The organism is Aurantiacibacter zhengii (assembly GCF_003584125.1).
GTDB classification, from domain to species: domain Bacteria; phylum Pseudomonadota; class Alphaproteobacteria; order Sphingomonadales; family Sphingomonadaceae; genus Alteraurantiacibacter; species Alteraurantiacibacter zhengii.
This window is the reverse complement of sequence record NZ_QXFL01000006.1, coordinates 1-113,944: the sequence shown is the minus strand read 5'-3', so window position 1 is coordinate 113,944 and position 113,944 is coordinate 1. Positions and strand designations below refer to the sequence as shown.

114 protein-coding genes and 3 pseudogenes (1 of these 117 cut by a window edge) are annotated in these 113,944 nt (G+C 60.7%); 58 read left to right on the top strand and 59 right to left on the bottom strand.

Annotated features, from left to right (window positions below; translation table 11 throughout):
* The 3 genes in view from D2V07_RS13620 to D2V07_RS13610 are tightly spaced (each overlapping or abutting the next) and all read right to left on the bottom strand, a layout consistent with a single transcriptional unit that may run on beyond the window.
* A protein-coding gene (locus D2V07_RS13620) for a cbb3-type cytochrome c oxidase subunit I (RefSeq protein WP_119587507.1) crosses the window boundary here: on the bottom strand, positions 1–384 show its 5' end (the start). Its footprint begins 2,154 nt before the window's first position; 384 of the gene's 2,538 nt are visible here — the first part of the coding sequence; it begins with the start codon at positions 382–384; the stop codon falls past the left edge of the window.
* On the bottom strand, positions 381–1,424 hold the full coding sequence (locus D2V07_RS13615) for a cytochrome c oxidase subunit II (protein ID WP_119587506.1): 1,044 nt from the start codon (positions 1,422–1,424) through the stop codon (positions 381–383). The genes D2V07_RS13620 and D2V07_RS13615 overlap by 4 nt, the downstream gene beginning before the upstream one ends.
* Positions 1,417–1,782 carry a c-type cytochrome gene (locus D2V07_RS13610; RefSeq protein WP_199698797.1) on the bottom strand — a complete coding sequence of 122 codons (366 nt, stop codon included), beginning with the start codon at positions 1,780–1,782 and terminating at the stop codon, positions 1,417–1,419. The genes D2V07_RS13615 and D2V07_RS13610 overlap by 8 nt, the downstream gene beginning before the upstream one ends.
* 290 nt (positions 1,783–2,072) lie before the next feature.
* Between D2V07_RS13610 and D2V07_RS13605 the strand changes: the two genes are divergently transcribed.
* Positions 2,073–2,570 carry a c-type cytochrome gene (locus D2V07_RS13605; RefSeq protein ID WP_158586841.1) on the top strand — a complete coding sequence of 166 codons (498 nt, stop codon included), beginning with the start codon at positions 2,073–2,075 and terminating at the stop codon, positions 2,568–2,570.
* On the opposite strand, the gene D2V07_RS13600 is transcribed toward D2V07_RS13605, so the two are convergent.
* Complete coding sequence (locus D2V07_RS13600) at positions 2,494–3,144, bottom strand: cytochrome b (RefSeq protein ID WP_119587504.1); 651 nt, start codon at positions 3,142–3,144, stop codon at positions 2,494–2,496. The genes D2V07_RS13605 and D2V07_RS13600 overlap by 77 nt on opposite strands.
* Positions 3,141–3,863 (bottom strand): cytochrome c oxidase assembly protein, encoded by a 723-nt coding sequence (locus D2V07_RS13595; RefSeq protein WP_199698796.1) that lies wholly within the window; start codon positions 3,861–3,863, stop codon positions 3,141–3,143. The genes D2V07_RS13600 and D2V07_RS13595 overlap by 4 nt, the downstream gene beginning before the upstream one ends.
* A 326-nt stretch (positions 3,864–4,189) precedes the next feature.
* Between D2V07_RS13595 and D2V07_RS13590 the strand changes: the two genes are divergently transcribed.
* The gene (locus D2V07_RS13590; protein WP_119587502.1) at positions 4,190–5,812 is read left to right on the top strand and encodes a mechanosensitive ion channel family protein; all 1,623 of its coding nucleotides are present in this window, start codon (positions 4,190–4,192) and stop codon (positions 5,810–5,812) included.
* Between the two features lie 103 nt (positions 5,813–5,915).
* Here D2V07_RS13590 and D2V07_RS13585 read toward each other — a convergent pair whose 3' ends face one another.
* Complete coding sequence (locus D2V07_RS13585; RefSeq protein WP_119587501.1) at positions 5,916–6,209, bottom strand: hypothetical protein; 294 nt, start codon at positions 6,207–6,209, stop codon at positions 5,916–5,918.
* Positions 6,210–6,337: 128 nt separating this feature from the next.
* On the opposite strand from D2V07_RS13585, the gene D2V07_RS13580 reads away from it, so the two are divergent.
* On the top strand, positions 6,338–6,712 hold the full coding sequence (locus D2V07_RS13580; protein ID WP_119587500.1) for a CBS domain-containing protein: 375 nt from the start codon (positions 6,338–6,340) through the stop codon (positions 6,710–6,712).
* A gap of 313 nt (positions 6,713–7,025) precedes the next feature.
* Here D2V07_RS13580 and D2V07_RS13575 read toward each other — a convergent pair whose 3' ends face one another.
* Positions 7,026–7,589, bottom strand: coding sequence for a DJ-1/PfpI family protein (locus D2V07_RS13575; RefSeq protein ID WP_119587499.1), 564 nt, complete (start codon positions 7,587–7,589; stop codon positions 7,026–7,028).
* 903 nt (positions 7,590–8,492) lie between these two features.
* Here D2V07_RS13575 and D2V07_RS13565 point away from each other — a divergent pair.
* The 6 genes from D2V07_RS13565 to D2V07_RS13540 all read left to right on the top strand — a co-directional run bounded on the left by D2V07_RS13565 (position 8,493) and on the right by D2V07_RS13540 (position 11,808).
* Positions 8,493–8,852, top strand: coding sequence for an SgcJ/EcaC family oxidoreductase (locus D2V07_RS13565; protein ID WP_199698795.1), 360 nt, complete (start codon positions 8,493–8,495; stop codon positions 8,850–8,852).
* 186 nt (positions 8,853–9,038) lie between these two features.
* Positions 9,039–9,488 (top strand): ArsR/SmtB family transcription factor, encoded by a 450-nt coding sequence (locus D2V07_RS13560; protein WP_325049022.1) that lies wholly within the window; start codon positions 9,039–9,041, stop codon positions 9,486–9,488.
* Entirely contained in the window at positions 9,475–9,921 is a 447-nt protein-coding gene (locus D2V07_RS13555) for an SRPBCC family protein (protein ID WP_119587496.1), read from the top strand. Before D2V07_RS13560 ends, D2V07_RS13555 begins: the two co-directional genes overlap by 14 nt.
* Positions 9,918–10,607, top strand: coding sequence for a glutathione S-transferase family protein (locus D2V07_RS13550; RefSeq protein WP_119587495.1), 690 nt, complete (start codon positions 9,918–9,920; stop codon positions 10,605–10,607). Before D2V07_RS13555 ends, D2V07_RS13550 begins: the two co-directional genes overlap by 4 nt.
* Before the next feature lie 37 nt (positions 10,608–10,644).
* On the top strand, positions 10,645–10,989 hold the full coding sequence (locus D2V07_RS13545) for a VOC family protein (protein WP_147366981.1): 345 nt from the start codon (positions 10,645–10,647) through the stop codon (positions 10,987–10,989).
* Between the two features lie 129 nt (positions 10,990–11,118).
* Positions 11,119–11,808 carry a glutathione S-transferase family protein gene (locus tag D2V07_RS13540; RefSeq protein WP_233548410.1) on the top strand — a complete coding sequence of 230 codons (690 nt, stop codon included), beginning with the start codon at positions 11,119–11,121 and terminating at the stop codon, positions 11,806–11,808.
* A gap of 467 nt (positions 11,809–12,275) precedes the next feature.
* On the opposite strand, the pseudogene D2V07_RS19220 reads toward D2V07_RS13540, so the two are convergent.
* The 11 genes and pseudogenes from D2V07_RS19220 to D2V07_RS13490 all read right to left on the bottom strand — a co-directional run.
* Positions 12,276–12,596: pseudogene (locus D2V07_RS19220) on the bottom strand (transposase); the annotation flags it as partial.
* Positions 12,570–14,627 (bottom strand): annotated as a pseudogene (locus tag D2V07_RS19075) (conjugal transfer protein TraG N-terminal domain-containing protein); the annotation flags it as partial. The pseudogenes D2V07_RS19220 and D2V07_RS19075, both read right to left, overlap by 27 nt.
* A gap of 10 nt (positions 14,628–14,637) precedes the next feature.
* Positions 14,638–15,297, bottom strand: a pseudogene (locus D2V07_RS13530) (conjugal transfer protein TraH); the annotation flags it as partial.
* Positions 15,237–15,794, bottom strand: a complete 558-nt coding sequence (locus D2V07_RS13525; RefSeq protein ID WP_119587598.1) for a S26 family signal peptidase — start codon at positions 15,792–15,794, stop codon at positions 15,237–15,239. The gene D2V07_RS13525 and the pseudogene D2V07_RS13530, both read right to left, overlap by 61 nt.
* Entirely contained in the window at positions 15,791–16,171 is a 381-nt protein-coding gene (locus D2V07_RS13520; protein ID WP_066769759.1) for a TrbI F-type domain-containing protein, read from the bottom strand. Before D2V07_RS13520 ends, D2V07_RS13525 begins: the two co-directional genes overlap by 4 nt.
* Positions 16,164–16,886 carry a disulfide isomerase DsbC N-terminal domain-containing protein gene (locus tag D2V07_RS13515; protein WP_119587493.1) on the bottom strand — a complete coding sequence of 241 codons (723 nt, stop codon included), beginning with the start codon at positions 16,884–16,886 and terminating at the stop codon, positions 16,164–16,166. Before D2V07_RS13515 ends, D2V07_RS13520 begins: the two co-directional genes overlap by 8 nt.
* Entirely contained in the window at positions 16,883–18,166 is a 1,284-nt protein-coding gene (locus tag D2V07_RS13510; protein ID WP_010412616.1) for a TraB/VirB10 family protein, read from the bottom strand. The genes D2V07_RS13515 and D2V07_RS13510 overlap by 4 nt, the downstream gene beginning before the upstream one ends.
* A complete protein-coding gene (locus D2V07_RS13505; RefSeq protein ID WP_010412619.1) occupies positions 18,166–18,921 on the bottom strand; it encodes a type-F conjugative transfer system secretin TraK in 756 nt (251 codons plus the stop codon). Before D2V07_RS13505 ends, D2V07_RS13510 begins: the two co-directional genes overlap by 1 nt.
* Entirely contained in the window at positions 18,918–19,487 is a 570-nt protein-coding gene (locus D2V07_RS13500; protein WP_010412621.1) for a type IV conjugative transfer system protein TraE, read from the bottom strand. The genes D2V07_RS13505 and D2V07_RS13500 overlap by 4 nt, the downstream gene beginning before the upstream one ends.
* A 12-nt stretch (positions 19,488–19,499) precedes the next feature.
* Positions 19,500–19,787, bottom strand: coding sequence for a type IV conjugative transfer system protein TraL (gene traL, locus D2V07_RS13495; protein WP_010412623.1), 288 nt, complete (start codon positions 19,785–19,787; stop codon positions 19,500–19,502).
* Between the two features lie 26 nt (positions 19,788–19,813).
* Complete coding sequence (locus D2V07_RS13490) at positions 19,814–20,140, bottom strand: hypothetical protein (protein WP_010412629.1); 327 nt, start codon at positions 20,138–20,140, stop codon at positions 19,814–19,816.
* A 363-nt stretch (positions 20,141–20,503) separates the two neighbouring features.
* Here D2V07_RS13490 and D2V07_RS13485 point away from each other — a divergent pair, with 363 nt between their 5' ends.
* On the top strand, positions 20,504–20,965 hold the full coding sequence (locus D2V07_RS13485) for a hypothetical protein (RefSeq protein WP_029140025.1): 462 nt from the start codon (positions 20,504–20,506) through the stop codon (positions 20,963–20,965).
* A 1-nt stretch (position 20,966) separates the two neighbouring features.
* Positions 20,967–21,233 (top strand): AlpA family transcriptional regulator, encoded by a 267-nt coding sequence (locus tag D2V07_RS13480; RefSeq protein ID WP_010412637.1) that lies wholly within the window; start codon positions 20,967–20,969, stop codon positions 21,231–21,233.
* A 47-nt stretch (positions 21,234–21,280) separates the two neighbouring features.
* Here the strand turns inward: D2V07_RS13480 and D2V07_RS13475 are convergent, their stop codons facing one another.
* Positions 21,281–21,667: a MerR family transcriptional regulator gene (locus D2V07_RS13475; RefSeq protein ID WP_010412642.1), complete on the bottom strand. Its 387-nt coding sequence runs from the start codon at positions 21,665–21,667 to the stop codon at positions 21,281–21,283.
* Between the two features lie 82 nt (positions 21,668–21,749).
* Between D2V07_RS13475 and D2V07_RS13470 the strand changes: the two genes are divergently transcribed.
* Positions 21,750–22,112 (top strand): DUF3703 domain-containing protein, encoded by a 363-nt coding sequence (locus D2V07_RS13470; protein WP_010412645.1) that lies wholly within the window; start codon positions 21,750–21,752, stop codon positions 22,110–22,112.
* A gap of 8 nt (positions 22,113–22,120) precedes the next feature.
* Positions 22,121–22,765, top strand: coding sequence for a class I SAM-dependent methyltransferase (locus tag D2V07_RS13465; protein WP_010412648.1), 645 nt, complete (start codon positions 22,121–22,123; stop codon positions 22,763–22,765).
* A gap of 98 nt (positions 22,766–22,863) precedes the next feature.
* Here the strand turns inward: D2V07_RS13465 and D2V07_RS13460 are convergent, their stop codons facing one another.
* The 13 genes from D2V07_RS13460 to D2V07_RS13400 form a co-directional block, all read right to left on the bottom strand.
* Positions 22,864–23,520, bottom strand: coding sequence for a peroxiredoxin (locus D2V07_RS13460; RefSeq protein ID WP_010412650.1), 657 nt, complete (start codon positions 23,518–23,520; stop codon positions 22,864–22,866).
* A 194-nt stretch (positions 23,521–23,714) separates the two neighbouring features.
* Positions 23,715–25,949 carry a TonB-dependent receptor family protein gene (locus D2V07_RS13455; protein ID WP_010412654.1) on the bottom strand — a complete coding sequence of 745 codons (2,235 nt, stop codon included), beginning with the start codon at positions 25,947–25,949 and terminating at the stop codon, positions 23,715–23,717.
* Between the two features lie 201 nt (positions 25,950–26,150).
* Positions 26,151–27,104 carry a cation diffusion facilitator family transporter gene (locus tag D2V07_RS13450; protein ID WP_010412661.1) on the bottom strand — a complete coding sequence of 318 codons (954 nt, stop codon included), beginning with the start codon at positions 27,102–27,104 and terminating at the stop codon, positions 26,151–26,153.
* A complete protein-coding gene (locus tag D2V07_RS13445; RefSeq protein ID WP_010412664.1) occupies positions 27,104–27,970 on the bottom strand; it encodes a hypothetical protein in 867 nt (288 codons plus the stop codon). Before D2V07_RS13445 ends, D2V07_RS13450 begins: the two co-directional genes overlap by 1 nt.
* Positions 27,967–28,596, bottom strand: coding sequence for a cation transporter (locus tag D2V07_RS13440; RefSeq protein WP_010412667.1), 630 nt, complete (start codon positions 28,594–28,596; stop codon positions 27,967–27,969). The genes D2V07_RS13445 and D2V07_RS13440 overlap by 4 nt, the downstream gene beginning before the upstream one ends.
* Positions 28,593–31,088, bottom strand: coding sequence for a heavy metal translocating P-type ATPase (locus tag D2V07_RS13435; RefSeq protein ID WP_010412670.1), 2,496 nt, complete (start codon positions 31,086–31,088; stop codon positions 28,593–28,595). The genes D2V07_RS13440 and D2V07_RS13435 overlap by 4 nt, the downstream gene beginning before the upstream one ends.
* Before the next feature lie 116 nt (positions 31,089–31,204).
* A complete protein-coding gene (locus tag D2V07_RS18885; RefSeq protein WP_225982092.1) occupies positions 31,205–31,630 on the bottom strand; it encodes a hypothetical protein in 426 nt (141 codons plus the stop codon).
* Positions 31,631–31,643: 13 nt separating this feature from the next.
* Positions 31,644–34,907, bottom strand: a complete 3,264-nt coding sequence (locus D2V07_RS13425; RefSeq protein ID WP_137678839.1) for an efflux RND transporter permease subunit — start codon at positions 34,905–34,907, stop codon at positions 31,644–31,646.
* A gap of 37 nt (positions 34,908–34,944) precedes the next feature.
* Positions 34,945–36,093, bottom strand: a complete 1,149-nt coding sequence (locus D2V07_RS13420) for an efflux RND transporter periplasmic adaptor subunit (RefSeq protein WP_011413836.1) — start codon at positions 36,091–36,093, stop codon at positions 34,945–34,947.
* Between the two features lie 11 nt (positions 36,094–36,104).
* Positions 36,105–37,358, bottom strand: a complete 1,254-nt coding sequence (locus D2V07_RS13415) for a TolC family protein (protein ID WP_010412683.1) — start codon at positions 37,356–37,358, stop codon at positions 36,105–36,107.
* A gap of 64 nt (positions 37,359–37,422) precedes the next feature.
* Positions 37,423–37,767, bottom strand: coding sequence for a hypothetical protein (locus D2V07_RS18405; RefSeq protein ID WP_137678721.1), 345 nt, complete (start codon positions 37,765–37,767; stop codon positions 37,423–37,425).
* Positions 37,768–37,926: 159 nt separating this feature from the next.
* Positions 37,927–39,858 carry a cytochrome c/FTR1 family iron permease gene (locus D2V07_RS13405; protein WP_094063313.1) on the bottom strand — a complete coding sequence of 644 codons (1,932 nt, stop codon included), beginning with the start codon at positions 39,856–39,858 and terminating at the stop codon, positions 37,927–37,929.
* Complete coding sequence (locus D2V07_RS13400) at positions 39,855–40,496, bottom strand: cation transporter (protein WP_011413839.1); 642 nt, start codon at positions 40,494–40,496, stop codon at positions 39,855–39,857. Before D2V07_RS13400 ends, D2V07_RS13405 begins: the two co-directional genes overlap by 4 nt.
* Before the next feature lie 138 nt (positions 40,497–40,634).
* Between D2V07_RS13400 and D2V07_RS13395 the strand changes: the two genes are divergently transcribed.
* The gene (locus D2V07_RS13395; protein WP_010412699.1) at positions 40,635–41,030 is read left to right on the top strand and encodes a MerR family transcriptional regulator; all 396 of its coding nucleotides are present in this window, start codon (positions 40,635–40,637) and stop codon (positions 41,028–41,030) included.
* Positions 41,031–41,056: 26 nt separating this feature from the next.
* Here D2V07_RS13395 and lspA read toward each other — a convergent pair whose 3' ends face one another.
* On the bottom strand, positions 41,057–41,623 hold the full coding sequence (gene lspA / locus D2V07_RS13390; RefSeq protein WP_225899969.1) for a signal peptidase II: 567 nt from the start codon (positions 41,621–41,623) through the stop codon (positions 41,057–41,059).
* Between the two features lie 425 nt (positions 41,624–42,048).
* On the opposite strand from lspA, the gene D2V07_RS13385 reads away from it, so the two are divergent.
* From D2V07_RS13385 to D2V07_RS13340, 10 genes are all read left to right on the top strand, one after another.
* Entirely contained in the window at positions 42,049–43,689 is a 1,641-nt protein-coding gene (locus D2V07_RS13385; RefSeq protein WP_011413840.1) for an acetolactate synthase large subunit, read from the top strand.
* Positions 43,686–45,092: an aldehyde dehydrogenase family protein gene (locus tag D2V07_RS13380; protein WP_119587492.1), complete on the top strand. Its 1,407-nt coding sequence runs from the start codon at positions 43,686–43,688 to the stop codon at positions 45,090–45,092. The genes D2V07_RS13385 and D2V07_RS13380 overlap by 4 nt, the downstream gene beginning before the upstream one ends.
* Before the next feature lie 430 nt (positions 45,093–45,522).
* Complete coding sequence (locus D2V07_RS13375) at positions 45,523–45,966, top strand: CBS domain-containing protein (protein WP_010412712.1); 444 nt, start codon at positions 45,523–45,525, stop codon at positions 45,964–45,966.
* Between the two features lie 95 nt (positions 45,967–46,061).
* Positions 46,062–46,472 carry a hypothetical protein gene (locus tag D2V07_RS13370; RefSeq protein WP_010412715.1) on the top strand — a complete coding sequence of 137 codons (411 nt, stop codon included), beginning with the start codon at positions 46,062–46,064 and terminating at the stop codon, positions 46,470–46,472.
* A 123-nt stretch (positions 46,473–46,595) separates the two neighbouring features.
* Positions 46,596–47,831, top strand: coding sequence for a TolC family protein (locus D2V07_RS13365; protein ID WP_010412718.1), 1,236 nt, complete (start codon positions 46,596–46,598; stop codon positions 47,829–47,831).
* On the top strand, positions 47,828–49,336 hold the full coding sequence (locus tag D2V07_RS13360) for an efflux RND transporter periplasmic adaptor subunit (protein ID WP_011413841.1): 1,509 nt from the start codon (positions 47,828–47,830) through the stop codon (positions 49,334–49,336). Before D2V07_RS13365 ends, D2V07_RS13360 begins: the two co-directional genes overlap by 4 nt.
* Positions 49,333–52,500, top strand: coding sequence for an efflux RND transporter permease subunit (locus tag D2V07_RS13355; protein ID WP_010412724.1), 3,168 nt, complete (start codon positions 49,333–49,335; stop codon positions 52,498–52,500). Before D2V07_RS13360 ends, D2V07_RS13355 begins: the two co-directional genes overlap by 4 nt.
* Positions 52,479–52,862: a copper-binding protein gene (locus tag D2V07_RS13350; protein WP_225982093.1), complete on the top strand. Its 384-nt coding sequence runs from the start codon at positions 52,479–52,481 to the stop codon at positions 52,860–52,862. The genes D2V07_RS13355 and D2V07_RS13350 overlap by 22 nt, the downstream gene beginning before the upstream one ends.
* Positions 52,863–53,134: 272 nt before the next feature.
* Positions 53,135–54,463, top strand: a complete 1,329-nt coding sequence (locus D2V07_RS13345; protein WP_225982094.1) for a multicopper oxidase family protein — start codon at positions 53,135–53,137, stop codon at positions 54,461–54,463.
* A gap of 12 nt (positions 54,464–54,475) precedes the next feature.
* On the top strand, positions 54,476–56,806 hold the full coding sequence (locus D2V07_RS13340) for a heavy metal translocating P-type ATPase (RefSeq protein ID WP_010412733.1): 2,331 nt from the start codon (positions 54,476–54,478) through the stop codon (positions 56,804–56,806).
* Between the two features lie 46 nt (positions 56,807–56,852).
* Here D2V07_RS13340 and D2V07_RS13335 read toward each other — a convergent pair whose 3' ends face one another.
* Together D2V07_RS13335 and D2V07_RS13330 are read right to left on the bottom strand one after the other, a co-directional pair.
* Positions 56,853–57,656, bottom strand: coding sequence for a sulfite exporter TauE/SafE family protein (locus D2V07_RS13335; protein WP_010412736.1), 804 nt, complete (start codon positions 57,654–57,656; stop codon positions 56,853–56,855).
* A 31-nt stretch (positions 57,657–57,687) separates the two neighbouring features.
* Positions 57,688–58,017, bottom strand: a complete 330-nt coding sequence (locus D2V07_RS13330; RefSeq protein ID WP_010412740.1) for an ArsR/SmtB family transcription factor — start codon at positions 58,015–58,017, stop codon at positions 57,688–57,690.
* A gap of 99 nt (positions 58,018–58,116) precedes the next feature.
* Between D2V07_RS13330 and D2V07_RS13325 the strand changes: the two genes are divergently transcribed.
* From D2V07_RS13325 to D2V07_RS13315, 3 genes are read left to right on the top strand one after another with little or no spacing between them, the layout of a single operon-like run.
* A complete protein-coding gene (locus D2V07_RS13325; protein ID WP_010412743.1) occupies positions 58,117–58,569 on the top strand; it encodes a beta-lactamase hydrolase domain-containing protein in 453 nt (150 codons plus the stop codon).
* A gap of 44 nt (positions 58,570–58,613) precedes the next feature.
* Positions 58,614–59,522 (top strand): MBL fold metallo-hydrolase, encoded by a 909-nt coding sequence (locus tag D2V07_RS13320; RefSeq protein WP_010412746.1) that lies wholly within the window; start codon positions 58,614–58,616, stop codon positions 59,520–59,522.
* A gap of 40 nt (positions 59,523–59,562) precedes the next feature.
* Positions 59,563–60,009: a DoxX family protein gene (locus tag D2V07_RS13315; protein ID WP_081432281.1), complete on the top strand. Its 447-nt coding sequence runs from the start codon at positions 59,563–59,565 to the stop codon at positions 60,007–60,009.
* A gap of 78 nt (positions 60,010–60,087) precedes the next feature.
* On the opposite strand, the gene D2V07_RS13310 is transcribed toward D2V07_RS13315, so the two are convergent.
* The 10 genes from D2V07_RS13310 to D2V07_RS13265 form a co-directional block, all read right to left on the bottom strand.
* Positions 60,088–61,440, bottom strand: a complete 1,353-nt coding sequence (locus tag D2V07_RS13310; RefSeq protein ID WP_010412751.1) for an MBL fold metallo-hydrolase — start codon at positions 61,438–61,440, stop codon at positions 60,088–60,090.
* A gap of 71 nt (positions 61,441–61,511) precedes the next feature.
* On the bottom strand, positions 61,512–62,216 hold the full coding sequence (locus D2V07_RS13305) for an NAD(P)-dependent oxidoreductase (protein WP_010412754.1): 705 nt from the start codon (positions 62,214–62,216) through the stop codon (positions 61,512–61,514).
* 93 nt (positions 62,217–62,309) lie between these two features.
* On the bottom strand, positions 62,310–62,798 hold the full coding sequence (locus tag D2V07_RS13300; protein WP_010412757.1) for a DUF6692 family protein: 489 nt from the start codon (positions 62,796–62,798) through the stop codon (positions 62,310–62,312).
* Positions 62,795–63,322: a DUF305 domain-containing protein gene (locus D2V07_RS13295; RefSeq protein WP_010412760.1), complete on the bottom strand. Its 528-nt coding sequence runs from the start codon at positions 63,320–63,322 to the stop codon at positions 62,795–62,797. The genes D2V07_RS13300 and D2V07_RS13295 overlap by 4 nt, the downstream gene beginning before the upstream one ends.
* Positions 63,319–63,732, bottom strand: a complete 414-nt coding sequence (locus tag D2V07_RS13290) for a potassium channel family protein (RefSeq protein ID WP_066776710.1) — start codon at positions 63,730–63,732, stop codon at positions 63,319–63,321. The genes D2V07_RS13295 and D2V07_RS13290 overlap by 4 nt, the downstream gene beginning before the upstream one ends.
* Complete coding sequence (locus tag D2V07_RS13285) at positions 63,729–64,478, bottom strand: glutaredoxin family protein (protein WP_165327860.1); 750 nt, start codon at positions 64,476–64,478, stop codon at positions 63,729–63,731. The genes D2V07_RS13290 and D2V07_RS13285 overlap by 4 nt, the downstream gene beginning before the upstream one ends.
* A gap of 112 nt (positions 64,479–64,590) precedes the next feature.
* Positions 64,591–65,874 (bottom strand): APC family permease, encoded by a 1,284-nt coding sequence (locus D2V07_RS13280; RefSeq protein ID WP_010412769.1) that lies wholly within the window; start codon positions 65,872–65,874, stop codon positions 64,591–64,593.
* Between the two features lie 255 nt (positions 65,875–66,129).
* Positions 66,130–66,816 (bottom strand): AlbA family DNA-binding domain-containing protein, encoded by a 687-nt coding sequence (locus D2V07_RS13275; RefSeq protein WP_225982095.1) that lies wholly within the window; start codon positions 66,814–66,816, stop codon positions 66,130–66,132.
* Positions 66,817–67,029: 213 nt separating this feature from the next.
* Positions 67,030–67,305: a hypothetical protein gene (locus tag D2V07_RS13270; protein WP_010412775.1), complete on the bottom strand. Its 276-nt coding sequence runs from the start codon at positions 67,303–67,305 to the stop codon at positions 67,030–67,032.
* 43 nt (positions 67,306–67,348) lie between these two features.
* Positions 67,349–67,816: a DUF411 domain-containing protein gene (locus D2V07_RS13265; RefSeq protein WP_033193265.1), complete on the bottom strand. Its 468-nt coding sequence runs from the start codon at positions 67,814–67,816 to the stop codon at positions 67,349–67,351.
* 196 nt (positions 67,817–68,012) lie between these two features.
* Here D2V07_RS13265 and D2V07_RS13260 point away from each other — a divergent pair, with 196 nt between their 5' ends.
* Genes D2V07_RS13260 through D2V07_RS13230 form a run of 7 tightly spaced genes read left to right on the top strand, consistent with a single transcriptional unit; the run spans position 68,013 to position 73,747 of the window.
* On the top strand, positions 68,013–68,309 hold the full coding sequence (locus tag D2V07_RS13260; protein ID WP_029140031.1) for a hypothetical protein: 297 nt from the start codon (positions 68,013–68,015) through the stop codon (positions 68,307–68,309).
* Positions 68,310–68,312: 3 nt separating this feature from the next.
* The gene (locus D2V07_RS13255) at positions 68,313–68,747 is read left to right on the top strand and encodes a periplasmic heavy metal sensor (RefSeq protein WP_010412783.1); all 435 of its coding nucleotides are present in this window, start codon (positions 68,313–68,315) and stop codon (positions 68,745–68,747) included.
* Positions 68,748–68,762: 15 nt separating this feature from the next.
* Positions 68,763–69,320, top strand: a complete 558-nt coding sequence (locus tag D2V07_RS13250; RefSeq protein ID WP_370178334.1) for an RNA polymerase sigma factor — start codon at positions 68,763–68,765, stop codon at positions 69,318–69,320.
* Between the two features lie 48 nt (positions 69,321–69,368).
* Positions 69,369–71,216 carry a copper resistance system multicopper oxidase gene (locus D2V07_RS13245; protein WP_010412790.1) on the top strand — a complete coding sequence of 616 codons (1,848 nt, stop codon included), beginning with the start codon at positions 69,369–69,371 and terminating at the stop codon, positions 71,214–71,216.
* Positions 71,213–72,415, top strand: coding sequence for a copper resistance protein B (locus D2V07_RS13240; protein ID WP_010412792.1), 1,203 nt, complete (start codon positions 71,213–71,215; stop codon positions 72,413–72,415). Before D2V07_RS13245 ends, D2V07_RS13240 begins: the two co-directional genes overlap by 4 nt.
* A 16-nt stretch (positions 72,416–72,431) precedes the next feature.
* Positions 72,432–72,992, top strand: coding sequence for a YybH family protein (locus D2V07_RS13235; protein WP_233548408.1), 561 nt, complete (start codon positions 72,432–72,434; stop codon positions 72,990–72,992).
* Between the two features lie 20 nt (positions 72,993–73,012).
* Complete coding sequence (locus tag D2V07_RS13230; protein ID WP_029140033.1) at positions 73,013–73,747, top strand: PepSY domain-containing protein; 735 nt, start codon at positions 73,013–73,015, stop codon at positions 73,745–73,747.
* A gap of 13 nt (positions 73,748–73,760) precedes the next feature.
* On the opposite strand, the gene D2V07_RS13225 is transcribed toward D2V07_RS13230, so the two are convergent.
* Both D2V07_RS13225 and D2V07_RS13220 read right to left on the bottom strand, forming a co-directional pair.
* Positions 73,761–74,267, bottom strand: coding sequence for a hypothetical protein (locus D2V07_RS13225; RefSeq protein ID WP_225982097.1), 507 nt, complete (start codon positions 74,265–74,267; stop codon positions 73,761–73,763).
* Between the two features lie 27 nt (positions 74,268–74,294).
* Complete coding sequence (locus tag D2V07_RS13220; protein WP_033193304.1) at positions 74,295–74,582, bottom strand: hypothetical protein; 288 nt, start codon at positions 74,580–74,582, stop codon at positions 74,295–74,297.
* Between the two features lie 226 nt (positions 74,583–74,808).
* On the opposite strand from D2V07_RS13220, the gene D2V07_RS13215 reads away from it, so the two are divergent.
* Both D2V07_RS13215 and D2V07_RS13210 read left to right on the top strand, forming a co-directional pair.
* Positions 74,809–75,198: a hypothetical protein gene (locus D2V07_RS13215; RefSeq protein WP_233548407.1), complete on the top strand. Its 390-nt coding sequence runs from the start codon at positions 74,809–74,811 to the stop codon at positions 75,196–75,198.
* A 232-nt stretch (positions 75,199–75,430) separates the two neighbouring features.
* Entirely contained in the window at positions 75,431–76,084 is a 654-nt protein-coding gene (locus D2V07_RS13210; protein ID WP_290755085.1) for a DUF2231 domain-containing protein, read from the top strand.
* A gap of 684 nt (positions 76,085–76,768) precedes the next feature.
* On the opposite strand, the gene D2V07_RS13205 is transcribed toward D2V07_RS13210, so the two are convergent.
* Together D2V07_RS13205 and D2V07_RS13200 are read right to left on the bottom strand one after the other, a co-directional pair.
* Positions 76,769–77,368, bottom strand: coding sequence for an SDR family oxidoreductase (locus tag D2V07_RS13205; RefSeq protein WP_119587491.1), 600 nt, complete (start codon positions 77,366–77,368; stop codon positions 76,769–76,771).
* A 143-nt stretch (positions 77,369–77,511) separates the two neighbouring features.
* Entirely contained in the window at positions 77,512–79,308 is a 1,797-nt protein-coding gene (locus D2V07_RS13200) for a DEAD/DEAH box helicase (protein WP_119587490.1), read from the bottom strand.
* A 196-nt stretch (positions 79,309–79,504) separates the two neighbouring features.
* Here D2V07_RS13200 and otsB point away from each other — a divergent pair, with 196 nt between their 5' ends.
* Genes otsB through D2V07_RS13185 form a run of 3 tightly spaced genes read left to right on the top strand, consistent with a single transcriptional unit; the run spans position 79,505 to position 83,445 of the window.
* Positions 79,505–80,239, top strand: a complete 735-nt coding sequence (otsB, locus tag D2V07_RS13195) for a trehalose-phosphatase (RefSeq protein ID WP_119587489.1) — start codon at positions 79,505–79,507, stop codon at positions 80,237–80,239.
* Complete coding sequence (locus tag D2V07_RS13190; RefSeq protein WP_119587488.1) at positions 80,236–82,035, top strand: glycoside hydrolase family 15 protein; 1,800 nt, start codon at positions 80,236–80,238, stop codon at positions 82,033–82,035. The genes otsB and D2V07_RS13190 overlap by 4 nt, the downstream gene beginning before the upstream one ends.
* Before the next feature lie 9 nt (positions 82,036–82,044).
* Positions 82,045–83,445, top strand: coding sequence for an alpha,alpha-trehalose-phosphate synthase (UDP-forming) (locus D2V07_RS13185; protein WP_119587487.1), 1,401 nt, complete (start codon positions 82,045–82,047; stop codon positions 83,443–83,445).
* A gap of 22 nt (positions 83,446–83,467) precedes the next feature.
* On the opposite strand, the gene D2V07_RS13180 is transcribed toward D2V07_RS13185, so the two are convergent.
* Both D2V07_RS13180 and D2V07_RS13175 read right to left on the bottom strand, forming a co-directional pair.
* Complete coding sequence (locus D2V07_RS13180) at positions 83,468–83,911, bottom strand: MAPEG family protein (RefSeq protein WP_119587486.1); 444 nt, start codon at positions 83,909–83,911, stop codon at positions 83,468–83,470.
* Positions 83,912–83,997: 86 nt separating this feature from the next.
* Positions 83,998–84,966 carry a threonine ammonia-lyase gene (locus D2V07_RS13175; protein WP_119587485.1) on the bottom strand — a complete coding sequence of 323 codons (969 nt, stop codon included), beginning with the start codon at positions 84,964–84,966 and terminating at the stop codon, positions 83,998–84,000.
* A 124-nt stretch (positions 84,967–85,090) separates the two neighbouring features.
* On the opposite strand from D2V07_RS13175, the gene D2V07_RS13170 reads away from it, so the two are divergent.
* Genes D2V07_RS13170 through D2V07_RS13160 form a run of 3 tightly spaced genes read left to right on the top strand, consistent with a single transcriptional unit; the run spans position 85,091 to position 87,438 of the window.
* A complete protein-coding gene (locus D2V07_RS13170; protein ID WP_119587484.1) occupies positions 85,091–86,149 on the top strand; it encodes a 1,9-bis(guanidino)-5-aza-nonane synthase in 1,059 nt (352 codons plus the stop codon).
* A gap of 57 nt (positions 86,150–86,206) precedes the next feature.
* Positions 86,207–86,932 (top strand): hypothetical protein, encoded by a 726-nt coding sequence (locus D2V07_RS13165; RefSeq protein ID WP_233548406.1) that lies wholly within the window; start codon positions 86,207–86,209, stop codon positions 86,930–86,932.
* Between the two features lie 20 nt (positions 86,933–86,952).
* Positions 86,953–87,438, top strand: a complete 486-nt coding sequence (locus D2V07_RS13160; protein ID WP_158586839.1) for a GNAT family N-acetyltransferase — start codon at positions 86,953–86,955, stop codon at positions 87,436–87,438.
* On the opposite strand, the gene D2V07_RS13155 is transcribed toward D2V07_RS13160, so the two are convergent.
* Entirely contained in the window at positions 87,435–88,373 is a 939-nt protein-coding gene (locus D2V07_RS13155) for a DUF3137 domain-containing protein (protein ID WP_119587481.1), read from the bottom strand. The genes D2V07_RS13160 and D2V07_RS13155 overlap by 4 nt on opposite strands.
* A gap of 87 nt (positions 88,374–88,460) precedes the next feature.
* On the opposite strand from D2V07_RS13155, the gene D2V07_RS13150 reads away from it, so the two are divergent.
* Both D2V07_RS13150 and D2V07_RS13145 read left to right on the top strand, forming a co-directional pair.
* A complete protein-coding gene (locus D2V07_RS13150) occupies positions 88,461–89,018 on the top strand; it encodes a LemA family protein (RefSeq protein WP_119587480.1) in 558 nt (185 codons plus the stop codon).
* A 137-nt stretch (positions 89,019–89,155) separates the two neighbouring features.
* Entirely contained in the window at positions 89,156–90,361 is a 1,206-nt protein-coding gene (locus D2V07_RS13145) for a type III PLP-dependent enzyme (protein WP_119587479.1), read from the top strand.
* Between the two features lie 58 nt (positions 90,362–90,419).
* Here the strand turns inward: D2V07_RS13145 and D2V07_RS13140 are convergent, their stop codons facing one another.
* The 3 genes from D2V07_RS13140 to murI form a co-directional block, all read right to left on the bottom strand.
* Entirely contained in the window at positions 90,420–92,582 is a 2,163-nt protein-coding gene (locus tag D2V07_RS13140) for a putative bifunctional diguanylate cyclase/phosphodiesterase (protein ID WP_119587478.1), read from the bottom strand.
* 116 nt (positions 92,583–92,698) lie between these two features.
* Positions 92,699–93,919 carry a 5-aminolevulinate synthase gene (gene hemA, locus D2V07_RS13135; protein WP_119587596.1) on the bottom strand — a complete coding sequence of 407 codons (1,221 nt, stop codon included), beginning with the start codon at positions 93,917–93,919 and terminating at the stop codon, positions 92,699–92,701.
* 106 nt (positions 93,920–94,025) lie between these two features.
* On the bottom strand, positions 94,026–94,820 hold the full coding sequence (gene murI, locus D2V07_RS13130; RefSeq protein WP_407641602.1) for a glutamate racemase: 795 nt from the start codon (positions 94,818–94,820) through the stop codon (positions 94,026–94,028).
* A 141-nt stretch (positions 94,821–94,961) separates the two neighbouring features.
* Between murI and plsY the strand changes: the two genes are divergently transcribed.
* From plsY to D2V07_RS13100, 6 genes are all read left to right on the top strand, one after another.
* A complete protein-coding gene (gene plsY / locus D2V07_RS13125; RefSeq protein WP_119587476.1) occupies positions 94,962–95,573 on the top strand; it encodes a glycerol-3-phosphate 1-O-acyltransferase PlsY in 612 nt (203 codons plus the stop codon).
* Entirely contained in the window at positions 95,570–96,667 is a 1,098-nt protein-coding gene (dprA, locus tag D2V07_RS13120) for a DNA-processing protein DprA (RefSeq protein ID WP_119587475.1), read from the top strand. Before plsY ends, dprA begins: the two co-directional genes overlap by 4 nt.
* Positions 96,660–97,031, top strand: a complete 372-nt coding sequence (locus tag D2V07_RS13115) for a hypothetical protein (RefSeq protein ID WP_119587474.1) — start codon at positions 96,660–96,662, stop codon at positions 97,029–97,031. Before dprA ends, D2V07_RS13115 begins: the two co-directional genes overlap by 8 nt.
* A gap of 87 nt (positions 97,032–97,118) precedes the next feature.
* Positions 97,119–99,728: a type I DNA topoisomerase gene (gene topA, locus D2V07_RS13110; RefSeq protein ID WP_119587473.1), complete on the top strand. Its 2,610-nt coding sequence runs from the start codon at positions 97,119–97,121 to the stop codon at positions 99,726–99,728.
* Positions 99,728–99,910, top strand: a complete 183-nt coding sequence (locus D2V07_RS13105) for a hypothetical protein (RefSeq protein ID WP_119587472.1) — start codon at positions 99,728–99,730, stop codon at positions 99,908–99,910. Before topA ends, D2V07_RS13105 begins: the two co-directional genes overlap by 1 nt.
* A gap of 56 nt (positions 99,911–99,966) precedes the next feature.
* Positions 99,967–101,379 carry an MFS transporter gene (locus tag D2V07_RS13100; RefSeq protein WP_233548405.1) on the top strand — a complete coding sequence of 471 codons (1,413 nt, stop codon included), beginning with the start codon at positions 99,967–99,969 and terminating at the stop codon, positions 101,377–101,379.
* Positions 101,380–101,387: 8 nt separating this feature from the next.
* Here the strand turns inward: D2V07_RS13100 and D2V07_RS13095 are convergent, their stop codons facing one another.
* From D2V07_RS13095 to lepB, 4 genes are read right to left on the bottom strand one after another with little or no spacing between them, the layout of a single operon-like run.
* A complete protein-coding gene (locus D2V07_RS13095; protein ID WP_158586838.1) occupies positions 101,388–101,918 on the bottom strand; it encodes a CbrC family protein in 531 nt (176 codons plus the stop codon).
* The gene (gene era, locus D2V07_RS13090) at positions 101,915–102,817 is read right to left on the bottom strand and encodes a GTPase Era (RefSeq protein ID WP_119587470.1); all 903 of its coding nucleotides are present in this window, start codon (positions 102,815–102,817) and stop codon (positions 101,915–101,917) included. Before era ends, D2V07_RS13095 begins: the two co-directional genes overlap by 4 nt.
* Positions 102,814–103,485 (bottom strand): ribonuclease III, encoded by a 672-nt coding sequence (gene rnc / locus D2V07_RS13085; RefSeq protein WP_119587469.1) that lies wholly within the window; start codon positions 103,483–103,485, stop codon positions 102,814–102,816. The genes era and rnc overlap by 4 nt, the downstream gene beginning before the upstream one ends.
* On the bottom strand, positions 103,482–104,282 hold the full coding sequence (gene lepB / locus D2V07_RS13080; protein ID WP_119587468.1) for a signal peptidase I: 801 nt from the start codon (positions 104,280–104,282) through the stop codon (positions 103,482–103,484). Before lepB ends, rnc begins: the two co-directional genes overlap by 4 nt.
* A gap of 253 nt (positions 104,283–104,535) precedes the next feature.
* On the opposite strand from lepB, the gene pgi reads away from it, so the two are divergent.
* The 8 genes from pgi to D2V07_RS13040 form a co-directional block, all read left to right on the top strand.
* Positions 104,536–106,044 (top strand): glucose-6-phosphate isomerase, encoded by a 1,509-nt coding sequence (gene pgi / locus D2V07_RS13075; RefSeq protein WP_119587467.1) that lies wholly within the window; start codon positions 104,536–104,538, stop codon positions 106,042–106,044.
* A gap of 88 nt (positions 106,045–106,132) precedes the next feature.
* Positions 106,133–106,807, top strand: coding sequence for an EF-hand domain-containing protein (locus D2V07_RS13070; RefSeq protein WP_119587466.1), 675 nt, complete (start codon positions 106,133–106,135; stop codon positions 106,805–106,807).
* Positions 106,808–106,973: 166 nt separating this feature from the next.
* Positions 106,974–108,020, top strand: a complete 1,047-nt coding sequence (locus tag D2V07_RS13065; protein WP_119587465.1) for a PAS domain-containing sensor histidine kinase — start codon at positions 106,974–106,976, stop codon at positions 108,018–108,020.
* 52 nt (positions 108,021–108,072) lie between these two features.
* Positions 108,073–108,552, top strand: coding sequence for a TspO/MBR family protein (locus D2V07_RS13060; RefSeq protein ID WP_119587464.1), 480 nt, complete (start codon positions 108,073–108,075; stop codon positions 108,550–108,552).
* A 225-nt stretch (positions 108,553–108,777) separates the two neighbouring features.
* Positions 108,778–110,166, top strand: a complete 1,389-nt coding sequence (locus D2V07_RS13055; protein ID WP_119587463.1) for a DEAD/DEAH box helicase — start codon at positions 108,778–108,780, stop codon at positions 110,164–110,166.
* A gap of 79 nt (positions 110,167–110,245) precedes the next feature.
* Positions 110,246–111,262: a hypothetical protein gene (locus D2V07_RS13050; RefSeq protein ID WP_119587462.1), complete on the top strand. Its 1,017-nt coding sequence runs from the start codon at positions 110,246–110,248 to the stop codon at positions 111,260–111,262.
* A gap of 100 nt (positions 111,263–111,362) precedes the next feature.
* A complete protein-coding gene (gene gorA / locus D2V07_RS13045) occupies positions 111,363–112,712 on the top strand; it encodes a glutathione-disulfide reductase (RefSeq protein ID WP_119587461.1) in 1,350 nt (449 codons plus the stop codon).
* A 114-nt stretch (positions 112,713–112,826) separates the two neighbouring features.
* The coding region (locus D2V07_RS13040) for an acyl-CoA carboxylase subunit beta (protein ID WP_147366976.1) at positions 112,827–113,944 on the top strand (1,118 nt) is incomplete at its 3' end.

Below are 113,944 nucleotides of genomic sequence, written 5' to 3'. Positions count from 1 at the left end.
AGGAAATGGTAGGTCACGCGCGGCCAGCATCTGGGGCAGCAGCATGATTCCGATCGCTTCTACCATCGGCACAGCGAACAGGAACATCATCACCGTTCCGTGCATCGTAAAAAACTGGTTGTAGGTGTCGACGCCGAGAAAATCCTGCATCGGAGCAGCGAGCTGCACGCGCATGCCGAGAGCGAGGACGCCAGCTGCAAGGAAGAAACCAAAAGCAGTGACTACATACCAGAAGCCGACGTAATTGTTGTTTACCGCGGTCAGCCGGGCCCAGCCCTTCGGTGCCTTCCATATTTCGGCCAGTTCCTCGACTTCGCTGTCCGGGCGCTTTTCCGCAGGAAAGCGCTTGTAAAGCGCGTAGTCGAAACCCGTCTCGGACTTCATTTCTGCTGCTCGAGCCACGTAGCTATTGCTTCAAGCTCTTCGGCGCTCAGCATGTCGTAGCTTGGCATGCGATTGCCCGGCTTGATCGATTGGCTGTCGCCGATCCAGCCGATCAACGTTCCACGATGGTTGGGAAGGATACCAGCGCCAAGCGTTCGGCGAGAGCCAACATGAGTAAGGTCGGGACCGGCAAGTCCATTGGCCTCAGTTCCTGCTATCCGATGGCAGGCCGCGCAACCACTTTCCATGAACAGATCGCGGCCGGAGACCAGGCCAGCGTCTTCAATTGAAGCTCTCGCAGAGGAAGTCGTCGAAGCCATGCCGGAACGCTCGGTCTTAGCGAGTTGCTGCTCCTCTTGCGCTGGTTCGTCATCGCCGACCAACGCAAGCCGATCGATACGCGCAGCGCGCCATCGGCGGTAATCGCTCTCCTCATGCGCAATGGCGACAAAACCCATAAGGGCGTGCTGCCCGCCGCAATACTCCGCGCATACCCCGCCGAATTCGCCCGCGCGATCAGCTTCAATCCTGAGCAAGGTTCTGCGGCCGGGAATCATGTCTTTCTTGCCCGAGAGGTGCGGAACCCAAAAACTATGAATCACATCTGCGGACTCGAGTTCGAGCACGACCGGCTGATCTACAGGGATGTGGATTTCATTGGCATCTTCCATCACCACCGCTCCCGATTGATCGAGATACTGCACTCTGAACCACCACATTTCGCCGGTTACACGAATGCGCATTTCGTCTCCGCGGATCGGCTCGGTCAGATTGGCAGTGAGTGTTAGGCCCCATATGAGGAGCGCAGTCAGCACCACTCCGGGAAACGCAACGCCTCCGATCCAAACCGCGCGTTCGCCGCCCAGCTTGGCTTTCCATCCGGCGGGTCCCTTGATCGCTATCCAGAGCGCTGCAACTACAATCGCGGTAACGAAAAAACCAAGACCGAACAGCGCCCAGGCAAGTACCGTCACCTGCTGCGAATATGGCCCGGCCGGATCGAGCACCGGTGGCGGCCATCCCCAAAGAGCTTCAATCATGATCCAACCCGTATAAATACGCTGCGATATCCTCTGCCTCACCCTCGGTGACAGGCATGCGCGGCATAGTCGATCCCGGTTTTGCCGAGGGTGCATTGCGGATAAAGGCTGCCAATACATCTGGCCGATTGGGCAGTGCTCCGGCGATCAGCCCGACATCGTCGAACCCTTTGAGCGAAGGGCCGAGCCGACCAGCGGGCCAATCCAAGCCGGGAATCTCATGGCAAGAACCGCATCCCGCGCGCTTGATGGCCGCGAGCCCACGCTCCTTCGCATCGTCTACCGGTTCGCGTCTTGTCTCGACCGGGTCCTTGCAAGCTGCGAGCGGACCACAGGTTATCAGTGCCATGATCGCCATGGTTGTCTTCCAAAGCCGGTCACGATGCTCCGCTGGCCCCATTCCAATGGGAACCGGGCAATCGTTCTCTTCGTTCCCGGGACACGATGCATTTCCGCCTTGGTCTGTCTGTCGCAGCGCTTGCCGCGCCTCTTGCATCGTGCAGCCCTGCTCCAGTCGACGATCCTTTCGATGCAACGGGTGAACTGATCGCTCTGTCCGGGGGCGACGCTGGTCCGCAAGCTGCGTGCCACACCTGCCACGGCCTGGACGGTGGCGGCGATGGTGCCTTGGTACCGCGGATCGCAGCAATGAATCCAGGTTATCTGGTTCGTCAGCTGAATTTCTATGCCGACGGGCAGCGCAGGCATCCACAAATGAGTTGGCTCGCGGGGCGGCTCGACAGTGAGGAGCGCCTCGCAGTTTCCGACTACTACGCCGCCTTGCCGACGCCCACGGTTGAAGCGGCTGGATCGGCGGCCATCAATGGGCAGTGCAGCTTTGGCAATGCCCCAGCGATCTATCATCAAGGTCTCCCTGAACGTGATCTCGTATCCTGCGCATCATGTCACGGTGATGCGGGGGACGGTGACGGCGCCGGCAATCCTTCGCTTCTTGGCCAAAGTGCATCCTATCACGCCGAGCAGTTACGGCGCTGGCGGAGCGGTGAACGGTACGGCGATGCTCTCAATGTCATGCACGATGCCGCGGCCAAGCTTCGCGAGGAGGAAATCATCCCGCTCGCGGAGTATATTGCTTATGGTCCGGGGCAGTCTCGTCGTCGCGTATCTCCGGCAGGATGCCCCTGACGACATCGTCTCGATCCCAGAAATGGTGCTTCAGCGCAGCGCCGACATGCAGCGGTACCAACAGGGCCAAACCGATCACGCCCAGCACATGCAAACTCTCCGCCCAGTCGAGTACCTGAAATTGCCAAGCGGGCGATAAAGTGTGGAACGGCATTGGGGGTATCGAAACCAGCCCTGCGATGCGCAGCGGTTCTACTGGCTGGATGGCCGACCACATGGCCCATCCGCTTAAAGGCAATAGGGCGAAGAGTGCGTAAAAGAGCTTCTGTGTGATATGCGCGGCAGTACTCTGCCAGCCAGGTGCATCGGCATCGTTGACCGGATCGGGAATGAACAGCCGCCATCCGAAACGAAGTAGCGCCAGCAGCAGTATCGACAGTCCAAGCTCACTGTGCAGTTCATAGGTTGCGAGCTTGCTACCACCGACGGGGTAGCGCGACATCAGCCAACCGGAGCCCAGTTGGAACAGCACCAGTCCCGCCATTATCCAATGGAACCACACCCCAATCGGTGAATACTTGCGGTTCTCGGTGTAGCTCAGTGCCCAACTGCGAACGAGCCGATGCAACTTCATGCGGATGCCCTATCGCTAGCTAGCGAGCGGTAAATAATGACTAGCGCAGCCAAGAGGTAAACGAGACTCGCAGGTGCCCACATAATGATACCCGCGATTTGTTGGTCCTCGATTGGTGAGAGACCCCACGCCTGTGTGGTGAGCCAGTGGGGAGCGTAGAAAGCGCGGCCTGCAAAAGTCAGCAGAGCGCCGAGAGCGCCCATCGCTACCATGGTCGCAAGCAATGCTGTGGCTGCAGCGTGGGCAGGCGACCGCACAACTTTGGACCACCAAATGGCGGCCGTTCCTACTATGCAGAACTGCATGACCCAGAAGATTGCATCGCTGCTCATGGCCGCTTCATAAAATGGAGGGGCATGCCAGAGCCAGAATGTGAGGGCATGGACGGCGGTCCACATCACCAATGACCCGGGAGTTTCGGCACGATCGAGCCGCACCGCCACCATCACGAGGGGAGCCAAGACGGCAGCCAGAATAACATCGTGGACTATCCGTATTGTGAAAAGCGCCGATCCGAGCGCGCAGAATGGGCTGACGTAGATCAAGAAAAAACAAGCAAATGCCGCGATTGCGGGTCCTCTACGTAGCGCGCCGCGGTACATGTACATTCCGATTGCGAGTGCAATCAACGCAGCGAGCAATTCCGGCGCAAGGTTCCATCGCACCAGCCAGCCATCCGGAGATGGTCCTTCACCACAATAGGGTAGCCATTCAGGCAATTAACTTTCCTCGTTCTGTGGTTTTGCAGAAGCAAACATTGAATGCGCGTTCGGTTGCAAGAGTTCCGTTCCAATGAAAGTGGATTCTCGATGGTAGGTACCGACTTCCCTTTGCGCGTTTCCCACGACACCGTCTGAATGCACGCCTCGATTTGCAGACTCCCGGCTCCCGAATTCATACGGTGTGCTGTACCTTTGGGCCCTTGATCTGGATGAAGGAGAAGGATCGCATTCCACTACTGCCCGTTGCAAATCAATTGATGCTTCCGCAAATCCGCTCTGTGCCATCGTCGATTTAACGGTCCAATCTTCTGGTGAAAGGACACATGTTCAGCATTCTCTCGCTTGCCAAAATGCTCAGAGTTCTGCTTGGGTTTGTCGTATTGTCTTCAATTCCTGCCTCTGCGCAGTTGGTACCCCCTGCGGCACCGGAAGAACTATCAGAACGCGCGGATTCGCCCGATCCCTTTGAGCGAGAGACACCTCAGGATGCTGTGACCCGACTGCTGAACGCGCTCGGAGATCAGAATTATTCTCTTGCAGCCAACTATTTTGACTTGCCTGACGAGGGGGCACAGGATGATTCCGCCGTACGAGGGGCGGAGCTGTCTCGACAGCTGCAAGCAGCGCTTGACGCCGGAGGCAGCCTGTTACCCTTCGGTGCGCTTTCCGACGAGCCGTCAGGCCGGATTGACGATCAGCTTCCGATCGACATGGAGCGCGTAGGTACTCTCAGTGACGAGGAGGATGCCCCGATTTTGCTCTCGCAGAGCCAAGGGCCGGATGGAACTTCGATTTGGCGCGTCTCATCGGAGACGATCGAACAACTCCAGGAAATCAAAACGCGCATCGAAGACCCCACCGATTCTTCGAATGATAAAGATCTCATTTTGGCCGGCGCGCCCGTGCAGGATTGGGCCCTTCTGATAGGCATAGCCGCTGGCAGCCTAGTGGTATTCTGGCTGATCTCGAAAACGGTCCTGGCCATCATAAGAACTGTCGTTTCGGATCGTGAAAAAAGCTTGCCTTACCGCTTGGCTAGCGCAGCTCTTCCCCCAATCAGTCTGATCCTCGCCGTTGTCGCTTTTCACCTTTGGGCTGGCAGCGTTGAAGCTTCGATCGTCGCGCGGCAGTTCCTTCTTCGCTACATCGGAATCCTCGGTTGGTTGGGGCTGGTCTGGCTCGCGATCAGACTGGTGGATGCCGCAGCGCGGGTAATCACGGCCCGAATGAGACGACGCGAGCGGCGCCAGGCTATCTCGGTGATCACTTTGGTTCGGCGGAGTGCCAAGGTGCTACTTCTTGTGATCGCTGTCCTAGCTGTTCTCGACACCCTAGGATTCGATATGACGACAGGTGTTGCAGCGCTAGGTCTCGGCGGTTTGGCACTGGCATTAGGGGCGCAGAAAACTGTCGAAAATCTCGTCGGAAGCATTTCCGTCATCGCCGACAAGCCCGTGCAAGTGGGAGACTTTTGCCGGGTCGGTAGCGTAGTCGGCACCGTTGAAGACGTAGGGATGCGGTCTACGCGCGTTCGCACCCTCGATCGAACGTTGGTCACCATCCCAAATGGAGACTTCGCGTCTCGCGAGATAGAGAACTACGCCAAGCGCGACCGCTTCCTATTCAATCCGACAATCGGCCTTGAATATGGATTGTCGGCAGCAAAGCTGCGCGAAGCGGTCGGAATCATCGAAAAGGTGCTGCGCAACCATGAGCTGGTGGACGATGAGGATGCCCGCGCCCGATTTGCAGAATTCGGAGCAAGTTCGCTCGATATTGAAGTGTGGGCCTACATCACCGTCGCTGACTATGCGGAAAGTCGACTGGTCAGGCAGGAGCTTCTGCTCGAAATGCTGGATCGCCTCGAGAGCGCTGGCATGGCGATAGCATTCCCGACCCGCACGATCCATGTGGTGCAAGACGAGGAGCGAAAAACGCAAGGATAGCTCGCTAAGGTGCAATGTGGGGCGGGGGCTGCAGGCAACTCCTATGTCTTCCCTCTTCAGACAAGCAGACGAACACGATTAAGTTCGGCGAGGGGCCGCCAGCCTAACCGAGAGAAGTCTCGTCAAGGTGCCAAACGCCTTGTCCATCCCTCATCACATTACCTAACAGCCTGTCGCCTTCCCAAAGTTTCACATGTCGAAATGCCCCCTCGTCTTTGAGAAGCGAAAGGGCGGCTGCTGGATTTTCAGCTGTAAACTCCAATCGCTTGCGCTGCCCGAGGTCATCATCATCGAATTCGAGTAAGTATTGCGGCATCGTCGGCACTTTCTGGGTTGAAAAGCTTTTGCCAAACCCTTTTTGATTGTCGCGACCCAGCTGCAGGCACCTGTTTAACATCGCGAGAGTAGGATCTCAAATATGAAGAGAAATTGGCCTTCTCCGTGGATGCTCATCCGGTTGAGGGAGATATCTCTTTGTATTAAGAAGGAGCCATTGGACGGGTGAAGTCGCCCACGAGATCAACAATGATTTCAAAAGCACAAACCGAAGTCGATTTTCCGAAGGTTTCTCCTTTAGCTTTGGTTGAGCAAGCGGCTCGGCTGATGCGGGACCATCGTCTTCACGCTCTTCCAGTTGTAGAAGGGCGACAACTCAAAGGCGTCATCGCTTGTGAAGATATCGTTTACCGTGGAATCGCCGACGGTGACGACTGGTTTCTAGCCCATGTCGAAGATTACATGACAACCGATCCCGATGTCGCTTTCGTAACTGATGGTATTTCTACGATTCAGGCCGCCATGAGAGTTGGGCGGCATCAATGGCTGCCGGTAGTAAGCGCGGATGACGAATATCAAGGCGTGGTAATTTTGAGCGCTTTGGAGTTCCGTAATCATTGCTAGGAAAGTTGAGTATCCTAGCGGTGCCTCTGGCCAAAACTCTAGGTCCGCTTTGGGGGGAAGCGGAATGGCAGCTATCAGACGAATTTAAACGCAAGCAGACGGGCAGGTAGCGGCCCAATTGGGGACGATCCAGGTCAGACACCGAGCGAATTGAAGTCTCAGGACCGATGCTTTCAATCGCACACGGGCCGCGCCAGCCGGCCAGCACTTCGGGCAGGGATTAGGATCGCGATATTTGTGGCCGCGACTGCATGTCTTCCAACCGTTGTTGGTTGTCGGTCGCGCATTGCCTTCTTCGCGCTCGGCCATTCTCCTAGTTCGAATGCTCTGCGCCGAGCATGTTTTCCAACTCTTCTGCCTTCTGAGGATCGAGTCCCGCTGCCACAAGGACTTCACGTGCGAAGCTCGCCGGGGCAGGGGCAGGAGCAGTGATAATGTCCTTGTCGCGAACGGCCCTCGGCTCATCGACGTACCTTCCTGTGCCCGAATACGCTTCAACGTAGTTCTTGAGATAATCTGGCCCATTAGACGTGTGGTTGACATCATCGAGCATACTGGCACGGGCAAGAGCGATCGTTCCACCGCAGATGCCAGCGATGACGCAACCTGACTCACGCGATTGTCTCAACTTTTGGCCAATGTCCAAGCCATCGTCAGCCTCGAAAGCGGGTCCCCCGCAAACGACGACGACGCCATCGTCCGGTGCTTCGAACCTTCCAGTCTCGGCAATAGACAAACCTGCGGCGGACTTAAGAGCGCCCCCCTTGGGAGATACAAACCGGAGTTCCGCTCGGTAAAAGGCGCGGCCAGCACCGCACAGGGGTGCAATTTCCCAATCAGAATAACCTTCTGTGAGGACAACTGTAATGGGGTGCATTGATGATCCCTTCGCTTCCTACGCGTTCAACGACAATACCGGATATCAAGCCGCGAGCGGTCGGCCCGGTTCCATGCCTTCGAGGAAGAACGCAGTTCGTCTGAGTCTTTGAAGGCTACTGCGACCGAAGATGAAAGATTGCAGTGGGGTCGTGAGCCGAACGGCGGCTTTCCGCATTTTCAGACCCAAAGCGTACAGTCTGCAAGCGGTCCCATTTTCGACTTTCAAACCAAGACTGAATGGGTGGCAGCTTTCAGGAGCACGCCGTCCCAGCGTGAGTGTCTCGGATGTGGAAAGCTGGCATTCGGAACCGTCGGCTTGACGAACAAGTTTTGTCGGTATGGACGACGATCTTCAAGGCATGACTCGGGAGGAGCTTGAAAACGAAGTGCGGCGCTTACGCCAAGGAATACGCGAGCATCGGGACAGCAGCGGGCATCAGTTGTGCTGGCACCACCCCGCGCTGTGGGGACTGCTTCCAGAGCCAATGCGATCGGACATCAAAGTGCCCCAGTGGCCTCAATTCATGCGGGGTTGCGTCCGCTATCGTCAGTCACTGGATCAAGAATTGCCGAGCGCTGAGCGGATCGAAGACGAAGCTCCTTAGCCGACCTTCTGACATTGCTACAGTTCTTTGTCCGCGATAGGTCATTGGCGGCTGGACCGTATTTAGTCAGATTGCCGCGGTAGCAGCTCGTCCGCTTATGAAACGAAAAGGGCTGAGCGTGCGATATTAGGGTGGGAACCTGACCTGCTGAACTTGAATTGGAACGATCGGGGCGAAACAATTGGAGCGGCTAATGTCGAATGAGCTAGAATTCGTCCGCAACCTCTATTTTGACCTGCTCGGCAAATGGAACTCTCGCGATGCTCATGGTATGGCTTCACTTTTCTCGCCGGAAGGTGATCAAGTGGCCTTTTGATGGGAGCACTGCAAACGGACCAGACGAAATCGAAGCCCACTTACGACCGATTTTTTCAGATCATCCTACGGCTCGCTTTATCGGAAAAGTACGCGAAGTCAGGTTAGTGGGGGAAGATACGGCACTGCTCCGTGCAGTGGCTGGCATTGTGCCGCCAGACGAAAACCACATTAAATCCGACCGGAACGCAATTCAGACATTGGTTGCATCCAAGACCGATCGAAGCCGATGGATGGTGGAGATGTTTCATAACACGCCTGCTGCATTTCACGGTCGGCCTGAAGAATCGAAACGTCTTACCGAGGAATTCGAACGCGAACTTTCCAACGTTGGCGACTGAGTTCCGATTGCCCGCCATGGGGTCTTTTCCAGCACGTCGGCTTCCGGCGCACCGTTCCCAAAAACGGACAAGCCGCTTCGGGCCCCAAACCCAGTCGTTAGCTCGATCCGCTTTGGATCCCGAAAGCGGTCGTAGCTGCTGGGCCGCTATAGTGACCGCTTTCGAGGGTCTGCTTGCGGCCTACAGATGTTGGAGACTAGGGCGGAAGCCAGATCTCTGCTACTTGAGATTTTCGGCCGTGGTTGTCATCTGCTTGGCGCGGAACGAATATTCAACCGATTGGTTGAAGGTCGCATGCATAGCGATACTCTCAGTCAGACGTTTGCCGCGCTGGCAGACCCGACGCGCCGGGCGATACTCGCGAAACTGCGCGAAGGGGAGGCGGCCGTAGGCGATCTCGCGGCGCCATTCGATCAGACCCTTGCCGCCGTTTCCAAGCATCTGCTCGTTCTCGAGCGCGCCGGACTCGTTGAGCGACGACGTGAGGGAGCGCGTCGCCCCCGCCGCCTCGTTGTGGCGCCGCTGGCCGAAGCGGAAGCCTGGATCGCGCGTAATCGCAAGTTCTGGGCCGAGAGTCTGGACCGTCTCGATACGCATCTTCGCAGCAAGGGCAAAGACAACGATGGACAAGGATAAGCAGACGCCTCTCAAACTCGAGCATCGGCTCGACGCCCCGCCGCAGGAGGTTTTCGAGGCCTGGATCAACCCGGCGGAAATGGTGCGCTGGTGGGGTCCCAAGGAGTTCAAGACTACCTCGTTCAATGCTGATGTCCGCGAGGGCGGCGAATGGCGCGCGGTCATGGTGGGCGAGGACGGGAAGGAACTGCCGCACGGTGGCCGGTATCTGACCATCGAGCCTCCGCGCCTTCTCGTGTTCACATTCCGCTGGGAAGAACCCGATGCGACCGACACGGAGATGCGGGTCAGTTTCGAACCGGACGGAAGCGGCACGAAGCTGACGCTCACGCAAGCTCCGTTCGCGGATGCCGAGGAACGCGACAGCCATGCCGAGGGCTGGCGCGAACTGCTCGCCAAGCTCGACCACTTCCTCGCGGACAACGCGTCGTGATCACGATCACCGCGTTCAAATGGGTCGTGCCGTTCGCCCAGGGTCAGGTGCGCGATCACCGGCTGCGCTGGGCGCTGAAGGAAGTCGGATGGGAGTACGAGGTCGAGCTGATCGATCCCGCGGTCCAGAAGAGCGACGCATATAGAGCGGAGCAGCCGTTCGGGCAGGTGCCGGTCCTTCGCGAAGACGGACGGCCGACGCTGTTCGAGACCGGCGCAATCCTGCTCGACATCGCCGAACGGTCGGGCAAGCTTCTGCCCACCGATGAATCCGACCGCGCGCTCGCCAGATGCTGGCTCTTCGCCGCGCTCAACTCGGTCGAGATATATCTGGCCGAGATCGCCGCCGCCGACTTCTTCATCGAGGATGAGGCGGTGGCGAAGGGCTACCGCGCTTTTGCGCTCGAGCCCGCTCGCGAGCAGCTTGCGAAGCTGTCCGACGCGCTCGGCGCCAGACAATGGTTGGTCGGCGACGATTTCACGATCGCGGACCTCACGATGGCCTCGGTCATGAAGATCGTCGGGCACACCGATTTGGTCGAGGCGCACGACAATCTCGCCGCCTGGCGGGATCGCTGCTTCGAACGCCCCGCCTACCGGGCCGCGATCGCCGAGCAATGCGCCGATTTCGAGCGACATGGCCCCGAAGACATGGGTTGGGATGCATCGCTCGCCGGAAGCGACTGAACCGTCGCATATCGGGAGACCGCAAGAGGAGAAGGAAATGCAAGTCGATCATGTCTTCCTGAGTTTGAACGCGAAGGACTTCGCCGCGCAGTCGGAATGGTGGAGCGATCTGCTAGGCCGCCAGTGGGATCGTGAACCGATGCCGAGTTGCCATGAATGGGACCTGCGCGAAGGAGTCCTGTTTCAGGTGCTCGACAATGTGAAAGGCGAGCCAGTCACCGTCACGCTACATGTCGCCGATGTCGACGCGGAGATCGCCCGGCTGCGGAAGGCGGGTATCGATGTTCCGGACCCGGTGAGAGTCGAAGGGTTCGACACTCTTCGCTTCGCGGAGTTCGCCGACCCAGAAGGCAATACGGTGGGACTGCTCGATGGGCAATGATGCGCCCCACTTGATTGGTTTTCGATGGCGTGAGCGCGACGCGAGATTCCGTAGAGACGGGGTGGGTTCTTGCTTGGTAACTCTCGAGCAAGCAAACCACTCCAACAACCGCTGAATGAAGGGTGCTCAATGATGACGAACGCCAATGCTTCGATCACGATTACAGCGTTCGCGAACTCGCCAGATAAGGGCGAAGGTCACGCGCGCGACATGCGGGTGCGCTGGGCGCTGGAGGAGGTCGGAGAGAGCTATTCCGTGCGTTTGCTCTCATTTGACGAACTCAAAACGTCTTCCTATCTCGTAATACACCCTTTCGGCAAAATTCCAGCGTTCGAACAGGACGACCTCGTCTTGTTCGAATCCGGAGCTATCGTTCAACATATTGCCTGCAAGTATCGCGGTCTCTTGCCACCTGACGCGAACGCAAGGGAACGTGCGATCATGTGGCTGTTTGCCGCGCTGAACACCGTGGAGCCTCCGATTGTTGAGCGGGAAGCCTTCATGTTACTGGAACGTGATAAGCCGTGGTTCGGCGAGCGCTTGAACATTTTGGATGACAACGTACGAATGCGATTGCAGGAACTTTCCGACTGGCTTGGCGATGCGGAATGGCTGGAAGACAGCTTCACCGTTGGCGACCTGATGATGGTCATGGTCGTTCGAAGGCTTGAGGATGCCGGCCAATATTTGTTCGATGAGTTCCCGACCATAGCCGCATACGTTGCCCGCGGCGAAGCCCGCCCGGCATATCAACGAGCATTCGCTGATCAGCGCGCTGTTTTCCTAGACAGTGAAAGCGTCTCAGCCGGCTCCGAATAAGCTTATTTTCGCGGACCCCGCCTGCATTCGATCCACATGAAATTTTGCGTTACGATCTTTAATTGAATTCTAGTGACCATCCCGACCCTATCAAACGGCTGATATTACGGTCGTTGCGGAAGGTCTGCTATTGCGATCCCAAACCCAAAAAGCGGACTGACCGCTGACGTTTAGAGTTTCGGACGCCGTGAGGCGTCGGAAAGTCGACGGTGCCCGAACCCGCGGGCCGCACGCGATGAGCTATGGGGATTTCGATTTCGGGTTTGTCCGGGCGTCTGCTGACGGTGCCGATAAGCGGACGTGCCTGAGAGCAGCCTGTCCGATTTTGCGGTGACACAGCAGCCGTGGGAAGCGCGTCCGTCCGATTTTGGCGATGGGACGACCGCTCTTGGACGGACGATATGCAGACGTCCTTGTCGCCGGAAGCGTGGCTGCGGCGGGGCGCGAGGGTGTCGGGCCGTGCCGGATCACGGCGTGGGCATCCCGGATGGGACGATCGGGTATGGCGGACCGCGCGGCAGGTGGCAGCGCTGGAACGTCTCGATGACGACCATGCGCCCGCCGCAGCAAGGGCATGCCGGACGCGGATCGGGCGGTTCGATGGAGGGCTCGTCCGTCGCCGGCGGTGCGATCGCTAGCAGCTGACGGGCGCGTTCGAGATGGGCTTTGCGGGTGCTGGCGGCGAGCAGGCCGTAGTGGCGGATGCGGTGGAACCCGCGCGGCAGGCAGTGCAGCAGGAAGCGGCGGATGAACTCGTCGGCGCTGTCCGAGATCTGGCGCAGCGCTCCCATGATGCGCGAGCGGTCTTCTGAAGCGATCCCGATATCGCTATCGGTCCAGCTCTGGTTGCGTCCTCCCTTAACACCTATGCTCGCCGAGCCAGCGCCTTTTTCTCCCTTCAGTCCTAGAGCGCCATCCCCGTTCAAGAACCAGGATACGGTGATGTCATCGGCCGCGCGGCGCGAAAGCCCGAATTGCTGCTGGAGTGTCTTCGAGGCGTTGTCGACTTCGCTGAAGGCGCTGCCGATGCTGTCGCTCGTTGACGTGCCACTGACGCTCTCGTTCGAGCGCGAGCGGGTGTAGGCATCGCGCAACTCGCTGAAGCGGGTGACAGCCGAACTCGTTGATTGCTGGGCAAGGTTCGAGAATGTCTCGCTCTGGCCGCGGCTCTGGCTAGCCATGGTCGCAAGCCGGCTCGAGAAGTCCTGCCCGAGTGTCGGGGTAAACGGATAGCTCGAGGTCGGCACGGTGGCGAATTCGGCTTGAGCGAAGCCGGTGGTCTGGGTGCCGTTTTCGCCCGTGGCTCGCGTCTGCGCGGCGCCGTAGCCAATGTTGGGCGCGAGGCTGGCTTGCGCAAACTGGCGCGAAAACACGTTCGAGTTCTCAAGGCTGGAATTGCCGAGCGAAACATTGCCGGTGCTCGCTTCGCGCGCCGCCTCTTCTGCCGCGTTCTGGCTCGGATTGAGGTAGCTCGTTGCCTGGCCCGATATTGCGAGCGCGCCCCTGGCGACGCCGCCTGCAAGGAACGGTATCGATGCAACGAGATAACCGGCCAGGATCCCGATATCGTTGTTGACGTCGGTCATGCCGGAGAAGGTCGCGAGGCTGAGACCGGTTGCGCCGCCCGCTGCCGCCACATCGCTCGCGCCCTTGAGCATCAGGATCATGTGCAGGATGACGAACAGCGGCCCCCAGGCTGCCAGATAGAAGAAGCCCGTGACGTATCCTCTGAGTGCGATCGGTCCGGTCTTGGGCATCAGGAACAGCGGGAAGAGCACCGGAAAGAGCGCGTAGAATACGACCGTCAGGACGACATTGAGGATCGGGACCCACTTCATCGCGTTATGCGCGATCGAGGAATAGGTCCGTTCGGTCTGGATATCGGCGCGGGTCTGCGCGAACACATCGACGCTCGATGCGCCGCTTGCTCCGGCGAAGCCATGCATCGCCTGGTTCATGGCGTTGATGGTCAGAACCTGGCGGAAGATGCTGCTTGCATCCTTCGAGACTCCTGTGAGGTACTGATAGGCAATCGGCAGGTCGGCAATGAGCTTGGCCGTCGCGAGCGCTTCGGTCTCCCGGGGGTAGAGCTGGCGCCCGGCGACCTGCGTCATCTCATCGATAAGCCCGGCCCATTGGCTGGAGAGCGCAGTGTATGCTTCGCGGCAGGTGATGATCGTGGCCGTGACGCTATCATCCGCCTGCCGGGTTACGAAGCGCTGTGCACGCGCGGCACTGCCGGGCGCAATCGTCGCCCAGATATCGTTGCTCTCTGACAGCTCTTTCATCGAGTAGCGGCCTAGGAGCAGGTCGTAAAACACGCATTGCCGGATATGCTCATCGAAATTGGCGGCAAATTCCGGATCGGCAATGCGCAGCGAGCGTGTCGCCTCAAGCAGACGAGCGCCATAAATCATGCCGTTCTTCGAATAGTTGAGATCGTCGGGAAGGCCGAAGACGAGCTCTGCGGAACGGGTTAGATAGTCGCCCGCCTGGCTGGTAAAGCTTGCCATGAGCGCTAGGCCCAGCGGGACATTGGCGACCGTGGCCGGTGCAAGGCTCGGATTGACGCGGTCGGTGACCTGCACATCCATGCGCGGCACCATCAGGCACATGTAGATGAGCGTCGCGCCGAGGAACCAGTTGAGCCAGGCGCGCCAGTCCTGGTTGAACGCGACGACAATGACCGCAAGCGCCATCCCCATGACCAATGCCACCTGGATCAGGCTCTTGTAGCCACCGGCCCCGGTCCACGCGGCGACGGCGTTCAAGACATTGACGATGTATTCGCCGCCGCCGGTGGTGAAGATCTCGACCATGGTGCCCGCCTCAGGGGACGATCGAGCGCGACTGGAGTCCGCGCGACCAGTCGAGCGCGGCGGACATCGAAGGCGACATCGAGGCGGCAAGCGCGTTCTCGATCATCGCGGTCTTCTCGATGATCTGCATGATCGCGGAGACCTTGGCCTGTCCGGTTGCCTGCCGCTGGACGAGGCCAGAGCGCACCTCGGCGACCTGGCCACGCCAGATTGCGAGCTTGGCTTCGTCGGCGGCGATGAAGCTTGCCATCGAGCGACCGGCTTCCGAGACGATCCGGTCGAGGATGGCATAGAGCAGGTCGATGCTAGCGATCTCAGCGAGCGTGTCACGGTCGTCGGTCGGCATTCCGCGCCCATAGGCGGCCTGGACGGTAAGGATCTTGTAGAGCGGCACCGAGGCAACCTGCAGCAGTTCCTTTTCGGCATTGCCGATCGCGGTGTCGGTGCGGATTGCATCAACCATATTGCCGATAAGCAGCGCCACACGTGGGCGTATGGCCTTCGCATTCGATAGGCTCATCTGCTCGAAGGTGGGATTGAGGCAAAGATCGGTCTCGTCGCAGCGAAAAACGCGCACGGTCTGGCCCTGCGTCCCGTCTAGGAGCGCGCTTACGAGCGTCGAGGACGCGTCGCCCGAGAACGGCACGAACTTGCCTGCCTCGTCATCCTTGCCCTCCCGCTGCCGAGGATCTGCCCGCGACACACGTACCCGATTGCGCCGTAGCGGCTGTCGAGCCCGCGCGGATGGTCGGTTCCGGTGTAGTAGCAACCTTCCGGTATTGCGCCTTCGGGACCGCGCGTAAGCGGCACGCCAAGGCGGGTGACCTCGAGCAGGCTCGCGACCTGCTTCCCGTTGATGAAGACCGCATCGCCCTCGTGGCGCACGACATCGCCCGGCATGCCAAGCACGCGCTTGCCGAACATCTGCGGTCCTTTTCCGAAATGCCTTTCGAGCAGCTCGCTTTGCGGCGGCTCGAAGAAGATCAGGCTGCCGCGTTCGATCGGCGCGTGCTTGTCGAGCCAGAACGCCCAGTTGGGCAGGCTCGGGCTCGCATTGATGAGGAACGCGTGGTCCTTGCTGAAGGCATCGAGCGGCGCCCAGGCGAGCGGCAGCAGGACGAGGCCCGAGAGCAGCAGCGAACGGCGGATCGTGCGGGTCAGGCTCATGGCTGCTTCTCCCCGGCGAGCTTGTCCGCAATGCGCTGCTCGAGTTCGGAGGTTGCGTCGTCGGCAGCGCCCGCGAGCACGGCCTCGGCAACCAGCACCACGCGGCCGTCATGGCCCATGTCGGCAACGGCGCTTTCGGCGGCCTTGAGATAGGCGAGGCTTGCCGCCTGGACGACCGCCGGATCGGCATCGGCGCGCGCGGCCTCCTCGACGAAGGTGCCGATGGTCTCGGCAAGCCGGACCGTGACGATCCGCTGCTTGGGGGCGCTGGTGACCTGCTGGGTAAGCCACGCGCCCCACAAGAGCGCAGCAACGAGCAAGGCTACGGCAAGCAGTTTCGGGCCAAGCAGGCGCAGCGGGAGGTTGAGTTTATCCATGGCGAGAAGATCCTTCGGAGAGGCGGCGGTCGAGGCGGCGCAGGAAGGCCGGCAGGCGCAGCAGGGCGAGACCGCCGGCTGCGATGAGAAACGCGATCTGGAGGTCCTGGGCAAAGAAGCGGCGCGCGATCGGATCGGCGGTGCGGTAGTGATCGGCGAGGTTGCCGAGCCGCTTACAGTAGCCGCACTGGAAATCCGAGAAGACAACCAGCTTCGGCCCCTTGGGATTGCCCCACAGGATCGCGCCTTCCTTGGGAAGGGCTTTGAGATCGACATGCGTCGCGACCTGCCTGTCGCGGGTTTCGGCAACGTCATGGCGCCCTCCAGTGTCCTCGCCGGCGTGGCGGGCTGCGCCGGCGGCGAGCAGGTCGGGGTTGAGTTCGAGCAGGCGCGCGGCAGTCACGTCGCGCCGCTCCTCCATGTCGTAGAGCCGCCCGACGAAGAGGTAGCGTGCCGCTTCGTCGATGTAGAACAGCGTCTCTCCCGAGACGACCTCGCACCATGGCGCGAATGTCGTGCAATCGAGCGCGTCGATCGGCGTTCTGGGCAGACGAAGCTTGAGCGCTTCAACCACATCTCGCGTGATCGCGGCCTGCGCGGGCATGGCGGTTACGATCGCGACGCCGCTTGTAAGGAGGGCTGCTGCGCTGGCGGCGGCGAGCGATATGTGCGCGGCGCGCGCCTTGAGGCCGGGCCGCTGGTTCGAGTAGTTCATTGGGGTGTGCTCCTGACATGGACGCCGTCGAGAAAGACGATCTCGACTGCGATGCCGGTCGGCATCTCGACGACGGGTTGGTACTGTTCTGCGCGTTCGATGAGGTATTTGCTGACGGTGTCGGCGGCTTCGCCCGCGCCCTGGCCCAGGCCGCCTGCGAGGATGTCGGTCGGCGAGAGCGCGTCGCGCTTGCCGTCGCTGCCGACAGGCTGCGCAAAGATGCCGTTGGCATTGGCCGAGAAGCCGCGGCCGAAGCCGCCGACGATTCCGGCGAGCAGCGCCTGGCTGACGAGGCTGCCTTCGCGGCTGACGACATTGCCGCGCACGCCCGACTTGCCGGCGAAGGCGATGAATCCCTTCACTTCGCTCACCGCGAAGCGTCCGCCGGGCTGCGCACAGGTCATGCGCACGAGCTTGACGTAAACCTTCTCGGCCGAGAGATCGCCTCGCGCCGCGCCGTTGACGAGGCAGCCGGTGAGATCGGTGGTGAGGAGCTTGTTGCCCTGCAGCACCGAGCGCGCCGGACCGGTGATCCGCAGCACCACGGGCAGCGGATCGCTCTGGCTGGTGACCCCGGTCGAGGCGTCGACCCCGACGATTACGGTGGCAGGTGCATAGCTGTTGGGCGGCAGGTAATCGCGGCTTGCCTCGAGCAGCAGCGCCGGCGCGCTTTCGGTTGCCTTGGCCTTGGCGGTGCCCGGCTTGTCGTTTGAGAAGCTCAGCAGGCTTGCCTTGGGTTCGCTGGGTGGCTCGAGCGGTCCGGGAGCGAAGCCCGGAGCCCGCGGATCGACTGCGGCCACCGGCGCAACTGGGGGATTGGTGCGGACGGTTTCGAGTTCCGAGCGCAAGGCAGCGTTCTCCGCCGAGATCGCATCGATCGCAGCTTGCCCGTCGCTCAGCATCCGCGCGTTCTCGCCCCGCAGCGTTTCGAGCTCCTGCTCGATCGAAGCCCTGGGAAGCTGGGTCTCCTGCAGGTCCTTGATCGCCTTGCCCTGCGCATCGAGGCGGTTGCCGTAAGTGGCGACGAATTCGCGCTGCGAGAGATTGCGATTGACCAGCGCGCCGGTCTCGATCGTGGTTGCGCCCGCGCCGTCGGCGCTCGCTTCATCCTCGCCGCCGAAGATGAACATCGAACCGGCGATGAGCGCCACGCCGCCGATCCCGGCAAGCAACAGCTTCTGGCGCTGCGCGACCGTGCGGTTGAGATCGCGCCGGGCTTCGCCGCGCGTCTCGTCCTTTGGCGCTGCCGCGGGCGTATAGCTTGTGTCGGTATCGGCCATTATTTGAGCCCTCCCTTGGTAAAGACAAGGAAGGCTTGCGTGCTCTCGCCGGGCTCGAGGGAGTTGCGGCCATAGGCAAAGGCCAGCGCCCCGGCGGGCGCCTCGCGCTCACCGGCAAGGTCGACGAGTGCCGGGCCAAGATTACGGAGAGTAAAGGCTTGGCCGATCAGTTCGGCGCCTTCGTATTCCGCGACCTGCTGCACTTCGAGGCTGTCGGTGTGGCGTGGTCGCGAAAGTTCGGCACGGGCGCGGAAGCCCGGCAGGACCCCATCGCTGGCCATCGCTTCGATCAGCCGGATCGCGGCCTCGTCGCGCGTCACTGCTGCGCCTTCCCATTCACTCGCCTGGGATTTGGCGAGCGCGGGATTGGTGACGAAGAGCTGGCTCGCTTCCTCGCCTTCGACGCGGCAGGTGAACTTGTAGACATAGCCCGCGCTGCTCGTCGCGAAGAAGCTGACCTTGGCGCTCGCATATTGCAGCGGCACCGAGACATAGATGTCGCCGCGCACCGGCTCGTGGGTCACCTCGAAATCGTTGTAGGGAAAACCGCTCGCCATCTTCGAGACATTGGCGAAACCGTCCTCGATGAGGGCGATACGGGTCAGCGCGCCGCGCGCGAGCACGCAGTCGATCGCGGCGCCATCAGCGGCCTCGACGAACTGGTCGGCATGTGCCGGTGAAGCGTAGGCGGCCGTGGCGATTGCCAGCGCAACGCTGGTCAGCGCGGCGGGGAAGGGGCGGGATAGGAGTGTCATGGGTTCTCCTCCTCGTTTTCGGTTGGGAGCTGGCGGAAGCCGGTGAGGCCGAGACTGAGGCCGCGGCGGTTCCAGCTGAATTCGAAGCTGCGCTCTTGGCTTGCGATCACCTGCGCACCGACGAAGGTCTTGAGCGTGCCGGTGACGACAGCGGTGAGCGCCTGCGCGTCGACCTCCATCCGCGAGATGACGAAGGCCTGGCTGATGTCCGAACCGCGCTGCTCGTCGACGATCTTGACGAGCTCGGCCTTGAGGCTCCCGTGCGCTGACGGATCTGCCACCTTGAGGACCTGTTCCATCCAGTAGTCGAGGCTCTCGGGTGCGCGATTGAGCAGCATGAGCGCGGTGTCGCGGGTTACGAGTTCGAGGTAGTGCGCATCGGTACCGCCGCTCCCGAGCGTCAGGCGCTCGGTCGTGACAGGCACCAAAATGACGCTTTCCTCGCGCGTCGCCGCCGCGCCGACCGCCAGCAGGCTGGTAAGGCCCAGCACGGCTGACAGCGCGGCGAAGCGGTTGCGCTGTTTGAGGTGACGCTGCGCTTCCTCATAGGCGAATTCGTGTTTCACTTGGGTCCTCCCTCAGCCTGCGAGCAGGCGGCAGTGGGAGGGCGGCGTGGCTTTCAGCCCGAGGAAGCTCCCCGGCAGATACCAGTAGGCAGCATGGACCAGTTTCGACCCTGCGCCTGATGCCTTCGCCTTTCGAAGGGCGAACCAGGTCATGACCGATAGGCCGGTGCCGATGATGATGTGCTGCGAAAGGATGCCCCACGCGAAGGGGACGAGCAGTCCCGCAAACTCGTCGATGGTCCAGAAGCCGATGAGCTCCGGGTCGTCGAGCCGCCGTGGAACGAGGTATCTGTCGGCCATGCCGCCCTCCCGTCGTTAGACCGCGATCAAATGGTTGCGGTCACGACCGAGGTGACGATCGGCACGCCTGTGCCGACGCCAATTCCGACACCGACCGGGACCGCGACCTGCCCAAGGGCGAAGCGGCCCGAGGCGAGCGCGATCAAACCGCCGGCAAGGCTGAGGACGGTGATGATCTTGCCGCCCGAACCTTCGAGGAAGTCAGTGAACTTCTGCAGCGCCGGATCAAAGGTCGTGTCGGCACCGGCATAGGCGGCACCGGCGCAGGCGACCGCAATCGCGGCCGGAAGAATATAGTCGCGGGCACGAATGCCTTTGACGGATGGGCGGGGAAGGGTGATTGCATTGTTCATCGAGGAACTCCGTTTCGAACATTGGCAGCGATGCGTTCGCTGTATGTTCTTTCCTCGATTGGAAGGCAGGGTGTAGGAAAACGGAAACTGCCGCACGCGGCATTCCGACCAAGAGAAATCGTCGATTCTGGGCAATCTGACCGGGCTTTGCGCGACCGGTGCAGACATTGCGGCCAAGAATACCGATCATTGCGCCACCCATACCGAAATCTGAGATCGAGGGACCGGACTCTGCGCGAATCAAATCGTGTGACGATGAGCCAGTTTCCTACAAGTTCCTTATTTGTTCTTTTTCCTTTCCTACAGTTTGACGCGTCGCCTAGCCTGTTGGTGATTCGCTAAAGATCACCGGAAGCAGGAACAATGGCGCGAAACACAAACGACAAATGGGGAGAACTATCGCGAGGAGTCGCCGCTTTCCTCGACCATGCCGTGGACGAAAGTGGCAAGTCCCGGCGGACGATTGCCGCACAGACGAATATCAACAAGGACGCGCTCCGACGCATCCTCGCCGGGACAAGGTCAGCCACACTGCTTGAGGCGCTGGCCATCCTTGACGCGAGCGGTCACGCGCCGCGCACCTCCCTGATGCTGGCACTCGCGGGGTACTCGCAGCGTAGCAAGGATTGGCAGAATAGCGGCGTGCTGGAATTTCTTGAAACCTTCATAAGCGAGTTGCCGTCTGCTTTGGATCAAGCGCTGGGCGAGAGGCTGCTCGATGTGAGACCGCGCTGGGCAAAGGGGACCGCTCACCGCACCGCCGGTCTCCTGTCGGATCACCTCGCGCAACTGGAGCGGCAGGATGAACAAAGCTTCGCTCTCTGAAATGACGACTGGTCTCGAAACGGACGCGGAAGCCGTTCCTGTCGAGCCAACGCCAGACCGGCTCATTCGTCTTCCCGAGGTCATGGCGCGCGTGGGCCTGCGCCGAACGGCAATCTATCAGCGGATGCGCGAAGGCCGTTTTCCAAAGTCGCGTTCGCTCGGTCCCCGTTGCACGGTTTGGGTCGAAGCCGAGATCGATGACTGGATCGGTTCTGTTGTCGAACGCACCGACGAGATATGTCAGAACACGCCCCGAATTTCGAGATGATCATGGTTTGCGTCCCGTCACCGCTCGAATAAACGCGCGCTGTCCCGCTAGCCGGAAAGCACTTCGATTATCCGGCATTCGCCAACCGCTCCGTGCTGGCAGTCGTCGACCATATGGCGCAGTTCGGTTCGCAGTTTTCGCAAGTCACCAAGCTTCCGATCCACTTCGCGTAGGTGGAGGCTGGCAATAGAGTCCACGGCTTCGCACGATTGCGATGGATCATCCGACAAAGAAAGCAATTGGCGCACCTCCGCCATGGTGAAGCCGAGGTCGCGTGCGCGGCGGATAAACCGCAATCTGGCCAATTCGGTCGGGCCATAGTCCCGGTAGTTTCCGGCGGTGCGTGGTGGTTCCTCCAGCAATCCGGTCCGTTCGTAGTAGCGGATCGTTTCGGCGGTCGTGCCGGTCTTCCGCGCCAGGGCACCAATCTTCATGGGTTTCTCGCAATGCTTGACCTTGTAGCCACTACAAGGTGCATAAGACGATTCGAAGATGCAAGCAGAACGGTAAAATCCTGTGGCAAAGAAGGACATTATTGAACTTATCGAAGCTGAGCGGCGCGTTTTCCGTGCCGCCAGGCAGTCTGGTGACCGGGCTTTGGCTTGGACCGCGCTCGAGCGGGAACATATTCTGGGCCAGGGCTTCTTCGGGCCGCACCTTCGTTCACATATGACGATGCTGGGCTATGCAGTTGAAACCCGCGATGGCCGCGAAGTTCTGGGGCAGGTCATACGTCTTGCGCTCGCTCCCCTTGGTAATCTCACCGGACGGCTCCCCTGGGGCAATACCGGACGCGCAAACGTGAGCGCATTCGCGCCAATGCCATACCCGGACGACCTCGCGGAGGTTTTCACCATCTCTTCGGACGAGGTTCGCTAGCACGCGCCATGGCAATTCTATCCAACGAACAGGTTGAACGTCTCTACGACAAGAACGCGGGAATCTATGACCGATTGGTGTCGGGGTTTCGGTGGGCCGGTCTTGGTCGCTGGCGACGCGATCTGGTTAACCGGCTTGAACTCAAGGCCGGTGACCATGTGATCGATCTATGTGCTGTCACCGGCGCAAACCTCGCGTTTCTGCTTGAGAGAGTAGGACCAAGCGGCAAGGTGACGCTGGTCGACCTTTCGCAAGGCATGCTCGACCAAGCCCGTCGACGAGCGAAGCGCCTGCGAGCTAGCAATGTCGAATTTGTGCAGTCAGACGTAGCCGCCTTCCGCTTTCCGAGCGAGACCAGCGCAGTCATCAGCACCTTTCGACTGGAAATGCCACCTGACTACGCCGCGATCATCGAGCGCGCCTCAGCTGCTCTCCCGACGGGTGGCCGGATGGCCCTGCTTGGCCTGAAGCACCCCGAGCGCTGGCCGCGATGGCTGATTGAAATCGGAATATTCGCTACGAAACCGTTCGGCGTCTCGCGCGAATACGAAGAATTCCGCCCGTGGCTACCAGCCCGCCGAGAGCTGAACGAACTCCATTTCCGCGAGTTTCTGGCAGGATGCGCTTACGAATTCGTCGGTGCCAAATCGTAATGCGGCAGAAGCCGCAGTTGCGTGACTGCTTTTGTCTAGCTTCATGCGGGTTCCCCTGTTGAGTTCGAGCCCAAATACACCACATCCGCTTGCGCTGGTCAGTCGATTTTAACCGTGCGCAGATAGGGGCGCAGCGTTGTGAAACCTTGCGGGAAGCGCGCTTTCGCTTCTTTATCGGAAACAGACGGTGGAATGATGACGTCATCCCCACTCTGCCAATTGACCGGGGTTGCCACGCCTTTACTTTCGGTGAGCTGGACTGAATCGAGCAATCGGAGCACTTCTTCGAAATTGCGTCCGCTGCTCATCGGATAGAGTAGCATCGCACGGATTTTTTTGTCCGGGCCAACGATATAGACGGCGCGAACGGTAGCATTGTCGGCTGCGGTTCTTTGCTCCGCACTGCCAGTCTCCTCGGCGGGCAACATATTGTAGAGTTTGGCCACCTTCAGGTCGCTGTCGCCGACCACCGGGTAATCGACTTTATTGCCGCTGACCGCCTCGATATCGGGTAGCCAGTCGCGATTGTCTTGGCTGCTGTCGACCGACAGGCCGAGAATCTTGGTGTCGCGTTTGGCAAATTCCTCGCCGAGACCGGCCATGTAACCCAGCTCGGTCGTACAAACCGGGGTAAATGCCTTTGGATGAGAAAACAGGATAGCCCAATTGTCGCCCATCCAATCATGGAAGGTGATGGTGCCTTGGGTCGTTTCCGCTGTGAAATCGGGAGCTGTCGAGCCAATGGAGAGGGTCATGTCAAAACTCCTATTTATTCTGGGGGAGGTGTCCGCCGTCCTCATATTTTGGCGGGTGTGTGGCCTGCGGCACGTCGAATGTCGGCGCAATCGATTGCGTGAGTCTCGACCTCACCTGCATTTAGTGAGGCGGAAATGCTCACTGGCGCTCCCGCCTCCTACAAGATTGCGCGATCATCGGCCGGCGTAGATACTCAGAAGCGCACGCTAGCGCCTGCTACGAAGCGCCGGGGAGCCCCCGGTCTCAAACCCGAAGGCCGACGCGCTACAGCATAAGCATTGTCGAACAGATTATCCACTCTGGCAAACAAAGAGAGACCTTCCGTCAGCGCAAACCGGCCGGCGAGATCAAAGACAATCCTTTCGTCAATACGCTCATCGGGCGAAATATCCCCGCTACCTGCTTCGGTGCGTACTTGCGATGTGTAATTGGCGCTCACGAGCAAGGATGCCGGTCCAAATGCGAGCCCCGTTTCGGCATAGAATTGGTGGCGAGCGATGTAGGGGAGTGCGTCGCCCTGGGACACGGAACCGAAGAACGCACTCTCGAAACTGCTTTCGAATTGCGCGTCGGTGAGCGTGTAAACCACCGAGAAGGGAATAGAAATTTCCCTACCCACTTGATGCTCCGTCGAAGCTGCCAGCTCCAACCCCTTCACGGAGACGGCCCCAGCATTGAACTGGTCGCCAATATCCCCGACGCTACACCCCACGGATTGTGTGCAGTTTCCGAGCAGATTGGAATAGTCGGAATAAAACGCAATCGCGGAAGCTTGAATGGCGCCATTCCGAAAACGCCCACCAAATTCATAGTTCCAGCTTTTCTCGGCTCGTGCCTCCGGATTTCCGGGCCCGGGGGGAGAAAAACCGCGCGAAGCGCCTGCAATCAACAGCACGTCTCCCAGTGCATAGGTTGCACCGAGTGCGGGAAGCCATTCGTCAACGTTGGTCTTGCGTATGCGCGCAGGTCCATCGAGACGAGCGGGGTCGGCTCGATCATAGTCCAGTCGAGTAAGGTCGATGCCTTCGTACCGAATGCCGGGTGTCAGAGTAAGCCCGCCGATCTCGATCCGGTTCTCCAGATAGAAAGCGATCGCCTTCGCCTTCGCCTCGCGATTGGCTTGAGCGCCCGGAGCCGTCTGCCGGACGAAAACGAGATCTCCATCCGTTTGCGTATAGAATTCCTCATTCTGCAACCGGTCTTCTTCATCCTCGTGATACCGGAGCGACGCAGCCAGGTTGTGCCTGACCTCGCCGGTCTCGAAAGGTCTTTCGAACGAAAGCTGGACGCCTTCGCTCCGATAGACGCGGTTGTTGTTGCGAATGCGAAGGGCACCTTCAGCGCTGTCTGCGCCTCGCAGGATTGCGAGGCCTCTCTCGTTTGAGGAGGGAGCATCGAAAACGGGTTGGATGGCATCAAAGCTGCCATCACCATCGAAATCGATGTCCTGTAGCTTCGACCAACTTCGTGTGAAATCGTTGCGATATAGGGTAACCGCGAACTGCGTGTCGTCGGGCAACCGGAGGGTGCCGGTGAGCCGATATTGATCGTGCTCGCCCGTGAAAACGTCGCGTTGGCTGGCCGAATAGCGCCGGTACGGATCGCTCGCGAAATCCGCGTCGGCGAGGCCCAAATAGGTTTCGTTCGCCTCAAGTTCGGATCGACCATAGGCGAACTCGAGGCGAGCATCGACCGGCGAATCTGGGTTGGTGTGGACGGCGAAGCGGGCGCGATAGTCCTGACGTTGAAAACCGGTCTCGGCGCCGGGAAGCCCATCTATCGTCTTGAACCCGTCACTGCCTTGCTGATAGCTTTCTACCATCGCCCCGAAATTGTCGGCACTAGCGCCAATCCAGCCATGACCCTGATAATAGCCGCGAGAACCAAGCTGGCCGGAAGCTTCGCCAGCCAGGCTCTCGGTCGGTATCGGAGTCGATCGGAAATTGATGGCCCCGCCGATCGTGCGAGGACCATAGCGTACCGAGCCCGCGCCCTTGATCACTTCGACTGCGTCCATTCGACCGATCGCGGGAAAGTAATACGCGGCCGGAGCGGCGTAGGGGGCAGGGGCAATGAGAACGCCATCTTCCATCAAGGTGATGTTGCTCGACCGTTCGACCGGCGCGCCGCGCAAGCCAATATTCGGGAATAGCCCGAAACCGTCCTCTTCCTGAATGTTGACCCCCGGCACCTGGCGCAGGACACGGTTGACGTCACCATGCTCGAATTCGCTCAGTTCCTCGCCATCGATTAGGTCCGCCGCACCGGCCACTTCATACGCATCGATGCGACCGCCAATCACGATAATCGATTCGCTTGGGTTTGCTATCCCGTCCTGCGATTGCCGCTCATCGGTCGGGTCTTTTTCATTGGCGTAAGCAGGGGCGGCCAGTGCAATTGCTATGAGCGAGGCGGTAGCGCGATACATGTGAAGAATCCTTTCGAGACATTTACCAGCCTACTACTGCTATTGAGACGTATTCGCAATAGCAGTAGTAGGCTTTTATGCCCATATTGGGTGAGGGCGGCTCGCGGTGCATCGGTTCTGGACTGCAATACCGTCCGCGACCGGCGCGCGATGAGGGCTCAGGGTCTGCGAACGGCCGGGCAGGAACAGGCCAGCGAAAGCTTAATCACCGACCGTGTTTTTCCCGTTGTTGGGTGCCGGGTGGGCAGGGATCAGCGCATCATCGCAGTCCGTAGCGAGGCAGGGCTCGAAAGTGACATGTGCGATGCCGAAATCCTTTTCCAGCATCGCCCGCGCGCGTCGCTTGACTCCCTCGAATGCTGTTTGGGAGTAATCAACAAGAGTGAGATGGGCTTCGAGCGCCCGGTGATGTTCTCCCAGATTCCAGACATGGACGTGGTGAATATCCTGCACGCCGCCAAGCGCGCGCAGGTTTTCAACCATCTGATCAAATTCCACCTCGTCCGGCACTGCTCCCATCAGCAGACGAACGGTTCGCGGTAGGAGCGTCGCGCCCTGCCAGATGACATAGGCCGCGATGATGAGAGTGATGATGAGATCGGCGACGACGAGATCGTATAGAATAATTAGCACTCCGGCGACGATCACACCGATCGAGGCCAGCGCGTCCGAAACGTTATGAAGGAAGGCAGCCTTCATGTTAATGCTGTCATGCGCGCCGCGATAGACAATGAATGCGGTGACGAGATCGATGACAAGTGCGATCCCGGCAACCCAGATCACGGTCCAGCCTTCGACCGGCTGCGGCGCGGCGAAACGGTTGATCGCCTCAACGATCAGATAGAATCCGATGATCAGCAAGGTCGTCAGATTGATGAGTGCGGCGACCACTTCTCCCTGGGCGTAGCCGAAGGTCATCAGCTTGTCCGCCGGACGCCGGCCTATGCGTCGCGCAAACCACGCAAGACCAAGAGAGGCCGCATCGCTGAAGTTGTGCAATGCATCCGCGATAAGCGCCAGTGACCCTGAAAGGATGCCGCCGACAATCTGGGCAAGGGTCAGGAGGACATTGATCGCGACCGCGAGGATCAGCTGACGATCGCTAAGGTTTTCCTCGCCGTGACTGTGGCCAGCTTGATCGTGCGAGTGCGCCATCACTTTTCTCCGCTATTTGCGATTTTGTTGCCGGCGGTATCCGGATGCTGAAGGATCGCATCGGAATTATCGATTGCTCCGATCGCGGCGTTAAATCCGACTGCAATCATTCCGAACATCGCAAGCCCGGAGATGAAGGCCGCGAGTGCTGCCAAATTCAAACCTCCCAGTCTGCCCGGGATTTGCAGCAAAAAATGAACCGACCAGACAAGAAAGTATCCTGCGAGTAGAATTGCCAACCGCGCGTCCGCTGTTTCGCTCATGCCGTGGAGAAGCCAAAACCCGGCTACCGCTGCGGCAACAAAGGCGAGTGACAGAAAAACATGGATCGCTAGACGATCCATGCGTTTCATCGCGCTGTCGCGAAATCCGGCTGTTGTCTTTCGCCCCACCAGGAAAAAGGTGATTCCAACCCCTAGTGTTGCTGCGAAACCGGCGAAGACAGACACGGCTGCTGCTGCACCCAGAGCGATGCCACCAAACCCCAGCGCAATACCGCCTTGAAGCGCAATGGTCATCTTCGGCCCGCGTCTTCCCACGGCGTCGGACAGGGTTCCAACTGAGTCGCGATGCGAAGCCCAGCCTCCGATCAGCACCGCCAGAAGATAGAGAGTCCCGCCAGCGGGGAGCAGGGCTGCGTCTATGAAGTCACCCCTTGCTTGTCCAACTGCAGGACCGGTCAAAACAAGCGCAAGTGCGGCAAGGGCGCCAGAGTGGACGGCCGCCGCGAACCCATTTTCGTTCGGGGTAGGCCCGTGCTTTTCTTCCCAGACAACGCCAGCACCCAGGCCGAGGCTTGCCAGCATCGCCAAGGTCAGGATCGCCGACAAATCCTCAGTTACAAATATCTCGTGGACGAGGCTCATTCCCGTGTTTCGCCATGAACCGTTCCCGCCTCGTCGTGCTTGTCACTGTGCGCGTCGCGCAGGATATCGATCCCGCCGTAAAGAGCTATGCCAGCCACAGCGATGCCGACCACAAGGTCCGGCCAGTTCGCGCCTGTGATCATAACGATGACGCCAGCGATGATAATCCCGCCGTTCGAAATGAAGTCATTGAAGCTGAATGTGGTGGCGGCCCGCATGTTGACGTCCTTGTTCTGCATCTTTTGCAACAGGCGAAGGCAATAGAGGTTCACTATGCCCGCGACGGCAGCCATCGCGATCATCAGGATGCCACCCGGCTCAGAACCTTCAACAAACCGCCTGACGGCATCAGCAATCACTCCGCCGGCAAAGATCAAAAGCATGACGCCAGAAAAGCGCGCTGCGCCTCGCTTCCAGGAGCGCGGTCGACTCAGCGCAAGGAGACTGAGAGCGTAGACAAGCGCGTCCGACGAATTGTCGAGCCCGTTGGCCAAGAGCGCGTTCGAGTCCGCAAAATAGGCAACGACAAAGAAACCAACCGCGATTGCGACGTTGAGCCACAATACGATCCACAATGTGCGTCGCTTGTCCGCCGAATCCAGATCGAAGTCATCGTTGCAGCTCATACTGGCTTCTCTGCTATGTCTTTTGTGCTGCCCTTCTCTTTATACGCCAGAAGGCGAAGCGCATTGGCGACCACGATTAGCGTTGATCCCTCGTGAACCGCGACAGCGGGGCCTATCCCGAGACCGAAAATGGTTGCCGGGATGAGCACGACAACAATTCCGAGACTGACGATCATGTTCTGCCGGATGATTGACCGGGTTTGTCGGCTCAGATCGACGGCGAAAGGCAGTCGGGCGAGATCATCGGCCATCAGCGCGACATCGGCTGTCTCCAATGCAACGTCCGAGCCGGCAGCCCCCATTGCTATTCCGACCGTTGCGTTCGCCATGGCCGGAGCGTCATTAACCCCGTCTCCGACCATCGCAACCTTGTCCTGGCCGGCAAGCTTGCGGATGGCCTTGACCTTGTCGTCGGGCATGAGATTGCCCCAGGCCTCGTCGAGGCCGACTTCCTTTCCAACCGCATCGGCCACTCTTTGGTCGTCGCCCGAGATCATGATCATTCGGGTGATCCCGAGGCCGCGCAACGCTTCGAGCGTCGCCTTTGCTGCCGCCCGCGGCGTGTCGAGCAAACCGATCGCTCCAAGATCGCGCGTTTCCGAGCGAACGCCCATCGTCGTCCGCCCGCGCTCGCGCATGGACTCGATAGCATCCGACAGTTCGGCACCGAGCTGAGGGACCCCGTCTTGCCCGAACATTTCGAGCTTTCCGATCCACACCCGCTCACCGCCGACAAGCGCGGTGATCCCCTTGCCTGTGAAGCTTTCAAGACTTGTAGCTTCGGGCAGTGCCTCATCGCCAAGCCGCTGCTTGCCGTCCCTAACAATCGCCTGTGCTAGGGGATGATCGCTCAGATTTTCAGCCGCCGAGGCAATCGCAAGCAGTTCGTTTTCAGATACACCCTGCGCGGGTTGGACATCGGTCATGCGGGGCTCGCCTTCGGTAAGAGTACCGGTCTTGTCGAACGCGATGGCCTTGAGCGCGCCGAGATCCTCGAGCGGCGCGCCGCCCTTTACCAGAATGCCGCTGCGTGCTGCTCTGGCTACTCCGGACAAGACCGCGCTCGGGGTCGCGATCGCCAAAGCGCAGGGGCTGGCAGCCACAAGCACCGCCATCGCCCGGTAAAAACTGTCGCGGAACGGCTCGTCGATGACAACCCAGGCGAAAAGGAGCAGGCCGGCCAAAGCGAGCACGGCAGGCACAAAAATTCGCTCAAAGCGCTGCGTGAAGCGCTGGGTAGGAGATTGCTGAGCCTCGGCTTCGCTCACCATTTGGACGACCTTGGCGAGGGTCGTGTCACTCGATCGCCGGGTCACTTCCACTTCGAGCGCGCCCGATCCGTTGATCGTCCCTGCGAAGACGCGATTGTCATCCGCAAGATTGTCAGGATTTGCGCGCGCAGAAGCGATATTCGAAACCGCGCTCTTGTCGACCGGCACGCTTTCCCCGGTCACCGGAGCCTGATTGATGGCACTGACGCCGTCCAAGATGAAGCCGTCAGCCGGAAGGCGTTCGTTCGGACGCACGATTACGACGTCGCCTAGCGCAAGCTCCTCGACCGGAACCTCAACGACGTCATCTCCACGTTTTACTCGTGCCGTTTCCGGCGCGAGCTCGGCGAGCGCCTCGATCGCCCTCTTGGCGCGGCCCATCGCGTAGTGTTCGAGCGCGTGGCCGAAACTGAACAGGAACAGCAATAGCGCGCCTTCGGCCCATTCCCCGAGAAAGGCGGCGCCCGCAGCGGCGACAAGCATGAGGCTGTCGATTTCAAACCGGCGCAGGCGCAAATTGTCCCACGCCTCTCGGACGGTAAAGAATCCGCCAAAGAAATACGCCGCGAGATAGCATGCGAATGGCAGCCATCCTGGATGCCCAGACCATAGCTTCTCAATCCCGAACCCGGTCGCGAGAAATACGCCCGAGGCGAGCGAGAAATAGAGTTCGGTGTTCGCGCCGAAAATGCCACCATGACTGTGCCCGGCACGATCTTCATCATCGTGATCATGGTCTTTGGAAGAGTGCTCGGCGTTCCTGGCGACATCGCCCGCCAGAACCGACACGCCGAGGTTCTTGAGCTCGCCAGCAATCCTAGGCTCATCGGTTAGCTGACGGTCGTACTCGGCGATGAACCTCCCGCTCGCATCAGCATTTGCTTCGAGGATACCGGGTTTGCTGGCCAGCAGGTCCGCGACCGTTTGGGCACGGCGGGTGGAATTGATGCCATCGGCTTGCCAGACAACGTGTCCGTAGCGTTCGGAGATTTCCGCTCCGGCCACATGGGCCAACTCCTTGATGCGGGCGACAGTCAGGCGATCGGCATCGTATGATATCGCTAGTCGGGCGGATGCATCTTTCTCGCCGGGCAATATCGTGACCTCGTGCACGCCGATCCGCGAGCTGAGCAAAGACTGCAAGCGCGCGATGCAATGATCGGTTTCGCTCGGGATGTCGGGAAGGAGCGGTGAGACTTCGAGTTCGATGGTTCGCGTCATTGCCTATTGCTTCCCATTGGAAATTGACCGCTCCCGGTGCCGCAGACCCGTAAGCTTGCAGGTTCGCGAAACCCGAATAGGGACTAGCGAAGCCCGCATATTGCGTAACGAAAGCGTCAATGTGCGTCCTGACCTGCCGGCACTTTCAGCGAATTCGCTGGACAGCGGTGAAACGTGCGCGTGACACCGCGATAATTGCGGGTTGTCAGTTTTTCGGCGGTGCGCTCTTCGATGGTAAGATGACGAACCCGCATCGGCCGTTCATGACCTTCAAATGGCATGTGCGCGTGGGTGTAAGCGATGGCATCGCCCTCGTCTCGCCAAATTCCGACGGCGGCGGGGCCACCGTCCGGAAGCTGCACTTCGGCATAATAGCCATCTGCGAAAAACACCCAGGCCGGTCCGCTATCACAAGACCGCGTTTCACCAAGGCTCCAGACACCGGCGATCGGAACAAGCGTGCTCTGATCCTGCGCCGATGCTGGAACACTTGAAAGTATCAGGGCGCCGGCAAGAGTCACACTGAGCTGGCTACTAATCATTGATGCTCTCCATTCACGTAACCTCTTGCAGCTCTTGCCGTTCCTCGGGAGTGACGTTGCGGCGCAGGCGGTCCCACCAGCGTTGACGCCACGTCCGGTCATCCTTTCTGGTGGCGAAGACGAGCTTCAGGATCGCGGGAAGGACGAACAAGGTGAGCGCAGTGGCGGTGATCAGACCGCCAATGACCACCGTTGCCAGAGGCCGTTGAACCTCCGCTCCAGTGCCGGTCGCGATCGCCATGGGGACAAACCCGAGCGACGCGACCAGAGCCGTCATCAATACTGGACGCAAGCGCGCCAGTCCGCCTTCCACGATGGCCTCATCGAGCGCCATCCCCTTGTCCAGACGCTGGCGTATTGCAGTCACCATCACGAGACCGTTGAGGGTCGCCACGCCCGAGAGGGCGATGAACCCGACTGCCGCCGAAACCGAAAACGGCATTCCGCGCAGAGCCAGCGAGAAGATGCCGCCAGCGAGGGCGAGCGGGATCGCGCTGAAAACAGCCAGAGCGGGAACCCAGCCTCCGACTGCCATATAGAGCAACAGGAGAATAACCGCGAAAGCGATCGGGATAACGATCTGCAACCGTTCCTGCGCAGCCTGAAGGTTCTGGTACTGGCCGCCCCACTCGATGAAGGCTGCAGCGGGCAATTCGACCTGCGCCTCGACATTCGCCCTCGCTTCCTCAACGAAGGAGCCAAGATCGCGCTCGCGCACGTTGGAGGAAACGATCACCAGCCTGCGTCCCTGTTCACGGCGGACTTCGGCAAGGCCATCCACAACCCGGAATTCGGCGACCGAGCGCAGCGGTATGGTCGCTCCGTTCGGAAGCAGCACCGGCAATGCACCAAGCTGATCGAAATCATCGCGTGTCGCATCCGAAAGCCGAACGACGACCTCGAACCTTCGATCGCCTTCAAAGACCAGCCCGGCAGGCCGCCCGCCCAAAGCAATTGCGACGGATTGAGCGACGTCTTCGACCTTCAGCCCATATCGAGCGATCGTTGGACGATCGAAGGCAATATCAAGCGTTGGGAAACCGGTGACCTGCTGGACTTTAACATCCGCAGCTCCCTCGACCTCGCGCAAAATCCCGGCGACCTCGTTCGCTGCCGAGGTCATGGCGGTCAGGTCGTCGCCGTAGATCTTGACCGCGACATCGCCGCGCACGCCAGCGATCAGTTCGTTGAAGCGAAGTTCGATTGGTTGGCTGAACTCATAGAGATTGCCAACCAGGCCTCCCAGAGCACTCTCCATTTCTGCCACCAGATCATCTTTCGAAAGATCCGGGTCAGGCCATTCATCGCGCGGCTTCAGGATCACATACGCATCGGAGGCGTTGGGCGGCATCGGGTCGCTGGCCACTTCCGCAGTACCGGTACGTGAGAATACCAGCTGCACTTGCGGAAATTCCTCCAATCGATCTTCTACTCGCCGCTGCATCGCCAGAGACCGCTCGAGAGATGTGGAAGGGATTCGCAATGATTGCACCGCGATATCGCGCTCGTCGAGCTGCGGTGTAAACTCGCTGCCAAGGAAACTGAACACCAGAGCAGCAACGGCAAAAATGCCGGCACCGGCCCCGATCACCGGCCAAGGGCGGGCGATGGCTTTGCGGACAAGAGGCCCATAGCGTTCCTTGGCGATCCGGATCGGTTTGACTTCCTTCTCCGTCAGTTTTTTGTTCAGCAGGATCGCGATCATCGCCGGGACGAAAGTCAGCGAGAGTACGAATGCCGACGCGAGCGCCAGCATGACCGTGATGGCCATCGGCGAGAACGTCTTGCCCTCGACTCCGGTGAAGGTCAGCAACGGTGCGAACACCAGAAGGATAATCGCCTGACCATAGACAGTCGGCTTGATCATCTCCTGCGCGGCAAGCCGCGTTTCCGTCAGCCGTTCGCCAAGTGTCAGGAGCCGGCCCTCATGCTCCTGTCTGGCCGCAAGACGTGCCACACTATTCTCGACGATAATCACGGCCCCATCGACGATCAGACCGAAGTCAAGCGCGCCCAGACTCATCAGATTGCCTGACACTCCGAGCCGGTTCATGCCGATCGATGCCATCAGCATCGAAAAAGGGATAACCAGAGCGGCGATAATTGCGGCCCGTATGTTGCCGAGCAAAAGGAACAGGATGGCTATGACCAGCAGCGCACCCTCGACGAGATTCTTCTCGACGGTCGCGATCGTTGCATCGACGAGAGACGAACGATTGTAGACGATTTCGGCTACCACACCTTGTGGCAGGGAGGCGCGGACTTCGTCAAGCCTCTCAGCGGCCTGGGCTGAAACAGTGCGGCTGTTTTCTCCTGCCCGCATGAGGACGGTACCAACCACAGCCTCGTCGCCATTCAGCGATGCAGCCCCGGTTCTGAGATCACCGCCAATGCTGACCGTTGCGACATCTCCCACGCGAATGGGAACGCCTCCACGTGTAGATATGACTGCTTGCTCGATGTCCTGGACACTGCCGAGCCGTGCATCGACACGAGCCAGCAGGGCTTCTCCTGATCGCTCGACGAAATTCGCGCCTTCGGCAAGGTTGGCGGCTTCCAGCGCATCGATCACCTCATCGAATGAAAGCCCGTAGCCTGTCATGCGAGCAGGATCGGGCTGTACGAGATATTGCTTTCGGAAACCCCCGATGGAATCGACACCGGCGACGCCATCGACCGACCGCATGAGTGGAGCGACCACCCAGTCCTGAATGGTACGCAGATAAGCAGCCTTAGCGACATCGCTATCCAGCCTGTCACCGCGTTCGGTAACGAAGCTTCCGTCGGACTGCCAACCGACCGCATTGCCCTTCGGTGCTTCCTTGCCCCCCGGATGCTCGAACTCGATCGTATACATGAGCACTTCGCCCAGACCGGTCGAGATAGGTCCCATTACCGGTTCTGCTCCTTCGGGCAGCGAAGCGGTGATCGGCGTCAGGCGCTCATTGACCTGCTGCCGCGCGAAATAGATGTCAGTACCTTCTTCGAAGATTGCAGTAACCTGGCTGAACCCGTTGCGCGAAATCGAACGGGTCATTTCCAGACCATCGATCCCGGCGAGACCGGTTTCCACCGGATAGGTTACCTGCGTTTCGACCTGGGAGGGGGAAAGGGCGGGCGCTTCGGTATTGATCTGCACCTGAACGTTCGTAATGTCGGGTACGGCGTCAATGGGAAGCCGAAGAAGGTTCATCACGCCATAGATGGCGACACCGATCGTCAAAACGACCATGGCCCAGCGAAAACGCACGGCCATGTCGAGGATCATGCCGATCAGGCCGTGGCGGTGCGAGTGCTCCGTTTCCTGCATGCGATCAGTGTCCATGTTCGGCTTCCTCTTTTTCGAGTTCGGCTTTGAGCAGGAAGGCATTCTCGGTTGCGATCCGCCAGTTCGCTTCGAGACCGGATTCGATCACCACGCGGCCTGCGGAACGTGCGCCGGTCACCACCGGACGGGTCTGGAAGCCGCGGCGCGTGCGCACGAAAACCACTTCCTGGCCGTCGAGTGACTGCACCGCGCTTTCGGGCACCGACATGCGGCCCGTGTCGACCTCGCCCGAAGGTCGGATGCGCGCTTGCAGGAAGGCACCTGGTTGAAGACCGGGGATGGACCGCGTGAGCGAAAGGACTGCCGTCGCGCTGCGGCTCTCAGGATCGAGCGATGGCGTGACGGAGCGGACCCGCGCTCCGATCTCGCGGTTTTCTGCAAGTTCCAGCGTGGCTTCATCGCCTGGCTGAATACGGCTCGCTTCTGCAGAGGGGAGCGCGACTTCGATCTGCATCGCATTAGGATTCACGATTTGGTAGAGTTCCTCTCCCGCATCGACAAACGAACCAAGGACAATAGGCGCCGCCGTTACCCGTCCTGCAAGAGGGCTGGTAACCGCCAAAGACCGACCGTCGCCACTCACGCCCGCTGCCGCAACCGCTGCCTGCGCGCGGGACAGTTCTGACTGGGCGACCTGGAGATTGGCGCGCACCGCTTCGAGATCCTGCCGCGCCGTAACATTGGCTTCGAAAAGCCGGCGTTCGCGCTCATAGGCGGCTGACAATTCGTTGACGCGCGCGCGCGCCGCGCTCAATTGCGATGCCAAAGCTGCCGCTTCCGCACTTTCGATACGCGCAATGGTTTCACCCTGCCGGACGTAATCACCCAGCGTTTTTTGAACGCTCCGCACCACGCCCGCCGCTCGCGCATCGATCCGCGCGCTGCCTGTGGGGCTAGCGGCGATTGTGGCTGGGAACACTAGCTCTACCGCCGAGCCCTCACCAACGGTCTCGACCATGATTTCGGAGCTTCGAATCTGCTCTTCGCCGAGTAGGACCAGTCCTTCCGGGAGATCGCTTTCTTCGGTTTCCTCTTCGCTGTGCGGTTCTGCGCCGTTGTCCGGCCACAGCATTACAGCAGCCGCAAAAACAAGAATGATCAGGCCGATCAGTACGGCCAAACGCTTACGGTTCATGGGTATTTTCCTCATTGGGCGCCAAGCCAGATCAACTGCGCCGCCAGGCGACCGCGATCTTCCTGGGCTTGGATCAAGGCTTCTCGGATTGCATCGCGGGCTTCGGCCGCAGCCAGAACCTCGATCAGCGGGAACCTGCCGTTGCGATACCCAATCCGGACGAGGCGCAAGGCTTCTTCCGCTTGAGGCAGGGAGGTTTGGGACAGAGTCTCTACACGAGCCTCGGCGGCGAGAAAGCGGCCGCGCGCCTGGGTTACTTCGAGTTCGAAATCCGCGCGGGCGACAGCCTCGCGTGCGGAGGCCGCGCGGAAGCGGGCCTCGGCAGCGGCGATGTTACCCTGATTGCGATTGCGGAAAGGAAGGGGAATCGAGACGCCCACTAGGAAGGCCTGATCCCTGCTTTCCTCGAACCGCCTGACACCGGCGGAGATGGCCGGATCGGGAACACCCAAAGAGCGCTCCCTGTCGATCGCAGCGTCCGCCGCCTCGCGTTCGGCACGCGCGACTTGGAGACGCAAAGCAGAAGGCGATGCAAGAAGCATCGCAGGAGGTTCGATCCCGGGAAACGCCGATGGCACGTCCGGGGGAGGGGACGTTTCACCCCAGAGCGCCACCAACGCGCTCCGCGCCGCTATCTCTGAAGCTCGCGCGGCTTCAAACTCCGCCTCGGCTTCAGCAAGGGCCGCTTCTGCACGAAGCGAGCGCAGCGGCGGCTCGCGGCCAACTTCGACAAGCAGGCCAGCTATACGCGCGAGTTCGCGATTGCGTTCGACTACGTCGCGGGCAAGTTCCAGTCGCGCAGCTGAAGCGACCGCCTCGATGTAGCGTTCGCGCACCATGCGACTCAGCTCAGCGACCGACAATTCTCCAGAAAGCATTGCCACGCGCGCCTCGGCCTCGGCCGAGCGAATGCGTGCGCCCCGCTTGCCGCCTAGCTCGAGGCGCTGACTCAAAGACAGCGTATATTCGGTTGCTTGCAGCCCTGAAAAGGCACCGCTTCCTGCGATGTTCTCCGCTTCAAAGGCAAGCTCAGGATTTGGCCGAAGCCGTGCCTGATCGATAAGCGCGCGTGCCGCGTCCGTTTCGGCCTGCGGCCCGATCAAACGCGGATTGTCTGATTGCACCTGCGCGCTTTCGTCCACACCCGCACGCGCGAGAGCTTCGTCGAGCGTCAACACCGCGCGTTCTTGTGCACGCACCGCACCGGGCAGTACTGCGAGGCTCAGCCCTGCAAAAAGGGCGCCTCGCCAAATAATGGCAAACATGAATTGATTTTTCCTCTACTGACATGCCGAATGCGCGCCGACATTGCGGCGGCAATACTGGACGTCAGATTCGAGGAGGGGGCGTCAAAATCGCTTGCTGGACTGCAGTCAGGCCGACGGGTTCGAAGAAATGCTGTGCACCGGATGAACGCTCACCGGCCCCGATATCCGCATTGCCTGCAAATTGGACTCCATGATGGCAATGGCCGTGGGCGCAGATGCCATGCTGCTCATTCGGGCTGTCCGGCAAGTCTTGACCAGTCTCGCTACTTGCAGCTTCGACACTTGTAAGTTCGCCAATTTCAGGCCCGCATACCGCCGCGTCCACGCTTACGCTGAACACCAGGCCGAAGAGAATCAGCATGGCGAAAAACGGCTTCAAGGCAAGAAGGGGCATACGGAGGGTCATGACACTTTGGCCCCGCTAGCAGGACCAATCACATGGCACAAGTCGATATTCTCTTCGAATTCCGAAGCCGTCGCGCAGCTCAATGCATAAGAACGAACAAATGCGCTATTCATGTACCGACCTGGGTCGACACAAACGCCGTAATAGAAAGATATAATATCACACTGCATCGCGTGACCGGTCATTGTTTGATGCTCGGGTGTGATTAATCCAGAAACCAAGTAAAAGTACGGATGCCATTGCAAGTTGAGCGCCAATCACTTGGAACGTCGGATAAACTCCAAGCATACTTAGTCGCGGACCGCCGGCTATCGGCGCAATTCCGATCACACCCGCTTCCTGCAAGCCCGCGATCCCTTTGCCAATCAGGACAATCGCAAGCAGGGCGATGAGCACCGAACTGTAGGCAAAGAACTTTCCGATCGGCAGCGTCCGGCTGTAGCGCAGCAGCAGCCAGGCGATGACGACAAGGAGCAAACCGGCCGTGGCAGCGCCCGCCAGCAGATAGCCCGTACTTCCCTGAGCGGACAGCGCAGCGTAAAAGAGGATGGTTTCGAAGACCTCTCTATAGACGACAAGGAATACGATCCCGAACAGGAACCAGAGCGATCCGCGCGAAAGCGCCTTGCCAAGCTTGTCGCGGATATAGCGCTGCCAATTGTCTGCCTGTGATTTTCCGTGCATCCAGACGCCAACCGACAGAAGGACCAGCGCTGCAATCAGCGAACCGAATGCCTCGATCGATTCCCGGCCGGCACCGCTGATGTCGAGAAGATAGGTCGCCGCAAGCCAAGTAAGCGCGCCTGCCACCAGCGCACCGGTCCACCCGCCATGAACAAATCGCAATGCCCGATCCTGTCCCGCCTTCCTCACGAAAGCGATCATGGCGATCACGATCAGCAATGCCTCCAGACCCTCGCGGAGGAGGATCGCGAAAGATGCCACGAAGGTTGACCAGCCCGTCGCAGATTCCGGCGCAAGGACATTTTCAGCCTGTACGAGCAAACCCTCGATGGCCCGGATCCGTTCGCTTATCGCAGAGGTCGGCAGATCTGCGTCGATGGCTGCACGCAAGTCCATCATCCCGCTCTCGATACGCACCAGAAGATCCGGATTGCGTGTCGCCAATATCGGTTCGACGGGTTCGAACCCGTCCAAATATGCCGACAGTGCGAGCTCCTTGGCCCGGGAAATATTCCCGTTCGCGTGGGCGCGTTCAGCTTCTGCGAGCCGGGTACGTGTGATGCCAAGAGGCCCCGCTGCATCGGCGATCGCCGACGGGTTGGCCCGAAGATAGGCCATGAGCGCGTCCGCGCGCACTTGCCCGATCTCTCCTGCCAGTTCGTCCGGCGTGATCTTCGTGAGAGCGGCAAGATCGGGAAAGCGTTTGCGTAGTTCGGAATCTGACTTCCATAGACGCGCCCCTTCGTCGACCGCCTCAAAGGCGACGGATCCCGAATAGAAGGCCAGGGCCCAACGATCGTCGGAGGAGAGCTGCGAGAAACCGGGCATGGCGGTGCCATCGATCCCTTGGTCGATAACCTGATAGAGACCCATAATGCTGCGCTGACGCGCGCGATCGACGTCGGTAAATGCGATCGGCGGTGGATCAAGGCCCGCAGACGCCGGCCCGCGACCGTTTCCTGACACCCCGTGGCAACTGGCACAAGTCTCCTGGTACAGCAGTCTTCCGCGCTCAAGATCGGGCGCCCTCGAAGGCGAGAGCGTGATCGGATAGATGGCTAGGAGATCCGCAGCGAGCTTTCTGGCTGCCGTGGCAACTTGATCAACGGGGGCCATCGAGAGGATATCGGCTTCAAGTTGCTTCGCGTTTGCCTCTAGCCGAACGCGACCGGGGCGTTCAGGCAATTCCGCAATACCCGATCGTACCGTACCGGCGAATTCGACCATTTCCTCATATTCGACTTCGTTGACGACTTCGCCGTCCTCGACGGCAGCTGCATAATCTACCGCCATGTAATCGAGCAGGCGCCAGATCGTGTTGGGTTCTGCCGCCAACGCTTGCGCGCTGCCGAACGACAACAGAAGGGCCAGGCAAATGCCGGACAGGCGCGCCAAATATTTCATCATGCAATCTGCTGCGTTTTCATATCGCTGCGCGCATGGCGGATAATTTCGAGAGCCGAATGGAGGAACAAAAACGCAATCGCAGCGGCCACGATGATATCAGGCCATGCGCTTCCCAACCAATAAACCAAACCGGCTGCGACGATGACCGCGACATTGGCCAGGGCATCGTTGCGTGAAAATAGCCATATCGCGCGCGCTTGAGCATCGCCTCCTTTGCGAAAGCGAGCGAGCACAAAAACGGCGGCAAGGTTGATAAGCAGGGCGACAAAACCCACCCAGCCCATGATGCCGGCTTCCGGCTGCACCATATCGAACATGCGCCAGATCGCCGCGCCGATCACACTCACACCAAGCGCCGCCAGAAACAAACCTTGCGCGAGCGCCACCCGAGCACGCGTCGATGCCGTCCATCCGAGCGCAAGCAGTCCGATGAAGGTGATCGAGCCATCGCCAAGGAAATCCAGCGCGTCGGCTTTGAGCGCCTGGCTCGCGGCTAAAAACCCGGCGGCCAGCTCGATCATGCCGAAACCGACATTGAGGATAATCACGATCCAAAGCGCGCGGCGGTATTGCGGATCGTCAACCGCCCTCTCGGGGTCGCCGGTGCAACCACAGTCTTCCGAATCATCTAAACTCATGATTTTTGAGCTTTACAATCTCCAGTTACTGGAGGATCAAGGACTTTCTGCGCACCTTTCGCAGAAAGTCTGACGGCCGATGTGCGATTGCGTCGCGGAGACACACACCCTGCGATGGCCATCATCGAGGATTAAAGAATGCAGATAGGAAAAATTGCCCGCGCGACCGGGACCAAAGTCAACACCGTTCGCTATTATGAAGAGATCGGTCTTCTGAAGCCCGCTCCGCGCTCCCAGTCGGGACGAAGGATTTACGCAGACGCCGATGTCGAACGGCTCGCATTCATCCGGCGGGCTCGGGGTTTGGGCTTTTCGGTGTCCGAAGTTCGCTCGCTGCTCGAAGTGTCGGACGCACCAAACCGGGATTGCAAGGACGCTGCGACTTTGGCACGAAATCATTTGCGCCGGGTGGAAGAGCAGATCGAACAGCTGCAGGCGATGAGACAGGAACTGATCGGCCTGGCACGGGCCTGCGATGGGGGCACTGCCACCGACTGCGGCATCATCGGCGGGCTTGCTAGAAAATCCGCCTGAAGATTGCCTTGGCAAAAGCGCAGAATCTACACTTTCGGCGCGGTGCCATCGTCGCGCTGCGTTTCTCCGGACCACCAGGTAACGAGAAACAATGCCACTCCAAGGACTATTCCGACATCCGCGAGATTGAACGCCGGCCAGTGATAGCCGCCGACATAGAAGTCGAGAAAATCGGTGACCGCTCCGTCCGCCAGTCGGTCGGCAACGTTACCCAATGCACCGCCAATGATCGAACCTATCGCGGCGGATTCGAGGCGTACGGTACTGCGCCAGAGCCATCTGGCCAGAACGCCCACGACAAGAAGCGCGAACCCGGACAGCAAATAGGGCGCGATTGGATTGCCGGAACTCAGGAGGCCGAATGTAACACCGCGATTATATCCGAGCACCAGATTGAAGAATGGAAAAACATCTATCACGCGGGCAGGGTCCATGACCACATTCACAATAAGCCATTTTGAAATGAGATCGCTCGCGAAGACTGCGACGGCGATCGAAAGACCAAGACTTCGGTACATATTGGTTCCTTGGATGATCGGCAGATATCTCTGATTCTCTGGACGATAGAAATCAGGTCTGGGCCCGGTACTCATCGATCATGTCAATGCAGAGAGGTCAACTGTCCCGCCGATCACTGGCCCAGCCATTCAGGCATCCGAATGTCATCGGCACGTGATCCCAGCGCGGGAAAATATCTGTCTCCGCCATGCCTTGATGGGCAAGCAAAACATTTTCGCCGATGTCGCAAATTGCACCGGTTTCGCGTGGGGGCACACGAGGTGGATCGCGGACTCATACTGCGGCGGTGGGAATGTCAAGAAACGGAGTCCCTACCTTCTTGCCAAATCCAAAGGTCATGTTTTTAGGATACTTTTTGCGGCTACGCGCATTTCAGAACATTCGCTGAACGGCATGGTGCGAATGAGGCGAGGCTCCTTGCGTCTGTGACTCTCTTTGCGGTTGTAGTGAGAAAGCATTGCCGTAGGGCATTCATGCTTCTGAAAAGGGAATATCGAAAATGAAAGCCTCTGACTTGTTTATCGCTGCATTAGAGGCTGAAAAGGTGGAATACATCTTTGCCGTTCCCGGCGAAGAAAACCTCGACCTGCTGGAATCCCTGCGCACGTCCTCAATCGAATTGGTATTGACGCGCCATGAGCAAGGTGCGGGCTTTATGGCGGCGACCTATGGCCGTCTGACCGGCAAGGCGGGGGTTTGCCTCGCAACTCTCGGGCCTGGTGCGACGAACCTGACAACTCCGGCGGCCTATGCCGCGCTCGGGGCCTTTCCGCTCATCATCATCACCGGGCAGAAACCGATAAAGACATCGAAACAGGCGCAGTTCCAAATTGTCGACGTTGTTTCGCTGTTTACTCCGCTATGCAAGGCTTCGACCCAGATCGTGAACGGCAATCGCATCCCCTCGCTCGTTCGCGAAGGTTTCCGACTTGCTCAGGAAGAAAGACCGGGCGCTGTGCTGCTCGAGCTTCCGGAAGATATTGCTGAAGAGGAAACGATCGAACCGGTCATACCGCCGCATCAAAGGCGTTATGCGGTCGCCGGAGATGCGGCGCTCGACGAAGCGGCCGAGCGGATCATCGCGGCTGAGCGGCCACTGCTGCTAATCGGAGCCGGAGCAAACCGCCGCCGCGCTTCGAAGGCGCTGCGGAAATTCGTGTCCGATACCGGTTTTCCCTTTTTCGACACCCAGATGGGCAAGGGCGTGGTCGACGAAGATAGCGAACTCTATCTGGGCACCGCGGCCCTATCTTCGGACGATTATGTTCACTGCGCGATCGAGAAGGCCGATCTGATCGTCAATATCGGTCACGACGTGGTGGAGAAGCCGCCATTCTTCATGGAGCCGGACGGTCAGACTGTCATTCATATCAATTACAAGGCGGCCGAAGTCGATCAGGTCTATTTCCCGCAGCTGGAAGTCATCGGTGACATTGCCGGTTCGGTCGAGCGGCTGGGAAACCGTTTGGATGGCAACTTGCAGTGTGATCGCAGCTACTACACCGCCCTGCATCACGAGATTGCTTCGCACATTTCCGAAACCAGCGACGACGACCGTTTTCCAATGGTTCCCCAACGCGTCGTTGCCGACGTTCGCAGCGTAATGGCACGCGATGATATCGTCGCGCTCGACAACGGCATCTACAAGATCTGGTTCGCTAGAAACTACATCGCTCATGAGCCTGGCACCATTCTGCTCGACAATGCATTGGCGACGATGGGCGCGGGCCTTCCATCCGCCATGATGGCGGCGATTCTCACGCCCGGGCGCAGGGTTCTCGCGGTGTGCGGCGATGGCGGGTTCATGATGAACTCGCAGGAACTGGAAACGGCCGTCAGGCTTGGCCTGAACCTCGTCGTGCTCATCCTGAACGACGCGGCATACGGCATGATCCGGTGGAAGCAGGGCCAGCTCGGCTTTCCGGACTACGGCCTGACCTTTTCCAATCCCGACTTTGTCACTTATGCCAAGAGCTATGGAGCGACCGGCCACCGTGTCGAGCGAAGCGCGGATCTGGTTTCGGTCCTGAACGCCGCATTCGAGGCTGGCGGCGTGCACCTTGTCGACCTGCCCGTCGACTATTCCGAAAACAAGAAAGTGCTGATCGACGAACTCGGCGCGAAGGTGTGCGAGCTATGAAAACGATCGTTCACAATCCCTTCGACCGCTCGCCGATTGCAGAAGTGGCGCTTGTCGACTGGGCTCAAATCGATGAATGGCTGAATGAAGCGCAGTTGCTCCACCGCGAACGCAGTTGCTGGCTTGCTGTGCATGAGCGTATCGCCATCCTCCGGCGAACGGCGGATATCATGCGCGAACGAGCCGAAGAACTGGCTCTCCAGATCGTCAGGGAGGGCGGCAAGCCCCTGGTCGATGCGCGGGTGGAAGCCGGTCGCGCGATCAATAGCGTCGACTTGTGCGTTCAGGCGCTGAGCGATGGCGGGGGCCACGAGATCCCCATGGACCTGACAGAAGCGGGTGCGGGTAGGACGGCGTATACATTCCGCGAGCCGATCGGTCCTGTCGTGGCGATCTCGGCATTCAATCACCCCCTCAACCTGATCGTCCATCAGGTTGGACCGGCGGTAGCAGCCGGGTGCCCCGTTCTTATCAAGCCTGCGCTGGAAACACCTCTGTCATGCCAGAGCTTCGTGAGCATTCTCCATGAAGCCGGCCTGCCTGAGGCCTGGTGCCGGTTCGCACCTTGCGGCAACGACATCGCCGAAAGAATGGTAACCGATTCGCGCACGGCGTTCTTCTCATTCATCGGTTCTGCGAAAATCGGCTGGATGCTTCGCTCGAAGCTGGCGCCGGGAACCCGCATTGCTCTCGAGCACGGCGGTGCGGCGCCGGTAATCGTGGACAGCGGCGTGGAGCGCGCAGCAGTGATCGCCTCGTTGCTCAAAGGCGGGTTCTATCATTCGGGTCAGGTCTGCGTTTCCGTACAGCGCGTATTCGTCCCTGCTGCAGAATTGAAAGACTTCGCCAATGACCTAGGGCGAGCTGCCGAAAAGCTCGTCGTGGGCGATCCCGCCGTTGCTGAAACCCAATGCGGCCCCTTGATCCGGACGGAGGAAGTCGACCGCGTCGAACGCTGGGTCGATGATGCCATCGCAGCAGGCGGCACCCTGGTGTGCGGGGGAAGCCGTCTGAGTGACACTCTTTTCTCTCCGACCGTCATTCTCGATCCTCCCGAAAGTGCCAATGTGTCCCGGCAAGAAATCTTCGGCCCCGTGATCTGCGTGTATGGCTATGACGATATCGACCTGGCTATCGAGCAGGCCAATGCCCTGCCTTACGCCTTTCAGGCCGCTGTATTCACCGATCGGCTGTCAATCGCCAATCATAGCATCGGCTCTCTGGCTGGATCGGCTGTGATGGTGAACGACCATACGGCATTCCGCGTGGACTGGATGCCCTTTGCAGGCCTGAGCCGCTCCGGCCTTGGTGTCGGCGGGATCGCCTACACGATGGCGGATATGAGCTTTGAAAAAATGGCCGTCTGGAATTGGCCAGAGGGTGGTTTTCGATCAGATCGATAGGAGCGTTCGATGATTGTCCCGCACACGGTCTATTGAAAGAGCAGTGACTTATCGCTGCTACCCGATCTTCAACATCATGAAGACTGAGACGAGAGATGGCCGCGAATTCTTCATAAAGCGGGCAGACATTTGCATTAGGGCGGCTATCGCAGCGGAGACTGTGAAGAGCAATGAAGCGGGCCGGTGCCTGTGCCTCACGCCTCTCGGCGGACCCATACTTCTGTATTCCTGGGCTTCTGGGTAAGGCCTATTCAGATGCTAGCGCCTTCCATGAGGTGGCGAATGCCATTCTACAGCTTTCGTTCGGCATGACCGTGCCCGTTCGTCCATATCGATTTCATCCGGAAATGCGAGAGGAACATTATCCGGCGCCTCGCCGTTGCAATGGTACGCAAATATTCAGGTATTTAATAGAAATTGGAGACATATCATGGAAGCCAAGAATGTGATGACCTCGAATCCTGCATGCTGCAATCCTTCGACCAGTGTACGGGAGGCCGCTAATCTCATGGTGAAAAACGACTGCGGCGAAATTCCGGTTGTAGATGATTCCGGCACACTTGTCGGTGTGATTACCGATCGTGACATTGCTTGTCGCTGCGTTGCAGACGGCAAGTCTTCTGACACGTCGGTAGAAGACGTGATGACAAGCTCTCCGATTACTGTGACACCCGACACGAGTGTCGATGATTGTCGCAGCAAAATGGAGGACAACAAAGTTCGGCGGCTTCCTGTTGTGGACGAGAGTGGCAAATGTTGCGGCATCGTTTCACAAGCCGACATTGCTCGGCATGCGAACGAAAAAGAGACCGGCGATCTGGTGCGTGAGGTATCGGAACCCACCGAGGAAGCGTCAAAGTCAGGTTGCTGTTAGGCAAATTTGGGCAATAGGTTTGGGCTTCGGGTTTGCTGAAGCGAAAACATAAATCTGGCCTTTGTCTTCAGCCTGATAACCGACTTGCACGTCGTATGCGTTCGGACTATCCCAAACCGGTGACGTATATTCGTGCTCTTACTTTGATCTGCTTCAGCTTCGGCCTGTTTGTGCAGGTCGCAGCACAGGCAGCTGTTCCGCAGATTGAAGTGGCCGGAACGACTGATTGCGCTGAAATGGTGCAAGGCATGCCCAATCACCCAATGCCCGGGCAGGTGATCGCCGATAAGGACAAGGTCGATCAGCACGGGCCTTGCCGCGAGATGACACTCGATTGTCTTGTTGCTATGAATTGTCTCCCGCCGCTGGCGCTCACCGCTGCGGGACTTGCGCAAACAGAATCGCTTTTTGTTGCGCCTCAGTACCTTTCCGCGAGTGCCAGCAGGCTCGAGAGCCAGCCGCTACCGCCGGAATCGCCACCTCCACAACCCCAGCTCACCATCTAGCATTTCCCGGGCGGTGCATCGCGCCGCTTGCGAGCTTGACGGATAAACAGGCCCAGCGCCCGGTTGCTCGCCCGCGTGCGCCGTGGCCCTTCCCGGTCAGCTCGCTTTGAAAGAGTAAGAATTATGGATTGGCGCATTGGCTGGGTGCCGTTTTCGGCCCTGCTCGCCGCGCAGACTGCCCAAGCACAGTCTGTCGGATACGAGGAAATACTGGCGGTAGCACGAGGCGAACAACCCGTTCTGGAAGCTGGCGCGCTGCGTGTACAATCGCGGCGCGAGGCAGCGGAAGCGGCGGATGAGCTTCCCGATCCGCGCGTACGCGCAGGTATCATGAACCTTCCTGTGACCGGACCTGCCGCGTTCGACCCAGACCGGCAACTCCCCACGCAGATCGCAATCGGTATCGAGCAGGAAATCCCAAATCTCGCCCGTCGACGGGCGAGGTTCGGCGTTGCCAGTTCGGAAGTGCGGCTCGCCGAGGCACGCCTTGGCATGGCCGAGCGTATTCTTCTCGCCGATGCGGGCACGGCCTGGGTCCGGCTCCATTATGCGCAAGCGCGGCTTGATCTTGCCCAGGCTGCGCTGGACGACCTGAGAGCATTCGTTCCGGTTGCCAACAGTGCAGTTGCTTCGGGGTCGGCCCGCCCGGCGGAGAGCCTGGCAATCCGGCGCGAGCTACTCGGAATTGAAGACGCGATTACCGCTATCGAAGCCGAGCGCGAGACTGCGCAAGCGCAGATTTCCCGATATATACCGCTCGCAGATCCGGTTGCTTTGGGAGCCGCGCCATCGGCTGTCCTCGATGAGGAGCAGCTGCGGTTCGAGCTCGAAAGCAATCCCGAAATCCTGCTGGCCGATGCCGAACGAGGCCGGGCCGAAGCCGGTGTCGCGCTCGCACGCGCCGAGAAACGACCCGATTTCGGGGTGAGCGTCACCTATGGTCGCCGCAATCCTGATTTCGGCGATGCGGTGTCGATCATGGGGTCCATTACACTGCCGATCTTTACCGACCGGCGGCAGAATCCGCGCATTGCCGCTGCCGAAGCCGAAGCCGCTGCCGCATCGGCCGAGCGCGAGGATCGCAGGCGCGCGTTGGTTGCCGGTTTCGAAGCTGATCTGGCAACCTGGCGCAGCACAGTGCGGCAATGGGGACGCGCGCGTGACGAGCTTCTTCCGCTGGCGCGCGACCGCGCGGACCTCGATACAGCGAGTTTCGCGGCCGGGCGTGCCGATCTCGTCGATGTGATTGCGGCGAAATCCGCGCTCGCGCTGCTCGAACTGGAGATACTCGAGCGCGAACAGGCAGCTGTCGAGGCGGCGGTGAGGCTGCGACTGACCTACGGGGAGAGCAGGCCATGAACTCCGCGCTCGAACGATTCACACCGCGCCAGCGCATGTATGCGGCTGGACTTGGTATTGCTCTGGTCAGTCTGTTGGCGGGCTACGGTCTCTCAATGCTCGGCAGCGAGAGCGGCGGCGATGCAGCGACAGATACGGGCTGCGAGGACGTGCTCTATTGGTACGATCCGATGGTCCCTGACCAGCGCTTCGACGAGCCGGGCAAATCTCCTTTCATGGACATGCAGCTGGTCCCCAAATGCGCGGGCGGCGACGCGCAGGGCGCCGGGGGTGTGAGTATCGATTCGACGCTCGTCCAGAATTTCGGGATCCGGACTGCTGAAGCGGAATATGGCGTGCTGGAGCCTGAAATCAGCGTCACCGGCACGCTCGCATATAACGGCAGCGAGATGGCGATCGTTCAGCCGCGCGCCGGCGGCTATGTTCAGCGGACCTACGGCCATGCACCGCAGGACCTGATTGCCAGAGGCGCTCCGATCGTCGACATTCTTGTGCCCGAATGGGGCGGCGCACAAAACGAGTATCTTGCTGTTGCCGCAACCGGCGACGAAGCGTTGACCCGGGCCGCCCGCGAGCGCCTGCGGCTGCTTGGCATGCCGGACTCGATGATCGCCTCGGTCACCCGAAGCGGAAGACCGCAAACGATCATCACCGTCACAGCACCGCAATCGGGCGCGATCACGTCGCTCGCAGTAAGGCCGGGCATGACCGTGGCGGCGGGCCAATCGCTGGCCGAGATCAGCGGGTACAGTCCGATCTGGCTCGAGGCGGCGGTACCCGAGGCACTGGCTGGCAACGCGCGTGTCGGGCAGCCGGTGAGCGCCACGCTCACTGCCTTTCCCGGCGAACGGTTTGCCGGACGCATCATCGCCATTCTGCCGAGCGCGCAAGATGCGAGCCGCACGATAACCGTGCGGGCAGCGATGCCCAATCCGGGCCTGCGGCTCAAGCCGGGAATGTTTGCCCAAGTGATGCTCGCGCCTGAACGGCGCGAAGCGCTGCTGGTCCCTTCGGAAGCTGTCATTCGCACCGGCGAGCGGACCCTGGCGATGATCGCGCAGGGAGGTGGCGGCTATCGGCCCGCCGAAATCCGTATCGGCCGCGAAGCGAACGGACGGACCGAAGTCCTTGCCGGGCTGGCTGCAGGAGAGAGAGTGGTCACCTCGGGCCAGTTCCTGCTCGATTCCGAAGCCAGCCTTGCGGGCATCGACGTGCGTCCCGTCGATCAGGCACCATCCGGTGCGAGCGAAGACCGAGGGTCGGACGATGCAGATGAACCGCAGACTTATCGCGCGACCGGGACGATCGAGCGCATAAACGCCAACAGCGTGACCTTGCGCCACGGTCCGGTGCCTGCGCTCGAATGGCCGGCAATGACCATGCCCTTTGCCAGCGAAGGACCGGAACAGCTGCGCGGTTTTGCGCGCGGCGACCGGGTCTCCTTCACATTTGTGCAAGCCAGTACGGGGCCGCGCATCGTCTCGATCCGGAAAATCGGCCAATGATCGCGCGCATCATCGATAGCTCGATCGCCAACCGCTTTTTCGTGGTGCTGGCAGCGATCGGGTTGGCGCTGGCCGGTTTCTGGGCGGTACGGACGACGCCCGTCGATGCCCTGCCGGACCTTTCCGATGTACAGGTGGTGATCCGCTCGAACTATCCAGGTCAGGCGCCCCGTATCGTCGAGGACCAGGTGACCTATCCGATGGCCACGACCATGCTGTCGGTCCCCGGTGCCAAGACCGTGCGCGGCTATTCCTTTTTCGGAGACAGCTACGTCTATGTGATCTTCGAGGACGGGACCGACCTCTACTGGGCGCGCTCTCGCGTTCTGGAGTATCTGAACCAGGTCCAGAACCGCTTGCCCGACGGGGTTCAGAGCACACTCGGCCCTGATGCAACCGGGGTGGGCTGGATCTACGAATATGCGCTGGTCGACCGCAGCGGCGGTCACGACTTGGCCGGGCTCAGGAGCCTGCAGGACTGGTTCCTGCGCTACGAGCTGAAAACCATTCCCGGCATCGCCGAAGTCGCCAGCGTGGGCGGCATGGTCAAGCAGTACCAGATCGTGCTCGACCCCTATCGCATGGCTTCGCTGGGCGTGACGCACGCGCAAGTGGTCCGCGCGGTGCAGGCAGGCAATCAGGAAACCGGGGGCTCTATCGTCGAAATGGGCGAGGCCGAATATATGGTCCGTGCCTCGGGCTATCTCGGCACGCTGGCGGATTTTCGCAGCATACCCTTGCGCGCCGAAGCGGGCGGCACTCCGGTAACGCTGGACGATGTGGCCAATATCCAGATCGGCCCGGAGCTGCGGCGCGGCATTGCGGAACTCAACGGCGAAGGCGAGGTTGCCGGCGGTATCGTCATTCTGCGCCAGGGCGCCGATGCGCGCAGCGCAATTGCGGCGGTCGAAGCGAAGCTCGAACAATTGCAGGCAAGCCTGCCCGAAGGGGTCGAGATCGTCACCACCTACGACCGTTCGCAATTGATCGATGCTTCGGTCGAAAACCTGACCTCCAAGCTCATCGAGGAATTCATTGTCGTTGCCCTGGTGTGCCTGCTGTTCCTGTGGCACGCGCGCTCGGCACTCGTCGCGGTCGTCACCCTTCCGCTCGGCGTGCTCGCGGCCTTCATCGTGATGCGCTTTCAGGGCGTAAACGCGAACATCATGTCTCTTGGCGGGATCGCCATCGCGGTCGGCGCGATGGTCGATGCTGCGGTGGTGATGATCGAGAACGCCCACAAGCATCTGGAGCGCTGGGCCGAGGAGAACCCTGACACGGTTCTGTCCGTCCAGGAGCGCTGGCGGATCGTCGCGGATGCCTCGAAGGAAGTCGGCCCGGCGCTGTTTTTCAGCCTGCTGATCATCACCTTGTCGTTTCTGCCGGTGTTCACCTTGCAGGCGCAGGAGGGACGGCTGTTCGCACCGCTGGCCTTTACCAAGACCTATGCCATGGCGGCTGCTGCGATCCTGTCGATCACTCTGGTTCCGGTGCTGATGGGATGGCTGGTGCGCGGAAAGATTCCGGCAGAGGACAGCAACCCGGTCAATCGCGTGCTGACCCGGGCCTATCGGCCCGGGCTAGACTGGGTGATGCGCCGCCCGAAGACCGCTTTGGTCATCGCTGGGCTGGTCTTCCTGACCACGCTCGTTCCCTTCTCGCGGCTTGGCGGCGAATTCCTGCCGCCGCTCGACGAAGGCGACCTGCTCTACATGCCCAGCGCCCTGCCTGGATTGTCTCCCGGAGAGGCGTCAGCGCTGCTACAGCGCACCGACCGGCTGATCATGACCGTACCGGAAGTCGAAACCGTGTTCGGCAAGGCCGGGCGCGCCGATACCGCCACCGATCCCGCCCCTCTCACAATGTTCGAGACGACCATCCGCTTCAAACCACGCGATGAGTGGCGCGAGGGCATGACACCGGATATGCTGGTCGAGGAACTGGACCGCGCCGTGCAGGTGCCTGGCCTTGCCAATGTCTGGGTGCCGCCGATCCGCAACCGGATCGACATGCTCGCAACCGGGATCAAGAGCCCGATCGGGGTCAAGGTTTCGGGCGAAGATCTCGGCGAGCTGGAACGCGTCGCGCTCCAGATCGAACAGGCGGCAAAGAACATTCCCGGCGTCAGTTCTGCGCTGGCTGAAAGGCTGTCGGGAGGCCGCTATGTCGATGTCGATATCGACCGGCTGGAAGCGGCCCGCTACGGTCTCAACATCGCCGACGTGCAGCAGATCGTCTCCGGCGCAATTGGCGGTGCCAATGTGGCCCGTACAGTCGAAGGCCTCGCAAGATACCCGATCAATGTTCGCTATCCGCGCGAGATCCGCGACAGTGTCGACGAGCTGCGCAATCTGCCGGTGCTGACCCCGTCTGGTCAGCAGATCACGCTTGGTACCGTTGCGCAGGTGCGTGTGACCAGCGGCCCGCCCATGCTCAAGAGCGAACAGGGCCGTCCCACAAGCTATGTCTATATCGATGTGCGCGGGCGCGATCTGTCTTCTGTGGTTGGCGATCTGCAGGAGGTTATCGCGGCCGAGGTCGATCTGCCTCCGGGCGTCAGCCTGTCCTATGCCGGGCAGTTTGAATATCTCACGCGGGCCTACGAACGTCTGCAGATCGTCGTTCCGGCTACGCTCGCGATCATATTCCTGCTGCTTTACCTGATCTTCCGCCGGTTCGACGAGGCGCTGCTCATCATGGGCACCTTGCCGTTCGCGCTGACAGGCGGCTTCTGGCTGCTTTACCTGATGGGATACAACCAGTCGGTCGCGACCGCCGTCGGCTTCATCGCGCTGGCCGGGGTGTCAGCCGAATTTGGCGTCATCATGCTGATCTATCTGAAAGCTGCGCTGGAGCGGCGCGGTGAGGACCCGGATGCGGAGGAAGTCTCCGCCGCCATCCGTGAAGGGGCATTGTTGCGCGTCCGGCCCAAGGCAATGACCGTCGCGGTCATCCTCGCCGGCCTGTTTCCGATCCTGATCGGCACTGGGGCTGGCTCCGAAGTGATGAGCCGCATCGCCGCGCCGATGATCGGCGGGATGATCACCGCGCCGCTCCTGTCCATGTTCGTGCTTCCCGCAGCCTATCTGTTGCTGCGTCGTCCCCGGCCGGAACGGCCAACCCAACCCCAAGGAGAAGAAGAATGCGTCACACAACCCTCATAACCCTATTGGCCGCGCCGCTGGCGCTGGCAGCCTGCGATTCTGGCCAGGACACTGCCGAGATGGAGGACATGCCGATGGCTGAAGATGCAATGATGATGGACGGCCAGGATATGCCGATGGCGGATACCGGCAACGCAATGCAGTCCGCGAGTGCGCAAGGCACCGTCACCGCCATCGACGCCGAAGCGGGTACGATCACCGTCGACCACGGCCCGGTTCCCGCAATCGAATGGCCGGCAATGACCATGGCGTTCGAAGCCGATGAGCAACTGCGCAGCGAAGTAAGCGTCGGTGAGGGCATTGCCTTTGAATTTCGTACTGGTTCTGAAGGCAGTGTGATCACGTCGATCACGAAGGAGTAAATCGGTTGGGCGGTGCCAGGCAAATCTGGTGCCGCCCATCGCGAAACAGGAGGAGCATGATCCGGACACCCCGCATAACCCAGGCATTCCCCGTGGACCGCCGCACACTGATCAAAAGCGCTGGTTTTGCTGCTGCAGGCTTTGCCGCGTTCCCGCTTGCGGGATGCAAAGCGCAAGACGCATCGATGCTGGACAGCACTGACGGATCCAATTTGCTCGCTATACCGCCCTTGCAGCGTGGCGAGATTGAGCAGGGCGCACGGGTTTTCCGCTTGTCTTTGACCCCAGGCCAGAAGGAATTCGTCACCGGTGTTGCTTCGCCCACCATCGGCATCGACGCACCCTATCTGGGACCGACGCTGGAAATGCGCCGGGGCGAGTGGGTGCAGTTCCATATCGACAACAAGCTGGCCGAAGGCGCTACGGTCCATTGGCATGGTTTCGAACTTCCTGCCGCAGCCGATGGCGGACCGCATCAGTTGATCCGTCCCGGCGAACGCTGGAGGCCTTCTTTCCAAGTTCGCCAGCGGGCTTCGCTCTACTGGTATCATTCACACTTGGAGCGCGGAGCCGGGCCGCAGGTCTATGCCGGGCTCGCCGCACCGATCTATGTTCGCGACGACGAGGAAGAGCGCCTCGACTTGCCGAGCGACTATGGCGTCGACGACATTCCGCTGATCGTGCAGGACCGCGTGATCGATGGATCCGGCCGCTTGGTGTACCCGCTGAGTATGCACGCGCGGATGATGGGCGTGCGCGGGAGCCGGATATTCGTCAACGGCACTGAAAACGCTGTGTTCGACGCACAGACAGGCCAATTGCGGCTGCGCATCCTCAATGGATCGAACGCCCGCCTTTACGATTTTTCGCTCGAAGGTGATCGTTCGATGCAACTGATCGCGAGCGATGGCGGCTTGCTCGATCGTTCGCACATCGTCCGCTCGGTCAGGCTCGCCCCGGGGGAGCGCGCGCAGGTAATTATCGATCTCTCGGAAGGACGCCCGCTTCGCCTTCTTGCCAGCAGTCCCGAAAACGCCATGGGCATGATGGGCGGACGCGGAATGATGGGCGGCGGGATGATGGGGCGCGGCGATAGCGGCGATGCTTCCGCAGACGTGTTTCAAATCCTCGATATCAGGCCGGCAAGTTCGGCCCAGCGCATCAGGGTGCCGACACAACTGGCATCGCTTGCTCCAACCGACCCGTCGTCAGCCGTCCGAACCCGGCGTTTCGTTCTCGACATGGGCATGATGGGCGGCGGAATGTCCATTAACGGTGCTGCGATGGACATGAATGTGATCAACGAACGTGTGCCAGTCGGCCAATGGGAAATCTGGGAGATCGCCAACGCTTCGATGATGGCCCACCCGTTTCATATCCATAACGTCCAGTTTCGTGTGATCGACCGCGATGGCCGAGCGCCCCCACCATTGGAAACCAGTTTGAAGGATACCGTGATCGTCAACCCGCGCGAGCAGGTACGCCTTCTCCTGCGTTTTGAAGAACACACCGACCCAGACCTGCCCTACATGTATCACTGCCACATTCTCGAACACGAGGATGCAGGCATGATGGGGCAGTTCGTAGTCGTGAAGAGCTAGGAAGGACAGGCGATGAGCAAGGACCAGAGTGTGATCGAGGGTACCGCGATCGACCCGGTATGCGGCATGAGCGTTGCAATCGACGGGGCTCAGCATATCGCGACGCATGAGGGCGCGACACACTATTTCTGTTCGCCGCGCTGTCACGACAAGTTCGTCACCGATCCCGAGCTCTATCTCTCGGGCGCGCATCTCGACGCGGTCGAGGATGTGCCCGAAGGCACGATCTACACCTGTCCGATGCACCCTGAAATCCGCCAGCCCGGGCCGGGTTCATGCCCGATTTGCGGCATGGCGCTCGAACCGGAAACCGTTTCGCTGGGCGATGGCCCCGACCCCGAACTGGTCGACATGCTGCGTAGGTTCTGGTGGAGCGCGCTGCTCACGCTGCCTCTGTTCGTCTATGCGATGAGCGACATGGCACCGGGGCTCAGTTTCGACCGTCTGATAGAACCGGCCTGGGCGCAGTGGGCGCAATTTGCGCTCGCAACCCCGGTGGTTCTATGGGGCGCCTGGCCGTTCTTCGTTCGGGCCATCCAGTCGCTCAAGACGCGCAATCTCAACATGTTCACCCTGATCGGGTTCGGCGTGGCCATCGCCTATCTTTTTAGCGTCGTGGCGACGGTCGCGCCCGATCTGTTCCCTGCAGCGTTCCGCGACCATTCGGGACGGGTCGGGGTCTATTTCGAGGCGGCAGCGGTCATCACGACGCTCGTTCTGCTCGGACAGGTCCTCGAGCTCAAGGCCAGGGGTTCGACCTCGAGCGCCTTGCGCGCACTGCTCGAGCTGGCACCGCCCAGCGCGGTCAAGATCTTTGGCTCAGGCGACGAGCGCGAGGTGCCGCTCGATCAGCTAACCACAGGCGATCGTCTGCGCGTTCGACCCGGCGACAAGGTTCCCGTCGATGGCGAAATCGAGGAGGGATCGAGCGCGATCGATGAATCCATGATCAGCGGCGAACCGCTTCCGGTCGCCAAACAGGCTGGCGACATTGTCATCGGCGGCACGGTCAACCAGACTGGAGGGTTCGTCATGCGCGCAACCGGCGTGGGCAAGGACACGATGCTGTCCAAGATCGTCCAGATGGTGGCCGACGCGCAGCGCAGCCGCGCACCGATCCAGCGGCTCGCCGATCAGGTGGCTGGCTGGTTTGTGCCTGCGGTGGTTGTGATCGCCATCGCCACCTTCGTGGTCTGGGCAATCTGGGGTCCCGCCCCTGCGCTTGCCTACGCATTGGTCAATGCCATTGCGGTCCTGATCATCGCTTGTCCCTGCGCGCTTGGCCTCGCTACGCCGATGTCGATCATGACAGGCACAGGCAAGGGTGCCCAGCACGGCATCCTGATCCGCAATGCCGAAGCGCTGGAGACACTCGAGAAGATCGATACGCTGGTGGTCGACAAGACCGGCACGTTGACGATAGGCAAGCCCGATCTGGTGGCGGTGAAGCCTGCAGACGGCATCGACGAAACTGAATTCCTGGCAGCGGTTGCAGGTGTCGAAATGGGCAGCGAGCATCCGCTGGCCCATGCCATCGTCGAAGGCGCAAAAGCGCGCGGCGTCTCGCCCGCCAATGCCACGGATCTCGCTTCGACGACCGGGGAAGGTGTTGAAGCCAATGTCCAGGGGGGCCGGGTTGCGATCGGCAACGAAAAGATGATGCGGCGCGTCGGGATCGATGACGAGGCCTGGCTCGGCTCGGCCGAAAATGGCCGCAAGCAGGGTCAGACGGTGATGTTCGTTGCGTTCGATGGCCGTCCGGCAGGGCTCATCGCGGTGGCCGATCCGATCAAGCCTACCAGTGCAGCGGCCATTGCGGCTCTGCACAAGCGCGATATCCGGGTCGTTATGCTCACGGGCGACAGCCGCGGCACTGCCGAAGCGGTCGCGCGCGAAATGGGTATCGACGAGGTACACGCCAATGTCTCGCCCGAAGACAAGCACCGCAAGATCGAAGAGCTGAAAGCGCAAGGTCGCCGGGTCGGCATGGCCGGGGACGGGATCAACGATGCTCCTGCGCTGGCTGCCGCCGATGTTGGTATTGCCATGGGCACTGGTACCGATGTGGCGATCGAAAGCGCCGGGGTCACACTGGTTCGTGGTGATTTGACAGGAGTGGTGCAGGCCACCGTGCTGTCGCGCGGAACGATGCGCAACATCCGGCAGAACCTGTTTTTCGCCTTCGCTTACAATACGCTCGGCATTCCGGTCGCAGCAGGCGTACTGTTTCCATTCTTCGGAGTGCTACTCAGCCCGATGATCGCGGCAGCGGCGATGAGCTTGTCTTCGGTGTCTGTGATCGGCAACGCCCTGCGTCTGCGCGGCTTGAGCTTCGCCCGGTGAACAGCAGTGTTGATCCTTCGGACAATTCGGTTCGAAAAGGCAGCGATCACGTTATGGCTGTTATCGCCCATTGGCCGCTTATGAAGATGCCAACGAGGATGATGACCGCCGCGAATATAAAGTTCAGCGCTCGTTTGCGCTTAGCCAACAGGTTCGATGCGCGAGTACCCAGCCAGCCGCCTATACCGCCGCCGCCGATGAAAAACGCGGCAATCTCCCAATCGACGAGTCCGTCGAGGGCGTAATTGGCGGCTGTGGTCGTACCGAAAGCGGCTACAGAGACCAGCGAGGAGCCGATCGCGTTGAGAATCGGCATGGCCGTCGCGGCAACCAGACCCGGCACCACCAGAAAGCCCCCGCCGATACCGAAGAAACCGGACAGTCCGCCTACCAGCAATCCTCCGAACGCGAGGCGCGGGGTGAGGCGCAGCGCCGTGGCTCGGGTGAGCTGGACATCCGGGTCGGATCCGCCCGATTTCTCGCGCAGCATCGAGAGGCCGACGACAATCATCACCAGACCGAACAGGCCCAAAAGCAGATCGCCCGATGTAATTTTTCCCAGGCTTGATCCGGCGGCAGCTCCGACAACGCCGAATGCTGCGAATAGGCCTGCGCAGCGCCACTTCACATTGCCGCCTCGCGCATGGAACAATAAGTTTGCCAAGGCGCTGGCCGCCACCGCAGCAGCGGACGTGGCGATAGCGACATGGGTGTCGTGAACACCGACGACATACACAAGCAACGGCACTGCGAGGATCGATCCCCCACCGCCGAGTAGTCCAAGCGAAAAGCCCACGAGGAGGCCCGAGGTAAGCGATAGGAGCGCCACGATGACGCCGATATCCATCATCCGGGATTGTCCAACATAACTGAAAGCCTGTTCAATGGCCGTCTGCTGGACCGGTCGTATCGTCGGCGGAGCTGCAATAGATGGCGTAGAGCGTTTCCAGCACCCGGCGCGGCGCATCGCCGCAAAGCGAATAATGGATCGTGCGGCCATCGCGCCGCGCTGCGACCAGGCCATCCTTCCGCATAAGCGCCAGATGCTGCGAAACCACGGTTTCCCGAAGTTCCAGCAGTTCGGCCAGCTCGCCCACGCTGCGCTCGCCTTCAACCAATTGGCAGGCGATCATCAGGCGGTTGTGGCTGCCCAGCGCCTTGAGCAATGCCACCGCCTTTTCGGCTTGATCGCGAATATCTTCGGCTTTCATACTTGCATATATGCGAAGGTATGAATATAAAGTCAATCGTAATCTGCTGCCGCGCAATCGCGGACCCGGACCTTTGAACCTGAACCAGGATGATGCCTTATGACCCAAATCAAGATCCTCAATGGCAGATTCGCCGTCTCGACCGCTCCGCCTTCCGAGGGCGACCTGCGCGCATTGGCGGAGGATGGTTACAAGGCGGTCGTCAACCTGCGCTGCCAGGATGAGGCGGATCAGCCTCTCGCCCCGGACCGCGAAGGTGAAGTGGTGGCATCGCTCGGCCTTGAATATTGTCACTTGCCGGTGGCGGGCGGCACCATATCGGACGAGCTCGTCGATGAGTTCAGGGCCAGTGTCGAAGCGCTTCCGAAGCCGGTGCTGGTCCATTGCGCCTCGGGCAAGCGCGCAGGAGCCTTCACAATAATGCATCTGGCGTCGCAGCAGGGAATGAGCGGCGATGCGACCCTACAGAAGGCGGCGGATATGGGCTTCGTGTGCGACGAACCGGCGCTGGAAAACTTCGTCCGTAATTACGTCGACCGGGCGCAGGACTGACCTACGCAGAACCGCTCTCAACCAGCATACGAAAAGACTATTCGATGAAACCCGACATAGAGGCATTTTTCGACACGAACACGAACACCGTGACCTATGTCGTGTCCGATCCTGCAACCAAGGCGTGCGCGGTGATCGATCCGGTGCTCGATTTCGATGCCGCAGCGGCGCGAACGGCGACTAAGTCCGCCGATAAAGTGATCGAATTCGTCCGGCAAATGGATTTCAAGTGCGAGTGGATCCTGGAAACCCATGTCCATGCCGATCACCTTTCCGCCGCACCCTACATCCGCCGCGCACTAGGCGGCAAACTTGCTATTGGTAGCGAGATCACCGTCACGCAGAACACCTTCGGGCCGATATTCAATGCCGGAGTGGACCTGCCACGCGATGGACGCCAGTTCGACCATTTGTTTGCCGATAATGACAGCTTTGACCTAGGCGCCATATCGGCCCAGGCACTCCATACGCCGGGACATACGCCCGCGTGCATGACCTATGTTATCGGAGACGCCGCCTTTGTCGGCGATACGCTGTTCATGCCCGATTACGGCACGGCGCGGGCCGATTTTCCCGGCGGCGATGCACGCACGCTCTATCGCTCTATTCGCCGGATTTTCGAGCTACCGGAGGAGACGCGGCTGTTTATGTGCCACGACTACCTGCCGGAGGGCCGCTCGCAGCACCAATGGGAAACGACGGTGAAAGAACAAAAGCACAGCAACATTCATATCCATGCCGGGGTCGACGAGAATGCATTTGTAGCCATGCGTGAGGAGCGCGACAACCAGCTGGGTATGCCGCGCCTCATCCTGCCATCAATCCAGGTCAACATTCGCGGAGGGAATATGCCTCGCGCAGAAGGAAACGGTACGATCTATCTGAAACTGCCGGTCAACGTTTTGGGTGAACCACAGACGCCTCCCGAAGAAACTGGTCCGCGCACCCAATAAGTCTGCCATCGACGTATCAACCTGAGGGGGAAAGAACTCTATGATCCGGAATATGGAAAACAGCCTAGCGACATGGGCCGCAAAAGTGCGATTGATCGATCCGGTCTTCCGCCTCTGTTTGAGCCTCATATTCATCATAGGCGGATTGGGGCATTTTCTTGCGCATGAATATATGCTGGGCCGGATGGCATTGTCGCCATGGAAAGATCACGTTGCTCTAATTGGAGATGCGTCCATTCTTTTGTGGCTGTCTGGCTTGGTTTTCATCGGTGCAGGAACATCACTGGCCTTGGGGTGGATGACCCGGCTCTCATGCACCGCGTTATTTCTTACCCTCGTTCCGATAACTCTTGCGATCCATATCGCCCCAGGTCACACAGGTCCTTTGCTCAAAAATATCGCTATCCTGGGGGCGCTGGCATTCGTCTTCGTTCGAGGACCAGGAAGTCACTCGATGGATAAAGCGCCCGGTCGCGCTGCTCGTTGAGCGAAGAGCAAGCTCACCTACCACATACGAGCAAAATCTCGCAAAAGATTTTGGCTTGCTTTTCAAGATTTTGGCGCTTCAGCCGGAGGCGTTTGTCCAAGCCCCCATAGAGCCCAGATAGATATCGAGGTGCTCGAAACCCTTGCTGGCCAGCCAACCCGCCGCAACGCTCGCCCGCATGCCGCTCGCGCACATCAGCGTGTAGTGGCGGTCGCGGTCGAGCTCTTCCCACCGCGTGTTGAGCTCACCGACATAGATATGTCCTGAGCCGTCGATGCTTGCTTCTTGCCGTTCGTCCGCGTCGCGCACGTCGAGCAAGGTCCACTCGCCGCTGTCTTGATCGAGCCTGCGCGCGACTTCCTCGGTGCCAATCATGGGAATGCTGCGCATCGCTTTGCCCTGTGCGGCGGCTGGAACCACGCCGACATAGCCGCCCACAACATTATCGAGACCGATGCGCACCAGATGGGCCATGGCCTGGGCTAGCTGGCCTTCCTCGGAAGCAATGAGGGCGATCCTGTCGCCTTCACCGAGGAACCATCCGGCAAAGGCCGGTATCATTCCAACCGGAAGGCACATGGCACCCGGCAGATGGCCGGCAGCGTAGGCGAGCGGCTCGCGCACATCGACCAGGTGATCGGCGCCGCTCTCGCTAAGGTCTTCCAGCCCCAGACGCCTTGGCCGCATGACGCGCGGCGCGGCATCGGACCCTGCAAGGTTGAGCCGCTCCATCAGCCGGAAATAGGGCGGCTGGTAGTGGTGCTCTGCTACCTTCGCCTCGATGAACTCGTCGCGGTCGGAGATGCGCAGGCGCGGGTTGTTGCGCCGCTCGTGGCCGATTGTCGAGAATTCCCGGTCCGCCATTCCCGACCCGCAGACCGAGCCCGCACCATGCGCCGGGTAGATAATCGCCTGATCGCCGAGGCCGCAAAGTTTCTGCAGGGAGTCGAATAGAAGGCCCGCGACTTCTTCCTTGCGCTCGGGATAGAAATCGGTGCGCCCGACATCGCCGACGAACAGGGCATCGCCGGTAAAGACGCCGACCGGCCCCTCGGAATATTCGCTGTCATGGATGACGAAAGCGAGATGATCGTCGGTGTGTCCAGGTGTTTCAAGCACTTCGATCTTCAATTGACCCAGCTCGAAACAATCGCCTTCGCGCGCGGTCCTGGCAAAGATGACTTCGCCTGCCGCGTTGGGCCCGTGATAGACCGTGGCTCCTGTCAAATTGGCCAAGATCGGCGAGCCGCTGAGCAGATCCTCATTGCGATGGGTTTCGAAGATATGCGTTATCTCCAGCCCTTCGGCCCGGGCCTTTTCGACATAGACCTCGCAGTCCCGGCGCGGATCGATGACCGCTGCCTTTCCGCCCGAGCCGATGATGTAGGAAAGGTGTGAGAGACCGGGGGTTTTGATTTTCTCCAGAAACATGCGACTTCCTTGTCTGTTGCTCAAAGTCTGTAACGTTCGGGCTCGTTACAGATTGAAAAATGTTACGACGTTTAATCGATCCCGAGTTCGGCCTTGATGGCGGCAGGACTTTCGAAACGTTCGGCTTCGGGCCTGCCGATGGCAGGCTTTGCGTTGATCCAGGTATCTTCGCACACGAATTCAAGCAGGCTCGCCGCTAGATCAGCATGACGGCAGCGGAAACAGCCTTCTGCCAAGCGTTCGTCCGTAATGACGGCATCGCCGGTGTAAGGCTCATCCAGCAGCCAGCCCGGCCGTGCGGCCGTCCATTTGATACCTTGGGCGTCGCTGAGCATCGCTTCCATGGCGCGCATCTGCTCGAGTATATTGAACAATGCAGGCTTGGCGGTGAGCTCAAACCAGGCCGGGACGCTCGACTGATGTTCGACAAAGGCAGCGGAGATCACGGCAATGCGGTCGATCTTCGTCTGTGCCATCGCCCCGAGCAGGTTGCGCGTGCCATCGGTATAAAGCGGCGGTGGATCGATCGCATTGCCCGGACCAAAAGCGACACCGAGGGTCGAGATAACCGCGCGGCAGCCATCGAGATCGCCAGCGAAATCGTCCGACAGCACATCGCATTCGATATATTCGAAGTCGCCCACCCGCTCGTCTGGTCCGGGCACCGTGTGTTCGAAGGCGCGGATCGGTATGTCCCGGGCAAGGGCATGCCTCAGTAGCTCGGTGCCGGTCTTCCCGCCTGCGCCGAAGACAGCGATGGGCCTCGTATCGGTCATCTGCTTGTTCCTGTTAAAACTGGTGAGGGCGACGAAGGGCGGAGGCGCGGGCGCATGGGGTAACCGACGGCCCGCCCATGCGCCCTGCCAGTATCAGGCTCCCTCGGCTGGACAGGTGGTATAGCCCCAAAAGCCAAACTCATCCTTGGCTCTTGGCGCTGCCACGATCATCTCCTGCATCTGCAGGCTCGCATCGCCTTCATCATCCAGCATGCGGGTTCTGATCCGAAGCTCACCGTTCGAATAGCTGCCGGGGCCATCGGCAGTGACGGGGATCAATTTGCCATTGATCTTGATTGCTCCGCCCCCGTCGCCGTCATAGACAAATGAGGGAAAGGCCACTTCGGTCAGGCGGAACTGGCAGGCCTGTCCTGCGCCCAGAGCAGCAAGATCCGCGTCATTCATGGTCCCGGGAAGCATCAGGCCTGAGTCAACATTTGCCAGTGCACTGGCCGCATCCTCGATCGGCGCGGCAGTGGCAGGCGGGTCGAGCTGGGCTTCGCGGTCGTTGCCCGGAGCGGTGTTCGAATTGCAGGCGGCAAGCGGTAGCGCGATGAGCGCCGTGAAAGCTATCTTGTTCATGGCTGCATCTCCTCGGGCAGGCGTTCTTCGGTCCGAGGACCGTTCTGCTCGATATCGTCGATGAGATATTTCATCTCGGCGATTTCGCGGCGCTGGGCGACGATGATGGCCTGAGCGAGTTCGCGCACGCGAGGATCCTTCAGGCTCGCGCGTTCGCTGGTCATGATCGCGATCGAGTGGTGCGGGATCATCGCTGCCATATATTCGGTATCGTCGACGGTGGTCTGGCTGCGCACCAGCCACAGCGCGAGGGCGAACACGAAGGCGCCGACGCCCAGAATAATGAAGTTCTTGGTCCGGTCCTTGTACATGCCCCACATGAAGAGCAGCATGACAACCATCATCATCGCGCCCATGACAAACATCATCCAGAAGCGCGTTTCGCTCCAGAAAAGATCATCGACGGTAAAGGTGTTGGCATACATCAGGAAGAACATGATCACGGTCGAGGTCGACACCATGGCCATGAATCGCCAGTAGCTGCCGCCCCCTCCCTTGTCCGAGTGGGTCGTCTTTTCAGTCATGCTTTTTCTCCTTTGTGCATCATGGTCCAGAATAGCTGCGCCGAGCAGCTGATGAGAGCGAAGCCGGTGAGGGCCTCGACGCCGGCCAGGACTCTCAGGTGCTCGGTCGGATAAATGTCGCCCAGGCCCAGTGTGGTCACGTTGATGAGCGAGAAATAGAAGTAGTCCATCCAGTCCATGGAAGGCGCCTTGTCGAAACCTCCCAGGCCCCATTGCGCGCCCAGCCAGAAACCTGCGGCAAAAAGGATCGCCACGAGGAAATGCGACGCGAGCACGATCAGCGAAACGGCAAGCTTTGCCTGCGTATCGCGGCGCCGGTCGAGAAGCCGGTGACCGACACCCAGAATGGCAAGGTGCGAAGCGACAGCCGAGAGGAACAGAAAGACGGAGAGAAGGAGCGCGGTGATCATGCGAGAAGCTTCGCGCCCATCCACAGACCCATTCCGATCATGAACAGATTTTCGGTCAGCGAGACAAAGCCGAGCGGCACATTGCTGCTGCCGCCCACGCAGGCGCATTTAAGCTCGCGCTTGTCGATGTAGACAGCCTTGAAGACGCTGACAGCGCCGACTGTGCCGATGAACAATGCCAGCGGGGCCGAGAGCCAGGTCAGCGCGCCCGCGGTCATGAGAATGCCGGCAGCGGCTTCGCCGAACGGGTAGACGAAGCCATAGGGCACCCAGCGCCGTGCGAGCAGGTCGTAGTTGAGGAACATCGTCGAGAAACTGCGCACGTCCTGAAGCTTCTGAACGGCGAGCAGGGTCATCGACAGGCTCACGAACCATTCTGCGGCCCGGACAGTGAAGAGGTCGTCAAAAAACGCCCAGCTCAGCCCTAGCGCGAGCAGCAGCGCGACCGCGAAAATCGCAATGACCGGCTGATAGCTGGTTTCGCCTTCCTCAGGCTGCGAGCGGCTCTTGCCGAAGAATTCGCGGACATCGTCATAGCCGCCAATGCGCTTGCCTTCGATAAAGGTCTGCGGGGTGGTCTCGACGTCGTACTTGTCCTTGAACGCATCGGTTTCCTCCCTGCTGGTCAGGTGATGATCGTCGACCTCGAAGCCTTGCCGCTTGACAAGATCGACCGTCTTGATGCCATAGGGACAGACATGGTCCTCCATCACCATGCGGTAGACCGCCGCTGTTCGGGTCGTCATGAATCGCTCCATCTGTTTTTCTTGACGTTTCGCTTCGTCAACTCAGGTTTTCGGGAAACGGTTTCGAAAAAGCCCGGCGTAAAAGCGGCAAAGCTGGTTGAAGAAGGTGCCATCAACTCTTCTCTCCTGACCGATCATCTTTGTGAGAAGCGGGCGCTTCGGAATTGCGCGAGAGGTAGATCCATTCCCCCACGAACACCGCGACGATGCCGATCGCCGCATAGGCGACAACGGCAGGATCGCTGCGCAATTTGGCCGCGGTAAAGGCTGCGAGGACCACGCCATCTGCCGCGAGTGCTGTAAGAAGTATTGATGCTCGCGCGCCGACTTCCTTGCGCAGGTGACGCAGGACGCCCCAGTGCACCAGCATATCCATGACGAGGTAGAAGAAGGCGCCCAGCGAGGCGATCCGCGACAGATCGAACAGGACGGCAAGCGTCCCGGCAATGACCACCGTATAGACCAGCATGTGGCTGCGTATCCCGCCGCTCATGCCGAAATGGCTGTGCGGGATCATCTTCATGTCGGTCAGCATCGCAAGCATGCGCGACACGGCAAATACGCTCGCGATCACGCCCGAAGTCGTTGCGGCGATCGCGATCGCGACGGTGAAATAGAAGCCCAGTTCTCCCAGCGCCGGACGCGCCGCTGCTGCGAGCGAATAATCGCGCGCCTCGACGATCTCGGATATGCTCAGGCTCGAACCCACCGCCACTGCGACAAGCAGATAGATCACGATACAGACCGCGATCGAGATCATGATCGTCCGGCCGACATTCTTGTGCGGGTCGACGATTTCGCCGCCGCTATTGGTAATCGTGGTGAAGCCCTTGAAGGCGAGGATCGAGAAAGCAACCGAGGCGAGCAGGGCTTCTGCATTGGTCAGCGAGACGGGCTGCGAAAATGCGCCTGATGAAAAACCGCTGGCCAAGATCGCGGCGACTGCGAACAGCGCGATGCCGCCGATCTTGATGGCGGACATGATAAGCGAGAAGCCGCTTACCGACCTGTTGCCCGCTGCATTGACGAGATAGGCGAAAATGATGACGGCAAGCGCTGCGAGAGAAACGAGCCACCCGCTGCTTTCGAGGCCGAACGGGCGCAGCGCGTAAGTGGCAAAGGTGCGGGCCACGAGGCTCTCGTTAATCACCATCGACAGCGCCATTAGGAGCGAGGCAGAGGCGGCGATCACGCCGGGTCCGTATGCTTTCTGCAAGATCATCGCGATGCCGCCCGAAGACGGCCATTTGTTCGACATCTTGATATAGCTGTACGCCGCCAGCGAGGTTACCAGCGCGCCAGCGATGAAGGATAAGGGGAAGAGCGGACCGGCAAGCTCGGCGATCTGCCCGGTCAGCGCGAATATGCCGGCACCGATCATGACGCCGGTTCCCATCGCCACGCCGCCCAGCAGGGTTATCGAGCCAGCTGTTTCGCTTTGATTCTCGTGCTCATGGTCTTGCAAGACTTTCCCCTGTCGATGGTCTCCCGTTCAAGAAAGATCATGCCGGACAGTACGTTCGGTCGGGGCTCATCCCTCAATATTTTTGAGTATGTGGCGGGGCGAAGCCCCAACCGCATCATAAATTTGCAGGAACTGAGCCGATCGACAAAGCGCTCCGAACACGCGTGCTGTCCCACAGACCAGCGGTTAGATGCTCACTTTCCCGCGATGCTGGAGATAAGCCTGAGCTTCGCGCACATCGAGCTCACGCGTGCTATTGCCTGCTCGCAGCATGAACCGGGCCACGCTCCCTTCGGAAAAATAGATCGGCTCCAAGCTCTTCTCCACAATAACTCGGCAAACGATCTTTTCCTCGAGTTTGTGGAACCTACAATGGATCAGAGCACACGCGTGTCCTCCAAGACCCTCTTTTGCTGTGTCCATCAATAAACGTTCGAAGCCATCCTGGTTGGCGGGCTTAAGCGTTTGCATGTCCGCCTCGATGCCCGCGATGCTGCCATCATCTTCGACACCGATAAGGAGAGTGCCGCCCTCTTGGTTGAGGAACCCCGCCAGGGTTTTGACGATGACTTGCTGCAAGCTGCGGTTGACTTTCTCCTGACGCCTGTCCCAACGGAAGGAAGATTTGAATTCCAGCTGCTCGCTTTCGCCGCGAGCTATTAGTAATGGAAGTTCTTCATTGAGTTCGCGTTCCAGAAAGCGAACTCTGGACCGCTCGTGCACGAGCCGAACATGATACACTCCAAAACCCAGTCCGATCGCGCCGCCGATCGCGGCATATATCAAGCTCATTGCAAACATTTCGAACGCAAACGCGGAGAGAGTCCGGTCGATTATGAAGCTGAGTGCGCTGTCTTGGTCGGCAAAGGCCAAGGCACCAAACTCGTACCAAAAGACGAGCGTCGTGAGCGGGTGAAGAATCACTACACCCAGAACAGCGCCGATGGCGACGTGAACTAACAGGGATCGCCTCTCTCCTTGGGACGGAGTTCTGGGAATGGCTCTAGCTCCAGTAATAATATGCGATCGAAATGAGCCAGACGAGGCCTTGCCCCTCTTGGACCAAGTTACCGCGACAAGCTCTGTCTATCGACTGAAACGCTTCTGAAAATATCGGAAAAGCGGCACCGCGATTAAAGCAATATACCAACCATACAAAAAACTTCCAAGAGCGCCTGCCAGAAAGCCCGAGAGGGTCAGCCACTCGAAACCGGGAAGCAGCGGCGCCCACGCTTCGTGCATGTGCGCCTGTTCGGGCGCGAGCAGGCCGAAACCGATGCAGATCAGGTAGCTGAAAAGCAGGAAGAGGCTGAGTGTCCAGCCCCATATGAAAATTGAGGTTTTGACCGAATAGTCCGACATGATGGTCCTCCGTCAGAGTTGGCGCAAAAAGGGCTGCCCATATTCACGGGTAGGATGCGAACACGCTCCGCCCGCCTGGGCCGAAGGCGATGACATCATAGGGCTGCACCTGGTCCCCGAGTTCCATCCCGGGCGAGCCAAGCGGCATTCCGGGCACGGCCAGGCCTGCCACTCCTTCGGGGCGTTCGCGTAATAGCTTCGCGACGGCATCGGCCGGCACGTGGCCTTCGATGATATAGCCATCGACTTCCATCGTGTGGCACGACCACAGATCCTGCGGTACACCCCTGGCTGTCTTTAGTGCAGCCATGTCGTCGGAGTCGACCGAGGCGACCTCCGCTTCGAGCCCGTGTTCTACGTGACCGGCCCAGTTAAGACAGCACCCGCACCCTGCGTCGCGGTACATCGTGTATGTCGCGGCCTGGGCCGCATTCGAGCAGGCTGCAAGGGCGAGGAGGAGCGAAGCCGCCAGCGAACGACTGAACGGTTTTGATGGATTGATGAAACTCATTTACATTTGCCTTTCCTGAGGCCGCGCCGAGCAGAATGACTTTGCCAGAATGTGTCCGCCCAAATTCTGCGCCGACAAACGACGCGTGCTTTTGACTCAATGCCTTTACGCATCAATTGCTTCTTGCCCTCAAATTATCTTGAGGGTTTGCGCGAAGTGTCGCGTATAGGAACCGTGCAACCGACAGGAGCAAGGGATGCGTGATAATCAGACACTCGATGCGATGCTCGGCACGATGGCGTCGCAGGAGGCTGGCGACGTGCCGCCCGACTTCATGAACGGCGTCTGGCAGCGCGCAGGACAGCTTGGCGAAATTGCCGATCAGCGACGCAGAATGGCCTTGTTCGCCGGTCTGTTTGTCGTCGGCCTGGCGGCAGGCGCAGGGACCAGCGGATGGCCGTCCGAATATGGCGCTCCTACAGAAATTGTTGGCGAGAGCCTCGTTGGCGGAGAATCCCTGTCGCCCGCTGCTTTGCTTCATGTGGGGTCATAGGCGTTGAAGAAGTTTCACCTTGTCCTCGCGGTCCTGCTGGCGGCGCTCGCCGGATGCCTCGGAGCGCTTGCCGCCGATCGCTGGTCCAACAACGATGCCGAGGGTAGCCTGCACCAGTTCGTGCACGATGAACTCTCGCTCACGGCTGATCAGGAGCAGCGGCTCGACGCGCTCGAAGCGCGTTTCGCGGTAGAACAGGCAAGGCTCGAAGCCTCTGCGCGCGCAGCCAACGCCCAGCTCGCCCAGGCAATGGAAACCGAGCACGAATACGGGCCCGAAGTCAGTGCCGCGATCGACGAGGTGCATGCGCGCATGGGCGATTTGCAAAAAGCGACCGTGCGCCACGTCTTCGACATGCGGGAAATTCTCGATCCCGATCAGCAGCTTCAGTTCGACCGGAAAGTGTCCGCGGCCCTCACGCGCGATCCGCGTGACTGATCAGCCTTGGCAGTGGTGGATGACACTTCGAACGAAGCTCTGATCGGGCGGGCGATAGCCGGTGACAAGCGGGCGTTCACAGCTCTGGTCGAGCATGAGATCGCTAGGTTGATTGCGCTCGCCACGCGTATGCTGGGTTCACCCTCGCGGGCCCAAGATGTCGTCCAGGACAGTCTCGCTTCGGTCTGGCTGACACGGCATCGCCTCGATCCGAGCAAGCCCATCGGTCCTTATTTGACGACAATCGTTCTCAACCGGTGCCGCGACAGGCTCCGCCGGAGGAAAGTTGCGGGCTTCCTTAGTTTGCCGGACGGGCGGGAAGCCGACGCCGTTGCCGACGATGCCCCCAATCCCGAAAATGTTGCCGGAGCCCGCGAACAGCTGCGGCTGGTCCAGGCCGAAATCGGGCGCTTGCCGGTGCGGCTGCAAGAGGCGCTCGTGCTGGTCACTGTCGAGGGATACAGCCAGGCCGAGGCTGCCGAGCTGCTCGGCACCACGGAGAAAGCTGTCGAGACGCGCATCTATCGTGCGCGCAACCGGCTGAAGGAGCGGTTCGAAAACTTTGAGGGGTAGCGCAGGTGGCCGCGTAAGTGACGGTATATGCCTTCTCAGGAGCCCCCTATGCCTGCCGTCAATCGCCGAAAATTTCTTGGAACAAGTGCCAGCGGGCTGGGCCTGCTTGGCCTGGGCGGTGCCGTTCCCGCTTGGGCGCGAGGCGGAGATCTGCTCTCCGGGGCCGCCCGGCGAGGTATCGATGAGGCGACCGGACCGAATATCGATCTGACGGTTGCGCGCTCGGCTTTCTCCACCGGCAACAGGCGTGGCGGCGCGATTGCCGTCAATGGCAGCATCCCTGGGCCACTCCTTCGCCTGCGCGAAGGGACCACCGTCCGCCTCAACGTCCATAACCAGCTTGAGGAAGACACCTCGATCCACTGGCATGGCCTGCTCGTGCCGTTCCAGCTCGATGGCGTGCCGGGCGTAAGTTTTCCCGGCGTGAAGCCGGGCGAGACCTTCACAGCGGAATTTCCCGTGCGGCAGGCAGGCACCTATTGGTGGCATTCGCATAGCGGGCTGCAGGAACAGGCCGGTCATTATGGTCCGATCGTGGTCGATCCCGCAGGTCCCGATCCGGTGCAGGCCGACCGCGAATATATCGTGGTGCTGAGCGAGTTCAGCGAAATGTCGCCCCACACGATATTCGACAAGCTCAAGAAGGGCGAAGGCTACTTCAACTACAACCAGAATACCTGGACCGACGACTATCCGCTCTCGGGCGAGGATCGCCGGATGTGGGCCAGAATGCGCATGATGCCAACCGACATCCTCGATGTGTCGAGCGCAACTTATACATATCTGCTGAACGGTCATGGACCGCTCGACAATCTGGAATATCTTTTCCGTCCGGGCGAGCGTGTGCGGCTTCGGTTCATCAATGCCGGCGCCATGACATTTTTCAATATTCGCATTCCCGGCCTGCCGATGACCGTGGTTCAAGCCGACGGGCAGAACGTCGAGCCGGTCGAAGTGGACGAGTTCCAGATCGGCGTCGCGGAAACCTACGACGTCGTGGTGACGCCGGGTGAGCAGCAGGCTTACACGCTGATGGCGGAGTCGATGGATCGGTCAGGTATGGGCATCGCAACGCTGGCGAGCACGCCCGGCGCGCGTGCGGCCATCCCGCCGCTGCGCGATCCCCCGCTGCTCACTATGGCCGATATGGGCATGAGCGGTATGGACCATGGCTCCGGCGGCGATGCTGGTATGGCCGGCATGGACCATGGCGCTGGCGGGATGGCCGGAATGGATCACGGATCGAGCGGAGCGGCTGGCGCGGACGGGATGTCCGGTATGGATGGCGGTTCGGCGGAGATGACCGGAATGGCTGGCATGGCGGGAGGCATGCAGATGCGCGATACCTCGCTATTGCCTCCCGATGTGAAGGTCGGACCGGGCATCGACATGGTGTCGATGAACCCGGTCGACCGGATGGGCGATCCCGGGATTGGCCTTGCCGATGTCCCGCACCGTACCCTCGACTATCGCAAGCTGCGCGCGCTGACACCAAACAAGGACTCGCGAAGCCCTTCGCGCCGGATGGAAATCCATCTTACCGGGAACATGGAACGCTACATGTGGTCGTTCGACGGCAAGAAATTCTCCGCCGTCTCCGAGGAGCCGATCCGCTTTGCCTATAATGAACGCGTGCGGGTAAAGCTGATCAATGACACGATGATGGCACACCCGATCCATCTGCACGGACACTTCTTCGAGCTGGTCAACGGTGCACCTCCAAACCGTCAACCACTGAAGCACACGGTTATCCTGCAACCGGGTGGCAGCGCGCAGTTCGACCTGACGGCGGACGAGCCGGGCGACTGGGCCTTCCACTGCCACCTTCTCTATCACATGCATGCCGGGATGTTTCAGATCGTCACGGTTGCCAATCCTGCCGGAGAGGGCGCATGAAGATATCTATCATCAGCCTGCTTGCCTCGGCCGCCGCGGGTTCGGTTCTCGCCTCCCCCGCCGCGGCGCAGCATGCGGGTCACTCGCCAGTGGAACCGCAGCAGAGCGCCGAGGCGCAGGCTGACGCCAAAACAAAGTGCGAGGCGGCAGCCGAGCGCCATCGCGCGATGGGGCATCCGGTAGCAGAGGGGGCTTGCGGCCCCGCTGCCCAGCCTGAAGTTGCGATGGACCATTCGACGATGGATCATGGTTCGATGCCGCAGGGCAGGCCTGACGAAGGCGCGATGGATCATTCGCAAATGAACCGCGGCGACATGGGGCAGGCGGAAGCCAGCAGCTCGTCGATGGACCATGGGCAGATGGATCACAGCCAGATGAACCATGGGCAGATGGGATCGCAGGACATGCAGGGCATGGACCATTCGGCGATGCAGATGGGCTCGAACGACGATATCCCGCTGCTGCCGCCTCCTCCCGAAGCTGGGAGCGGTCCCGCGCGCGCGGCGGTTGCGATCTGGGGCGAGGAAGCCATGAACGAAGCGCGGCGCGAACTTGTCCGTGAGACCGACGGCGGGATGCGCTTCTGGTTTCAGGGCGACCGCCTTGAGTATCGCGCACGCGAAGGAGCTGATGGATATCTTTGGGATATCCAGGGATATTATGGCGGTGATATCGACAAGTTCTGGTTCAAATCCGAGGGTGAAGGCAGCTTCGGTGAGCCCGTCGAGGGCGCCGAGGTCCAGGCGCTCTGGAGCCGCGCCATCGCACCCTTCTTCGATTTCCAAGCCGGTGTCCGTCAGGATCTGACGGGGCCCGAGCGCACCCATGCGGTCATCGGTGTCCAGGGCATTGCCCCTTACCAGTTCGAGATCGACGTCGCGGCGTTCGTATCGAGCAAGGGCGATGTAACGGCGCGCTTTGAGGGCGAGCTTGATCAGCGCATCACGCAGCGGCTGATCCTCCAGCCGCGAGCCGAAATCGCTCTTTCGGCTCAGGATATTCCCGAACTCGGCATTGGCGCTGGCCTCGACCGGATCGAGGCAGGTCTGCGTCTTCGCTACGAGTTCGCACGCGAATTCGCGCCCTATGTCGGCGTCTCCCAGGAGTGGCGGATCGGTGAGGGCGCCGATTTTGCCCGCGCCGCAGGGGAAGACCCCAGCGTGATGAATTACGTCGTGGGCTTGCGATTCTGGTTTTAAGTGAAGGAAATATACAATGAGAACGAGACTATCTCTAAGCGCGGTCGCCCTGGCCTTGGCTGCAGGGGGCACTCCCGCCCTGGCACAATCCATGGACCATTCGGCGCATTCGGAACATTCGGTATCAACGCCGATGGATCATACGGAGCAGGGCATGAACCATGCCGAGCATATGGCTGCGATGAACGATGACGTTGCTGGGGCAGAAGCAATTCTGACATCATATCGCGATGCCCTGACGTCGCGCGATGCAGAGGCCATGGCTGCGCTGTTTGCCCAGGAATCCTTCATTTACGAAAACGGCAAGGCGGAAGGCAGCTTCACGCATTACATGGAGCATCACCTGGGACCGGAACTCGATGCAATAACCAGCTTCACCTTCGGCGAACCGACGCTCGCAGTCACCCGGATGGGACATATGGCGTATGGCCGCGAAACGTACACCTATCGGATCGAACTGGCCGACGGTCGCGTAATCGACCGCGAAGGGGTTGCGACCTCGGTCCTCGCCCATGATGCAGATGGCTGGAAGATCGTTCAGTACCATTCATCGTCACGCGCACCGCGTAACAACTGATCTGATCGGGGGAACACCGATTGGCGACACGCTCTTTCAAGCTGCGTCTTCATGTGCTGGGCAGCAAGCTTCACAAATGGCTGGCGATCTTTGTCGGCGTCCAAGTGCTCCTGTGGATGATCACCGGGGCGCTGATGTCGTTTCTCGACATCGAAGAGGTTCGGTCCGAACATGTCGTTTCGCGCGCGCCGGAGGTCCTGCCCGCTGATGCTGTCATGCCCCATTGGCTCGATAGCAGCGAGGGGGTGGTTTCCCTTGCGACGCGCGCGGTCGGCGGCAGGGCCGTAACCGAGGTCCGCCGGGACGATGGAAGCGTCACGCTCCGCGACCCGGACAGCGGCATTCTCCTTTCGCCTCTTCCCGCTGCAAGCGCACAGGCCATCGCTCGCTATGCCTGGACCGGGCCACCAACCACCATAGCGACCACGCGCCTCATCGAAGATGCTGTCGGGACCGAATTCCGGGGTCCGTTTCCGGCGTGGCAGATCACCTACGGCGATGAGGACAATACCCGCGTCTACATCGATGCATCGAGTGGCTCGGTGCTCGCTGCCCGCAGCGACACCTGGCGCCTGTTCGATTTTGTCTGGGGGCTGCATATCATGGACTGGACGCAGCGCGACCGCATCAACAGCTGGTGGCTGCTATTGTTCGGGATCGGCGGGACGATTATCGCGGTTTCGGGCTTTGTCCTGCTTGCGAACCGGTTTCCCAGAATCAGGCGGCGGGCGAAACATGTGCCGAACGCACCCTGAAGCCGCTCCCAGTTTAATCAGGTTCGGCTCGGGCAAAGCGGACCAGAAGGATCGTGAGCGCAGGCACGATCGTCCACATCGCGATCGGGATCAGCGCCAACCCCGTCACTGGCTCGTGCGGCATCAACTCGCTGTAGCGCCAGCTCACGAAGCTTTCTGCCGGAAGCGATGTGGCGATCATTTCGACGGCGATGGCGACGACAAGCCCGAAGCCGAAATAGATCGCATAGGGCATTTTGGCGGCTTGCCAGAGCCACGCGCGCCCGCCGCGCAATGCAGCAAGGCTATAAGCTGTTAGCAGGATCACGCCATCGCCTAGGCTTGCAATGCCGCAGCGAATGGTCTGCTCATAAGGCTCGAGATTTCCCGGCTTGAAAAACGGCATCTGGAAAATCTCCCAGACGAACGCGATCAGGCTCCCGCAAACAAAGATGAGCCAATGAGTTCTAGTCATGCTGCGGATACGCCGGAATGATGTGCGCAAGGAAATAGCGGCGGGCCGGATTTCCACGTCCTGCATAGCGCCTTTGCTGCCCCAAAGCCTGGATCAGTCATGGTTTTCGCGGCCCTCCGCCTCGGCCATGCGAGCAGCGCGTTCGAGAAACTTACGCATGTCACCTGCTGCCAGTTCGGTAAGCGGATGCCGGCTCGCCTCGGGGCGTGGTTCGATCATGTCCGCACGCTTTCTGATCTGGTCGATCTGTTCATCGCTGGCCCCGGACAAAAGGCCGAGAACTATGTTCTCGAGAGTTATGAGGCGAATGCGCATTTGCACCAGCTCGGCATGATCGGGCTCCGGAATGTCCCAGCTGCCGTCCTCATTGACCGTGCTCACGACTGCTTCTCCGACGGCTCTGTTGTCACCATGATCTGTCCCATTCATCTCGACCGGCTTCGGTCAAAAAGGGTGACCGAAAAACACCATTCCTGCAACCGGCTGTGCCATCGGCTCAGCCGTCTCCGGTGGGCGCGGAAATTGTTTGAGGGGAACAGATGTTGGCTGCGTAAAGAGAATGAATGCGCACAGCACCCATCGCATGACCGACGAAAGGAAATCGATTGTGAAACGGACAGCTCTAGCTCTCATTCTCGCCACTGGCCTGACAGCCACTCCGGCGACGGCCCAGGAACAGCATGAGCACGGAGCTCAGGCTGTGGCACAGCAGCAGGATCACGCTGGCCACACGATGCAGGATTCCGACGCTATGGCTGCCCATCGCGAGAAGATGGCTGAAATGCGCGCGCTGATGCAGCAGGCCCACGCGGCGAGCGATCCTGCCGAACGCCAAAGGCTGATGGCCGAGCACCGCACAGCGATGCAGGAACACATGGCGGGCATGATGCAGGGGGACAACGCCGATATGATGGCGGCCTGTCACCAGCGCATGATGATGATGCACGATATGATGAAGCAGATGGCGGCTCACCAGAACATGGCGCAAGACGGTTAGGAGATGGTAGCCGGGCTCTTGCTCGTGCTTAAAGCTGGCCGCCCTCTTAACAAGGCTCTGATATTGGCAAGAGACCCAACCCCCTCATGAGTTAAATTTGGACCCTCACGCGCCGAGGATCACCGCGCTCCATCACGGCAAGAGATGAGGGTTCGCAGAGCATTACAGACACAATAGGTCGCACGACCATCGCCAAGACCGGAACCCGTAGAGAATGAAACGAATGCAATTCATGGCTATTGTAGCTGCCAGCTTGCTCTTCGTCGGACCAGTTCAGGCTCATGGCGACGAAAAGCATGGCGAAGAGACGAGCGCCGCGCCTGCCGCCGCGAATGGCGATGCGCATGACCAGGCGGCCATGGCGCAGATGGGCGACGGCGGAGCGGTCGGCGAGCCCTCAGCCGCGCACGACGAAGCAAGTGGAGGCCATGACGAGGCTGGTGGCCATGCTGATGAGGGCGATTCCGGCGTCATCGCCGCCCTGAAAAAACTGCATCCGGCGACCATCCACTTCCCGATCGCCCTGTTTCTCATGGCTGCTGCCACCGAGTTGTTCGTCATGCGCCGGAAAGATGCAGGGCTTGAGAGCGCGGTGCGCGTACTCGTCCACGGCGGAGCAATCGGCGCAGTCGTCGCAGTCCTGTTCGGATGGATCCACACCGGCCTTTGGTTCGGCGGCGATGCCGTCATGCAGGTCCATCGATGGAACGGGATGCTGATCGCGGTCCTCGGTCTGGCGATGGCCTATCTGGCGAGCCGTGCTTCCGCGAGCCGGACCGCGCTTCGCGCCGCAATCTTTGCCATGGCCGCTCTAGTGCTGGTGCAGGGATTTCTGGGCGGCGAGCTTGCGCACGGTGCCAATCATCTTGGTATCTCCTGGCTTTGAAGGATAGAATGATGCGCAGATCGAATCGGAACGGGTTTGTTGCCCCCCTTGCTGCGGCGGCACTGGGGCTAGGGCTCGCTGCATGTGATCAGACGCAGGACACTTCATCAGAAGCTGAAGCCTTGCCACTGTATACGGCCCCGCCGACCGAGAGCACAGGTCCTGGCGAAGGCGAAAGAGACAACGCTGCCTCTCCCGCTGGAGAGGCCAACACGAACCGGTCGGATGAAGCTGTGACTGCCGGTAGGCAACCAGACCGACCGGCGAGCACTCCGGTAGTAGCGCCGTCACCTGCGGCCACTCCCCCGCCGATGAATGCGAAGCCTAGCGACACACCCGATCCGCATGCGGGCCACAATATGCCGTCCATGCCAGACCATGACATGTCCTCGCTGTACGATCGGGCGGATGGTTCATGACCTGGCGTTTCGCCTTCTGATCGGCCCGAAAACGGCCGACGCTCCTTTCACCTGTCACTACGAATTACATGTCATCGTTTGCCAAAGGCGCTTTATCTCATCTGTCCGATTCTGGGGGTATTGATGGGGGTATTTGCAAGGTGATTCAAAAAGTTGATTAGGTAAATCAGCATGTTATACGCTCCCTATATTTCCCTCCTCCGCTACCATTCCTGGACGATCCATAGAACCGCGCTTCGTCGGGCTGAGACTTGCGGAAAGCTGGTCAGCCCAGGCTTTCCATCAGGAATACCTTGCCCGCAAGCGAACTGTCGGTTGCCGCGCGGGCGAGTATCGCGGCGACGTCTCCGCGCGCTGCTTTCCCGCTCGGGTCGACGTCATCGCCAAGGCGGACATCGCGAGAGCCGTCTTCGTCCGTCAGCGCCACGGGGCGCACGATCGTGTATGACAATCCCGATGCCTTGAGGTGCTCGTCGGCTTCATGCTTTGCCTGCAGGTAATGGGCGAGGTCGGATTCGGGATCAGGGTCTCCGGCGCCAACCGAGCTCAGCATCACGAAGTGGTTCACGCCGCTGCTGGAGGCAATATCGATCAGCCTTTTCGCGCCATCCCTGTCGACCTTGTCGGTCATCTCTTCGCTCGTGTCGCCGCCCGATCCGGCGGCGAAGACTACGATGTCCGCGTCGCGGCAGACTTCGTCGCCCAGCTGGGTCAGGTCTGCTTCTCTCTTCGCGACATCGGCCGGCAGGCGAGACGTATCCGATGAAGATCGGTGCATGGCGATCGGGTTAAGGCCGGCTTCGGCGAGCTGGCGGGTAAGGCGGAGGCCGGTGTTTCCGGTAGAGCCGGCGACAAGAATGTTCATGGAGGACACCTGTGGGTCTGGTGTTGAAAGGGTGCTCTTGCTCGAGCGTTCTTTCATCAACGCAGGCATCGCCCCATTTGTTGCATCTATTTGTCTGTTGGTTAGGTGCCGCTCTTCAATTGGAAGTTCGCAGCGACCCGCGTTCAGTCGCGCTTGCCCTTGGGCGAAGGTTTCGCGCCCCGGTGCGGCTTGCCTGCCTTGTTCGCCGGACGCGGCTTCCTTTCCTTGTTCTTGTCGAACTTCTTGAAAGCGGGCTTTGCCTTCACCTTTGGCGGCCCCGCATTGTCGCGCCCGGGCCGACGGTTGCGATTGGTGCGGGCAACTTCGCGTGGTCCGGTTTCGGAGCGCTCTATGTTCACCGGCTCGTCATCGCTCTCGGCCTGCGCGGAACGTGCGGCGGCCTCGGCAAACTTGTCGGCGATCGGGCGCGGGATCTGGAAGAAGGTTTCGTCCGGTCCGATGCGGATTGCGCCGATCTCGTTGCGGGTGATGTGACCGCGGCGGCATAGCAGGGGCAGGATCCAGCGTGGATCGGCGTTCTGGCGACGGCCAAGGTCCATGCGGAACCATACGGTGTCCTCGAAACCGGGACGATGCCGTTCCTTCTGCGCCTCGCGACGCGCCTCTGGCGTATTGGCGATCAGGTCTTCCGGCTCGGGCATCCTGGCGCGGTGGGCCTGCACCAGCATCGCGGCAATTTCCGCAGGGGTGCGCTCTGCCAGCAGGCGTTCGGCCAGTTCGCGATCCCCGTCATCGACCTCGACCGGCTGCAACAGCGTTTCCAGCAGGCGTTCGCGATCCTTGGCCTTGATGGCATCCCGGTCAGGCGCGTCAATCCATTCGGCCGATACCTTGGCGCCGCGCAGCATCGATTCGACCCGCTTGCGACGCGAGAACGGAACGATCAGCACGGCGGTGCCCTTCTTCCCGGCGCGGCCTGTGCGGCCGGAGCGATGCTGCAAGGTTTCCGCATCGCGCGGAATCTCGACATGGATGACAAGGCTGAGCGAGGGGAGGTCGATCCCGCGCGCGGCGACATCGGTGGCTACGCACACGCGGGCGCGCCTGTCGCGCAGGGCCTGCAGCGCCTGATTGCGTTCAGACTGCGAATGTTCGCCCGAAAGCGCCACGACGGCAAAGCCGCGTTCCTGCAACGTGGCATGCAGGTGGCGCACCTTCTCGCGCGTGGCGCAGAACAGGATCGCGGTGTCCGCCTCGTGATAGCGCAGCAGGTTGACGGCGGCGTTCTCTACTTCGGGCGGCGATACGGTTACGCACTGGTAGGAGATGTCACCGTGCCCGCGACTGTCGTTGATCGTCGCGATACGCAGCGCGTCGCGCTGGTAACGGCGGGCCAACGCTTCGATCGGCTTTGGCATGGTGGCAGAGAACAGCAACGTGCGGCGCCCTTCCGGGGTCGCATCGAGAATCTCCTCCAGCTCCTCGCGAAAGCCCATGTCGAGCATCTCGTCCGCCTCGTCGAGGACGACGGCCTTCAGGCCCGACAGGTCAAGCGCGCCGCGTTCCAGGTGATCGCGCAAGCGGCCCGGCGTGCCGACGACGATGTGCGCGCCAGAGCGGAGGGCCTTGCGCTCTGCCTGCGGGTTCATACCGCCTACGCATGTGGCGATGCGGCCGCCGGCCTTGGCATAGAGCCAACCCAGTTCCCGGCTGACCTGCAAGGCGAGTTCGCGCGTTGGCGCGATCACGAGGGCAAGAGGTCCCTCGGCAAAGGGCATCCGCTCGCTGTCGCCCAGCAATTCGCCGGCCATGGCAAGGCCGAAGGCGATGGTCTTGCCAGAGCCGGTCTGGGCGGACACGACGAGATCGCGTCCGTCTGCCTTTGCATCAAGGACTTCGGCCTGAACCTGCGTGGCAGAGGAATAGCCCTTCTCGGTGAGGGCAGCTTCCAGGCTGGGGGGTAGGGGAGGGAAATTCATGGCACGGCCTGTCGATAGAGTAGAGGTGCGCCAGATCGCTGCGGGCGGCGAAATGTCTCTTGGAGAATGGAGCGCAGGCGCAAGTCAGTTTGCGCACTCGCGGCCCCCATAGGGAAGGATTATGCTTTTGGCTTGTGAAATTTTACGCCGTGTCCTTGCCCTTGTAATGTAAAACCCCCTTGTTAGACCGGCAGCGATGACATCCTTGCCCTCTCCGCCCGATATTTCTGCGCTTCAGGCTGACCGGCCTGTGTCGCTGTTCCTCGACTTCGACGGGACGCTTGTCGACCTTGCCCCGACACCGGACGGGATCGACGTTCCCGATCATCTTGCCCGCAGCCTGCACGCGCTTGCCGACCGAATGGAAGGGCGACTCGCGCTGGTAAGCGGGCGAGCCATTTCCGATCTGGAAAAGCATCTCGGGCCGGTGAAACTGGCGTGCGCCGGATCACACGGCAGCGATTGTCGCGGCGCCGATGGCATCAACATCGGCAAGGTGCCCGAGGGCTTGCCGCCGAAGCTGCTGGCCGAAGTTGCCGAATTCGCGCAGGAAACCGGCTTCGCGCTGGAGGACAAGCCTCACGGCGCGGCGCTCCATTACCGCTCCGATCCCTCGCTGGAGGACAAGGGCCTGGCCTTTGCGGAGCGGGTGGCGAAGGAGGGCGATCTCGACATCAAGCGCGGCAAGTGCGTGATTGAACTGGTGGGGCGCGGGGCGAATAAAGGATCGGCCCTGCGCGCCTTCATGGACTGCGCGCCGTTTGCTGGAACCATGCCCGTATTCGTAGGCGATGACATTACCGACGAGGATGGCATGCGGGCCGCACATGACATGGGCGGTTTTGGCGTGATCGTGGGCGATCGCGAGCCCACCTGCGCCAAATACGGCCTTGCAACCCCTGCTGCGGTGCACCATTGGTTGGGGCTGTGACAGCACATCAAAGCGATCTCGACCTCTGGCCCATCGGCAACTGCCAGGTTTCCGGCCTTATCGACAACCGTGGCGGAATAGTCTGGGGTTGTGTCCCCCGAGTAGACGGCGATCCGACTTTCTGCGCCCTGCTGAACGGCGATTCGCAGGACGTAGGCGTCTGGCGGTTCGAACTGGAAGGCCAGGTCTCCTCTTACCAGGAATATATCCGCAACACGCCGATCCTGCTCACGCGGCTTGAATCGAAAGACGGTAGCATGGTGGAAGTGCTGGACTTCTGCCCGCGCTTCGAACGGTCGGGCCGCATGTACCGGCCGGTCGCCTACGCCCGCATCGTGCGGCCTGTCGCGGGCAACCCTCGCATCAAGGTCGTGCTGAAGCCGATGAAGAATTACGGCGCCGAGGTCGCGGAGACGACCAGCGGTACCAACCACATCCGCTATCTTACGCAGGGGCAGGCGCTGCGGCTGTCCACCGATGCGGCGGTTGGCTACATCCAGGACGGGCGAACCTTCCGCATCGAGGAAGACACGCATTTCTTCCTCGGCCCGGACGAGCCGTTTGTCGGCAACCTGCGCGAACAGGTGCGCCGCATGGAGCAATCGACGCGCAGCTATTGGCAGAATTGGTCCCGCAGCCTTGCGACGCCCTTCGAGTGGCAACAGGAAGTCATCCGCGCCGCCATCACGCTGAAACTGTGCCAACACGAGGAAACCGGCGCGATTGTCGCCGCGCTCACCACCTCGATACCGGAGGCTCCGCACAGCGAGCGAAACTGGGACTATCGCTACTGCTGGATCCGCGATTCCTATTACACGGTGCAGGCGCTGAACCGGCTGGGCGCGCTGGACGTGCTGGAGAAATACCTGGGGTATCTGCGCAATATCGTGGATTCGGCCAAGGGCGGGCAGATCCAGCCCCTTTACTCCGTAATGGGCGTGGCCGAGCTGAACGAGACGACGGCCAGCTGGCTGGCGGGCTATCGCGACATGGGGCCGGTGCGCGTGGGCAATGCCGCCTACAAGCAGGTGCAGCACGACTGCTATGGCCAGATTGTGTTGCCGACGGTGCAGGGGTTCCTGGACAAGCGGCTGCTGCGCATGGCGGACGACCGCGATTTCGAAAGCCTGGAACAGGTTGGCGAAATGGCGTGGAAGATGCACGACCAGCCCGACGCAGGCCTGTGGGAATTCCGCACTCGGCAGGAGGTCCACACATATTCCGCCGTAATGAGCTGGGCGGCCTGCGACCGCCTCGCGACCGCGGCGCACTATCTGGGCAAGGAAGACCGCGAAAGCTTCTGGCGCGACCGCGCCAACACGATCGCGGCGACCATCGAGGACAAGGCTTGGAAGGGCAACGGAGAGGGTGGTCACTACGGTGCCAGCTTCGAAAGCGACTACCTTGATGCAAGCCTTCTGCAACTCCTGGAATTGCGCTTCATCGATCCGGCCGACGGCAAGTTCCTTTCTACCTTCGAGATGATCGAGCGCGACCTGCGACGCGGCGAGCACATGCTTCGCTATGCGGCGGAGGATGATTTCGGGGCCCCCGAAACGGCGTTCAACATCTGCACTTTCTGGCTGATCGAGGCGCTGGCGCTGATGGATCGCAAGGACGAGGCGCGTACGCTATTCTGCGCCATGCTGGACCATCGGACCGGCTCGGGCCTGCTTTCGGAAGACATGGACTTCGAAACGGGCGAACTGTGGGGGAACTTCCCGCAAACCTACTCGCTGGTTGGTATAATCAATTGCGCCTCGTTGCTTTCGAAAAGCTGGAATACCGTACGTTAGGAGGCTTGAATGCCGCGTCTTGTTGTCATCTCGAACCGTGTCGCCGTTCCCAAGGCACGCGGGGTCGCTGGGGCACAGGGCGGACTTGCGGGGGCGTTGAATGCCGCACTGAAAGCGAACGGCGGCATCTGGTTCGGCTGGTCCGGACAGGAATGCGACGAATTCAGCGGATCGATCAACTACGTAAAATCGTCCGACGGCGTAACCACGGCGACGATTGACCTCGAGCATCAGGATATCGAGGAATATTACAACGGCTACGCCAATTCCACGCTATGGCCGCTGCTGCATTACCGCATAGACCTGACCCAATACGAACGTGAATTCGGCAAGGGTTACGAGCGCGTCAACGAGCGTTTCGCCGACAGCGTACTGCCCCTGATCGACAAGGGCGATGTGGTCTGGGTCCACGATTATCATCTGATGCCGCTGGGTGAGCGGCTGCGCTCCATGGGCGTGGACAACCGGATGGGCTTTTTCCTGCACACGCCGTGGCCGCCGACAAACCTGTTCGTTTCGCTGCCCTATCACGAGCGGCTGGTGAAGGCGCTGTTGCACTACGACTTGCTTGGCTTCCAGTGCGACACCTGGCTGGACAGCTTCCTGCACTATTGCTGGAAGGAACTGGGCGCCGAGGTCGATTACGAAACCGGCGAAATCACGCTGGACGGTCGCACGACCCTGGCGCGCGCCTATCCCATCGGCATCGACTACGAATTCTTCATCGCGAAGGGCAATACCGGCGAAGCCCGTCAGGCGGGCCAGCGACTGCTTTCCTCCACGCGGCATCGCACCGCGATGATCGGGGTCGATCGCCTCGACTATTCCAAGGGCCTGCCGGAAAGGCTCGACGGTATTTCCCGCTTTTTCGACCGGCACCCCGACCGCGTGCGTGACCTTGTCTTCATTCAGATCGCACCGCCCAGTCGGGAGGATATCGGCAGCTATCAGAAGATCCGCGAGACGCTGGAACAGAAGGCGGGACAGATCAACGGAGCGCGTTCCGATGTAGACGTTGTGCCCGTCCGCTACGTCAACAAGGGCTATCCGCAGGAAGAGCTGTTCGGCTTCTACCGCGCGGCCAAGATCGCGCTGGTTACACCGCTGAGAGACGGCATGAACCTGGTCGCCAAGGAATATATTGCTGCCCAGGACCCCGACGATCCCGGCGTGCTCATCCTGTCACGCTTCGCCGGGGCAGCCCAGCAGCTCGATTGCGACGGGCAGGGCGCTTTGCTCATCAACCCGCACAGTTCGGATGATATCGCCCACAACATTCGCCTGGCGCTGGATATGCCGCTGGAAGAGCGCAAGGCGCGCTACGAAAAGCTGATCGTCAGCGTGCGCGAAGAGAACGTGCAACGCTGGACAGAGAACTTCATCAGCGACCTCGCCGAGGACGCTGCCTGAGACCGCGAAAGCCCCGCAGACGTTAGATCGTGGCGAACAGGGCGCGTACCGCGAGGTAGGCGAGGGCAAGGGTCGATAATACGAACAGCGTAAAGCGTACCGGAAGCGTGTTCACCAGCGCCTGCCACAGCGAGTGGACAATTCGCAGCCCGGTATAGACCCATGCGGCTATCACCGTGTCATGCGCGGAACCTGCAATCGCGAGGATGACGACAACCGCGTAGAACAGCGTCGGCTGTTCCATCAGGTGCGTATAATTGTGCGCTTTCCAGTTAACCTCGTCCGGGATGCGGCCTTCCAGGTCCTGCCCGCGCGCGCCGGGCTTCGCCTTGCCGAGCCCTGCGCCGCCACCGCCGCCTTTGCCCATCCTGGCCATCGCAGGGAACCGGGTGAGGGCCATCCATACCAGCATCACGATCGACCAGACGATCAGGACGGCAGCGGGTGCGAGTATCTGGGTATTCATCGTAAAGCCTCTCCCTGTCTCCGGTTCGAAGACTGTGCGGCACTAATTAGATTGTCAATTGAAACGCAATTCGGCGAAGGTGATATCTACGACAGGATTTGCGCGAACTGCTGCGGGTCCACGTTCCCGCCCGACAGGATGATAACGGTCGTGCCATCGAGGTCGGCCTTACCCGATATTGCCGCCGCCAGCGCCACCGCGCCGCCCGGCTCCAGTACAAGGCGCAGGTGGGTAAAGGCAAAGCGCTGCGCTTCCCGCACCTCGTCCTCCGACACCCGCAGGCCATACTGGCATAGCTCCTTCAACACGGCGAAGTTGATCGCACCCGTCTGGAAGGTCTGCAACGCGTCGCAGGCGGTGGCCGGGGGAGAGGGCTTAACCGACTGGATTTCGCCCGTTTCGATCGAGCGGCACACGTCGTCCCAGCCCTCGGGCTCCACCGGCACTACCAGCGCTTCGGGGCAGGCGAGTGCGAGGCCGGCAGAAAGGCCACCACCGCCGCAACACGCGAGGATGCGGGTTGGCTGCGCAGCACCTTGGGCGGCCAACTGCTCCAGTACTTCCACCCCGGCGCTGCCCTGTCCCTCGATCACCCAAGGGTCGGCGAAGGCATGGACGTAAGCCGCGCCCTTTTGCGCTGCAAGCGCTTGCGCGATCTCCTCCCGGTTCTCGGTCATCCGGTCGTAGGTGACAACCTGAGCGCCGAGTTCGCGCGTGCGGCCGAGTTTGATGGGTGGGGCATCCTGCGGCATCACTATGGTTGCCTCTATCCCCAACCGTTTCGCGGCCCAGGCCACGCCCTGTGCGTGGTTGCCACTCGATACCGCGACAACGCCGGCTGCGCGTTCGGCCTCGTCCAGCGCGCTCAGCCTGTGCCAAGCTCCGCGTATCTTGAAGGCCCCTACGGGTTGCAGGCATTCCGCCTTTATCCAGACCAGTGAATTGCCAATCTCGAGTGGAATCAACGGGGTTGAAGGCAGGATCGCGGCCATCTTCGCGGCGGCTTGAAGGACCCCTTCGCGGGTGGGCATTCTTTGTGGCTGTGCTTCGCTCATCGCCGCGTTATTACGGCTTTACCAAAACGACGCCAGCACCTAATGGCGCGCGCCGCGCGTCTGCGGAACCGACGCACCCTATCTCCCGTTATCGGGGGGTGTACGGACAGGAGAATTTAAAAGAATGAGCGACAGCAAGATCAACGATACGCGCAAGAAGGAACTGCTTTCCACCCAGGTCGAACATATCGACATCACCAGTTTCGACGCCCGTCCCATCATCGATTCGATGAAGAAGATGAGCTTCACCAGCCGCGATCTTGCGAACGCCACGGGCATCTACAACCAGATGCTGGAAGACAAGGATTGTACCATCTTCCTCGTCATCGCCGGTTCCACCAGCGCGGGCGGCTGCATGGATGCCTATGCCGAACTGGTCCGTTCCAACATGGTGGACTGCGTGGTGGCGACAGGCGCGACAATCGTCGACATGGATTTCTTCGAAGGTCTGGGCCACAAGCATTACCAGGCGCTGGAAGTGCCCGACGACGATACGCTGCGCAGCCTCTATATCGACCGGATCTACGATACCTACATCGATGAAGAGCAATTGCAGGACTGCGACTTCACGATCAACAAGATCGCCAACTCGCTGGAACACCGGGGCTATTCGAGCCGCGAATTTATCCGCGAAATGGGCAAATATCTGTGCGAGCATGGCAAGAAGGAGAACAGCCTCGTCAAGCTGGCTTATGAGCATGACGTGCCGATTTTCTGCCCCGCTTTCGTCGACAGTTCCGCCGGGTTCGGCCTTGTGAAGCACCAGGTCGACCAGATGGAGAAAGGCGAGGGCTACATGATGATCGACGCTATCGCCGATTTCCGCGAACTGACCCAGATCAAGATCGAGGCCGGGGAGTCCGGCCTGCTGATGGTCGGCGGCGGCGTGCCGAAGAACTTCATCCAGGATACCGTCGTTTGCGCCGAAATCCTCGGGCACGAAGACGTGTCGGTCCACAAGTATGCCGTGCAGATCACAGTAGCCGACGTGCGCGACGGTGCATGCTCTTCTTCCACGCTTCAGGAAGCGGCAAGCTGGGGCAAGGTCAACACCGGGATCGAGCAAATGGTGTTCGCCGAAGCCGGTTCGGTCATCCCTCTGCTGGCCAGTGATGCCTACCACCGCGAACACTGGAAAAACCGCGACAAGCGCCGCTGGGCGAAGCTGTTCGAACAGAGCTAAGACTCGCCAAGGGGGGCGCCAATGGAAAGCTTTTGGGAGCTTGCCTTCAATGAGCCGATGACTGACGGTTCGATCGCAGTCATCGGCATATTGCTTGGCCTGGTTTCGGGTATCGTTGGCTATCTTCTGGTCAGCAGGCCCGCAGCGATGCGGGCCTTGCGGGTCGAGCGCTCCCAGGCTTACCTGCAACTGGAAATCGCCTCCATCGATACCTTCCGTTTCCGGGCGGAATATGCCTATGCCATCCAGTGGTCCCTGACCGGCAGCAATCCAAAGAGACTGAACACGGGCATGCTCGCGGAGCAGGTCGACCAGTATTATTTCCAGTGCCTCAACCTGTTCGAGGTTGCGAGCAGGTTCCGGAAAGCCAAGATCATCGCCCCGGAAATCTATGCGAGCTGGGTCGCATGGTTCTTCGAGGCTCTCGAAGTGCGCTATTTCCGCGAAAATTGGCAGGATAACTATCACGACAACTACACACGCGAACTCCAGCGCATTTTCGATGGCGGGATAGCGCTTTTCGAACACTACGGCCTGCGGAATTACAATTCTGGATCGGAAGAGAATGATCACCCGGATGATATCAAGGAAAAGCTTCAGGCAGCGCGGGACGCGTTCTACCGTCACGTCGCCTGGGTGGTGCCTTGCGCGATGATCGGCGAGTGGCTTGCACAATCTGATCAGTCATCATCGGATGATCGACTGGCGCACCGCTTCTACCGTCGGCGTCACAAGCTCAGCTCTCCACAAACCGATATTGACATGATCGCGGACAAGGCATGATGGCTCGATCCGAAAACGGGATGGATTGGCGTTGGAACGATGCGACCGACGCTCGCGACGCAGCAACTTTCGCCGCTTCGGTCGTCCGGCTGTCCACCGACTACATAAGTCATGGCGAAATCCAGACCGGCCTCAGTCCGGACGGGCAACGCTGGGCGGATAACCTTGCAGAGCTTTACGCGGCCGACTTCGCCGAGCCAGATGACCGCGACATGCTGGTGGGGCGTGATGCCGAAGGAACAGTTTGCGCATTCCTGGTCATTGCCTGGGAATCATCGGCGCGGCGCGAATTTGCCGTGATCGAGGACATGGCCGTCGCCCCGCAGCTGCGCGGGAAGGGTGTCGGGAGCGAGTTACTCGCACTCGCGCTGGAACGCATCCGCCAGCGTGGTATCGAATGGGTGTTTCTCGAGAGCGGGGTGGCCAACGAGGCGGCCCATCGCTTTTTCGAACGCGAAGGATTCAACACCGTCAGCCATGTGTTCGCGCGCAAGCTTGGCAGCTAGCGCTCTACCTCGTTCAACTGCGCGCACAGGTCGGCCATGGCCATGAACTGGCTGACGCAGGTTTCCACCATCTCCCGATCACGGTTGTGATCCAGCGAACCGCTTTCGAACATGTTCTCGCTCTTCAGCACGATGGTCAGTTCGCCGTCCTTGAACAGTGTCTTGATGTCCTTGCCGCGAAAGGCATTCTCCAGCGCAATCAGCCGCTCGATATAGGTTGGATGCACGAGGTATCGCGCCTCGGTCTGGTCGCTGGTGAACACCGTGAAGGCATCTTCGAAATCGGGATGAACCATGTCGGCCTTGTCCAGAACCTGACCATCGACTTTCAGCCTGTCCTTCTCTCCGAAAAACAGCAGCTTGGTGTGACGACCCGCACGCTCCACTAGCGTTGTCGCATGGAACTGCCGGGAAAAGCCGATCGTGATTACCGGACCGCGAAATACCGTGACCCAGTGCCTGTTCTTCCCGCTGCCGCGACGCTCCTCCAGGTGCGCTTCGTGGAGCGTGAAGGGCTTGCCGGCCATTTCACCCTGCCAGAGGTCCTCGAAATTGCTCCGGTCGAAGCTCGGTAACATCTTGTGCGCCCTGGCGCGTGCAAAGCCGTGACCGGCGTCGCAATCGTGCTGGTAATCCAGCCCCAGCGCCTGCGCGATGGCGGCGTTTATGCCCGACTTGGTCTGCTTCTTCGCCTTGTTGATCGGGATGCGGCTCCACCACAGGGCGCCCATGGTGATGACGGCGGTTATGAAAAAGCGGACGTCACCCAGCGGCGCGAACCATACGAATCCCAGTATGGGAAGGGCCACAACCGCGCAGATGAAGTAACGGTTTCGCGTGCTCGCCTTGGCGTCCTCTCGCACCGCGATCTGGCCGTGAAGGAACTGACCGAGGCCGCCAGCCATAAGATCGTTTACGTCCGGCCGTTCGATCATCTGTTTCCCCCGCTCGCCCGAATCCCGTTGCGTTTGGCCCGTTCCATGGCACACAACTCTTTAACAAGGGTAGGTTAGGGGGACATCATGGAATTGATACTCGCAATCGTCGTCATCGTGCTTTTGCTGCTGGTGCTGGTGGGCATCTACAACCGACTGGTGGCATTGCGTCAGAACGTGAATCAGGGCGTCGCCGATATCGATGCACAATTGCGCCAGCGGCACGACCTGATCCCCAATCTCGTCAACACGGTGAAGGGTTATGCGGGGCATGAGCAGGACACGCTCGAGCAAGTGATTACCGCGCGCAACACGGCGGCGCAGGGTTCGATCAATTCGGGCGACGAGGCGCAACTGCGCATGGCGCTGGACCGGTTGCTGGCGCTGGGCGAGGCCTATCCCGACCTGAAGGCAAGCGCCAACTTCCAGGAATTGCAGCGCGAACTGGCGGACGTGGAAGACAAGCTGGCCGCGTCCCGCCGCGCACTGAACGCTGCCGTTTCGCGTTACAACACCGGCCGCGAAAGCTTCCCCGCCGTACTCTTCGCCAGCGCGATGGGCTTCCAGCAGGCCGATTTTCATCGGCTGGACGACAGCGAAAAGGGCGTGGTGGACAAGGTTCCCAACGTGCAATTCGAAAGTTGAGATCGCACTAGGGAACGGTCTGTCTGAATTCACTTGCAATTCACCCTATCGGGCTTAAATGCGCGCTTCCGCTGCCCCAAGGGATTCCCACCGCAAGGCAGCTTCTTGTCGGTAACGTCGTTAGGGGGTCCCTTGAATTGCTCCAGTATCCTGATGCCAAGGCTGTAGTCCGCGCTCTCGAGCCGGATGAACCCGTGACACTTCTGCGTCCGCACGCAGCATCGCGCGCGGCCCGATTCTTCACCCAGAAGTTTCCGGGCAAGGCGATGTATGCCGTGAAGGCGAATCCATCTCCCGATCTCATCCGCATCCTGTGGGACGCGGGTGTGACGCACTATGACGTCGCCTCCATCGCCGAAGTGCGCATGGTGCGCGACACCCTGCCTGAAGCCACGCTGTGCTTCATGCACCCCGTGAAGACGAAGCGTGCGGTGCGCGAGGCCTATTTCGAGCATGGGGTGAAGACCTACAGCCTCGACACGCTGGACGAGTTGGCGAAGATCGTCGAGGCGACCACGGATGAGAGCGGCAAGGCCGCGAGTGACCTTAACCTGCTGGTGCGTCTGCGCGTATCCTCCGAACATTCGGAGCTGTCGCTGGCTGCCAAGTTCGGGGTCGATTTGGTCGATGCCGCGCCGCTGCTGCAGGCGACCCGCCAGCACTGCGATGCGCTGGGTATCTGCTTCCACGTGGGTAGCCAGGCGATGACGCCGTTCGCCTATGTACAGGCGCTGGAGCGTGTGCGCGCCGCCATCGTCGAAGCTGCCGTCACCGTGGACATTATCGATGTCGGCGGTGGTTTCCCCAGCATCTATCCCGATCTCGATCCGCCTGCGCTGGAGGACTACTTCCAGTTGATCCACCAGCATTTTGAGGCCCTGCCGATTTCCTATTCGGCGGAGCTTTGGGCAGAGCCGGGCCGGGCGCTGTGCGCGGAATATTCCTCGATTATCGTTAAGGTGGAAAAGCGTCGCGGGGACGAGCTGTACATCAACGATGGTGCCTATGGCGCCCTGTTCGATGCGGCTCACGTGGCGTGGCGTTTCCCCGTTGCGGCCCTGGAAGACGATCTGCGCAACCCGCTTGCAGAGTTCTCTTTCTACGGACCGACCTGCGACGATGCGGACTTCATGAAGGGCCCCTTCATGCTGCCCGAGGATATCCAGGCCGGCGACTATATCGAGATCGGCATGCTGGGCGCCTATGGCGCGGCGATGAAGACCAGCTTCAACGGTTTCGGCGCGAGCGAGGCCGTGCAGGTGGCAGACGAGCCGATGCACAGCCTCTACCGCGGTGACCGGCCCGATCCGCGCAGCAGCGACAACGTGGTGAGCCTGCGCTGAGCGGGCTCACCATCGATTTTCTCTTTTCAAACGACGGTGTAATCCCGGCGCGAACCGATCAGCCTCGCTGCACGGTTACCTGCATGAATTGCGGCTGGCTTCTGGGGCCGTCGCCCAGCATCGAATTGGGATAGTTGCCCGGGGGCAGGGATGTAAGCGGCATCCCGGCAGCAGCCAGCACGTAGGGCGATACGCGGTGCCGGGTGCACAGGCCGCCGGATCCGTCGCTGATCAGCGGTGTCTCGAACTCTACGCCGATCGTCGCATCCTGGCTGCGGCGTACCTTGCATACGACGAGTTGTCCGCCGCCAAGGTCCAGCACCAGCCCCGAGCCCACGGGCACGCCGACCAAGCCTTCGATACGGCTGCCGGTCTTGCTCAGGTCGCGCATCACCGCCTCGTAGCGATGGTCTTCGTGGATCACACCTATGCGGCGGAACACGCTGCGGCGTTCCGGGCGATAGGTATCGGGGCCACTGGGCTCAATCTTGTATCCGCCGCTGGCGATTTCCTGGAGGATTTCTTCCTGCGGGCGCGCCTTGGAATAGATCCACCCCTGAATGTATTTCGCACCCTTCATCGTCACGAGGTCGAACTGGTCGAACGCCTCGACACCTTCCACCGTAACATCCATGCCCAGCGCATCCGAAAGACCGATGATGGCGGAGATGATCTTGGCGCTGTTCTGGTCTTTCTGGGTGCAGCTATCGACGAAGCTCTTGTCGACCTTCAGCTTGTCGAAGGGAGCAGAGCGCAGGTAGCTGAGCGACGAATAGCCTGTACCGAAATCATCGAGCGCCAGGCGGACGCCAAGCTGCTTCAGCGCGTTAAAGGTCTTTTCGGTGGTCTCCAGATCGCCCACGAAGACGGTTTCTGTGAGTTCAAGCTCCAGGCGGTCTGGATCGATACCGGTTTCGGCCAGCGCCTGCGTGACGACCGTTACAAAGCCCTTGTTGGCGAACTGCTTGGCAGAAACATTCACCGCAACACGCACAGCTTCCGGCCATTGCATCGCATCTTCGCAGGCGCGGCGGATGGCCCATTCGCCAATGCGGTTGATCATGTCCGAATCTTCGGCGACAGGAATGAAGTGCATCGGCGGAATATTGCCCTTTTCGGGATGTTCCCACCGCATCAATGCCTCGAAACCGACGATAGCGTTGTCCTTGGTGCGAACTACGGGCTGGTAATGCAGCTTCAGCTGGTCATTCTCCAGCGCCTCCCGCAGGTCGTCCAGCATGATCTGGCGTTCCTGCTCGACGTCCTTCAGTTCCGCCGAATAGAAGCGGTACATGCCGCGCCCGCCATTCTTCGCGGCGTAAAGCGCGAGGTCGGCGGAGCGGGTGAGTTCGTCGCGCTCCAGCCCGTCGTAGGGCGCAATGGAAATGCCGACGGAGCAACCGATGATCGCCCGCTTTCCATCCACCTGATATGGTGACGAGAGCATCTGGATGATCTTGTCGGCGAGTTCCCCCAGATCGCCGCGATCGTCCATGTCGGGGAGGATGACCTGGAATTCGTCACCGCCCAGGCGACCGATTTCGCCGCGGTTGGCGATGACGGCCCGCAGGCGGTCGCCGACCTGGCGGAGCAGGTCGTCGCCAGCTGGATGGCCCATGGTGTCGTTGACGTATTTGAACTTGTCGAGATCGAGCAGCATCAGCGCACAGGCGCGCTTGGCAGTCCTGTACGCACCGAGCGTGGAATCCAGCCGACGATCCATGCGATGACGGTTGGCGAGGCCGGTCAGCGCATCGTATTCGGCCATGCGCGAATCTTCCAGCTTGCGCTGAAAGGCAACGGTGATGTCCTTGGCGCTGCCACGATAACCCTGGAAAGAGCCGTCCGGGCCCACTTTCGGATGGCCGGAGAGGGCCCACCATCGTGGTTTCTCGCTATTTCCGGTGAAGCGCACCACGAGGTCCGAGAGCCTGTTGTGAGCCGAAAGCTGGAAGTTCAGCGGGCGATCGGACTTTTCTTCGGGGTTGTCGCGGTCGATCTCGAACAGCGCAACGAGCGGCTGCCCCAGCAGATCGCGCGCATCGCGGCCCAAGCACTCGATGGCCTTGTCGGAAAGGTAGATCAGGCGACCGTCTGCATCGCTGGCCCAGATCCAGCCGATGCCGGCCTGTTCGAAGTCGTCCAGCACCTCTCGGCGCAGGGCTTCGCTGCCTTTCTCCCGTCCTCCGGCAAAACCCTTAAGGAGGCTCGTAACCGCCATCTCACTCCATCACGCATCATGCAGGGCCGATAGTCCGGCCTCGCATCAGCTTTGGCGTGCAATGGTAAATATGGCCCTAATTCATGCCGCGTTCGCGCCCGCAGACGGGCAGGCGATCAAGCCGCTTCGCGCAGTTCCAGGTCCAGCCGGTCCCAGATTTCCAACAGCGCATCGGCCAGTTCGTCCATCATCGCGGCGGAGTGGGCAGGGCCGGGGGTGAAGCGCAGGCGCTCCGTGCCGCGCGGCACTGTGGGGAAGTTGATCGGCTGTACGTAGACGCCGTATTCCGCCAGCAGGATATCGCTGATCTTCTTGGCGCGCACCGGATCGCCCACCATCAGCGGTACGATGTGAGTGGTGGAATCCATCACCGGGAGGCCCTTTGCCCGCAGCTTTTCCTTCAGCATGGCTGCGGCAGCCTGCTGGCCTTCGCGCTCCACGCTGCTTTGCTTCAGATGGCGGACGGAGGCGAGCACGCCAGCGACCAGAACGGGGCTGAGCGAAGTGGTGAAGATGAAGCCGGGCGCATAAGAGCGGATGCAATCGATTACTCGCTTGCTGGCAGCGACATAGCCACCCATCACGCCGAATGCCTTGCCCAGCGTGCCCTCGATCAGGTCAATGCGGTGCGCGGCATTGTCCCGCTCCGAAATGCCGCCGCCACGCTCTCCGTACATGCCCACGGCGTGGACTTCGTCGATATAGGTGAGGGCGTTGTATTTCTCGGCCAGGTCGCAGATCGCATGGATCGGTGCCACGTCGCCATCCATCGAATAGACGCTCTCGAACGCGATCAATTTGGGCGTCTCGGGATTTTCCGCGGCTAGCAGCTGTTCCAGATGCTCGACATCGTTGTGGCGGAAAACACGCTTCTCGCAGCCAGAGTTGCGAATGCCGGCGATCATGCTGGCGTGGTTCAATTCATCGGAGAAAATGATGCAGTCCGGCAGCAGCTTGGCCAGCGTGGACAGCGTCGCATCGTTGGACACGTATCCGCTGGTGAACAGCAGCGCGGCTTCCTTGCCGTGCAGGTCAGCAAGTTCCTGCTCCAGCTGGATGTGATAGTGGGTGTTGCCACCGATGTTGCGCGTGCCGCCCGAACCCGCGCCGACATCGTGCAGCGCCTCTTCCATGGCGGCGACAACCTTGGGATGCTGACCCATGGCGAGGTAGTCGTTGGAGCACCACACCGTGATCGGCTTCGGGCCGTTGTGTCCGGCAAAACAGCGCGCGTTGGGGAAGGCACCCTTATTGCGCAGGATGTCGATAAAGACGCGGTAACGCCCCTCGGAATGCAGGCGGTCGATGGCCTGGTCGAAGATCTGGTTATAGTTCAGCGTACCTGTCCAAGCTGCACCGCTGTTGGAATCGCGGCCGTCTCTGGGGGCGGATTTAGTCAATCCCGACTGGATTTTGAAGCACGAAGTTTGCGACCGATTCGCATTAAAGTGGCTGAATTCTCCCGATTCCGTACCGTCTGAGACCGCCGAGAAGAGGCGCGCTATCTTGTTCATTACCCGTCACAATCGCAAAGTTATCGTCCTGCCGGTCGAATGACTGGCCCTGCGTCAGGTAGGCGATGCGACGGGCGATTCCTTGCGCTCCATCAATAAAGTGCACTTTGTTTTCGAATGCGGCGGCCAGTTCGTCCTGCACCAGCGGGAAGTGCGTGCAGGCAAGTACCACGGTGTCGGTAGCGTCCCCGCCGGGCTGACCGCGCAGCCCTTCAGCTGCGCGGGTGAAGATGGCGGGGTCGGGCGTTCCGCCGCGCAGTTTCAGTTCCGCCGCTTCTACCAGTTCGGGCGCGGCATGGCGCAGCAGCAGCTTGCCCTGGGCGAATTCCGCCTCGAGATTGTCGACATAGGCCTGGCGGATCGTGGCCGCCGTACCCAGCAGGCCGATGGTGCCGGTCTGCGTCATCGCGGCAGCAGGCTTGATAGCGGGCACTGTGCCGACGATGGGCGTTTCCAGCACATCGCGAACCATGCCCAGCGCGATGGTGCTGGCGGTGTTGCAGGCAATGCAGATCAGGCGCGGGTGGAACCTTTCGGCAAGGCGCCCCAGTAGGCCGGCGACGCGCGCGGCGACTTCGGCTTCCGTCTTCGGGCCGTAGGGTATTCCGGCAAGGTCGGCGGCATAGATCACCGGAGCGTGGGGCAACTGTTTTTGCAGTTCGGCAAGGACCGTCAAGCCGCCAAAACCGGAATCGAACAGCAGGATGGGGGAGGCAGGTTGCACGTCCAAGACAAACTCCGTTCGGGCTGGATCCATTCACAAGCTCAGGACATGCTTGTCGCGGCGCGGTACTTCACTTACGCGCCCAACTAGAGGAAAAGGCAGCCCTTCGACAAGCATGGGGCGAACGGTTATGGGGCATTGATGGACCAGAGTCTGGGATTACTGCTGGGATATGCCTTCGGCTCCATCCCCTTCGGCCTGTTGCTGGCCAAGGCGGGCGGAAAGGGGGATATCCGTTCGATCGGCAGCGGCAACATCGGCGCAACCAATGTGCTGCGGACGGGCTCCAAGAAGCTGGCAGCCGCAACCTTGCTGCTGGACCTTGCCAAGGGACTGGTGCCGGTACTGCTGGCTAGGGCGCTGTTCGATCAGCCCGCTGCCATGCCGGAAGCCGCGTGGGGCGCGGTGCCCCTTGCAGCCCTGGGCGCGGTGCTGGGCCATTGCTTCCCAGTTTGGCTCGGCTTTAAGGGAGGCAAGGGGGTTGCCACGAACGCAGGCGTCAGTTTCGGCCTGGGGTGGCCCATCGGTCTGGCCTATGCCGCGGTGTGGATCGCGACGCTGGCGATATTCCGCATCTCTTCTGTCGCCGGGATGAGTGCGGTCGTGGCTGCTGCATTGGCGGCCGGGCTCTTGGGCTATGTGCACTTCGTCCCGGTCCTGGTTATTGTCGCCGTGCTGATCGTCTGGCTGCACCGCGCCAACATCGGCCGCCTGATGCGCGGAGAGGAGCCGAAGGTCGGCAGCAAGTCGTGACTGCGCCCTCGCTGACCCAGGACGAGGCATTTGCCCGTATCCGCTTGCTGCGCTCGGCCAATATCGGTCCGGTCAGCTATGCCCAGTTGCTGAAACGCTTCGGCAACGCGCGCGATGCTGTGGAGGCTTTGCCGGACCTCGCCGCTCGCGGTGCGAAGCGTAACTACAAAGCCGCCCCGCGCGACAGGATCGAAAAAGAAGTGCAAGCCGCACGCAAGGCAGGCGCGCGTTACCTGTTCCATGACCAGCCGGACTATCCAGCCAATCTGGCAGCGCTGGACGGTGCACCGCCAATCGTCACCATGCGCGGCGATCTTTCGCTGGCGTCGCGCCCCTGTGTCGCGATGGTCGGCGCACGCAACGCCTCTGCCGCGGCGGTGAAGCTGGCGCGAGACTTTGCGCGGGAATTGGCAGCGGAAGGGTTCGTGGTCGTCTCGGGCCTTGCCAAGGGCATCGACGGGGCCAGCCACGAGGGGGCATTTCCGCACACAATTGGCGTGATCGCCAGCGGCATCGACATTGCCTACCCCCCGCAGCATGCGAAATTGCAGGAGCAGATCGCCAGCGAGGCGCTGCTGATCGCAGAGGAACCGCCCGGCACGGAGCCGCGCGGCCAGCAATTTCCAAAGCGCAACCGCATTATTGCAGGCCTCGCGGTTGGCACGCTGGTGGTGGAGGCCGCGCCGAAGTCCGGCTCGCTCATCACCGCACGGCTGGCGGGCGAGGCGGGCCGCGAAGTCATGGCCATCCCCGGCCACCCTGCCGATGCCCGGTCCCACGGCTGCAACCAGCTCATCCGCGAGGGCGCTGTGCTGGTACAGTCCCCGCAGGACGTGGTGGAACTGCTGTCCGGCTTCGATGGCCAACCGCGTTCCAGTGTTCGCGAGACCGGATACGACTACGCTTTCACCGATGCAGACGAGGATCTGCCGGCCGACGATATTGCCGCCATCCTTTCCAGCGCCCCTGTCGCGGTGGATGAACTTGTCCGCCAAACCGGCACCACGCCGGGCGCTGTGCAGATGGCGCTGCTGGAACTGGAGATTGCCGGGCGGCTGGAACGCCATGCCGGGGGGAGAGTAAGCCTTGCCTGAGAAACCGCACCCGTCTGTCACGTTCGCCCGCCGGGTCTACATCATCGCTGCGATCTACGGCTTCCTTGCCGTGCCCGCCCTCTACTTTACCGATGCGCCCGATCCGCATCGGTTGCTGTATTTTGCCTTCGCCGGGATCGCGCTGGTGTTCCAGGGTGTGTTCCTCGTCATCGCGCGAGACCCGCTGCGCTACGCCGCGTTCCTGCCGCTGACAGTGTTCGAGAAAGTCAGCTTCGGCGTTCCCGCGCTCGCCTTCTGGTCGCAGGGCCAGGCGGCGGATGACATGGCACTGGGCGGCGCGGTGGATCTGTTGTTCGCCATTCTGTTCGCAGCAGCGTGGCTGAAGATGCGAAAGGTCGCTTGACGAATCCGGCATAGCGCCACCACCTTCGCGCGTACGTACACGTAAGGCTCGCCGTTTCGTGCCAGACATCAGGATAAAGAATTTACAATGCAGCTTGTCATCGTTGAGTCGCCCGCGAAGGCGAAAACCATCGAGAAATACCTCGGCAAGGACTTCAAGGTCCTCGCTTCCTACGGCCACGTGCGCGACCTGCCGCCGAAGGATGGCTCCGTGCGTCCCGAGGAAGACTTCGCGATGGACTGGGAAGTCTATGCTGATCAGCGCAACCGTGCGCAGGTAAAGGCGATTGCCGATGCCGCCAAGAACGCGGACCGACTGATCCTCGCGACCGACCCTGACCGCGAAGGCGAGGCGATCAGCTGGCACGTGATGGACCTGCTGAAGAAGCGCAAGGCGCTGCCCACCAACGTGGAGCGCGTGACCTTCAACGCCATCACCAAGTCCGCCGTGACCGAGGCGATGAAGAAGCCGCGCGAGCTCGACCAGGACCTGATCGACGCTTACCTCGGCCGCCGCGCGCTGGATTACCTGTTCGGCTTTACGCTTTCCCCCGTGCTCTGGCGCAAGTTGCCGGGTGCGAAGTCAGCGGGCCGCGTGCAGTCCGTTGCGCTGCGCCTGATCTGTGAGCGGGAGCGCGAGATCGAGGTGTTCAGGGCGGACGAATACTGGTCCGTCGTCGCCAAGATGGAAGAAGACGGCACCGCTTTCGACGCGCGCCTCGTCCGCTACGACGGCAAGAAGCTGGAGCGCCTTTCGATCGGCGACAAAGGCACCGCCGATGCTGCCAAGGCCGCCGTCGAGAACGGCAATTTCAAGGTCGAGGAGGTCGAGACCAAGCCGGTGAAGCGCAACCCCGCGCCGCCGTTCACCACTTCCACACTGCAACAGGAAGCGGCGCGCAAGCTGGGCTTTTCCGCCAGTCATACGATGCGGTGCGCGCAGAACCTCTACGAAGCGGGCGCGATCACCTACATGCGTACCGACGGCGTCCAGATGGACATGAGCGCGATCATGGCTTGCCGCGACGCGATTGCGGAGCGGTTTTCGGACGAGTACCGCCCGGAAAAGCCGCGCTTCTATTCCACCAAGGCGAAGAACGCGCAGGAAGCGCACGAGGCCATCCGACCCACCAATTTCAGCAAGGATCGCGCAGGTTCGGGTGATGAGGCCAAGCTGTATGACCTCATTTTCAAGCGCGCGATGGCCAGCCAGATGGCAACCGCTCAGCTTGAACGCACCAGCATTACAATGCGCGAAGCGACCGGCGCGCACGAGCTTCGCGCCACCGGCCAAGTGGTGAAATTTCCCGGCTTCCTGGCAGTCTATTCTGAAAGTTTTGACGAGAAGTCGGAAGAGGACGATGACAACCTGTTGCCCGTGCTGCGCAAAGGCGACAGCCCGGCGAAGAAGGCAGTCGAGGCTACGCAGCATTTCACACAGCCACCCCCGCGTTTCAGCGAAGCGAGCCTTGTGAAGCGACTGGAGGAGCTGGGCATTGGGCGACCATCCACATATGCCTCCACGATCCAGACACTGCGCGACCGCGATTACGTTCGCATGGAGAAAAACCGTTTCTTCGCAGAGGATTCGGGCAGGCTTCTGACAGCGTTTCTGGAACGGTTCTTCCCTCGCTACGTGGCCTACGATTTTACGGCGGAGATGGAAGACGAGCTGGACGAGGTTTCCGGCGGCCGCTCTCAGTACAAGACGCTGCTCGAGAATTTCTGGCGCGACTTCAAGCCGAAGAGCGACGAAGTGATGGAACGCCAGCCTTCGGAAGTAACCGAGGTGCTGGATACCTTCCTTGAAGATTTCCTCTTCCCTGAGCGTGAGGACGGCCATAACCCGCGCTGGTGCCCGCTGTGTGCCGAGCAAGGCCGCGAAGGGGGTGAACTGCACCTTCGCGGGGGCCGCTACGGTGCATTCATCGGCTGCGTGAACTATCCGGAATGCAGCTTCCGTCGCAAGTTCGGCCAGCCGGGCGGCGAGGATGGCAGCAACGATGGCGCGATGGGCGAAGACCCCGAAACCGGGCTACCGGTGGAACGCCGCACCGGTCGGTTCGGCCCATATGTTCAGCTGGGCGAAGGCAAGGATGCCAAGCGGGCCTCGATCCCCAAGGACATCGACGATTTCGACCTGGAATGGGCGCTGAAGCTGCTCGCCCTGCCGCGCGTAATCGGCCAGCATCCCGATACCGGCAAGGATATCGAGGCGGGTCTGTGGCGCTATGGCCCGGCAGTTCGCCACGAAGGCACCTACGGCAAATTGCAGAACACCGCCGAGATTTTCGAGATCGGCATGAACCGCGCCGTCGACCTGCTGGCGCAGTCGGCCAACCGCAAGGGTGGCGGGCGTGGCAGCCGCGAACCGCTGAAGGTCTTTGGCAAGAACGACGCCGGGGACGAGATAAAGCTGATGGACGGCCGCTATGGCGCCTACGTTACCGACGGCACCACCAACGCGACCATCCCCAAGGATACGGACAAGGACGCGCTGACGCTGGAGCAGGCTCTCGAACTGATTGCTGCCAAGGCGGCAAAGGGTCCGGCGAAGAAGAAGCGCAAGGCTCCTGCGAAGAAAGCATCTGCTAAGAAGACCGCTGCGAAGAAGAAGGCTCCGGCCAAGAAGGCTCCGGCCAAGAAGAAGGCTCCGGCTAAGAAGAAGGCTCCGGCCAAGGCCGCGGAGGAAAGCTGATGGCGAAGGAGCAATTCGAACGGCACAAGCAGCCCTGGAACGGCGAGGAAGCGGGCAAGCTGAAACTCCTCGCCGGCAAGGGGCAGGGGCTGAAGCAGATTGCCAAATCCCTTGGCCGTAGCGAGGAATCTACGCGAGATTTCGCCAAGAAAAACAAGATCGCGATCGCCAAGAAACGCTGAGACTGCCCGTTCGGGCAAATGCTGCACTTGCACAATCTGCATGTCGATCGCACATCATGGCGATGCAGCAGCACGGCACCTTTACCGATAACCCGCGTGTCGAGACAATTCCGGACGACCATGCCGGTCTGCCAAAGCCCCGCCGCCTGTGGGCGATTGCGGCCATCAGTTTCGGCACATCGCTGCTGGTGATCGACAGCAATATCGCGAATGTCGCGCTTCCCACCATCGCCCGCGACCTGAACGTGGGCGAAGCCGCCGTGACCAATGTGGTGACCATCTACCAGCTCGTGCTGGTGATGCTGCTGCTGCCGTTCTCTTCCCTTGGTGACAGGCTGGGCCATCGAACCCTATACCAAGCCGGGCAGGGCGTCTTCATGGTGGCGTCTGCTGCCTGCTTCTTCGTCGACAGCTTTACCGTGTTGCTGCTGCTGCGCGCCCTTCAGGCGATCGGCGCCGCCATGGCGCTGAGCGTGTCTGCGGCCATGTTGCGACAGATCTATCCGGCCAGCAGGCTGGGCACCGGCATGGGGATCAACAGCGTGATCGTGGCCAGTTCTGCCGCGCTGGCACCCACAGTAGGCGGCTACATCGTCGGCAACCTGCCCTGGCAGACGGTATTCGTGGCCGCGGCCCCGATGGCGGTTATCTCGCTTCTGCTGGGCCGCGCGCTGCCGGAACCCGAGCCGCGCGATCAACCCTCCAAATGGCGCAGCGGTGTGCTGAGCGCGCTCACGATGCTGCTGCTGGTCGGTGGTATCCAGCTGGGCACGCACGACGCACTGGGCTGGGGCATCGCCGCCTTCGCACTGGGCGTCGTCGCGCTGCTGGCCCTGATCCAGCGGGAGCGGCGCCGCGAGGCACCCGTGTTCCCGGTAGACCTGCTGGCGAAACCGGTGATCGGCCTTTCCGCGCTGGCCGGGTTTGCCAGCTTCGTTTCTGCCGGGGCCCTGATGCTGGGCCTGCCATTCCGGTTCGAGAACGCGATGGGCTACGAACCGCAGATGGTCGGCCTGCTTTTGCTGCCGTTCCCGCTCACCATGCTGGTGGTCTCGCCAATTGCGGGAATTGCCTCTGACAAGGTGGCGCCTACCAAGCTGGGGGTTACCGGCATGGCGATTGCGATCGTCGGCCTGCTGCTGCTGGCGACCATGCCCGACCAGCCCGGAGCATGGAACATTGCATGGCGCCTCAGCCTAACTGCCGTGGGATTCGGCCTGTTCTTCAGCCCGAATTCGCGCCTGTTGATCGGCCGCGCCCCGCGAGACCGTGCGGCTGCTGCGGGTGGCCTGCTATCGACGTCGCGCCTCTTCGGCCAGACGATGGGCGCGGTCGCGATCGGCATCCTGCTTGCCGCAGGCCTGGGCACCGGTCCGGCCCCGCTTTACGTAAGCTGCGCGCTGGCCGTGGTGGCCGCGCTGGCAAGCATGGTGCGCTTTTCGCAGCGGGACAATCCGGCGAACAGGTAACGGCCTTTTCAGTCGAGATCGATCACCGCACGCATCGGGCCACCGCCCAAGGGGCGGAATAGCAGGGCATAATCGCTGGGCCCGGTCTGGTCGTCCCAACCCAACTTGGAAAAGGCAGACGTGGTAGCCCGAACCGCCTCGGAATCCTTTTCAAAATCCGCGCCATAGCCGATGAAAGCCATCGGTGCGTCGTCCGCCACAGGCCATTCGAACGGGTCGAAACAGGCTACGCCCGGGGTGCGTTCGAAAAGCTCGCTGGAAAGCGCTTGGCCAACCTCTGTTTCCAGCTCGATATCGTCGAGCGAATAGCCATCCTTGAAAATCTGCCCGAGATAACCAGCCGCGATGCATCCTGCACAGACGGTGGCATCGGTGCTGGCATAAATGTTGCCGGTGTATTCCCATACACAAGGCTGGCCGCAGCAATCGCAAGGCTTCGCAGAGGCAACAAGCGGACCTCCCTCTGCGTAGGCGCCGGGGTAAAAGCGGAAATGGGGCTTTTCTTCCTTCCGCCTTAGCTTTCTCCCGAACAGCCTCACTTGACCCAGTCGAGCCCGATCTCTTCGTAAACCTCGCGGTTCTCCGCCCACTTCTCGTCCACTTTCACATGGAGGAAGAGGTGGACTTTCACGCCCAGCATTGCGCTCAGTTCCTTGCGAGCCGCCTCGCCGATGGCCTTGATGCGGTTGCCCTGCTTGCCCAGCACGATCGGTTTCTGGCTGTCGCGAGCGATGACGATCTGCTGGCGCACCTCCACGCTGCCATCGGGACGCTGGGTATAGCTTTCGGGACGCACGGCGGCGTCGTAGGGCAGTTCTTCGTGCAGTTGCTGATAAAGCTGCTCGCGCGTCACTTCAGCGGCAAGGAGGCGCTCGCTGGCGTCGGAGACCTGGTCCTCCGGGTAGTGCCACGGCCCTTCGGGCATCAGGCCTGCCAGCGTATCCTTCAGTTCGGGCACCCCGTCGCCGGTGAGGGCGGACACGAAATAGACCTCGCTGAAATCGGCGAGCTGCGTCAGTTCCTGCGCCAGTTCCAGCAAGGGCTCCTTCTTCGAGACGTCCACCTTGTTGAGTACCAGAATCTTACGCTCCTTGCGGTCCTTCAACTGTTCGACCAGCGGCATCAGTTCATGGCGACGCTGCTTGACCGGGTCGACCACCAGCAGCACGGCATCGGCTTCCACCGCGCCCTCCCACGCGGCACTTACCATGGCGCGGTCAAGCCTGCGCTTGGGCTCGAAAATGCCGGGCGTGTCGACCAGGATCATCTGCACATCGCCGTGCAGGGCAATGCCCAGCAGACGTGCGCGGGTGGTCTGCGCCTTGGCGCTGGTAATGGCGACCTTCTGGCCCACAAGCTGGTTTACCAGCGTGGACTTGCCCGCGTTGGGTGCGCCGATCACGGCCACCAGGCCGCATTTCTGTTCCCCTTGGCTCATCCGTATTTCTCCATGAAGAGCCTTGCGGCTTCTGTTTCGGCCTCGCGCTTGCCGCCGGCGGTGGCTTCCACGGCGCCGACCTTGTGCACGCTCACCTGGACGGTGAAGCGCCGGGCGTGGTCGGGGCCCGACGTGCCCGTGACCGAATATTCCGGCGGGCGGCGCTGGTTGCCCGCGGCCCATTCCTGCAGCGCGCTCTTGGGATGCTTGCGGCGTCCTGTCTCGCCGTCGAACACCTCGCGCCACAGGTCGCGGATAAGGTCCCGCGTTGCATCGAATCCGGCCTCCAGGAAGTTCGCGCCGATCAGCGATTCCATGATGTCGCCCAGCACGTTGTCGCTGTCCTGCGCGCCGTCTTCCCTGGCCTGCTTGCCCATCCGCACATGGTCGCTGGTGCCGATCGCGCGGGCCCGGTTGGCGCAGGCCCGCTTGCTGACAAGGGCATTCAGGCGCTGTGCCAGCTTGCCCTCGGCACTGTTCGAGTGGTCATACAGCCAGTCAGCGATGGTTAGGCCCAGGACCCGGTCGCCTAGGAATTCCAGCCGGTCATAATCCTTTGTTTCGCCGGTGCTGCCGTGGGTGAGCGCCTCGTGCCATAGTTCCTCTTTCCGCACGGAGAAGCCGTGGCCTTCCAGCCATGCCCGGGTTTCAGGCTCCAGCGTGCTCATATGCCTTCGAAGATCCGGCCCCAGCGTACGCCATTGCCCCACGACCAGTACATGAAGCTGGCTTCGGCAACGAGGTTTTCGGTCGGCACGAGGCCCACCCAACCGCCGGAAACCGATGCGCGGCGGCTGTCCTGCGAGTTGTCGCGGTTGTCGCCCATCATGAAGACGTGGTCTTCGGGCACGATGACTGGCGCTGTATTATCCACCGCGACCACGCCCAGATCGAGCACGTTGTAGCTGACGCCGTTCGGCAGGGTTTCGCGGAACTGGGGGTAGCGGCAGGCGGGCGTGCCGTCTTCGGCGCGGAAGGCGAAGCGACCGGAATAGCAGCGTTCCCCGGCAGGAAGATCCACCACGAAATCCTCGACCCGTTCCTTCGGCACGGGATTTCCGTTGAGCACCAGTTGGCCATCGACCATCTGCACGGTGTCGCCCGGCAGGCCGATAACCCGCTTGATATAGTCGGTATGGTCGATGGGATGCTTGAAGATCGCCACATCGCCGTGCTCGGGCAGGCTGGCGAACACGCGGCCGTCGCCCACGTCCACGTCGAACGGCAGCGAATAGCGCGAGTAGCCATAGGGCCACTTGGCGGCGAACAGGTAATCGCCCACCAGCAGGCGCGGCATCATGCTTTCGGACGGGATGTTGAAGCTGGTGAACACGAAGGTGCGGAATACCAGCACCACGATCACCAGCTTGACCAGGAACCAGCCGAAGCTTTTCCAGTCTTCCTTTTCCTCGGGCTTGGCCGCTTCGGGCTCCACCACTTCGCGCGGAGTTACGTTTTCAGTCATCGGCGGCGGTCTTGTTGCGAGAGCGCTCCCGCGTCAAGCACCTGCTTGCAAAAGGGCGCTTGTCGTCGACCGGCGTCGTGGAATGTGGAACACCTGGAACACTGTTCAGAGGCGAAAGTCCCGGAGGCGTCACACACCCTTTCGCAATTGCACAAATTCCCCCAGATTGGCGGTTTTCATTCATGACCCAGTGGCCTAGCGATGGGCTAAATCGGTAGGAAAGGAATCGCACCCAGTGACACGCCCCGAGAGCATGACCCGCGACGAAGCCTGGAAAGCCCTGGCGCTGCATCCCGATCCTACGCTGGAAGAGCTTTTTGCCGAAGACCCTGGCCGGGTGGACAAGCTTTCCACCCGCATCGAACTGGGCGAGGTCGGCGTCCGCTTCGACTGGTCGAAGACCCACCTGACCGATGAGCTGCTCGGCGAGTTCGAGGCCTTGGCGAAGGCATCGAACTTCAACGAGATGCGCGACCGCATGTTCGGCGGCGAGGTGGTGAATCCCACCGAAAACCGCGCGGCAGAACATTCCGCCCTTCGCGGCGTCGGCGAGGACGCCAGCGTGGAAGAGGCCGAGGCTCTGCGCGAACGGATGAAGCTGCTGGTGGAGGCCATTCACGATGGCGCGATGGGCGAGGTGAAGCATCTGATCCACGTCGGCATTGGTGGCAGTGCACTGGGACCGGCGCTGGCCGTCGATGCACTGGGCCGCGACGATCCGAAGGTGGACGTCCATGTCGTTTCCAACATCGACGGCGTCGCGCTGGAAGAAGCCTTTGCCATGTGCGACCCGCAGACCACGCTGCTGGCCGTTGCATCCAAGACCTTCACCACCATCGAGACGATGACCAACGCGCACTCGGCGCTGAAATGGCTGGCCGACAACGGCGTGGACGATCCCACAGGCCGGGTCATCGCGCTTACCGCCTACCCCGAGCGGGCGGTGGAATGGGGCGTGGACGAAACGCGCATCCTGCCGTTTGCCGAAAGCGTGGGCGGGCGATACTCGCTGTGGTCCTCCATCGGCTTTCCCATCGCAATTTCCATCGGCTGGGACAATTTCCAGGCCATGCTGGCCGGGGCTGCCGCGATGGACCGGCATTTCCGCGATACCGATGGACGCGACAACCTGCCACTGCGCGCGGCCTTCTCCGACCTTTTCTACCTTCGCCTGCGCGGCTGCCAGACCCGCGCCGTGTTCGCCTATGACGAACGCCTGCGCCTGCTGCCGGACTATCTTCAGCAACTGGAGATGGAATCGAACGGCAAGAGCGTGACAGTAGACGGCGAGCCGAGCGGACCGACCGCGCCGATCACCTGGGGCGGGGTGGGCACCGATGCCCAGCACGCGGTTTTCCAGTTGCTGCACCAGGGCACTCACCTCGTGCCGATAGACTTCATCGCCAGCATCGAACCGGGCGACTTGCTGGACGCAGCGCATCATCACATCCTGCTGATGAACTGCTTCGCGCAAGGGGCCGCGCTGATGAGCGGCCGCGCATCGGACGATCCGCACCGCAATTATCCGGGCAACCGTCCCTCCGCCACGATCCTGTGCGATGATCTGGATGCCGCCACGTTTGGCGCGCTCGTCGCCTTCCACGAACACCGGGTGTTCGCGTCGGCAGTGATGCTGGACATCAATCCCTTCGACCAGTTCGGGGTGGAACTGGGCAAGGAAATCGCCAAGAAGATCGAAAAAGGCGGAGAGAAATTCGACGCCAGCACCGAGGCGCTGCTGAAAGTTGCTGGCCTGGATTAGCCGCGATCCAACGGGAAAGTAGGGACTTTTTCGGAAAGGTTAGTCCGATCACGCGTTGCGGGTACGTAACAAGTGGAAGGAAGAACCTATGAAAAAGCTCCTGATGACCACCATGGTTTCCGCAGCCGCGCTCGGCCTTGCGGCATGCAATTCCGAAGACGTAGAGAACACGCCGGTCGACGATATCGATGAAATCGTGGACGAGGACGAAGCCTATCCCGTGGGCGGTGAACTGAGCGAAGACCAGCAGGCCAATTACGACGCGATGGACCGCCAGGCGGTTAGCGACGAATACGATGCCAACATGGCATCCATGCAGTCCGGCAGGGATTCAGGCGCGATGTCCGATAGTTCGATGGACGGCAATGCAACCTCGGGTTCGATGTCCGGTTCGGAATCGATGGAAAGCGACAGCATGTCCGAGGGTGATACCATGTCTGGTGGAACTTCCATGGACGGTGGCGATGCGATGGCCGGTTCTTCCGGTTCCAGCCAAGGCAATTCCATGCCCACACGCAGCCAGATGACCTTCAGCTACCTCGACCGTAACGGTGACGGCCAGCTGTCCGTGGCCGAATACGCTATCTGGGCGCTGCCGACCAATCCCAATCCGCCCGAGCCCAACGATGCGCTCGCCCCGCATCTGACGCAGGATCAGATCAACGAGGCCGGGCAGACATTCTTCTACTTCGATGACGATGGCGACAGCTATCTCTCGCAGGAAGAATTTCAGGATGCACGCAACTCCGGTCGCACCGCCTGACCGGTGAATAACGCGAACTTTTGACGCATGATGATTGGCCGACAGCCTTCTTGCTGTCGGCCAATATATACTGTTCTTTTGCGATTGTTGGCAGGCATTTGGCTATTCGGCCGGAAATGTCTAAGCATGATCGCTTTAGCATGAAGCACAGGATTCCTCGGGCACGATGGACCAACTCGACCAGCTTTCCACACGCACCTGGCATGTATCGCCGGACATGCTGTGCTATTTTCATGCCGATGGCACCTTCGCGCATGTAAATCCGGCGTGGGAGGATACGCTGGGCTGGTCGTTGGAAGAGATGATCGGCAAACCGTTCAGCGCCTTTCTGCACCCGGACGATGTGTACAGTTCTGAGGCTGCCTTTGCGCGGCTTACGAGCGGGGAGCCGGTGCTCGGTTTCGAGAACCGTTATCGCGCCAAGGACGAAACCTATCACCGGCTGTCATGGGTGGCTGTGCCCGAAGCGGAAGGCAGGTATTTTTGTTCCGCCCGCGACATCACCCGCGATTTCGAGCGATCGGCCCTGGTAGAACAGCAGGGCGAGGAAGCGGAGCTGCGCGAGCAGTTTCTCGCCGTGCTGGGTCACGATCTTCGCAACCCGCTCGCCGGGCTCGATTCCGGCATCTCCATCATCCAACGGCGCAGTTCGCAGGAAGACCTTGTGCCGGTGCTGGAGCAGATGCGCCGCAGCGTGACGCGGATGGACGAGTTGATCAGCAACATGATGGATTTCGCCCGCGTCCGGCTGGGTGACGGCATCGGACTGGACATGGCGGTGCAGGACGACATGGGCGCCTTGCTGCAACAGGTCTGCGAGGAGATTGCCATCGGCAAGCCCACCGCCGAGGTCAATTTCATCAGCGATGCCGATCGCGTGGTGCGCTGCGATGCGCCGCGGATACAGCAATCCCTGTCCAACCTGCTGGCCAACGCGGTGACCCATGGCGACATGTCCCGTCCGGTAACGGTCGAGTATCGAACCCAGCCGGAGCATTTCGTCATCGCGGTGCGCAATGCCGGTGGCCAGATTTCCGAACAGGGCCGTGCAAACCTGTTCCAGCCGTTCTTCCGGGGCACCCCCGATGAAAGCAAGCAGGGACTCGGGCTGGGGCTGTATATCGTCTCCCAGATCGTCAGCGCGCACGGAGGAGAGATCGACGTGGCTTCCGAAAATGGCGAGACGCGTTTCACCATGACTATCCCCGGATGAGCACGACAGTTCGCCAGTTGGAGGTTGCGCAAATGCCGTGTAGAACCGGGCGATGACATTCCCCATCATCTTCGCCGTTGCCTGGGCGGTCATCCTGGGCCTGGGCGGCGGACTGCTGACCAAGATCGGGGAATGGTACCGAAATTTGCGCAAACCCAGCTGGCAGCCGCCCGACTGGCTTTTCGGGCCCGCGTGGACCGTGATCCTGGGCCTTGCCGCATGGGCGTTCGTGCGCTGCTGGCCTGCGGCAGAAGCGGCCGGGGAGACATCCTTCCTGATCGGTCTCTACGTCGTCAACGGCGTGTTCCACTTCCTTTGGTCGCCGCTGTTCTTCACGGTAAAGCGCCCTGACTGGGCCTTGATAGAGGTGCCGTTCCTTTGGCTTTCGGTCCTCTCGCTAACGGTGTTCCTGCGCCAATGGGACGAGCTGGCGAGTTGGCTGATCGTGCCCTACCTCGTCTGGGTCAGCTTCGCGGCGATCCTGAACTGGAAGATCGTCCAGTTGAACAGGCCTTTCACGCCAGCGCATTAATCTTTCGCAGCGATTTCCTTTGACATTGGTGCTGCAACGCACCACATGCCCCCAATCGAAGCGCGCGCCAGCGTGAAGCGGTGAACGAGACATGTTCCCCCCGGCAGCCCTTCGGTCCTTTCCCCAAGACTTCCCTTTTCACGCGGGTGGTTTTCAAACCCCGCGATGGCGCGCGCCCTTTCGGCTGCGTGCCAGTCGCATTATTATGCGAGTTAAACACCTATAATGACTATCCAGTTTTCCGATCTCGGGCTGTCGCAGCCTGTGATGCAGGCCCTCGACATGCAGGGCTACAAGACACCCACTCCCATCCAGGCGCAGGCCATCCCGCCCGTGCTGGAAGGCCGGGACCTCCTCGGCATTGCGCAAACGGGTACGGGCAAGACCGCTGCTTTCATGCTTCCCAGCATCGATAACCTGCGCAAGGCCGACAACCAGATCCCGTTCAAGTCCTGCCGCATGCTGGTCCTCGCGCCGACGCGCGAACTGGCAGGCCAGATCGCCCAGAGCGCCAAGGACTATGGCGCGCTTGCGGGCCTCAAGGTCCACTCCATCGTCGGCGGCACCTCGGTGAACAAGGATCGCAACAAGCTGCACCGCGGCTGTGATATCCTGGTTGCAACGCCGGGCCGCCTGCTCGACCTGATCGACCAGAAGGCCTTCAACCTCGATGGGCTGGAAATCCTCGTGCTCGACGAAGCTGACCAGATGCTCGACCTCGGCTTCATCCATGCGCTGCGCCGCATTCGTGAACTCGCCCCGGCAGAGCGTCAGACGCTTTTCTTCAGCGCCACGATGCCCAAGCAGATCAAGGAACTGGTTTCCGGCTACTGCAAGAACCCTGCGCAGGTCTCGGTCACTCCGGCAGCCAGCACGGCAGAGCGGATCGACCAGTACCTCTTCATGGTGCAGCAGGACGAGAAGCAGGCGCTGCTAGAGCTGATCCTGTCGGAAAAGCACGAAGTGCCCGGCAAGTTCGAGCGCGTGTTGATCTTCACCCGCACCAAGCACGGTGCTGATCGCCTCGTGAAGAAGCTTTCGCAGGTCAATATTCCCTCCAACGCCATCCACGGCAACAAGAGCCAGCCCCAGCGCGAACGCGCGTTGAGCGAGTTCAAGTCGGCCAAAGTTCCGATTTTGATCGCGACCGACGTTGCCGCGCGCGGTATCGACATTCCGGGCGTCAGCCACGTGATCAACTACGAGCTGCCGAACGTGCCGGAGCAATACGTCCACCGTATCGGCCGTACCGCGCGTGCGGGTGCCGACGGGGTGGCCATCGCCTTCTGTGCCGAGGACGAACGTGCTTACCTGAAGGACATCAACAAGCAGACCGATGCTTCGTTCGAACGTCTGCCCCTGCCGGACAATTTCCGTGCCGTGGTGGAAGGTGTCGGCCCGACCAAGCCTGCTCCCAAGCAGCAGCGCCAGCGGGTGAACCCGAAGCCGCGCGGTGCCTCTGCCGAACGCATGGGCAAGCGCAGCGACAAGCCCCGTGGCCGCAGCGGCGGGAACCGTGGCGGCCCGAACCGCCATCGTGGTGGCCCCAAGCAGGGCGGCGGGCAGCGTCGCGGCGGCGGTCGTGGTCGCTCGCAGGGCTCTTCGCAGAGCTGATTGCCCGAGATAGCCTATTCTTAACCATGCGCGCTCTAGGACGGTTTCGTTCCAGAGCGCGCAATGGGTTAGGCTGACGATGATAAGAACGAAGACCGCAATTGTCGTGGGCGCAGGCGCCGCGGTCGAAATAGAACTGCTCGGCCAGCGAGAGATGCTCAACCGCATTGCGCAAGGCTACGATTTCCAGCGCCTGGGTACCGAACTGCAATCGCGCGAGATGCAGGATTTCGATACGCTTTTCAGCAAGGTGAAGGGGAAGAACGCGGAACTGCGCGATGCCGCCATGCGCATTCGCGCAGGCTCCCGCCTTTCCAGTTCGATGCACGCACTGTTGCAGCAGCACGGCGAAGACAAGCACGTGCTGGCCGCCGGAAAGCTGGCTCTGGCCTACTACACGCTGCGCGCCGAAGAGCATTCCCCGATGGGCGCAGAGCCGCGCGATCCCGGCGACATGCCGCTGCGCGGTACCGAGAACTGGCTTTACGAACTCAGCCGGATGGTGGTGGACGGCGTTACGCGGGCCAAGGCCGAACAATGCTTCGAACACCTGCACATCGTCAATTTCAACGCCGATCGCTCTATCGAGCACTATATGCCTTGGGCGCTGCATCTCGGCTTCGGAATGAGCCTGACGGAGGCCCAGGCCATCTGCGCGGAGAAGCTGCGCGTTGTCCATCCCTATGGCCGGGCAGGGAAGCTCGCCTGGCAGGCTGGCGACGAAGCCGTCGCGGGTTGGGGCGAGGTGGAACTGAAAAACCTGCTCAAACAGGCTGAGGGTATTCGCACAGCTTCCGAATTCCTCGCCGACCGGCACATGCGCGCCGCGCTCTACGGCGGGTTGGCAAACGCGCGGCGCCTGGTGTTTCTCGGCTTCGATTTCAACGCACTGGATACCGCCTTGCTGTTCGACGAGCGGCTTACGCAGTCGCCCGATGCTTTGCTTTCCATTCCCGTGGGCGCAGGTCATCACAAGGAAAGCATCAGCCGGGTCCTGAAATCCGTCGGCGGAATACAGGCGGAGTCTGTTGTCGCGCTGCACGATGGGCGGGTGTGGCAGATGCTGCGCGATCACGCGCTGTTCCTGGAAAGCTGACCGGCGTCAGTCTGGCAGGTGATTTGAAACCCTTGCCCGTTGGCGAACGTATGGTCATGGACCGTACCAGAATTGCCACCAGCAGGAGTTTTCCCCGCCAATGTCCGAATACGACTACGACCTCTTCACCATCGGTGCAGGCTCCGGCGGGGTGCGCGCCAGCCGCGTTTCGGCGGCACACGGCGCGAAAGTGGCGATTGCGGAGGAACACCGCGTGGGTGGCACCTGCGTCATTCGTGGCTGCGTGCCCAAGAAGATGCTCGTCTACGGCGCGCATTTTGCGGAGGATCTGGAAGACTGCCAGAAATTCGGCTGGGAGATCGAGGGCAAGAAATTCGACTGGAAGGTGCTGCGCGACAACGTGCTGGCCGATGTCGACCGGCTCGAAGGTGCGTATACGGACACGCTGGAAAACCACGATGTCGCGATTTTCAAGCAGCGCGCCACGATCACCGGCCCGCATGAGGTCACGCTGGCGGACGGTACGAAGCACACCGCGCGCTACATTCTGATCGCCACCGGCGCGCACCCGCGCATGCCGGAGTGCCAGGGCGCGGAACATGCCATCAGTTCGAACGAGGCGTTTCACCTGGACGAATTGCCGAAGAAAATCCTCATCGCGGGCGGCGGCTATATCGCCAACGAGTTTGCAGGCATTTTCAACGAATTCGGCTGCGACGTTCACGTCGTCAATCGCGGCGACCGCCTTCTGCGCTCCTATGATGAGGGCGTTCGTGACCGGTTGCTGCAGATCTCGACGATGAAGGGGATCAAGTTCCGCTTCAACACCACGTTCGAATACATCAAGCCGTGTGACGAGGGCGGCTATTTCGTGAAGCTTTCCGATTCCGACGAGGAGAGGGCCGACCTGGTGATGTTCGCCGTGGGACGCGTGCCGAACACGAAGGATCTGGGCCTCGACGCGGCGGGCGTCGAACTGGGCGAGATCGGCGAGATCAAGGTCGACCGTTTTAGCAAGACCAATGTCGATCACATCTATGCCGTGGGCGATGTGACCGACCGCGTGCAACTGACCCCCATCGCGATCCGCGAAGGGCAGGCCTTCGCCGACAGTGTTTTCGGCAAGGGCGACCCGGTGGCGGTTGACCACAGCTGCATTCCCAGTGCGGTCTTCAGCCACCCGCCCATCGCCGCCGTCGGCATGACCGAGGGGGAGGCGAAGAACAAGCTGGGCAGCGTGAAGGTTTATCTCAGCGATTTTCGCCCGATGAAAAACGTGCTGGCCGGTCGTAACGAGCGCAGCCTGATCAAGATGATCTGCGACGGAGAGAACGGTCGGATCGTGGGCATACACATGATCGCTCCCGATGCGCCGGAGATGATGCAGGCCGCCGCCATCGCGGTAAAGGCCGGGCTGACGAAGGCCGATTTCGACGCGACAACAGCGATTCACCCGACCATGGCCGAAGAACTTGTGCTGATGCGCTAGGCGTGATGACGGAAGGCGGAGGTCGGGGTCGGGGTCGGGGTCGTGGCCGGGGGGAGGGGTTTGACCGAAACCCTTTCCCGTGCAACGGCTTTTCCAAAGTTTAGGAGAGCCGATTTGTCCGCCAATATAGCCGAGATGGAACGTCGCCGTGAAGCCGCCCGGATGGGTGGTGGCCAGAAGCGTATCGATGCGCAGCATGCGAAGGGAAAGCTGACCGCGCGCGAGCGGCTGGACGTGCTGCTGGACGAAGGCAGCTTCGAGGAACTCGACACCTACGTCGAGCACGACTGCGTCGATTTCGGCATGCAGGACCAGAAGATACCGGGCGACGGTGTCGTGACCGGCAGCGGCACGATCAACGGGCGGCTGGTCTATGTCTTCAGCCAGGATTTCACCGTGTTCGGCGGCTCTCTCAGCAAGCGTCACGCGGAGAAGATCTGCAAGGTGATGGACAATGCCATGAAGGTCGGCGCGCCGGTGATCGGGCTCAATGACAGCGGCGGGGCGCGCATCCAGGAAGGCGTGGCCAGCCTTGGCGGCTATGCCGAGGTGTTCCAGAAGAACGTGCTGGCATCGGGCGTCATCCCGCAGCTCAGCCTGATCATGGGGCCGTGCGCGGGCGGGGCGGTGTACTCACCGGCCATGACAGACTTCATCTTCATGGTGAAGGACAGCTCCTACATGTTCGTGACCGGGCCCGAGGTGGTGAAGACCGTCACCAACGAGGAAGTCACGCAGGAAGACCTCGGCGGCGCGGTGGTGCACACGACCAAGACGAGCGTTGCCGACCTTGCTCTCGAGAACGATATCGAGGCGCTGCTGGCCGCGCGCGAACTGATCGGCTTCGTGCCGGAGAGCAACCGCGACCCGCTGCCGCACCTGCCGACCGACGATCCGTGGGACCGGCGCGAGGACAGCCTCGACACGCTGATCCCCGCCAGTTCCAACATGCCCTACGACATGCACGAACTGATCCGTAAGGTTGTCGACGACGGCAACTTCTTCGAGATCCAGCCAAAGCACGGCGCGAACATCATCACAGGCTTTGGCCGGATCGAGGGCAAGCCCGTGGGCTTCGTCGCCAACCAGCCGATGGTGCTCGCCGGCGTGCTCGACATCGACGCCAGCCGCAAGGCGGCGCGCTTCGTGCGCTTCTGCGATGCGTTCAGCATCCCGATCGTCACCTTCGTGGACGTGCCCGGCTTCCTTCCCGGCACGAGCCAGGAACACAA

Coding starts and splice junctions, on each gene's coding strand:
- D2V07_RS13615 (WP_119587506.1), bottom strand. CDS start 1,424: ATGATTGAAGCTCTTTGGGGATGGCCGCCACCGGTGCTCGATCCGGCC.
- D2V07_RS13610 (WP_199698797.1), bottom strand. CDS start 1,782: ATGGCGATCATGGCACTGATAACCTGTGGTCCGCTCGCAGCTTGCAAG.
- D2V07_RS13605 (WP_158586841.1), top strand. CDS start 2,073: ATGAATCCAGGTTATCTGGTTCGTCAGCTGAATTTCTATGCCGACGGG.
- D2V07_RS13600 (WP_119587504.1), bottom strand. CDS start 3,144: ATGAAGTTGCATCGGCTCGTTCGCAGTTGGGCACTGAGCTACACCGAG.
- D2V07_RS13590 (WP_119587502.1), top strand. CDS start 4,190: ATGTTCAGCATTCTCTCGCTTGCCAAAATGCTCAGAGTTCTGCTTGGG.
- D2V07_RS13585 (WP_119587501.1), bottom strand. CDS start 6,209: ATGTTAAACAGGTGCCTGCAGCTGGGTCGCGACAATCAAAAAGGGTTT.
- D2V07_RS13580 (WP_119587500.1), top strand. CDS start 6,338: ATGATTTCAAAAGCACAAACCGAAGTCGATTTTCCGAAGGTTTCTCCT.
- D2V07_RS13575 (WP_119587499.1), bottom strand. CDS start 7,589: ATGCACCCCATTACAGTTGTCCTCACAGAAGGTTATTCTGATTGGGAA.
- D2V07_RS13560 (WP_325049022.1), top strand. CDS start 9,039: ATGTTGGAGACTAGGGCGGAAGCCAGATCTCTGCTACTTGAGATTTTC.
- D2V07_RS13555 (WP_119587496.1), top strand. CDS start 9,475: ATGGACAAGGATAAGCAGACGCCTCTCAAACTCGAGCATCGGCTCGAC.
- D2V07_RS13545 (WP_147366981.1), top strand. CDS start 10,645: ATGCAAGTCGATCATGTCTTCCTGAGTTTGAACGCGAAGGACTTCGCC.
- D2V07_RS13540 (WP_233548410.1), top strand. CDS start 11,119: ATGATGACGAACGCCAATGCTTCGATCACGATTACAGCGTTCGCGAAC.
- D2V07_RS13525 (WP_119587598.1), bottom strand. CDS start 15,794: ATGAGCCTGACCCGCACGATCCGCCGTTCGCTGCTGCTCTCGGGCCTC.
- D2V07_RS13520 (WP_066769759.1), bottom strand. CDS start 16,171: ATGGATAAACTCAACCTCCCGCTGCGCCTGCTTGGCCCGAAACTGCTT.
- D2V07_RS13515 (WP_119587493.1), bottom strand. CDS start 16,886: ATGAACTACTCGAACCAGCGGCCCGGCCTCAAGGCGCGCGCCGCGCAC.
- D2V07_RS13510 (WP_010412616.1), bottom strand. CDS start 18,166: ATGGCCGATACCGACACAAGCTATACGCCCGCGGCAGCGCCAAAGGAC.
- D2V07_RS13505 (WP_010412619.1), bottom strand. CDS start 18,921: ATGACACTCCTATCCCGCCCCTTCCCCGCCGCGCTGACCAGCGTTGCG.
- traL (WP_010412623.1), bottom strand. CDS start 19,787: ATGGCCGACAGATACCTCGTTCCACGGCGGCTCGACGACCCGGAGCTC.
- D2V07_RS13490 (WP_010412629.1), bottom strand. CDS start 20,140: ATGAACAATGCAATCACCCTTCCCCGCCCATCCGTCAAAGGCATTCGT.
- D2V07_RS13485 (WP_029140025.1), top strand. CDS start 20,504: ATGGCGCGAAACACAAACGACAAATGGGGAGAACTATCGCGAGGAGTC.
- D2V07_RS13480 (WP_010412637.1), top strand. CDS start 20,967: ATGACGACTGGTCTCGAAACGGACGCGGAAGCCGTTCCTGTCGAGCCA.
- D2V07_RS13475 (WP_010412642.1), bottom strand. CDS start 21,667: ATGAAGATTGGTGCCCTGGCGCGGAAGACCGGCACGACCGCCGAAACG.
- D2V07_RS13465 (WP_010412648.1), top strand. CDS start 22,121: ATGGCAATTCTATCCAACGAACAGGTTGAACGTCTCTACGACAAGAAC.
- D2V07_RS13460 (WP_010412650.1), bottom strand. CDS start 23,520: ATGACCCTCTCCATTGGCTCGACAGCTCCCGATTTCACAGCGGAAACG.
- D2V07_RS13455 (WP_010412654.1), bottom strand. CDS start 25,949: ATGTATCGCGCTACCGCCTCGCTCATAGCAATTGCACTGGCCGCCCCT.
- D2V07_RS13450 (WP_010412661.1), bottom strand. CDS start 27,104: ATGGCGCACTCGCACGATCAAGCTGGCCACAGTCACGGCGAGGAAAAC.
- D2V07_RS13445 (WP_010412664.1), bottom strand. CDS start 27,970: ATGAGCCTCGTCCACGAGATATTTGTAACTGAGGATTTGTCGGCGATC.
- D2V07_RS13440 (WP_010412667.1), bottom strand. CDS start 28,596: ATGAGCTGCAACGATGACTTCGATCTGGATTCGGCGGACAAGCGACGC.
- D2V07_RS13435 (WP_010412670.1), bottom strand. CDS start 31,088: ATGACGCGAACCATCGAACTCGAAGTCTCACCGCTCCTTCCCGACATC.
- D2V07_RS18885 (WP_225982092.1), bottom strand. CDS start 31,630: ATGATTAGTAGCCAGCTCAGTGTGACTCTTGCCGGCGCCCTGATACTT.
- D2V07_RS13420 (WP_011413836.1), bottom strand. CDS start 36,093: ATGAACCGTAAGCGTTTGGCCGTACTGATCGGCCTGATCATTCTTGTT.
- D2V07_RS13415 (WP_010412683.1), bottom strand. CDS start 37,358: ATGTTTGCCATTATTTGGCGAGGCGCCCTTTTTGCAGGGCTGAGCCTC.
- D2V07_RS18405 (WP_137678721.1), bottom strand. CDS start 37,767: ATGACCCTCCGTATGCCCCTTCTTGCCTTGAAGCCGTTTTTCGCCATG.
- D2V07_RS13405 (WP_094063313.1), bottom strand. CDS start 39,858: ATGATGAAATATTTGGCGCGCCTGTCCGGCATTTGCCTGGCCCTTCTG.
- D2V07_RS13400 (WP_011413839.1), bottom strand. CDS start 40,496: ATGAGTTTAGATGATTCGGAAGACTGTGGTTGCACCGGCGACCCCGAG.
- D2V07_RS13395 (WP_010412699.1), top strand. CDS start 40,635: ATGCAGATAGGAAAAATTGCCCGCGCGACCGGGACCAAAGTCAACACC.
- lspA (WP_225899969.1), bottom strand. CDS start 41,623: ATGAGTACCGGGCCCAGACCTGATTTCTATCGTCCAGAGAATCAGAGA.
- D2V07_RS13385 (WP_011413840.1), top strand. CDS start 42,049: ATGAAAGCCTCTGACTTGTTTATCGCTGCATTAGAGGCTGAAAAGGTG.
- D2V07_RS13380 (WP_119587492.1), top strand. CDS start 43,686: ATGAAAACGATCGTTCACAATCCCTTCGACCGCTCGCCGATTGCAGAA.
- D2V07_RS13375 (WP_010412712.1), top strand. CDS start 45,523: ATGGAAGCCAAGAATGTGATGACCTCGAATCCTGCATGCTGCAATCCT.
- D2V07_RS13370 (WP_010412715.1), top strand. CDS start 46,062: ATGCGTTCGGACTATCCCAAACCGGTGACGTATATTCGTGCTCTTACT.
- D2V07_RS13365 (WP_010412718.1), top strand. CDS start 46,596: ATGGATTGGCGCATTGGCTGGGTGCCGTTTTCGGCCCTGCTCGCCGCG.
- D2V07_RS13360 (WP_011413841.1), top strand. CDS start 47,828: ATGAACTCCGCGCTCGAACGATTCACACCGCGCCAGCGCATGTATGCG.
- D2V07_RS13355 (WP_010412724.1), top strand. CDS start 49,333: ATGATCGCGCGCATCATCGATAGCTCGATCGCCAACCGCTTTTTCGTG.
- D2V07_RS13350 (WP_225982093.1), top strand. CDS start 52,479: ATGCGTCACACAACCCTCATAACCCTATTGGCCGCGCCGCTGGCGCTG.
- D2V07_RS13340 (WP_010412733.1), top strand. CDS start 54,476: ATGAGCAAGGACCAGAGTGTGATCGAGGGTACCGCGATCGACCCGGTA.
- D2V07_RS13335 (WP_010412736.1), bottom strand. CDS start 57,656: ATGATGGATATCGGCGTCATCGTGGCGCTCCTATCGCTTACCTCGGGC.
- D2V07_RS13330 (WP_010412740.1), bottom strand. CDS start 58,017: ATGAAAGCCGAAGATATTCGCGATCAAGCCGAAAAGGCGGTGGCATTG.
- D2V07_RS13325 (WP_010412743.1), top strand. CDS start 58,117: ATGACCCAAATCAAGATCCTCAATGGCAGATTCGCCGTCTCGACCGCT.
- D2V07_RS13320 (WP_010412746.1), top strand. CDS start 58,614: ATGAAACCCGACATAGAGGCATTTTTCGACACGAACACGAACACCGTG.
- D2V07_RS13315 (WP_081432281.1), top strand. CDS start 59,563: ATGATCCGGAATATGGAAAACAGCCTAGCGACATGGGCCGCAAAAGTG.
- D2V07_RS13310 (WP_010412751.1), bottom strand. CDS start 61,440: ATGTTTCTGGAGAAAATCAAAACCCCCGGTCTCTCACACCTTTCCTAC.
- D2V07_RS13305 (WP_010412754.1), bottom strand. CDS start 62,216: ATGACCGATACGAGGCCCATCGCTGTCTTCGGCGCAGGCGGGAAGACC.
- D2V07_RS13300 (WP_010412757.1), bottom strand. CDS start 62,798: ATGAACAAGATAGCTTTCACGGCGCTCATCGCGCTACCGCTTGCCGCC.
- D2V07_RS13295 (WP_010412760.1), bottom strand. CDS start 63,322: ATGACTGAAAAGACGACCCACTCGGACAAGGGAGGGGGCGGCAGCTAC.
- D2V07_RS13290 (WP_066776710.1), bottom strand. CDS start 63,732: ATGATCACCGCGCTCCTTCTCTCCGTCTTTCTGTTCCTCTCGGCTGTC.
- D2V07_RS13285 (WP_165327860.1), bottom strand. CDS start 64,478: ATGACGACCCGAACAGCGGCGGTCTACCGCATGGTGATGGAGGACCAT.
- D2V07_RS13280 (WP_010412769.1), bottom strand. CDS start 65,874: ATGGGAACCGGCGTCATGATCGGTGCCGGCATATTCGCGCTGACCGGG.
- D2V07_RS13270 (WP_010412775.1), bottom strand. CDS start 67,305: ATGTCGGACTATTCGGTCAAAACCTCAATTTTCATATGGGGCTGGACA.
- D2V07_RS13265 (WP_033193265.1), bottom strand. CDS start 67,816: ATGAGTTTCATCAATCCATCAAAACCGTTCAGTCGTTCGCTGGCGGCT.
- D2V07_RS13260 (WP_029140031.1), top strand. CDS start 68,013: ATGCGTGATAATCAGACACTCGATGCGATGCTCGGCACGATGGCGTCG.
- D2V07_RS13245 (WP_010412790.1), top strand. CDS start 69,369: ATGCCTGCCGTCAATCGCCGAAAATTTCTTGGAACAAGTGCCAGCGGG.
- D2V07_RS13240 (WP_010412792.1), top strand. CDS start 71,213: ATGAAGATATCTATCATCAGCCTGCTTGCCTCGGCCGCCGCGGGTTCG.
- D2V07_RS13235 (WP_233548408.1), top strand. CDS start 72,432: ATGAGAACGAGACTATCTCTAAGCGCGGTCGCCCTGGCCTTGGCTGCA.
- D2V07_RS13225 (WP_225982097.1), bottom strand. CDS start 74,267: ATGCAGGACGTGGAAATCCGGCCCGCCGCTATTTCCTTGCGCACATCA.
- D2V07_RS13210 (WP_290755085.1), top strand. CDS start 75,431: ATGGCTATTGTAGCTGCCAGCTTGCTCTTCGTCGGACCAGTTCAGGCT.
- D2V07_RS13205 (WP_119587491.1), bottom strand. CDS start 77,368: ATGAACATTCTTGTCGCCGGCTCTACCGGAAACACCGGCCTCCGCCTT.
- D2V07_RS13200 (WP_119587490.1), bottom strand. CDS start 79,308: ATGAATTTCCCTCCCCTACCCCCCAGCCTGGAAGCTGCCCTCACCGAG.
- otsB (WP_119587489.1), top strand. CDS start 79,505: ATGACATCCTTGCCCTCTCCGCCCGATATTTCTGCGCTTCAGGCTGAC.
- D2V07_RS13185 (WP_119587487.1), top strand. CDS start 82,045: ATGCCGCGTCTTGTTGTCATCTCGAACCGTGTCGCCGTTCCCAAGGCA.
- D2V07_RS13180 (WP_119587486.1), bottom strand. CDS start 83,911: ATGAATACCCAGATACTCGCACCCGCTGCCGTCCTGATCGTCTGGTCG.
- D2V07_RS13175 (WP_119587485.1), bottom strand. CDS start 84,966: ATGAGCGAAGCACAGCCACAAAGAATGCCCACCCGCGAAGGGGTCCTT.
- D2V07_RS13170 (WP_119587484.1), top strand. CDS start 85,091: ATGAGCGACAGCAAGATCAACGATACGCGCAAGAAGGAACTGCTTTCC.
- D2V07_RS13165 (WP_233548406.1), top strand. CDS start 86,207: ATGACTGACGGTTCGATCGCAGTCATCGGCATATTGCTTGGCCTGGTT.
- D2V07_RS13160 (WP_158586839.1), top strand. CDS start 86,953: ATGGATTGGCGTTGGAACGATGCGACCGACGCTCGCGACGCAGCAACT.
- D2V07_RS13155 (WP_119587481.1), bottom strand. CDS start 88,373: ATGATCGAACGGCCGGACGTAAACGATCTTATGGCTGGCGGCCTCGGT.
- D2V07_RS13150 (WP_119587480.1), top strand. CDS start 88,461: ATGGAATTGATACTCGCAATCGTCGTCATCGTGCTTTTGCTGCTGGTG.
- D2V07_RS13140 (WP_119587478.1), bottom strand. CDS start 92,582: ATGGCGGTTACGAGCCTCCTTAAGGGTTTTGCCGGAGGACGGGAGAAA.
- plsY (WP_119587476.1), top strand. CDS start 94,962: ATGGACCAGAGTCTGGGATTACTGCTGGGATATGCCTTCGGCTCCATC.
- topA (WP_119587473.1), top strand. CDS start 97,119: ATGCAGCTTGTCATCGTTGAGTCGCCCGCGAAGGCGAAAACCATCGAG.
- D2V07_RS13105 (WP_119587472.1), top strand. CDS start 99,728: ATGGCGAAGGAGCAATTCGAACGGCACAAGCAGCCCTGGAACGGCGAG.
- D2V07_RS13100 (WP_233548405.1), top strand. CDS start 99,967: ATGGCGATGCAGCAGCACGGCACCTTTACCGATAACCCGCGTGTCGAG.
- era (WP_119587470.1), bottom strand. CDS start 102,817: ATGAGCCAAGGGGAACAGAAATGCGGCCTGGTGGCCGTGATCGGCGCA.
- rnc (WP_119587469.1), bottom strand. CDS start 103,485: ATGAGCACGCTGGAGCCTGAAACCCGGGCATGGCTGGAAGGCCACGGC.
- lepB (WP_119587468.1), bottom strand. CDS start 104,282: ATGACTGAAAACGTAACTCCGCGCGAAGTGGTGGAGCCCGAAGCGGCC.
- pgi (WP_119587467.1), top strand. CDS start 104,536: ATGACCCGCGACGAAGCCTGGAAAGCCCTGGCGCTGCATCCCGATCCT.
- D2V07_RS13070 (WP_119587466.1), top strand. CDS start 106,133: ATGAAAAAGCTCCTGATGACCACCATGGTTTCCGCAGCCGCGCTCGGC.
- D2V07_RS13065 (WP_119587465.1), top strand. CDS start 106,974: ATGGACCAACTCGACCAGCTTTCCACACGCACCTGGCATGTATCGCCG.
- D2V07_RS13060 (WP_119587464.1), top strand. CDS start 108,073: ATGACATTCCCCATCATCTTCGCCGTTGCCTGGGCGGTCATCCTGGGC.
- D2V07_RS13055 (WP_119587463.1), top strand. CDS start 108,778: ATGACTATCCAGTTTTCCGATCTCGGGCTGTCGCAGCCTGTGATGCAG.
- D2V07_RS13050 (WP_119587462.1), top strand. CDS start 110,246: ATGATAAGAACGAAGACCGCAATTGTCGTGGGCGCAGGCGCCGCGGTC.
- gorA (WP_119587461.1), top strand. CDS start 111,363: ATGTCCGAATACGACTACGACCTCTTCACCATCGGTGCAGGCTCCGGC.